Origin of the sequence: Aeromicrobium sp. YIM 150415 (assembly GCF_016918125.1) — a bacterium.
Taxonomy (GTDB): Bacteria; Actinomycetota; Actinomycetes; order Propionibacteriales; family Nocardioidaceae; genus Aeromicrobium; species Aeromicrobium piscarium.
Genome location: NZ_JAERWM010000002.1, coordinates 1 through 95,226, shown reverse-complemented (window position 1 = coordinate 95,226; position 95,226 = coordinate 1). Strand labels below are relative to the sequence as shown.

86 protein-coding genes and 2 tRNA genes are annotated in these 95,226 nt (G+C 68.7%); 65 read left to right on the top strand and 23 right to left on the bottom strand.

Features of this window, described 5'->3' with window-relative positions; all coding sequences use genetic code 11:
- Positions 1-79: 79 nt before the first annotated feature.
- Complete coding sequence (locus JL108_RS01200) at positions 80-1,375, bottom strand: citrate synthase (protein WP_205196549.1); 1,296 nt, start codon at positions 1,373-1,375, stop codon at positions 80-82.
- A 224-nt stretch (positions 1,376-1,599) separates the two neighbouring features.
- Here JL108_RS01200 and rplM point away from each other — a divergent pair, with 224 nt between their 5' ends.
- Genes rplM through glmM form a run of 3 tightly spaced genes read left to right on the top strand, consistent with a single transcriptional unit; the run spans position 1,600 to position 3,915 of the window.
- A complete protein-coding gene (rplM, locus tag JL108_RS01195; protein WP_143911429.1) occupies positions 1,600-2,043 on the top strand; it encodes a 50S ribosomal protein L13 in 444 nt (147 codons plus the stop codon).
- A 20-nt stretch (positions 2,044-2,063) separates the two neighbouring features.
- The gene (rpsI, locus tag JL108_RS01190; protein WP_143911430.1) at positions 2,064-2,561 is read left to right on the top strand and encodes a 30S ribosomal protein S9; all 498 of its coding nucleotides are present in this window, start codon (positions 2,064-2,066) and stop codon (positions 2,559-2,561) included.
- A gap of 7 nt (positions 2,562-2,568) precedes the next feature.
- Positions 2,569-3,915, top strand: coding sequence for a phosphoglucosamine mutase (gene glmM / locus JL108_RS01185; RefSeq protein WP_205196548.1), 1,347 nt, complete (start codon positions 2,569-2,571; stop codon positions 3,913-3,915).
- 89 nt (positions 3,916-4,004) lie between these two features.
- Here glmM and coaA read toward each other — a convergent pair whose 3' ends face one another.
- Positions 4,005-4,955 (bottom strand): type I pantothenate kinase, encoded by a 951-nt coding sequence (gene coaA, locus JL108_RS01180; protein ID WP_205196547.1) that lies wholly within the window; start codon positions 4,953-4,955, stop codon positions 4,005-4,007.
- Positions 4,956-5,001: 46 nt separating this feature from the next.
- Between coaA and glmS the strand changes: the two genes are divergently transcribed.
- From glmS to tsaD, 12 genes are all read left to right on the top strand, one after another.
- Complete coding sequence (gene glmS / locus JL108_RS01175) at positions 5,002-6,846, top strand: glutamine--fructose-6-phosphate transaminase (isomerizing) (RefSeq protein WP_205196546.1); 1,845 nt, start codon at positions 5,002-5,004, stop codon at positions 6,844-6,846.
- Position 6,847: 1 nt separating this feature from the next.
- A complete protein-coding gene (locus tag JL108_RS01170) occupies positions 6,848-8,248 on the top strand; it encodes an NAD(P)H-hydrate epimerase (RefSeq protein WP_205196545.1) in 1,401 nt (466 codons plus the stop codon).
- A complete protein-coding gene (alr, locus tag JL108_RS01165; RefSeq protein WP_205196544.1) occupies positions 8,245-9,378 on the top strand; it encodes an alanine racemase in 1,134 nt (377 codons plus the stop codon). Before JL108_RS01170 ends, alr begins: the two co-directional genes overlap by 4 nt.
- Positions 9,375-10,349 (top strand): alpha/beta fold hydrolase, encoded by a 975-nt coding sequence (locus JL108_RS01160; RefSeq protein WP_205196543.1) that lies wholly within the window; start codon positions 9,375-9,377, stop codon positions 10,347-10,349. Before alr ends, JL108_RS01160 begins: the two co-directional genes overlap by 4 nt.
- 236 nt (positions 10,350-10,585) lie before the next feature.
- Positions 10,586-11,554, top strand: a complete 969-nt coding sequence (gene tsaE / locus JL108_RS01155) for a tRNA (adenosine(37)-N6)-threonylcarbamoyltransferase complex ATPase subunit type 1 TsaE (protein ID WP_143911437.1) — start codon at positions 10,586-10,588, stop codon at positions 11,552-11,554.
- A 131-nt stretch (positions 11,555-11,685) separates the two neighbouring features.
- Entirely contained in the window at positions 11,686-12,303 is a 618-nt protein-coding gene (gene tsaB / locus JL108_RS01150) for a tRNA (adenosine(37)-N6)-threonylcarbamoyltransferase complex dimerization subunit type 1 TsaB (protein WP_205196542.1), read from the top strand.
- A gap of 1 nt (position 12,304) precedes the next feature.
- The gene (gene rimI, locus JL108_RS01145) at positions 12,305-12,733 is read left to right on the top strand and encodes a ribosomal protein S18-alanine N-acetyltransferase (RefSeq protein WP_205196541.1); all 429 of its coding nucleotides are present in this window, start codon (positions 12,305-12,307) and stop codon (positions 12,731-12,733) included.
- A complete protein-coding gene (locus JL108_RS01140; RefSeq protein WP_205196540.1) occupies positions 12,730-13,230 on the top strand; it encodes a VTT domain-containing protein in 501 nt (166 codons plus the stop codon). The genes rimI and JL108_RS01140 overlap by 4 nt, the downstream gene beginning before the upstream one ends.
- The gene (locus JL108_RS01135; RefSeq protein WP_143911441.1) at positions 13,227-13,643 is read left to right on the top strand and encodes a DUF5709 domain-containing protein; all 417 of its coding nucleotides are present in this window, start codon (positions 13,227-13,229) and stop codon (positions 13,641-13,643) included. The genes JL108_RS01140 and JL108_RS01135 overlap by 4 nt, the downstream gene beginning before the upstream one ends.
- Positions 13,630-14,244 (top strand): HAD family hydrolase, encoded by a 615-nt coding sequence (locus JL108_RS01130; protein WP_205196539.1) that lies wholly within the window; start codon positions 13,630-13,632, stop codon positions 14,242-14,244. Before JL108_RS01135 ends, JL108_RS01130 begins: the two co-directional genes overlap by 14 nt.
- A gap of 15 nt (positions 14,245-14,259) precedes the next feature.
- On the top strand, positions 14,260-15,021 hold the full coding sequence (locus JL108_RS01125; protein WP_205196538.1) for a 1-acyl-sn-glycerol-3-phosphate acyltransferase: 762 nt from the start codon (positions 14,260-14,262) through the stop codon (positions 15,019-15,021).
- A gap of 174 nt (positions 15,022-15,195) precedes the next feature.
- Positions 15,196-16,242 (top strand): tRNA (adenosine(37)-N6)-threonylcarbamoyltransferase complex transferase subunit TsaD, encoded by a 1,047-nt coding sequence (gene tsaD / locus JL108_RS01120; protein WP_205196537.1) that lies wholly within the window; start codon positions 15,196-15,198, stop codon positions 16,240-16,242.
- A gap of 118 nt (positions 16,243-16,360) precedes the next feature.
- On the opposite strand, the gene JL108_RS01115 is transcribed toward tsaD, so the two are convergent.
- The 5 genes from JL108_RS01115 to JL108_RS20360 all read right to left on the bottom strand — a co-directional run bounded on the left by JL108_RS01115 (position 16,361) and on the right by JL108_RS20360 (position 20,342).
- Complete coding sequence (locus JL108_RS01115; protein ID WP_205196536.1) at positions 16,361-17,092, bottom strand: hypothetical protein; 732 nt, start codon at positions 17,090-17,092, stop codon at positions 16,361-16,363.
- Between the two features lie 44 nt (positions 17,093-17,136).
- Positions 17,137-18,294 (bottom strand): class I SAM-dependent methyltransferase, encoded by a 1,158-nt coding sequence (locus tag JL108_RS20365; protein WP_205196535.1) that lies wholly within the window; start codon positions 18,292-18,294, stop codon positions 17,137-17,139.
- Positions 18,295-18,371: 77 nt separating this feature from the next.
- Positions 18,372-18,827, bottom strand: a complete 456-nt coding sequence (locus JL108_RS01105; protein WP_205196534.1) for an ATP-binding protein — start codon at positions 18,825-18,827, stop codon at positions 18,372-18,374.
- Positions 18,817-19,152: an STAS domain-containing protein gene (locus tag JL108_RS01100; protein WP_205196533.1), complete on the bottom strand. Its 336-nt coding sequence runs from the start codon at positions 19,150-19,152 to the stop codon at positions 18,817-18,819. The genes JL108_RS01105 and JL108_RS01100 overlap by 11 nt, the downstream gene beginning before the upstream one ends.
- A gap of 17 nt (positions 19,153-19,169) precedes the next feature.
- The gene (locus JL108_RS20360) at positions 19,170-20,342 is read right to left on the bottom strand and encodes a PP2C family protein-serine/threonine phosphatase (protein ID WP_205196532.1); all 1,173 of its coding nucleotides are present in this window, start codon (positions 20,340-20,342) and stop codon (positions 19,170-19,172) included.
- Positions 20,343-20,625: 283 nt separating this feature from the next.
- On the opposite strand from JL108_RS20360, the gene groES reads away from it, so the two are divergent.
- The 5 genes from groES to JL108_RS01070 all read left to right on the top strand — a co-directional run bounded on the left by groES (position 20,626) and on the right by JL108_RS01070 (position 26,459).
- The gene (groES, locus tag JL108_RS01090; protein ID WP_087623411.1) at positions 20,626-20,919 is read left to right on the top strand and encodes a co-chaperone GroES; all 294 of its coding nucleotides are present in this window, start codon (positions 20,626-20,628) and stop codon (positions 20,917-20,919) included.
- An 86-nt stretch (positions 20,920-21,005) separates the two neighbouring features.
- Entirely contained in the window at positions 21,006-22,607 is a 1,602-nt protein-coding gene (groL, locus tag JL108_RS01085; RefSeq protein WP_205196531.1) for a chaperonin GroEL, read from the top strand.
- Between the two features lie 318 nt (positions 22,608-22,925).
- On the top strand, positions 22,926-23,834 hold the full coding sequence (locus JL108_RS01080; protein WP_205196530.1) for a diiron oxygenase: 909 nt from the start codon (positions 22,926-22,928) through the stop codon (positions 23,832-23,834).
- A gap of 78 nt (positions 23,835-23,912) precedes the next feature.
- Positions 23,913-24,818 carry a diiron oxygenase gene (locus JL108_RS01075; RefSeq protein ID WP_143911452.1) on the top strand — a complete coding sequence of 302 codons (906 nt, stop codon included), beginning with the start codon at positions 23,913-23,915 and terminating at the stop codon, positions 24,816-24,818.
- A gap of 18 nt (positions 24,819-24,836) precedes the next feature.
- On the top strand, positions 24,837-26,459 hold the full coding sequence (locus JL108_RS01070; protein ID WP_205196529.1) for a 4Fe-4S binding protein: 1,623 nt from the start codon (positions 24,837-24,839) through the stop codon (positions 26,457-26,459).
- A 15-nt stretch (positions 26,460-26,474) separates the two neighbouring features.
- On the opposite strand, the gene JL108_RS01065 is transcribed toward JL108_RS01070, so the two are convergent.
- Positions 26,475-27,506 carry an aldo/keto reductase gene (locus JL108_RS01065; protein WP_205196528.1) on the bottom strand — a complete coding sequence of 344 codons (1,032 nt, stop codon included), beginning with the start codon at positions 27,504-27,506 and terminating at the stop codon, positions 26,475-26,477.
- Between the two features lie 145 nt (positions 27,507-27,651).
- Complete coding sequence (locus JL108_RS01060) at positions 27,652-28,512, bottom strand: PhzF family phenazine biosynthesis protein (RefSeq protein ID WP_205196527.1); 861 nt, start codon at positions 28,510-28,512, stop codon at positions 27,652-27,654.
- Positions 28,513-28,602: 90 nt separating this feature from the next.
- On the opposite strand from JL108_RS01060, the gene JL108_RS01055 reads away from it, so the two are divergent.
- From JL108_RS01055 to JL108_RS01000, 12 genes are all read left to right on the top strand, one after another.
- Entirely contained in the window at positions 28,603-29,793 is a 1,191-nt protein-coding gene (locus tag JL108_RS01055; protein ID WP_205196526.1) for an MFS transporter, read from the top strand.
- Between the two features lie 79 nt (positions 29,794-29,872).
- On the top strand, positions 29,873-31,384 hold the full coding sequence (gene guaB / locus JL108_RS01050) for an IMP dehydrogenase (protein ID WP_205196525.1): 1,512 nt from the start codon (positions 29,873-29,875) through the stop codon (positions 31,382-31,384).
- A 337-nt stretch (positions 31,385-31,721) separates the two neighbouring features.
- On the top strand, positions 31,722-32,717 hold the full coding sequence (locus tag JL108_RS01045) for a BMP family ABC transporter substrate-binding protein (RefSeq protein WP_205196524.1): 996 nt from the start codon (positions 31,722-31,724) through the stop codon (positions 32,715-32,717).
- Positions 32,714-34,315, top strand: a complete 1,602-nt coding sequence (locus JL108_RS01040; RefSeq protein WP_205196523.1) for an ABC transporter ATP-binding protein — start codon at positions 32,714-32,716, stop codon at positions 34,313-34,315. Before JL108_RS01045 ends, JL108_RS01040 begins: the two co-directional genes overlap by 4 nt.
- Positions 34,316-34,394: 79 nt before the next feature.
- The gene (locus JL108_RS01035; RefSeq protein WP_205196522.1) at positions 34,395-35,483 is read left to right on the top strand and encodes an ABC transporter permease; all 1,089 of its coding nucleotides are present in this window, start codon (positions 34,395-34,397) and stop codon (positions 35,481-35,483) included.
- Entirely contained in the window at positions 35,480-36,412 is a 933-nt protein-coding gene (locus JL108_RS01030) for an ABC transporter permease (RefSeq protein ID WP_205196521.1), read from the top strand. Before JL108_RS01035 ends, JL108_RS01030 begins: the two co-directional genes overlap by 4 nt.
- Positions 36,413-36,504: 92 nt before the next feature.
- Positions 36,505-37,608 (top strand): GuaB3 family IMP dehydrogenase-related protein, encoded by a 1,104-nt coding sequence (locus JL108_RS01025; protein WP_143911460.1) that lies wholly within the window; start codon positions 36,505-36,507, stop codon positions 37,606-37,608.
- A 50-nt stretch (positions 37,609-37,658) separates the two neighbouring features.
- Entirely contained in the window at positions 37,659-37,865 is a 207-nt protein-coding gene (locus tag JL108_RS01020) for a hypothetical protein (protein WP_143911461.1), read from the top strand.
- Between the two features lie 26 nt (positions 37,866-37,891).
- Positions 37,892-38,329 (top strand): GNAT family N-acetyltransferase, encoded by a 438-nt coding sequence (locus tag JL108_RS01015; protein WP_205196520.1) that lies wholly within the window; start codon positions 37,892-37,894, stop codon positions 38,327-38,329.
- 456 nt (positions 38,330-38,785) lie between these two features.
- Positions 38,786-40,348, top strand: coding sequence for a succinic semialdehyde dehydrogenase (locus JL108_RS01010; RefSeq protein WP_205196519.1), 1,563 nt, complete (start codon positions 38,786-38,788; stop codon positions 40,346-40,348).
- Complete coding sequence (locus JL108_RS01005; protein WP_205196518.1) at positions 40,345-42,036, top strand: FAD-dependent oxidoreductase; 1,692 nt, start codon at positions 40,345-40,347, stop codon at positions 42,034-42,036. Before JL108_RS01010 ends, JL108_RS01005 begins: the two co-directional genes overlap by 4 nt.
- A gap of 131 nt (positions 42,037-42,167) precedes the next feature.
- On the top strand, positions 42,168-43,400 hold the full coding sequence (locus JL108_RS01000) for an NlpC/P60 family protein (protein ID WP_205196517.1): 1,233 nt from the start codon (positions 42,168-42,170) through the stop codon (positions 43,398-43,400).
- Positions 43,401-43,559: 159 nt separating this feature from the next.
- On the opposite strand, the gene JL108_RS00995 is transcribed toward JL108_RS01000, so the two are convergent.
- The gene (locus tag JL108_RS00995) at positions 43,560-44,141 is read right to left on the bottom strand and encodes a 5-formyltetrahydrofolate cyclo-ligase (RefSeq protein ID WP_205196516.1); all 582 of its coding nucleotides are present in this window, start codon (positions 44,139-44,141) and stop codon (positions 43,560-43,562) included.
- Between the two features lie 48 nt (positions 44,142-44,189).
- Between JL108_RS00995 and JL108_RS00990 the strand changes: the two genes are divergently transcribed.
- The 6 genes from JL108_RS00990 to JL108_RS00965 all read left to right on the top strand — a co-directional run bounded on the left by JL108_RS00990 (position 44,190) and on the right by JL108_RS00965 (position 49,560).
- Positions 44,190-45,536 (top strand): UTP--glucose-1-phosphate uridylyltransferase, encoded by a 1,347-nt coding sequence (locus tag JL108_RS00990; protein WP_205196551.1) that lies wholly within the window; start codon positions 44,190-44,192, stop codon positions 45,534-45,536.
- A 10-nt stretch (positions 45,537-45,546) separates the two neighbouring features.
- The gene (gene glp / locus JL108_RS00985) at positions 45,547-46,863 is read left to right on the top strand and encodes a gephyrin-like molybdotransferase Glp (RefSeq protein WP_205196515.1); all 1,317 of its coding nucleotides are present in this window, start codon (positions 45,547-45,549) and stop codon (positions 46,861-46,863) included.
- Positions 46,863-47,459, top strand: a complete 597-nt coding sequence (locus JL108_RS00980) for a GNAT family N-acetyltransferase (RefSeq protein WP_205196514.1) — start codon at positions 46,863-46,865, stop codon at positions 47,457-47,459. Before glp ends, JL108_RS00980 begins: the two co-directional genes overlap by 1 nt.
- A 66-nt stretch (positions 47,460-47,525) precedes the next feature.
- A complete protein-coding gene (locus tag JL108_RS00975; protein ID WP_205196513.1) occupies positions 47,526-48,443 on the top strand; it encodes a hypothetical protein in 918 nt (305 codons plus the stop codon).
- A 24-nt stretch (positions 48,444-48,467) separates the two neighbouring features.
- Positions 48,468-48,543, top strand: a tRNA-Ala gene (locus JL108_RS00970).
- Between the two features lie 87 nt (positions 48,544-48,630).
- A complete protein-coding gene (locus JL108_RS00965) occupies positions 48,631-49,560 on the top strand; it encodes an NAD-dependent epimerase/dehydratase family protein (RefSeq protein WP_205196512.1) in 930 nt (309 codons plus the stop codon).
- A 23-nt stretch (positions 49,561-49,583) separates the two neighbouring features.
- Here JL108_RS00965 and JL108_RS00960 read toward each other — a convergent pair whose 3' ends face one another.
- Genes JL108_RS00960 through JL108_RS00950 form a run of 3 tightly spaced genes read right to left on the bottom strand, consistent with a single transcriptional unit; the run spans position 49,584 to position 52,675 of the window.
- A complete protein-coding gene (locus JL108_RS00960; RefSeq protein ID WP_205196511.1) occupies positions 49,584-50,537 on the bottom strand; it encodes a DUF4349 domain-containing protein in 954 nt (317 codons plus the stop codon).
- Complete coding sequence (locus JL108_RS00955) at positions 50,534-51,085, bottom strand: RNA polymerase sigma factor (protein WP_205196510.1); 552 nt, start codon at positions 51,083-51,085, stop codon at positions 50,534-50,536. The genes JL108_RS00960 and JL108_RS00955 overlap by 4 nt, the downstream gene beginning before the upstream one ends.
- Before the next feature lie 51 nt (positions 51,086-51,136).
- Positions 51,137-52,675, bottom strand: a complete 1,539-nt coding sequence (locus JL108_RS00950; RefSeq protein ID WP_205196509.1) for a dolichyl-phosphate-mannose--protein mannosyltransferase — start codon at positions 52,673-52,675, stop codon at positions 51,137-51,139.
- 181 nt (positions 52,676-52,856) lie between these two features.
- Here JL108_RS00950 and rsmI point away from each other — a divergent pair, with 181 nt between their 5' ends.
- Complete coding sequence (gene rsmI, locus JL108_RS00945) at positions 52,857-53,696, top strand: 16S rRNA (cytidine(1402)-2'-O)-methyltransferase (RefSeq protein ID WP_205196508.1); 840 nt, start codon at positions 52,857-52,859, stop codon at positions 53,694-53,696.
- Positions 53,697-53,812: 116 nt separating this feature from the next.
- Here the strand turns inward: rsmI and JL108_RS00940 are convergent, their stop codons facing one another.
- Both JL108_RS00940 and JL108_RS00935 read right to left on the bottom strand, forming a co-directional pair.
- Entirely contained in the window at positions 53,813-55,750 is a 1,938-nt protein-coding gene (locus JL108_RS00940) for a YhgE/Pip domain-containing protein (RefSeq protein WP_205196507.1), read from the bottom strand.
- A complete protein-coding gene (locus JL108_RS00935; RefSeq protein WP_143913749.1) occupies positions 55,747-56,388 on the bottom strand; it encodes an ABC transporter ATP-binding protein in 642 nt (213 codons plus the stop codon). Before JL108_RS00935 ends, JL108_RS00940 begins: the two co-directional genes overlap by 4 nt.
- Before the next feature lie 204 nt (positions 56,389-56,592).
- Here JL108_RS00935 and metG point away from each other — a divergent pair, with 204 nt between their 5' ends.
- From metG to JL108_RS20105, 7 genes are all read left to right on the top strand, one after another.
- Positions 56,593-58,176, top strand: a complete 1,584-nt coding sequence (metG, locus tag JL108_RS00930) for a methionine--tRNA ligase (protein WP_205196506.1) — start codon at positions 56,593-56,595, stop codon at positions 58,174-58,176.
- Between the two features lie 250 nt (positions 58,177-58,426).
- Positions 58,427-59,290, top strand: coding sequence for a TatD family hydrolase (locus tag JL108_RS00925; protein ID WP_205196505.1), 864 nt, complete (start codon positions 58,427-58,429; stop codon positions 59,288-59,290).
- Positions 59,291-59,353: 63 nt separating this feature from the next.
- The gene (locus JL108_RS19665; RefSeq protein WP_205196504.1) at positions 59,354-60,487 is read left to right on the top strand and encodes a resuscitation-promoting factor; all 1,134 of its coding nucleotides are present in this window, start codon (positions 59,354-59,356) and stop codon (positions 60,485-60,487) included.
- Positions 60,451-61,329 carry a 16S rRNA (adenine(1518)-N(6)/adenine(1519)-N(6))-dimethyltransferase RsmA gene (gene rsmA / locus JL108_RS00915; RefSeq protein WP_205196503.1) on the top strand — a complete coding sequence of 293 codons (879 nt, stop codon included), beginning with the start codon at positions 60,451-60,453 and terminating at the stop codon, positions 61,327-61,329. The genes JL108_RS19665 and rsmA overlap by 37 nt, the downstream gene beginning before the upstream one ends.
- A 61-nt stretch (positions 61,330-61,390) precedes the next feature.
- Positions 61,391-61,963: an HdeD family acid-resistance protein gene (locus JL108_RS00910; protein ID WP_143913753.1), complete on the top strand. Its 573-nt coding sequence runs from the start codon at positions 61,391-61,393 to the stop codon at positions 61,961-61,963.
- A gap of 49 nt (positions 61,964-62,012) precedes the next feature.
- A complete protein-coding gene (locus tag JL108_RS00905; protein ID WP_143913754.1) occupies positions 62,013-62,930 on the top strand; it encodes a 4-(cytidine 5'-diphospho)-2-C-methyl-D-erythritol kinase in 918 nt (305 codons plus the stop codon).
- The gene (locus tag JL108_RS20105) at positions 62,930-64,729 is read left to right on the top strand and encodes an ABC-F family ATP-binding cassette domain-containing protein (protein WP_205196502.1); all 1,800 of its coding nucleotides are present in this window, start codon (positions 62,930-62,932) and stop codon (positions 64,727-64,729) included. The genes JL108_RS00905 and JL108_RS20105 overlap by 1 nt, the downstream gene beginning before the upstream one ends.
- A gap of 116 nt (positions 64,730-64,845) precedes the next feature.
- Here the strand turns inward: JL108_RS20105 and JL108_RS00895 are convergent, their stop codons facing one another.
- The 6 genes from JL108_RS00895 to JL108_RS00870 are packed head-to-tail and all read right to left on the bottom strand — an operon-like array spanning position 64,846 to position 73,313.
- Positions 64,846-66,219, bottom strand: coding sequence for an MmgE/PrpD family protein (locus JL108_RS00895; RefSeq protein WP_205196501.1), 1,374 nt, complete (start codon positions 66,217-66,219; stop codon positions 64,846-64,848).
- Positions 66,216-67,532 (bottom strand): MFS transporter, encoded by a 1,317-nt coding sequence (locus JL108_RS00890; RefSeq protein ID WP_205196500.1) that lies wholly within the window; start codon positions 67,530-67,532, stop codon positions 66,216-66,218. The genes JL108_RS00895 and JL108_RS00890 overlap by 4 nt, the downstream gene beginning before the upstream one ends.
- A gap of 59 nt (positions 67,533-67,591) precedes the next feature.
- On the bottom strand, positions 67,592-68,512 hold the full coding sequence (locus JL108_RS00885) for an alpha/beta hydrolase (RefSeq protein ID WP_205196499.1): 921 nt from the start codon (positions 68,510-68,512) through the stop codon (positions 67,592-67,594).
- Between the two features lie 4 nt (positions 68,513-68,516).
- Positions 68,517-70,577: a hydantoinase/oxoprolinase family protein gene (locus JL108_RS00880; RefSeq protein WP_205196498.1), complete on the bottom strand. Its 2,061-nt coding sequence runs from the start codon at positions 70,575-70,577 to the stop codon at positions 68,517-68,519.
- On the bottom strand, positions 70,574-72,202 hold the full coding sequence (locus tag JL108_RS00875) for a hydantoinase B/oxoprolinase family protein (protein WP_205196497.1): 1,629 nt from the start codon (positions 72,200-72,202) through the stop codon (positions 70,574-70,576). The genes JL108_RS00880 and JL108_RS00875 overlap by 4 nt, the downstream gene beginning before the upstream one ends.
- 1 nt (position 72,203) lies before the next feature.
- The gene (locus tag JL108_RS00870; protein WP_205196496.1) at positions 72,204-73,313 is read right to left on the bottom strand and encodes a tartrate dehydrogenase; all 1,110 of its coding nucleotides are present in this window, start codon (positions 73,311-73,313) and stop codon (positions 72,204-72,206) included.
- A gap of 162 nt (positions 73,314-73,475) precedes the next feature.
- Between JL108_RS00870 and JL108_RS00865 the strand changes: the two genes are divergently transcribed.
- The 11 genes from JL108_RS00865 to JL108_RS00815 all read left to right on the top strand — a co-directional run bounded on the left by JL108_RS00865 (position 73,476) and on the right by JL108_RS00815 (position 86,126).
- Positions 73,476-74,384 carry a LysR family transcriptional regulator gene (locus tag JL108_RS00865; RefSeq protein WP_205196495.1) on the top strand — a complete coding sequence of 303 codons (909 nt, stop codon included), beginning with the start codon at positions 73,476-73,478 and terminating at the stop codon, positions 74,382-74,384.
- Positions 74,385-74,489: 105 nt separating this feature from the next.
- A complete protein-coding gene (locus JL108_RS00860) occupies positions 74,490-75,737 on the top strand; it encodes an SLC13 family permease (protein ID WP_205196494.1) in 1,248 nt (415 codons plus the stop codon).
- A gap of 29 nt (positions 75,738-75,766) precedes the next feature.
- Entirely contained in the window at positions 75,767-76,762 is a 996-nt protein-coding gene (locus tag JL108_RS00855; protein ID WP_205196493.1) for a phosphoglycerate dehydrogenase, read from the top strand.
- The gene (locus JL108_RS00850; RefSeq protein ID WP_205196492.1) at positions 76,759-77,793 is read left to right on the top strand and encodes a glycerate kinase; all 1,035 of its coding nucleotides are present in this window, start codon (positions 76,759-76,761) and stop codon (positions 77,791-77,793) included. Before JL108_RS00855 ends, JL108_RS00850 begins: the two co-directional genes overlap by 4 nt.
- Complete coding sequence (locus tag JL108_RS00845; protein ID WP_205196491.1) at positions 77,790-79,439, top strand: FAD-binding dehydrogenase; 1,650 nt, start codon at positions 77,790-77,792, stop codon at positions 79,437-79,439. The genes JL108_RS00850 and JL108_RS00845 overlap by 4 nt, the downstream gene beginning before the upstream one ends.
- A 108-nt stretch (positions 79,440-79,547) precedes the next feature.
- Positions 79,548-80,276 (top strand): GntR family transcriptional regulator, encoded by a 729-nt coding sequence (locus JL108_RS00840; RefSeq protein WP_205196490.1) that lies wholly within the window; start codon positions 79,548-79,550, stop codon positions 80,274-80,276.
- Positions 80,277-80,455: 179 nt separating this feature from the next.
- Positions 80,456-81,574 carry an ABC transporter substrate-binding protein gene (locus JL108_RS00835; protein ID WP_205196489.1) on the top strand — a complete coding sequence of 373 codons (1,119 nt, stop codon included), beginning with the start codon at positions 80,456-80,458 and terminating at the stop codon, positions 81,572-81,574.
- A gap of 77 nt (positions 81,575-81,651) precedes the next feature.
- Positions 81,652-83,316, top strand: a complete 1,665-nt coding sequence (locus JL108_RS00830; RefSeq protein WP_205196488.1) for an iron ABC transporter permease — start codon at positions 81,652-81,654, stop codon at positions 83,314-83,316.
- A complete protein-coding gene (locus JL108_RS00825) occupies positions 83,309-84,409 on the top strand; it encodes an ABC transporter ATP-binding protein (protein WP_205196487.1) in 1,101 nt (366 codons plus the stop codon). The genes JL108_RS00830 and JL108_RS00825 overlap by 8 nt, the downstream gene beginning before the upstream one ends.
- The gene (locus tag JL108_RS00820) at positions 84,399-85,769 is read left to right on the top strand and encodes an acyclic terpene utilization AtuA family protein (RefSeq protein ID WP_240190469.1); all 1,371 of its coding nucleotides are present in this window, start codon (positions 84,399-84,401) and stop codon (positions 85,767-85,769) included. Before JL108_RS00825 ends, JL108_RS00820 begins: the two co-directional genes overlap by 11 nt.
- 9 nt (positions 85,770-85,778) lie before the next feature.
- Complete coding sequence (locus tag JL108_RS00815) at positions 85,779-86,126, top strand: DUF4387 domain-containing protein (RefSeq protein ID WP_205196486.1); 348 nt, start codon at positions 85,779-85,781, stop codon at positions 86,124-86,126.
- A 50-nt stretch (positions 86,127-86,176) separates the two neighbouring features.
- Here JL108_RS00815 and JL108_RS00810 read toward each other — a convergent pair whose 3' ends face one another.
- The gene (locus JL108_RS00810; protein ID WP_205196485.1) at positions 86,177-86,755 is read right to left on the bottom strand and encodes a hypothetical protein; all 579 of its coding nucleotides are present in this window, start codon (positions 86,753-86,755) and stop codon (positions 86,177-86,179) included.
- A gap of 108 nt (positions 86,756-86,863) precedes the next feature.
- On the opposite strand from JL108_RS00810, the gene JL108_RS00805 reads away from it, so the two are divergent.
- On the top strand, positions 86,864-88,420 hold the full coding sequence (locus JL108_RS00805; protein WP_205196484.1) for a long-chain fatty acid--CoA ligase: 1,557 nt from the start codon (positions 86,864-86,866) through the stop codon (positions 88,418-88,420).
- A complete protein-coding gene (locus tag JL108_RS00800) occupies positions 88,404-89,216 on the top strand; it encodes an alpha/beta hydrolase (protein ID WP_205196483.1) in 813 nt (270 codons plus the stop codon). Before JL108_RS00805 ends, JL108_RS00800 begins: the two co-directional genes overlap by 17 nt.
- On the opposite strand, the gene JL108_RS00795 is transcribed toward JL108_RS00800, so the two are convergent.
- Complete coding sequence (locus JL108_RS00795) at positions 89,213-89,707, bottom strand: MarR family winged helix-turn-helix transcriptional regulator (RefSeq protein WP_205196482.1); 495 nt, start codon at positions 89,705-89,707, stop codon at positions 89,213-89,215. The genes JL108_RS00800 and JL108_RS00795 overlap by 4 nt on opposite strands.
- Before the next feature lie 98 nt (positions 89,708-89,805).
- On the opposite strand from JL108_RS00795, the gene JL108_RS00790 reads away from it, so the two are divergent.
- From JL108_RS00790 to JL108_RS20100, 6 genes are all read left to right on the top strand, one after another.
- A tRNA-Gln gene (locus JL108_RS00790) sits at positions 89,806-89,887 on the top strand.
- Positions 89,888-89,957: 70 nt separating this feature from the next.
- Complete coding sequence (gene glmU, locus JL108_RS00785) at positions 89,958-91,400, top strand: bifunctional UDP-N-acetylglucosamine diphosphorylase/glucosamine-1-phosphate N-acetyltransferase GlmU (protein WP_205196481.1); 1,443 nt, start codon at positions 89,958-89,960, stop codon at positions 91,398-91,400.
- A 41-nt stretch (positions 91,401-91,441) separates the two neighbouring features.
- Positions 91,442-92,380: a ribose-phosphate diphosphokinase gene (locus JL108_RS00780; protein WP_240190473.1), complete on the top strand. Its 939-nt coding sequence runs from the start codon at positions 91,442-91,444 to the stop codon at positions 92,378-92,380.
- Positions 92,377-92,766, top strand: a complete 390-nt coding sequence (locus JL108_RS00775; RefSeq protein ID WP_143913759.1) for a hypothetical protein — start codon at positions 92,377-92,379, stop codon at positions 92,764-92,766. The genes JL108_RS00780 and JL108_RS00775 overlap by 4 nt, the downstream gene beginning before the upstream one ends.
- A gap of 249 nt (positions 92,767-93,015) precedes the next feature.
- The gene (locus tag JL108_RS00770; protein ID WP_205196479.1) at positions 93,016-94,020 is read left to right on the top strand and encodes a glycoside hydrolase family 6 protein; all 1,005 of its coding nucleotides are present in this window, start codon (positions 93,016-93,018) and stop codon (positions 94,018-94,020) included.
- A gap of 124 nt (positions 94,021-94,144) precedes the next feature.
- Positions 94,145-95,113 carry a response regulator transcription factor gene (locus JL108_RS20100; RefSeq protein WP_143913761.1) on the top strand — a complete coding sequence of 323 codons (969 nt, stop codon included), beginning with the start codon at positions 94,145-94,147 and terminating at the stop codon, positions 95,111-95,113.
- The last annotated feature ends 113 nt before the right edge of the window (positions 95,114-95,226 follow it).

Sequence of the window (95,226 nt, the reverse complement as noted above, 5' to 3'; positions counted from 1 at the left end):
GGCGGGGCGGGGCGGGGGGGGGGGGGCGGGGCGGGGCCCGGGGGGCGGCCCCCCCGTCCCCTCGACGGTCACCTGGTGATTACTTCCAGCGCTCGGAGGCGGGCACGAAGTCGAGCTCCCGGCCGCCGGTGTAGATCTGCTTGGGACGCGCGATCTTCTGCTCCGGGTCGTCCACGAGCTCGATCCACTGCGCGAGCCAGCCGGCCGTGCGCGGGATCGCGAACAGCACGGTGAACATCTCCGGGGGGAACTGCAGCGCCTCGTAGATCAGGCCCGAGTAGAAGTCGACATTCGGGTAGAGCTTGCGCGAGACGAAGTAGTCGTCCTCCAGCGCGATCTTCTCCAGCTCCTGAGCGACCTCGAGCAGCGGGTTGACGCCGGTGACCTCGAAGACCTCGTCGCAGGCCTTCTTGATGATCTTGGCGCGCGGGTCGTAGTTCTTGTAGACCCGGTGGCCGAAGCCCATGAGGCGCTCGTCGCCGTTCTTGACGCCCTCGATGAAGGCCGGCACCTTCTCCTTGCTGCCGATGCGCTTGAGCATGCGCAGCACGGCCTCGTTGGCGCCGCCGTGCAGCGGGCCGAAGAGCGCCGCGATGCCGGCGCTGACCGCCGAGTACGGGTCGACCTGGGTAGAGCCCACCGAGCGCACGGCATTCGCCGAGGCATTCTGCTCGTGGTCGGCGTGCAGGATGAACAGCACCTCGAGGGCCTTGGTGAGCCGCGGGTCCGGTTCGTACTTCGGCTCGCTCATCCGGAACAGCATCGACAGGAAGTTCTCGGCATACGAGAGGTCGTTGTCGGGGTACACATAGGGCTTGCCCTGTGCGTGACGGAAGGACCAGGCCCCGAGCGTCGGCATCTTGGCGATCAACCGCACGATCTGCTCGTGGCGGATCTGCTCGTCGGTGATGTTGCGCGCCTCGGGATAGAAGGTCGACAGCGCGCCGACACTCGACAGCAGCATGCCCATCGGGTGGGCGTCGTAGCGGAAGCCCCGCATGACCGTCTTGATGTCCTCGTGCACGAACGTGTGGAAGGTGATCTCGTGCTCCCACCGCTCGTACTGCTCGCGGGTGGGGAGCTCGCCGTAGATGAGGAGGTAGGCGACCTCGAGGAAGTTCGAGGACTCGGCCAGCTGCTCGATCGGGTAACCCCGGTACTCGAGGATGCCCTTGTCGCCATCGATGAAGGTCACGGCGCTGCGCGTGGAGGCCGTGTTGGTGAATCCGGGATCGTAGACGGCCAGGCCGGCCTCGTCCTCGGTCTTGCCGATCTTGCCTACGTCGCTCGCGCGGATGGCGCCGTCGGTGATGTCGAGTTCGTACTCGTCGCCAGTGCGGTTGTCGCGTACGGTCAGCGTCTGCTTCTGGGTCACGTTGGGTCTCCTGTGACGTAAGACGGTTCTGCGGTCTCGTGGTGGGACAGCACCTCTAACGTAGTGGTCGTGCTCACATGGCGCGATTCTGGGTCCGCGACAGGGACCCCGTTTTGACCCTGTTGGGGTCCGACAGTTAGGCTTGGACGTCGTGGTGCCTGCGGCATCAGCCGTGCCGCGCCCACACCGAATCCAGCAACACCGACAAGCGAGAAGGTCACGCCGTGCGCACGTACAGCCCGAAGCCCGCTGACATCGACCGTCAGTGGCATGTCATCGATGCCGAGGACGTCGTTCTCGGCCGTCTCGCCGTCCAGGCGGCGACGCTGCTGCGCGGCAAGCACAAGCCGACCTACGCTCCGCACGTCGATGGTGGCGACTTCGTCATCATCGTCAATGCGGACAAGGTGGCGCTGTCGGGCAAGAAGCGTTCGGACAAGAACGTGTACCGCCACAGCGGCTACCCCGGTGGCCTGAAGCAGACCGCCTACGGAGACCTCCTCGAGAAGGATGCCCGCAAGGCGATCGAGAAGTCGGTCCGCGGCATGCTGCCGAAGAACCGTCTGGGCCGTCAGCTCATCACCAAGCTGAAGGTCTACGCCGGCCCGGAGCACCCGCACGCCGCCCAGAAGCCCCAGTCCTTCGAGATCGCGCAGATCTCCCAGTAAGCGAGAAGAGCAGGTTCACCGTGGCTGAGACCACCACCGAAGACGCCCAGTACACCGCCAACGCCGAGGGTGTCGCCTACACCTCGGAGACCTCCCCGAGCGTCGGCTCGACGGACAAGCCGTCCATCATCGCTCCCGCCAGCGCCACCGGCCGCCGCAAGGAGGCCGTCGCTCGTGTGCGGATCTTCCCGGGCACCGGCACCTGGACGGTCAACGGCAAGCCGCTCGAGGAGTACCTGCCCAACAAGCTGCACCAGCAGATCGCCAAGGAGGCCCTCGCGGCCACCGGTCTGCAGGAGTCCTTCGACGTCATCGCGCGTGTCGACGGCGGCGGCATGACCGGTCAGGCCGGTGCGCTGCGCCTCGGCGTGGCCCGTGCGCTCAACGCGGTCGATCTCGAGGCCAACCGCCCCACGCTCAAGAAGGCCGGACTCCTCACGCGCGACGCGCGTATCAAGGAGCGCAAGAAGGCCGGCCTCAAGAAGGCCCGCAAGGCGCCGCAGTACAGCAAGCGCTGATCCGCTGGTGGGCCGTATCTTCGGTACGGACGGAGTTCGGGGTCTGGCCAATCGGGATCTGACCGCCGAGCTTGCCGTGGATCTGTCCGTCGCCGCCGCCCACGTGTTGGGCGAGGCGGGGGCCTTCGCCGATCAGCGTCCCACCGCCGTCGTCGCCCGCGACCCGCGTGCCTCCGGGGAGTTCCTGGAGGCCGCGGTGGTCGCGGGTTTGGCGTCTGCGGGGGTCGACGTCCATCGGCTCGGGGTCGTCCCGACGCCCGGCACGGCCTACCTGACGTCGTTGCTCGAGGCGGACATGGGCGTCATGATCTCGGCATCGCACAACCCGATGCCCGACAACGGCATCAAGTTCCTCGCGCGCGGCGGGCACAAGCTGCCCGATGACATCGAGGCGGCCATCGAACGGCGTCTCCAGGAGCCGTGGGAGCGGCCGACCGGGGCGTCCGTGGGCCGGGTCGGCGACAGCCGGGCTGGCCTCGGCGCGTATGTCAAGCATCTTGCCGCCTCGGTCTCCGAGCGGCTCGACGGCATGAGGATCGTCCTCGACTGCGCCAACGGCGCGGCCCACGAGGTCGGTCCGGAGACCTTCGCGGCGCTCGGTGCCGAGGTCGTCACGATCCACGCCGAGCCCGATGGGCTCAACATCAACGAGAACTGCGGTTCCACGCACCCGGGCGATCTGCGGCGTGCGGTGGTGGAGCAGGGCGCCGATGCCGGCTTCGCCTTCGACGGAGACGCGGACCGCTGTCTGGCCGTCGACGCCGAGGGACGTCTGGTCGACGGCGATCAGATCCTCGCGGTGCTCGCCCTGCGTCAGCAGCGCGAAGGCCGGCTCGCCGACGACACCGTCGTCGCGACGGTCATGAGCAACCTCGGCCTCTCGCTGGCCCTCGAGGAAGCCGGTCTCACCCTCGTCCGCACCGCCGTCGGCGACCGCTATGTGCTGGAGGCGATGCGCGCGGGCGGGTTCACGCTCGGCGGTGAGCAGTCCGGACACGTCATCATGAGCGACCACGCCACGACGGGTGACGGTGTCCTCACTGCGGTCCACCTGGCGGCCGAGATGGTAGCCACGGGGCGGCAGTTGAGCGATCTCGCCACGGTCGTGACGCGTCTGCCGCAGGTGCTGCTGAACGTCTCGGGCGTCGACAAGGACCGTGCCGGGACCGATCCGGTGCTGCAGGGAGAGGTCGCCGCCGCCGACGCCAAGCTCGGTGAGACCGGTCGCGTGCTCCTGCGCCCCTCAGGGACCGAACCGGTGGTGCGCGTCATGGTCGAGGCACCCACTGAGGCCGAGGCGACCGAGGTCGCCGACCGCCTGGCCGGCATCGTCCGCGCCCAGCTCGCCCTCTGACCCTCCGGGTCCGACTTTTGCCGGGTTGTGGCCCTCGACACGCCGGTATCGAGGGCCGCAACCCGGCAAAAGTTGCTCAGGCCGGAGGGTCAGAGCTTGCGGAGGCGGACCCACTTGACGGTGTGGTCCGAGCCCTTGCGCAGCACGAGGTCCGCGCGGCCCCGGGTGCTCGCCACGTTCTCACGCAGGTTGGGCCAGTTGATGGTGTCCCACAGCTCCTCCGCACGGGCGACGGCCTGCTCGTCGGTGAACGAGCTGTAGCGATGGAAGTACGAGGCCGGATCCGCGAAGGCGGTCTCGCGCAGGCGAAGGAAGCGTTCGATGTACCACCGGCGGATGTCGCGGCTGGAGGCGTCGACGTAGATCCCGAAGTCGAAGAAGTCGCTGATCGCCAGGCCCGGACTCCCATCGCCGCGCGCCCGGGCGGGCGCGAGGACGTTGAGGCCCTCGACGATAACGATATCGGGACGATCGATCTCCACCCGCTCGTCGGTGCGGTCATAGGTCAGGTGGGAGTACACGGGAGCCTCGACGTGCTCGGCACCGCTCTTCACGCCCACGATGAAGCGCAGCAGCGCCTTGCGGTCGTAGGACTCCGGGAATCCCTTGCGGTCGAGGATCCCGCGTCGCTCCAGCTCCGCATTCGGCAGCAGGAAGCCGTCGGTGGTCACCAGGGCGACACGGGGATGCTCCTCGCGCTGCGCGAGCAGTTCACGCAGGAGACGGGCCGTGGTGGACTTGCCGACGGCGACCGAGCCGGCCAGACCGATCACGAAGGGGACCTTGCTCGCCTGCGGGTTGCCGAGGAACCGCTCGGTGGCGCGGTACAACGCACCGGCCATCCGGACCCGGAGGCTGATGAGCTGGGCGAGGGGGAGGTAGACCTGCTCGACCTCGTCGAGATCGAGCTCCTCGCCGAGACCACGCACGCTGGCGATCTGCGCCTCGGTGAGGGGGACCGGGGAGTCGTCGGCGAGTTCGGCCCAAGCGGACCGTTCCAGCTCGACGAACGGTGTCAGCTCACGTGACATGGGCACCATTGTTGCGATGCCGTGATTTCGCCCGTCACTCGGTACCCTGGAAGCTATGTGTGGAATCGTTGGATACGTGGGCTCGCGCCCGGCCGTCGACGTCGTCATGGGTGGACTTCGGCGCCTGGAATACCGAGGCTATGACTCCGGCGGGGTCGCGCTGGTGACGGCCGACGGCATCGCGTCGGCCAAGAAGGCGGGCAAGCTCGTCAACCTCGACGGCGTGCTGCAGGAGAACCCGCTCCCGGCGTCCACCACGGGCATCGGCCACACCCGGTGGGCCACCCACGGCGCGCCGAATGACGTCAACGCCCACCCCCACCTCGACGCCTCCGAACGCATCGCGGTGGTCCACAACGGCATCATCGAGAACTTCGCCACGCTCCGCGACGAGCTGGAGGACGCCGGCTACGACTTCGTCTCCGAGACCGACAGCGAGACCGTCGCCCACCTGCTGCATCACGAGCTCCAAACCACGCCGGACGTCACCGAGGCCTTCCGTGCGGTCTGCCGCCGCCTCGAGGGTGCCTTCACGCTCGTCGTCGCCGACGCCCAGACCCCCGGCCGTGTGCTCGGTGCCCGCCGCAACTCGCCGCTGGTCGTCGGACGCGGCGAGGGCGAGAACTTCCTCGGCTCCGATGTCGCCGCGTTCATCGAGTACACCCACACCGCGATCGAGCTCGGCCAGGACCAGGTCGTCGAGATCACCGCCGATGCGGTCGTCGTGACCGACTTCGACGGCCAGCCGGTCTCCACCAAGGAGTACACGGTCGACTGGGACGTATCCGCGGCGGAGAAGGGCGGCTACGACTGGTTCATGCTCAAGGAGATCCACGAGCAGCCCCAGGCCATCGCCGACACGCTCCTCGGCCGGATCGGCACGGACGGGCGCCTGCAGCTCGACGAGATGCGCCTGTCCGATGGCGAGCTGCGCGAGGTCGACAAGATCATCGTCATCGCCTGCGGCACGTCCTACTACGCCGGCATGGTCGCCAAGTACGCCATCGAACACTGGACTCGCATCCCGTGCGAGGTGGAGCTCGCCTCGGAGTTCCGCTACCGCGATCCGATCCTCGACCACACGACCCTCGTCGTCTCGATCAGCCAGTCCGGCGAGACGATGGACACCCTGATGGCGATCCGCTACGCCCGCGAACAGCGCGCCCGGGTGCTGTCGATCTGCAACACCAACGGCTCGACGATTCCTCGTGAGTCCGATGCCGTCATCTACACCCACGCCGGCCCGGAGATCGCGGTCGCCTCGACCAAAGGCTTCCTGTCGCAGGTCGTGGCGTGTTACCTGCTGGCCCTCTACTTCGCTCAGGTCAAGGGCGCCAAGTACGGCGACGAGATCCAGCTGATCCTCGACGAGCTGGGGCGCACCCCGCAGGCCGTGCAGCAGGTGCTCGACAATGCCGACCAGATCCGCAAGCTCGCCGACCGGCTGTCGTCGAATCGGTCGATCATGTTCCTCGGCCGCCACGTGGGCTACCCGGTCGCACTCGAGGGGGCGCTCAAGCTCAAGGAGCTCGCGTACGTGCATGCCGAGGGCTTCGCCGCCGGTGAGCTGAAGCACGGCCCGATCGCGGTCATCGAGGACGGAGTCCCGGTATTCGTGGTCGTACCACCGCGGGCCCGTGATCAGCTGCAGGAGAAGATCGTCTCCAATATCCAGGAGGTCCGCGCGCGGGGTGCCCGCACGATCGCACTCGTCGAAGAAGGGGATGACACCGTCGTGCCCTATTCCGACGAGGTGATCCGCCTGCCCCGCGTGCCTACGCTGCTGCAGCCGCTCGTCGCCACCGTCCCGCTCCAGCTGTTCGCGTGCGAACTGGCGACGCAGCTCGGTCACGATGTCGATCAGCCGCGCAACCTGGCCAAGTCCGTCACCGTCGAGTGACATGCTGAGCGCGTACCGGGTCGAGCAGATCCGCGCCGCTGAGGAGTCCGCCGCCCGTGTCCACGGGTGGGACGGTCTCATGCAGGCGGCTGCCGCTGCGCTCGCCGATGTCGTCGCATTGCGGGTGCCGTCGGATGCGACGACGCTCGTGCTCGTCGGGCCGGGCAACAACGGTGGCGACGCGCTCTTCGCCGCCGCCCGACTGAGCGATCGCGGGCATCGGGTCGATATCGCACTGCTCGACCAGGCCAAGGCCCATGAGGCCGGCCTCGCGGCGGCCCGCCACGCCGGGGCCCGATTCGTGGAGGCCCCCTCGGACCAGCGTTACGTCGTCGACGGGCTGTTCGGGATCGGCGCCAGGCCGGGACTCGAAGGCCGGGCGGCGCAGTGGGCCGACTGGGTGCGTGACGAGCGCCCCTATGTCATCGCCGTCGACACCCCCTCGGGGATCGGCGTCGACGACGGCACGGTGCCCGGTACCGCCGTCGCCGCCGATGTCACCGTCACCTTCGGTGGCGCCAAGCCCGGTTTGCTGATCGGTCGCGGCGCCTTGGCCTCCGGAGAGCTCGTCGTGTGCGGTGTCGGCATCGCCGAGCATCTCTCCGATCCGGCATGTGAGGCGCTCGAGCTCGGCGACGGTGCCCGTTTCGCTCATCTGGTCCCCGGGCCGGAGTCGCACAAGTACAGCCGCGGAGTAGTGGGCATCGAGGCCGGCTCTCCGGAGTACGCCGGTGCGGCGCATCTGTGCGTCGCCGGTGCTCAAGCGGGAACCGCCGGGATGGTGCGCTTCGTGGGCCAGCGCGAACTCTGCGACCGGGTGGTCGATCGTGCCCCCGAGGTCGTCGCGGGACGAGGCCACGTGCAGGCGTGGGTGGTCGGCCCCGGCGGGATCGACGACCCGGAGCCGGTACGCGCGGCACTCGATGACGACGTGCCTGTGCTCCTCGACGCCACGGCGCTGACGCACCTTCCTCCCCGCCTGCGACCCGACGTGCTGCTCACACCGCATGCCGGTGAGCTGGCACGGATGCTCGAGGTCGAGCGGGCCGAGGTCGAGGCCGATCCATGGCCCCACGCGCGAACTGCCGCTCGACGTTGGGATGCCACGGTGCTGCTGAAGGGGCCACGCACGCTGGTGGTCGCTCCGGACGGACGGACCATGGTCAATACCTCCGGGACCCCGTGGCTCGCCACGGCGGGAGCGGGGGATATGCTCGCCGGCTTCGCTGGGTCGCTGCTGTCCTCGGGACTCGGTGCTCTCTCGGCGGGCGCGTTGGCCGCCCTCCTCCACGGCGCGGCAGCCGAGCGCGCGGCGCTCGCGGGCCCCTTCCCCGCGCACCATATCGCCGAGCTGCTGCCGAGCGTGCTCGGCGACTTCCTCGTGCCGACGGCGGCACGATGAGCGGGGCGAACGGCGCTCCGGCGGCCGCGGAGCTGGTGGTCGATCTCGACGCCTACCGCGAGAACCTGAGGGTGCTGCGCGAGCTGGCGCCCGCATCGCAGCAGATGGCGGTCGTCAAGGCGAACGGTTACGGCCACGGGATGGTGCCGATCGCCCGCGCGGCACGCGATGCCGGCGCCGACTGGCTCGGTGTCGCGAGACCCGAGGAGGCCCTCGCCCTGCGCTCCGCGGGTGACGACGGCCCGGTGCTGTGTTGGCTGGAGACACCCGGTGCCCCCTTCGCCGAGCTCGTGGAGGCCGGGATCGAGGTCACCGCGTCGTCGGCCGAGCAGCTTGAGGAGATCCTCGCCGCCGCGCCGTCGCGACCCCGCGTACAGCTCAAGGTGGACACCGGCCTGTCCCGCAACGGCGCGAGGTTCGGTGCCGACTGGTCGGCCCTCGTCCGCGCGGCCTCGCGAGCCCAGGACGGCGGCCGCGTGCAGGTCACCGGAGTGTGGTCGCATTTCGCCTGCGCCGACGAACCGGACAATCCCGCGTCGGCCGAACAGGAGGCAGTCTTCATCGGCGCCGTCGACGAACTGCGTGGAGCGGGAGTCGAGCCAGGCCTACGGCACCTGTCGAACTCCGCCGGCATCCTCACCCGTCCGTCCGCCCACTTCGATCTCGTGCGGGTGGGCATCGCCTCCTATGGCATCGACCCGGACCCGGCCGTGCGGTTCCCGGGCGTCCGGCCGGTGCTCACCGCGCGGGCCCGGCTCGCGCAGGTCAAGGAGGTCGAGGCAGGTGCCCGGGTCTCCTACGGCTACCGCTGGACCGCCGACCATCCGACCCGCCTCGGTCTCGTGCCGGTCGGCTACGGCGACGGCCTCCATCGCACGGCCTCGAACCGCGCCGAGATGGGGTATGCGGGCCGGCGGGTGCCGGTGCGTGGAACGATCTGTATGGACCAGTGCGTGATCGATCTCGGCGAACTGCCCGCTCGACGGGGTGATCTCGTGACACTGTTCGGACCCGGCGACGACGGCGAGCCCACCGCGGAGGAGTGGGCGCAGGCTGCCGGCACGATCGGCTACGAGATCGTGACCCGGCTGGCGGGACGCTGGACCCGGACCTATCGAGGAGAGCGATGAGAAAGCACGTGACACGCGCAGCGGCGACGGCGGGAGCCTTCGCCGCCGCTGGCGTCGCGGCGACCGTCTTCAAGAACCTGTCGGCCCAGCGCCGGCTGGAGCGGCGAGGCGACGAGACCCCCTTCGGCTCGGTGCACGGGGAGTCGCACTACCTCGCCGCACACGACGATGTCCCGCTGCACGCCGAGGTCGACGCCGGCCCCGAGCCGACCATCGTGTTCCTGCACGGCTGGATGTGCGATCTCGACACCTGGCACTATCAGCGGCTCGCCCTACGAGGCCTTGCCCGCATGGTGTTCTGCGACCTGAGGTCGCACGGCAGGTCCGGGGTGACCTCGGCATCGAACTCCTCCCTCGACGACCTCGCCGACGACCTGCTGACCGTGCTGGAGAGCCTCGCGGCGGACTCCCGGGTGGTGCTCGTGGGCCACTCGATGGGCGGCATGGCGATCATGCGCTTCGCCGCGCGTCACCGCGATGTCTTCGAGCGGCAGGTCGCCGGTGCGGTCCTTATCGGCACCAGCGGCGGCAAGCTCATGCGCAAGAGCCCCGCTCTGCGCTATATCGCGGCCATGATGCGGGCCACCACGCCGGTCCTGGACTGGGGCCGCGAGTTCAACAGCTTCTCGGTCATCAAGCGCTGGGCGCTCGGACCGCACGCCTCCGAGGCCGCGGCGGATATCTCCAATGAGATGATCCTGCGCGCCCCGTCGCGCGTCATCGTGAACTTCTACCCCAACTTCCTGGACCTCGACCTCGGCGAGGGATTCGAGGCGCTGGCCAGGGTTCCCACCGTGGTGGTCGGCGGCACCAAGGACGTGCTCACCCCGTTCTCCCACAGCCGCTGGCTCGCCCGACACATCGATGGAGCGGAACTCGTCACGATCGAGGACGCGGGCCACATGATGATGTTCGAGGATCCGGCCACGGTCACGGAGGCGATCGAGACCGTACTCAAGGAGGCCTCATGACCGAGCGGAGCGAGGGAGCGATGGACGTGTCAGGCCGGTTTCTGCCTATCGTGTGCTCTTCTTGGCAGGAGCTGGCATGACCGAGCGGAGCGAGGGAGCGATGGACGTGTCAGGCCGGTTTCTGCCTATCGTGTGCTCTTCTCGGCAGGAGCTGGCATGACCGAGCGGAGCGAGGGAGCGATGGACGTGTTAGGCCGGTTTCTGCCTATCGTGTGCTCTTCTCGGCAGGAGCCGGCATGACCGAGCGGGCGGCTCTGGACCTGGTCGAGGCCGGACCCGAGCATGCCGAGGTCATCGTCGACGTGATCCATCGGTCCTTCGCCGCTCGGCCCGCTCTCGATCCCCCGACGACGGCCTTCGACGAGACGGTCGAGACGGTCGCGGCGACACTGCGCGACTACGGGGGGCTGCTCGCCCTGCGACGTGATCGCCCGATGGGGGCGATCCTGTTCGACGAGTCCCGCGAGGGGCTGCTGGGTCTGCGGCGGGTCAGCGTCCATCCGCAGGGTCGCGATCGCGGGGTGGCCTCCGCGATGGTGGGCGTGGCGGAGGACATCGCCGAGGAACGCGGCAAGGACGGCATCTGGCTCGATGTGCGCGAGGAACTGCCGGATACGGTGCGGTTCTGGACCCGCAAGCTCTACGTGCCGATCGGGCAGACCGGGCCGATGATCCACCTGGGCAAGACCCTGTGGCTCTCGCGAGAGGTCCCCGATGCGACCTCGATGCACGAGTTGGCGGCCGATGTCGCCCGTCTGCTGAGCCCGGGGGATCTGCTGGTGCTCAGCGGTGACCTCGGGGCCGGCAAGACGACGTTCACCCAGGGGCTCGGCGAGGCGCTGGGGGTGCGTGGACCGATCACCTCGCCCACCTTCGTCATCGCGCGTACACATCCCTCGCTGGCCGATGGTCCGCCCCTCGTGCACGTGGACGCCTACCGGCTGGGCGATGCCGCTGAGATCGACGACCTCGACCTCGATGCCTCGACCGAGGAGTCGATCACGGTCGTGGAGTGGGGTGAGGGCCGCGCGGAGCAACTGGCCGACAGCTGGCTGTCGGTGCGGATCGAGGCGCGGGCGGTCGATGACACAGATCCGGTCGGCACGGACTCCGGGGTGAAGTCGCCGGACATGCGGGTGGTCACGATCCGCCCCCGCGGGCCGCGTTGGATCGACGTTCCCCTGCGGTCCACCCTCCTGCGCTGACCGTGGGCGGTGAGTCATCCCGCACCCCCGCCCTGAGCGGTGAGCCATCCCGCACTATCCGCCCGAGGGTGCGTGACAGCTCACCGCCCGGCGAGGGGATCTCCGCTCCCGGGGCCACGTAGGCTAGCGTCGTGCTCCTCCTCGCCATCGACACGGCCACGCCCGCGATCACCGCGGCGGTGCACGACGGTTCGCGCGTGATCGGAGAGGCGACGGCCCACGGCGCGATGGCGCACGGCGAGCTGCTGGCATCGCAGATCCGCGAGGCCCTCGCTCGAGCGGGTGCCGCGGCCGCGGACCTGACCGATGTGGCGGTCGGCGTCGGCCCTGGCCCGTACACCGGTCTGCGCGTGGGCGTCGTGACGGCATTGACCCTGGCTCAGACCCTCGATCTGACCCCCCACGGAGTCTGCACACTCGACATCCTCGCGGCCGACACCGACCAGGCCGAGCTGATCGTGGCAACCGATGCGCGCCGCAAGGAGGTCTACTGGGCTCGCTATGTCGACGGTGTGCGGGTCGAGGGTCCCGCGGTCGACAAGCCCGCTACCGTCGCCGAGCTCGGACTCCCGGTCGTCGGGCGCGGTGCGGAGATCTATGCCGATGTCCTCACCCAGAGTCCCGGACCGCTCGACCCCTCTGCAGCGGCGCTGGCCCGCCTCGTGGTCGCCGGGCGAGCCGCGGAGCTTCCCCTGGAACCCCTGTACCTGCGCCGTCCGGACGCAACGGTGCCGGCCGCGCGGGCGTGAGATGACGCTGCGGTCCGCCTCCGCCGCCGATCTGCCGGCTCTCGTCGAGGTGGAGGAACTCTGCTTCGGTCCTGACGCCTGGAGCCGGAACCAGCTCACCGACGAATTCGCGGCATCGCGGACCGTCATCGTGGCCGATGACGAGGAGGGCATCGCCGGATACGCCACCGTCTCCCTCGTGGGCCCGGACGCCGAGCTCCTGCGGATCGCCGTCCTCCCGGCACGACGGCGGCGCGGCACCGCACGGCGACTGCTCACCGAGGCGTGGAGCCGAGCCGCCGAGCGAGGGGCAGAACGGATGCTGCTGGAGGTCGACGCGGACAACGAGCCGGCGATCGGGCTCTACCGCCGGTTCGGCTTCTCCGATCTGGCGACCCGTCGCGGCTACTACCGAGGACGCGACGCACTGGTGATGGAGCGACGAGGGTGAACGGGGTCATCGAGGCGATGCGCTCCTGGCCCTGGGCATGGGCCTGGTGCGGCTTCTTCCTCGTGGCATTCCTGCGTGCCGGCGCCACCTATCTCATCGGGCGAGGCGTCACGGCGGGAGTGATCCGCTGGCGTTCGCCCAATGCCCGTACCCGCGCGGTCATGGATCGGGTCGGCACGTGGGGCGCGCCGGTCGTCGCGCTGAGCTTCCTGACCGTCGGCGTGCAGACGATCGTCAATCTGTCGGCCGGTCTCATCGAGATGCGCTGGCCGCGCTACCTGTCGGGCCTCGTGCCGGGCGCCGCCGCCTGGGCGACCGTCTGGTCCACGATCGGCATGGCCGCGTTCTATGCCCTGCTCGGAGGGCTGCGTGGCGAGCCGCTCGTCGCCTTGGCCGGGATCGTCGTCGTGGCGGCTGTGGTGGTGATATATCTCGCGCTGCGCAAACGGGCCGCTCGACTTGTGGGCGGCGATGACAGTGGCAGTCTGAATCCATGAGCAACGCACCCGACGAGACGCCCGCGGACTCCCAGTTCCTCAGCCAGGATCCGCCCGAGGACACCCTCATCGACCGTGGCCTGGAGGATCCTCTCGACGAAGGCTTCAGCGCGCCGGAGCGCTGGTCCGCCGGTGAGGGATTCGGCACGACACCCGAGGAGGAGCTGCAGGGGGAGTCATTGGACCAGCGTCTCGCTCAGGAGATCCCCGAGCCCGATCCGTACGCCGAGGTGGACGAGGAGGATCTCGACGACGGCGAGGTCGGGCACGATCGTTCTGGGCGTCTCGTCGATCCCAATGCGGGCATCGGCGAGGACGTCGACGCCGAACTGCTCGGCGACGACGCCGGTATCGACGGAGCGGCCGCGAGCGCCGAGGAAGCAGCGGTGCACACGATCGATGACGAGGAGTGAGCCCACGGTCGTGGTCGGCTTCGACCTCGACATGACCCTCATCGATTCGCGTCTCGGTATCGCGGCCACGTATCACGAGCTGGTGCGTCGCACCGGTGTCCCGATCGACGTCGACCTCGTCGTCTCGCGGCTCGGACCGCCGCTCGAGGTGGAGCTGGCGAACTGGTTCGCCGACACCGAGGTCGACAAGGCGGCGCAGCTCTATCGCGAGCTCTACCCCGATCTCGCGATCGAGCCGGTCGGACCGCTCCCGGGCGCGATCGCCGCACTCGAGATGGCCGCGGCGCGCGGCGAGACGATGGTGGTCACCGCCAAGAACGAGCGCGATGCCCGCCTGCATGTGGAGCACCTGGGCCTGCCGGTCGATCACGTCGCGGGCGGCGTATGGCGCGATGGCAAGTCGGAGGTCCTCGTGCGGCATCGCGCCAGCCTCTACGTCGGCGACCATGTCCATGACATGGAGGCTGCGCGCATCGCCGAGGTGCCGGGACTGGGTGTCGCCTCGGGCCCCTGCTCGGAGCAGGAGCTCGCCGCAGCGGGTGCCACCGCGACACTGCCGGACCTGACCGGCTTCGCTACGTGGTTCAGTGAACACGTGTAAGGCTAGTCTGGGCGAATGCGCGACATCACGTACCCGCCGATCATCCTCACGGCCAAGACGCTCTTCAAGCTGCTGGGGATGCGGTTCCAGATGTCAGGGACCGAGCACATTCCCCGTGAGGGCGGTGCCATCCTGGCGGCCAATCACATCGGGTACGTCGATTTCATCTTCGACGGTCTCGCCGCGCAGCCGAGCAAGCGACTCGTGCGCTTCATGGCGAAGAAGGAGGCCTTCGAGCACGCGGTGTCCGGGCCGGTCATGCGGTCGCTGCATCACATCCCGGTCGATCGCGACAGCGGCGAGGCGTCCTTCCGCGATGCGGTGGAGTACGCGAGGTCCGGGGAGATCGTCGGGATCTTCCCCGAGGCGACGATCAGCCGGTCGATGGAGATCAAGGATCTGAAGACGGGTGCCGTGCGCATCGCCGCCGAGGCGGGTGTCCCGCTGATCCCGATGGTGACGTGGGGCACTCAGCTGCTGAAGACGAAGGACCATGACAGCGATCTGTTCGGCCGGGGCAAGACGATCGCCTTGCATGTCGGAGAGCCGCTGCAGGTGACCGGGGAGGATCCGGTGGCCGAGACCGAGCGGTTGCGGGTCGCGATGAGCGCGCTGCTGGACAAGGCGATCACCGAGTATCCGGTGAGTCCGCAGGGTCAGTGGTGGGCGCCCGCGCGTTATGGAGGTCTCGCCCCCACCCCCGAGGAGGCCGAGCGCCTGGATGCCGAGGAGAAGGCAGCCCGTGCCGCCCGACGCGCGGCTCGCGAGGACGACTGATCCCGGCGCGGTCGAGCTGCGTCCCCGTCCTCGCCGGCGGTAGCTCATCAACCCTTCCGTCTCGGTGGCGGTAGCTCATCAACCGAATGGTGTGCGGATGAGGTTGATGGCTTACCGCTGCGTGGTGGGTGAGGTGCGGGCGGGGATTGCCGGTCGGCCGCCTAGACTGGCGCGGTGACTGAACCGCTGGTCCTGGGCATCGAATCCTCCTGCGACGAGACGGGTGTCGGCATCGTCCGAGGCACGGAGATCCTCGCGCATGCGGTCGCGTCGAGTGTCGAGGAGCACGTGCGCTTCGGTGGGGTCGTGCCGGAGGTCGCCAGCCGCGCCCACCTCGAGGCGATGGTGCCGACCCTCGAACAGGCGTACCGCCAGGCCGGACTCGACGTCCGTGATGTCGACGCGATCGCGGTCACCTGCGGTCCGGGGCTCACCGGCGCCCTCCTCGTCGGAGTCGCTGCCGCCAAGGCCCTCGCCCTGGCCCACGACAAGCCCCTCTACGGCGTCAACCACCTCGCGGCGCACGTGGCCGTCGACCAGCTGGAACACGGCCGTTTCGGTGAGCGGGTGGTCGCGCTGCTCGTGAGCGGCGGGCACACCGAGTTGCTGCTCGTCGACGACATCGCCACCGACATCACGATGCTCGGGTCGACCATCGACGATGCCGCCGGGGAGGCCTTCGACAAGGTCGCGCGCCTACTCGGCCTGCCCTACCCGGGAGGCCCGGAGATCGACCGTGCGGCTCGCGACGGCGACCCGACCGCCGTGGCCTTCCCGCGTGGCCTGACCACGGGACGCGATCTCGAACGCTATCGGTGGGACTTCTCGTTCTCGGGTCTCAAGAGCGCCGTCTCCCGGCATGTGCAGCATGAGCAGCGCATGGGACGTCCGGTGCCCGTCGCGGACATCGCGGCGTCTTTCCAGGACGCGGTGTGCGATGTGCTCAGCAAGAAGGCGATCGCCGCGTGCGTCGCCCATGACGTGCCCCGGCTCGTGCTGGGCGGGGGAGTGGCCGCCAACGGCCGGCTGCGCCATTACGTGCTCGACCGTGCTGAGGCCGCCGGGATCGAGGTGCGCATCCCGCCTCCGTCGCTGTGCACCGACAACGGGGCGATGGTGGCGGCGCTGGGTGCCGAGCTGGTCGCGCGGGGCGTGTCGCCATCCGCACTCGACCTCCCGGTCGACTCGGGCATGCCGGTCGCGCAGATCGTCGCCGCCTGACGCTCGCTTCCTACCCGGTCGGAGGTAGACCATCAACCCCATCAGGCCGTCATGAGGTTGACCGGCTACCGCCGCCGCGGGGGAGAGGTTGACCAGTTACCGCCGCCCGCCATAGGGGTCAGCCTCGGTCGGCTGGTGGCTCTGTCGGGCCGCGCTCGGCCTCGGTGAGCAGCCGGTCGAGCATGAGATCGGCGGAGACGCCGTGGGCCGTGGCCAGCCGCCGCAGCCGGGTCGAGCGTCCGGCATCCAGCACGAAAGGCTCGGGCCCGCGTCGCGCCGATGACGGAACGCGCCCGCCGAAGACCCGCAGTGCGATGAGGGTGATGCTGCCCAGTGCATCGAGGATCGCGAGGACGCCGAGCAGGCGCATGACGTCGTCGCCGATGCCGCCGTCGCTGAGCAGGAGCATGATGATCACGGCGGCCACCGCGCCGGCGATCAGCGCTGTCGAGATCAGCAGCCATCGCTGCCGCCGCCGGGCGTCGCCGGTCAGACCGGCGAGCAGACTGATCTGCGCCAGCGTGAGCGCCAGCGTCATGCTGACCCCGTAGGTCCTCCACCACCCGTCGGAGTACGACCAGTCGCCCCAGACGAGCACCAGGGAGATCGTGACCGGCACCACGGCCACCACGGCCCCGGCCGCGCCCGCCGGCCACCAGGAGCTCGCGCTCGAGGCCAGATAGCACAGCGCGGCGAGTGCTGCGACTCCGACGATGGTGGTCGTCAGCAGTACATTGCCCTCGACCTCGCCGAGCTGACCGGGCTTCAACAGGGCGTAGATTCCGAGCGCCGCCGCCAGCGCGAACGTGCCGATGACGAATCGGGCGACGATCCTGCGGAGAGCTTCCATGGCCGAAGCATCGCATAGGTCACGCCCGCCTCGGCCACGACGCGTCAATCGATCGGACGCACCCAGAAGGCCCGGCCCTTGCCGTCGACGCGGGTCAGCAGCAGGGTGGCCGGGATGGAACCGGTCGCCTTGAGCTGAGCGATGAGCCGCTCCGGCACGATGTCGACTCCGCGCTTCTTGACCGTGAGCGTGCCGAGGTCGCGTTCGCGTAGAGCGGCGCGGAGGCTCTTGGTGCGGAACGGAAGTTCCTCGACGATCTCGAACCAGTGACCCAGAGCGCCCGAGGGCGGGGCGTCGCAGGTCAGGTAGGCGATCTTGGGGTCGAGGAGCCCGCCGCCGATCTGCTCGCCCAGCTCGGCGACCAGGCCTGCGCGGATCACGGCGTCATCGGGCTCGACGATGAACCGGCGAGGCGGATCGAGCCGGGCTCGCGCGCTGTGCGCGGCGATCGTCTCGCCTGTGGGCAGCACGGTGGCCCGATGACCGGGCACCTCGAAGCCGGCACCCCACAGGCACGCCTCCACCAGGTCGCCGTGGTCACTGACCCATTCGGCGCCGACGCCCGTGGGGATCGCATCGTGCGCGATGCCGGGCATGAGCTTGGCGACAGCCCGGCCGTCCAGCAGGCGAGCGGTCCACTCCCACGGCGGCGTGAGCTGGTCCAGCCGGGTGAGACGACCGCTGCCGTCGCGGCGGGCCGGATCGACGAAGGCGATCTCGTCATCGGCGATCGATGTCTCGAGGGCGTCGCCGGCTTCGACGCGTCCGTCGATACCGAGGGTCGTCAGGTTCGCGCGTGCGATGGCCGCGCGCAGCGGGTCGATCTCGATGCCGCGCACGGTGAGCCCGGCCCGGGCGAAGGCGATGAGATCGGCGCCGATGCCGCAGCCGAGGTCCGCCACGGCCTGGGCGCCCCGGTCGCGCAGCTGCTCGGCCCGATGGCGCGCCACCGACGCGCGCGTCGCCTGCTCCAGCGCGTCGGGCGTGTAGTAGAGGCGGGCCGCATCGGGTCCCAGCTTCGCGACGGCCTTCTCACGGAGCCGCTGCTGGGCGATGGCCGCGGCGACCAGCTCACCGGGGTGATCGCGACGCAGCCGAGTGCCCAGCGCGAGGTCGGACGTGCCCGGTGGCTGCTCGGCCACCGTGGCGAGCAGACGCTGACCGGCCGGGGCCAGCAGACGATCGAAGGTCGCGAGGTCCACCTCGCCATTGTGGCCGTTGCCGCGACGTCCCTCTCATGGGTGGTGCCTGAGCGTCCCTTCCAGCCGCGAACGGACGCCTACTCACCGCCTCCGGGCGCCGCCGGGACGGGGAGACGACGATGTTCCAGCAACCAGTGGTTGGCGCCGTCGTAACGGTGCTCGACCCGGTCGAGTACCGCGCGAGCCAGGGCCAGTCCGCGTCCGTCCTCGGACTCCGGGGGCGGCATGGTGGCGTGCTCGACGTCGACCTCGGCGGACTCGTCGTGGTCGGTGAATTCGGCGACGAGGCGATCGCGATGCGCTTGGAGCCGGAGGTCGAAGCGGCGCGGGCCACCCGCGGTGCGGCGACCGTGCGCGACGATATTGCCGGTCACCTCGGCGAGGGCGGTGGTGAAGGCATGCCGCACGTGCATGTCGACATCACCGCCGAGGTCGTCCCACCACTGCTGTGCGGCGTCGAGGACCAGCTCGATGCTCTCCGGGGTGGCCGGCGCGTCGAAGACCTGCCGGATCACCGGCTGTTCAGCGGGCATCGAGTGCCGCGTCCACGGTCACGAAGGGCTGGAGCAGGTCGTCGAGATTGGTCAGCTCCATGGCCAGCCGGACTTGATCGCTCGCTCCGCAGACGCGCAGCGGAACGTCCCCGGCATGCGCGATCCGCTGTGCTCCCGCCAGGGCGCCCAGCCCCGAGGAGTCGATGAAGGCGAGGCCGGCGAGGTCGATGACCACCAGCTGATCGCCGGCGTGCAGGGCCGTGGTGACCGCATCGCGGAAGGCTCCCGTCGATGCCATCGTCAGACGTCCCCGGGGGCGCAGGACGGTGGCCCCCTCGACGCGGTCGACGCCGATCTCGAACACGTGCTCTCCCAACCCGTTCAAGGATGACGCTGGACGATGATGACCGTAACGTCATCGAGCGGAGGTCGCTCAGTGGCCAGGTCCAGGATCGTGTCGATCGCCTCGGCGTCCGTGGACGGCCGGACGAGGGATTCGACGGCCTCGGGCCAGCGGACCGGGTTCTCCACGAGGTCGAGGACTCCGTCGCTGACACACACGAGCCGGTCGCCCGGCAGGAACTCCACCTGGTGTTCGCGGCGTTCCCGGCGCCGCAGACCCAGCGGAGGATCGTCGCCGGTGAGGCGCTCGCGTTCGCCGGTCGCCCGCAGGAGCAGCGCCAGCCCGAAGCCCGCATCGGCGTAGCGGAGCCGATGGGTCCGCGTGTCGGCGGACAGCTGGAAGACGGTGACGAAGGCCCCCGACCGGTCCAGCTCGTCGGCCAGCTGGGTCTCCGCTCGCTGTAGATATCGGCCGAGATCCATGCCCTCGGTCACCGATTGGATCGCGCCACGCAAGGCGCCGTGGACTGAGGAGCCGAGGAGCGCCGCCGCCGTGCCCTTGCCCATGACATCGGCGAGTCCGGCGTGGAGGACGTGGCCGTCGGCGCCGTAGTCGAAGTAGTCTCCACCGACATTGAGCGCGGCGGCGCAGCGTCCGGTGACCGACCAGTCGCCGATCCGCAGCGGACGGTCCGGCAGCAGCGCCGTCTGCGCCGCTCGGGCGCGCCCGGACTCGGCCTCGGCGAGCAGCTCGCGTTGTGCCCAGGCCGCGAGATCGCTGAACTCGGCGACCTGGGCGGCATCGAACTCCCGGGTGCGTGTGTCGAAGACGCAGAACGCGCCGATGACGGTGCCTCCCGGCTCGGTGAGCGGGTAGCCGAGGTAGAAGCGGATCGCCGGGTCGGCGCGCACGGCGGGAAGGTCACGGAACCGGGGATCGCAGGTGGCGTCGGAGGTCGTGACCGGACCGGAGGTGTCGAGGACGTGCTGGCAGAAGGTGTGCTCGCGGGGAATCGACTCCGGGAGGTCTCCGGAGCCGCCGGGAATGAAGACGCGGTCGGCGTCGAAGACGGTCACCGCGGAGCTCGGCACGTCGAACATGCGCCGGGCGATACGGGCGATACGGTCGAGGACCGGAAGCGAGCCGCGTTCGGGGAGCCCGAGGATGTCGACCACGCGCTGTCGCCGCTCATCGGCGGACACGATCGTCACCGGGGCTCCTCTCGCCTCGTCAGGACCGGACGGGAGGCACGCGGTCCGGCGAACCTGTGCATCAGTCTAACGATGTCGCCCCATCTCAGGGCCGATACCAGGAAAAGATGCGGTGCCGCCACGGTTAGCACTCTCTTGGTGTGAGTGCCAAGGTTTGCTATCGTCCTCTTTAGCACTCGGGTAGTCTGAGTGCCAGTTCCATCGGTGGCCCCGACCCCCGCGACGGCGTGGCCACCGGACACCTCAATTCGTAGCAGTAACCGTCGAAAGGGGAGGTCGACCAGTGTCGGTCACCATCAAGCCGCTCGAGGACCGCGTCGTCGTCAAGGCGCTCGAAGCCGAGCAGACCACCGCGTCCGGTCTCGTGATTCCGGACACCGCCAAGGAGAAGCCCCAGGAGGGCGAGGTCGTGGCCGTGGGCCCCGGCCGCGTCAGCGACAACGGCGAGCGCGTCCCGGTCGATGTCGCCACCGGCGACAAGGTCATCTTCAGCAAGTACGGCGGCACCGAGGTCAAGTACGACGGACAGGATTACCTCATCCTCTCCGCCCGCGACATCCTCGCTGTCGTCTCCTGATCCAGTGCTCCGGCGTCGTCCCTCGGGGCGGCGCCGGAGCCGCATTCGCCCCCTGAATCCTTCAGTAGAAGAGGTCTGATCCTTCTATGCCCAAGATCCTGGAGTTCGACGAGGATGCACGCCGCGCGCTAGAGCGCGGCGTCGACAAGCTCGCCGACACCGTCAAAGTCACCCTCGGCCCCAAGGGCCGCTATGTCGTGCTCGACAAGAAGTGGGGCGCTCCCACGATCACGAACGACGGCGTCTCCGTCGCCCGTGAGATCGAGCTCGACGACCCCTTCGAGAACCTCGGCGCACAGCTCGCCAAGGAGGTCGCCACCAAGACCAACGACATCGCCGGCGATGGCACCACCACCGCCACGGTGCTCGCTCAGGCGATGGTCCACGAGGGCCTGCGCGCCGTGGCCGCCGGAGCCAACCCGGTCGGCCTGAAGCGCGGCATCGAGGCGGCCGTCGAGGCCGTCACCGCCGAGCTGCGTAACCGTGCCCGCGATGTCGACGATGTCGCGGACATGACCGCGGTCGCCACCGTCTCCAGCCGCGACGGTCACATCGGCGAGCTGATCGCCGATGCCTTCGACAAGGTCGGCAAGGACGGTGTCATCACCGTCGAGGAGTCCAACACCATGGGCACCGACCTCGAGTTCACCGAGGGCATGCAGTTCGACAAGGGCTACCTGTCGCCCTACATGGTGACGGACACCGAGCGCATGGAGGCCGTGCTCGACGACCCGTACATCCTGGTCAACCAGGGCAAGATCTCCGCGGTGCAGGAGCTGCTGCCGCTGCTGGAGAAGGTCGTTCAGGCCGGCAAGCCGCTGTTCATCATCGCCGAGGACATCGAGGGCGAGGCGCTCTCGACCATCGTCGTGAACAAGATCCGCGGCACCTTCACCTCGGTCGCGGTCAAGGCCCCGGCCTTCGGTGACCGCCGCAAGGCGATCCTCCAGGACATCGCGACCCTCACCGGCGCCACCGTGGTGACGCCCGATGTGGGCCTCAAGTTGGACCAGGTCGGCATCGAGGTGCTCGGCACCGCGCGCCGTGTCGTGGTGACCAAGGACAACACCACCATCGTCGACGGTGGCGGCGACCAGGCCGAGGTCGACGGCCGCGTGGCCCAGATCAAGGCCGAGATCGAGAACACCGACTCCGACTGGGATCGCGAGAAGCTCTCGGAGCGTCTCGCCAAGCTCGCCGGCGGCGTCTGCGTCATCCGCGTGGGTGCGGCCACCGAGGTCGAGCTCAAGGAGAAGAAGCACCGCATCGAGGACGCCGTCTCCGCGACGCGCGCCGCGATCGAGGAGGGCATCGTCCCCGGCGGCGGTTCGGCTCTCGTCCACGCTGTGGGCGTGCTCGACGACGGCCTCGGGCTCAGTGGCGACGAGGCCGTGGGTGTGCGGATCGTCCGCAAGGGCGCCGACGCCCCGCTGGAGTGGATCGCCCGCAACGGCGGCGCCTCCGGCGAGGTCGTGGTCTCCAAGGTCCGCGAGAGCGGCGACGGCTACAACGCGGCCTCGGGCGAATACGGTGACCTGCTCGCGCAGGGCATCCTCGACCCGGTCAAGGTCACGCGTTCGGCGCTCGCCAACGCGGCCTCGATCACCGCGATGCTGCTGACGACCGAGACCCTGGTCGTCGACAAGCCCGCCGAGGAGGACGACGAGCACGCTGGACACAGCCACTGATCGTCGCCAACTGGCACGTACAGGGCCCGGAGCTTCGGCTCCGGGCCCTGTCGCGTTCCGGCCCTTCGTCTCCCTCGGGTGGGCGGTGAGCTTCGCACGTCTCGCCCGGGTGGGCGGTGGGTTACGCACCTCTCACCGCCTCGGAGAGGTGTCTATCTCACCGCCCTCGGCGTTGAGGGGTGCCTATCTCACCGCCCACCTGTCGCGTGCTCGGCCGCGTGCTTCCGCCCCGCCCGCGGAGGGGTGACGGCACTCGCGGATGACGACTGCCATTTTCGATGTTACATTGATAGTGTCACATCGAGAGGATGATGCGCGATGACCGCAACGGCAGTGGATTTCCGCCAGCAGATCGACCCGGATGGCACGCTCGAGCGCTTGCTCGAGTCCTCGGCCAAGCTGTCCTATGACCCGGACCAGGAGGTCGACTGGCAGGCCCCGCTCGACCCGACCAAGTACGGGCTGAACCCCGAGTGGTCCACGCTCTACGGCACGCGTCTGTGGAGTGAGATGAGCGAGGAGCAGCGCATCGCGCTGACCCGCCACGAGGTCGGCTCGATCATGAGCACCGGCATCTGGTTCGAGATGATCCTGCAGCAGATGATCCTGCGCGATCAGTACTGCGGTGTCTACGCGGGCTCGGAGTTCCAGTTCGCGCTCACTGAGATCGCCGATGAGTGCCGTCACTCGCTCATGTTCGCCAAGACCTGCACCAAGATGGGTGTCCCGCACTACAAGCCGAAGCGCTACGTGCAGGAGCTCGCGCGCGGACTCAAGACCGTCGCCGGCGGCGAGGTCGCCTATGGGGCGATCCTGGTGGCCGAGGAGATCCTCGATGTCATGCAGCGCGACTGGATGCGCGGCGACAATGTGCTCGACGAGGTCCGCACCACGAGCAAGATCCACGTGGTCGAGGAGGCGCGGCACATGAAGTTCGCGCGGCACGAGATCCGTGAGCACCTGGCCGGTGCGAGCCCGATGCGTCGCAAGGCCAGCGCGGCGGTCATCGCCGGCGGGGCGAAGTTCGTCGTCGAGTCGATGGTCAGCGACGAGGTGTACGCGAATGTCGGCCTGGATCGCAAGCGCGCCGTGGCCGAGGCGAAGGCCAATATGCACCACCAGAACCTCATGCGGATGAGCTGCGTGCACCTCATGGACTTCTTGTCCGAGGCGGGCTTGCTGACCCCCTATGCGATGCGGCTGTACCGCAGCGTCCACATGCTCTGACCGTGACGAGCGGCACGTGACACCCACCACACTGCATGTTACATTGTCGGTGTCATATTGCTGCGAGGGAGGCACACCATGACCATCGCTCCGGAGAATTTCCGCGCCACGCTCAACGACACCGAGCTGGAGCGCCTGCTCGAGTCGTCCGAGCAGCTGTCGTACCAGCCCGATGACGAGATCGACTGGGACGCTCCGCTCGACCCGACCAAGTACGGGCTGAACCCCGAGTGGTCCACGCTCTACGGCACGCGTCTGTGGAGTGAGATGAGCGAGGAGCAGCGCATCGCGCTGACCCGCCACGAGGTCGCGTCGATCATGAGCACCGGCATCTGGTTCGAGACGCTCCTGCAGCACCTCATCCTGCGCAGCCAGTACTCCGCCCCCTACGGTGGCTCGGAGTTCCGTTGGGCGCTCACCGAGATCGCGGACGAGTGCCGCCACTCATTGATGTTCTCCAAGACCTGCGCCAAGCTCGATGCCTCGGACTATCGTCCGCAGCGATACGTCCACGAGCTCGCTCGACTGCTCAAGAACGTCGCCAATGGCGAGATCTCGTACGGCTGCATCCTGGTGGCCGAGGAGATCCTCGATGTCATGCAGCGCGACTGGCTGCGCGGTGAGGATGTGCTCGACGAGGTCCGCACCACGAGCAAGATCCACGTGGTCGAGGAGGCGCGTCATATGAAGTTCGCGCGCATGGAGATCGTGGACTACCTCAAGGGCGTTTCGCCGACCCGCCGCCGGGTCAGCGCTTATGTCATCGCCGCCGCGGCGACCTTCATCGTGCGCGAGATGGTCAGCAAGGACGTCTACGCCAATGTCGGCCTGCCGCGCGAGCGGGCGATCGCCGAGGCCAAGGCCAACACCCATCATCACAACCTCATGCGGATGAGCTGCGTGCACCTCATGGACTTCCTGTCCGAGGCCGGTCTGCTGACCCCCGCGGCGATGCGGATGTACCGCAGCGTCCACATGCTCTGAGCCAGGAAGTCCCCTCACATGGCCTACGCGATCACCCAGAGCTGCTGTAACGACGCCTCCTGTGTGTCGGTGTGCCCGGTGGACTGCATCCATCCGACACCCGATGAGCCGGACTTCGGCACGACCGACATCCTCTATGTGGACCCCAAGGTCTGCATCGACTGCGGTGCCTGTGCCGACGCCTGCCCGGTGTCGGCGATCAAGCCGGTCGACGTCCTGCGCGGCGGCGAGGAGGTCTTCGCGCAGCTGAACGCCGAGTTCTACGCCGAACGGCCCACGCGTGTCGCGCCCGCGACGCACACGTGGGAGGAGATGGGCGCCGTCGTCGATCGCCCGCTGCGGGTCGCGGTCGTCGGCACCGGGCCCGCCGCCTCCTACGCGGCCCGGCATCTGCTCCTGTCGACGGACGCGCGCGTGACGATGCTCGACAAGTCGCCGGTCCCCGGCGGACTGGTGCGCGGGGGAGTCGCACCGGATCACGCCGAGACGAAGGCCTTCGCGAATCTCTTCGACTGGGCGTACCGGCACCCGCGCACCTCGATGTACATGAATGTGGAGGTCGGCGCGGACGTCACCCACGAGGAGTTGTTGCAGTACCACGACGCCGTCATCTACGGCGTCGGTGCGCGACTGGATCGTGCCCTCGGCGTCCCCGGCGAGGACCTCCCGGGCGTCTTCGGCGCGCCGGATGTCGTCGGTTGGTACAACGCGGCCATCGACGTCCCCGCCGAGTCGATCCGCCTGGGCGGGGAGCGCATGGTCGTCGTCGGCAACGGCAATGTGGCCCTCGACGTCGCGCGGATCGTGCTCTCCGAGCCGGCATCGTTGCGGCGCACCGACATGGCCGATCACGCGATCGACGAGGTCGAGCGCTCGGCGATCCGCGAGGTCGTCCTGCTCGGGCGTCGGGGACCGGAGGTCGCGGCCTTCACCCGCCCGGAGCTGCTGATGATGCCCGAGGGCATCGATGTCGTGGTCGCCCGTGACGAGGCCACGGAGGCCGCACTCGACGTTGCGGAGCCGGGGTCCAAGGCAGCGCTCCTCGCTGCTCTTCCGCGGGCGGAGGTGGATCTGACGGTGGCGCCACCGGAGGGCAAGCGACTGGTCTTCGCCTTCGGGGCGCAGATCGTGTCGGTGGAGGGCGGCGACGCGGTCGAGGCCGTGCAGATCGCCCCGACCGGCCGGCCGGACGAGGCCGTCAAGGTCCCCGCGGGCACCGTGGTGCGGTCTACCGGGCACCGCGGACGGCCGGTGGCGGGGCTCCCCTTCGACGACGTCACCGCGACGGTTCCCAATGTCGACGGCCGGGTCATCGATCCGGCCACCGGAGATCCGATCCCCGGCGCCTATGTCACGGGGTGGATCAAGCGTGGCGCCACCGGCGGTATCGGCACCAATCGCACCTGCGCCCACGAGACGGTGTCGACTGTGCTTCAGGACGCGGCCGACGGCGCTCTGCGGATGCCGGGCGGTTCGCGACGCGGATTCGGCAAGCTCCTGCGGAGGCGGGTGCCGTCGCTCGTGAACCGTCGCCGGATGTTCGCCATCGAGAGTGCCGAACGCGCCCGTGGGGCCTCGGCGGGGCGCCCGCGCGTCAAGTTCGCGTCCTCGGCCCAGATGCTCGACGCCGCACGTCGCTGACCGCGGCGGGCGCTCTCACTCGCGTCCGCTGGAGATCCACTCCGGCCCGTTGAAGGTGAGATTGCGGCCGCCGAGCACGGTGTCGGAGACGGCGTCGAGAGCACTCAGCTGATCCTGGGTGAGCGAGATGTCCAGGCAGCCGGCGTTCTCCTCCATGCGCTCGGCACGTCGAGTGCCGGGGATCGGCACGACCGGCAGGTCGAACCGTTCCCCCTGTGCCAGCAGCCAGGCCAGCGCCACCTGGGCCGGCGTCGCACCGAGCTGGTCGGCCACCTCTCGCACCACGTCGACGACGGCCTGGTTGGCCTCGAAGTGCTCATCGAAGCGCGGCTGTCCGGAGCGGGAGCTGCCGGCGATCGCGTCCGGCGTGAGGGTGCCCGTCAGGAACCCGCGCCCCAGCGGGGAGTACGGGACGAAGCCCGTGCCGAGCTCCCGGGCCGCCGGGACGACGTGGGCCTCGACATCGCGCGACCAGATGCTCCATTCGCTCTGGACCGCGGCGATGGGATGTACCGCATGCGCGGCCCTGAGCTCCTCGGCCGTCACCTCCGACAACCCGAGGTGACGGACCTTGCCGGCCTCGACCAGCTCGGCCATCGCACCGACGGTCTCCTCGATGGGCCGGTCCAGCTCGCGACGGTGCATGTAGTACAGGTCGATGACATCGACGCCGAGACGCCTCAAGGACGCATCACAGGCCTGGTGCACGTACTCGCGATCACCCCGGGTCGTCTTGTTCGCCCCCGTGCCGATGGCGCCGACGATCCCGAACTTGGTCGCGAGCTGCACCTCGTCGCGCCGTGTGCGCAGCACCCGCCCGAACAACTCCTCGTTGGTGCCGGCCGGCCCCTGCTGGCCGGGGCGCGGCTCGCCGTAGACATCGGCGGTGTCGAGGAAGGTGACCCCCAGGTCGATGACCTCGTGCAGGACGCGTTCGGCCTCCTCGGAGCCGATGCCACCATAGACGTGGCTGAGGGCCATGCCTCCGAAACCGAGCCTGCTCACCGTGAGGCCGTCGCTGAGTCGAGTCGTGCCGATCGTGGTCATCTGGGTCTCCTTCGCCAGGGGCGCGAGCTCTCGTGAGCGACGCGCGTCACCACGAGCCTAGGTCGTGCACGATCCGGCCTCGGCTCGGCGAGGACGCGTCGATCCCACCGATGCCTTCCATCCGGCTCTGACGGCCGGGCACGACCTAGAGAGGCAGCCTCGCGATTCCCTCGAAGAAGCGGACACACCGTCCGGACAGCAGCACCCGCTCACCGTCGAGTCGTATCCGCAGGGTACCCCCGCGCTTCGAGACCTGGCGGGCCACGAGATCGGTCCTGTCCAGCCTCGCTGCCCAGAGGGGAGCGAGCTGGCAATGCGCCGATCCCGTCACAGGGTCCTCGGGGACCCCCGCCCGCGCACCGAACCACCGCGACACGAAGTCGTACCCGGTGCCGGTCCCCGGTGCGGTCACGACGATGCCACGCACCGGCAGGGCCGACAGGACGGCGAGATCCGGCGTGAGGTCGACGACCGTCTGCGGATCGTCCACGACGTAGATGAGGTCCGTGGCGCGGAACGCCTCGGCGACCGGGACTCCGAGCGCCCGCGCCACGGTGGGGTCGACCTCCGTCGACCGAGGATGCTCGGAGGGGAAGTCCATCGTCTGCACGCCATCGGGCGAGCGGGTCACCGTGAGCCATCCGCTGCGCGTGAAGAACTGCACCGTCTCGGCCTCCGGATGCACATCGTCGAAGAGATACGATGCCGCCGCCATCGTCGCGTGTCCGCACAGCTCGACTTCGATCGCCGGGGTGAACCATCGCAGGTGATATGCGGGCCGCGCCGGATTCCGAACCGGCGGTGCCGATGGCACATCCTCGACGAGGAATGCCGTCTCCGACAGGTTGTTCTCGGCCGCGACCCGCTGGAGGAGCTCATCCGCGGGCCAGGCCGGCACAGGCACCACCGCTGCCGGATTGCCTTCGAACAAGGCGTCCGCGAACGCGTCGATCTGCACCAGCGGAACCTGCACGAACGCTTCTTCACGGTGTCCGGTATCGATCATCCCGCCACGGTAGTGGGTGCCGGAACCGTCGGCGGCCCATCGATGCGGGTGCGTGGGCGGCCGTACAGCGAGCCGAGGTAGCGTCGCCGGGTGAGCGCACAGGAAGGTCACCGGCCCGGAACGGCGGGGTACCGGCGGCTCAACTGGGCCATGCTCATGGCAGGTATCGCCGGCTTCGGGATGCTCTACAGCACCCAGCCGCTGCTGCCCCAGATCGGCGGGACCTTCGATGTCTCGGCGACCGCTGCCGCGCTCACGGTCTCGGCGGGCACCGGCGGGCTCGCCGTCACCGTCGTCGTCGCGACCTGGCTGGGCCAGCGCATCGGGCGGGTCGCCGTGATGCGTATCGGTCTGGTCGTGGCGGTGGCCGCCCAGCTGGCCAGCACCGCGATGCCGACCTTCGAGCTCCTGCTCGGGGCCCGGGTGGTCCTGGGACTGGCACTGGCCGGGGTCGTGGGGGTGGCGATGGGCCATGTCGGTGCCGAGGTGCACCCGGCGGGCCTCGGGCAGGCGATGGGACTCTACGTCGCGGGCAACTCGCTCGGCGGCGTGCTCGGACGTCTCGTCACCTCCGGGGTGTCGGAGTTCGCGAGCTGGCGGGTGGCCGACGCGGTCCTCGGCGCGGCCGCGGGCGCGGCGGCGATCGCCTTCATGATCCTGCTCCCCTCGAGCGATCAGGTGCCGCGCCGGGAACAGGCCGACCGTGTGCGACCCGATCCGCGGGCCTGGCTACGTGTCGAGGTGTGGGCGCTCGCGGCGATCCCCTTCCTGCTCATGGGCGGATTCGTGGGTCTCTACAACTTCCTGACGTACCGGCTCGTGGAGCCGCCCTTCTCGTTGTCGCCGGGGCTCGTCGGACTGGTCTTCCTGGCCTATCTCGCCGGAACCGCGGCATCCGTGGTGGCGGGCCGTGCTGCCGACCGTTTCGGCCGACCGGTCAGCATCCTCGTCTCTCTCGTGCTGATGGGCGCCGGCATCGTGGTGACTCTCGCCGACCGGCTGTGGCTGATCGTGGTCGGACTCGTCGTGTTGACGGCGGGATTCTTCGCGGCGCACGCGGTCGCGAGCGGTTGGATGCCGGTGGTCGCGCACGGCCTGGGTCCGGCGGCCAGCGGCCTGTACGTCTCGGGTTACTACGCCGGATCGAGCATTCTCGGTGCCGCGCTCGGCCTCGCCTGGAGCGCGGGCGGATGGCCCGCCACGGCGTGGGCTGTGCTCGCCCTCACAGCCCTGGCAGCCGGGTGTGTCGCGGTGGTCGCCCGCCGTAGACTTGGTCCATGAGCGAGCGCAGCGAGCGAATCATTGACGGGGTGTCATGCCGGTGCCTCGTTACCGTTGTTCTTTTCTGCGAGGTGGCGGCATGAGCGAGGTCGGTATCCCGGAGAAGTTCGCGAGCCTGGGGCTCACCTACGACGATGTGCTGCTGTTGCCGGGGGAGACCGATGTCATCCCCAGCGATGTCGACACCACGGCGCGGCTGACCCGCGACATCACCCTGCGCATCCCGCTGCTGTCGAGCGCGATGGACACCGTCACCGAGTCCCGGATGGCGATCGCCATGGCCCGCGAGGGCGGCATCGGCATCCTGCACCGCAATCTCTCGATCGAGGATCAGGCCTACCAGGTCGACCTCGTCAAGCGCACCCAGACCGGCATGATCCCCAATCCGGTCACCACCAACCCGAAGGCCACACTCGAGGAACTCGACGAGATCTGCGGACAGTACCGCGTCTCGGGCCTCCCGGTCGTCGATGCCGACAACACCCTGCTCGGCATCATCACCAACCGCGATCTGCGCTTCGTGCCCGTCGCGGAATGGTCGCAGCGGACGGTCGGCGAGATCATGACCCCGATGCCGCTCATCACCGGTCCGGTCGGCATCAGCCGTGAGGACGCCGCTGAGCTGCTGCGCGCGCACAAGCGCGAGCGTCTTCCGATCGTCGACGCCGACGGCCGCCTCGCCGGACTCATCACCGTCAAGGACTTCGTCAAGTCCGAGCAGTTCCCGCTCGCCACCAAGGACAGCGAGGGGCGTCTGCTGGTCGGTGCCGCGGTCGGCTTCTTCGGCGACTCCTACGACCGTGCCGGGCGTCTCATGGAGGCCGGTGTGGACCTGCTCGTCGTCGATACCGCTCACGGCCATGCGAGCGCCCTGCTGGACATGGTGCGCCGGCTCAAGGCCGATCCCGCCTTCGACGGTGTCCAGATCGTCGGCGGCAATATCGCGACGCGTGCCGGTGCTCAGGCGCTCGTGGACGCGGGCGTCGACGCCGTCAAGGTCGGAGTCGGCCCCGGTTCGATCTGCACGACTCGCGTCGTCGCCGGCGTCGGCGTCCCGCAGGTCTCGGCCGTCTACGAGGCGTCGCTGGCCACCAAGCCGGCAGGCGTCCCGCTCATCGCCGACGGTGGACTCCAGTACTCCGGCGATATCGCCAAGGCACTCGTCGCCGGTGCCGACTCGGTCATGGTGGGCTCGTTGCTCGCCGGCTGCGAGGAGAGCCCCGGTGAGCTGATCTTCGTCAACGGCAAGCAGTACAAGGCCTACCGTGGAATGGGCTCGGTCGGTGCGATGGCCTCGCGTGGCAAGAAGTCCTACTCCAAGGACCGTTACTTCCAGGCCGATGTCACGAGCGACGACAAGATCGTGCCCGAGGGCATCGAGGGTCGGGTCGCCTATCGGGGCCCGCTCTCGACGGTCGCCCACCAGCTCGTCGGCGGACTGCATCAGTCGATGTTCTATGTCGGCTCGCGTACGGTCCCCGAGCTTCAGGAGAAGGGGCGCTTCGTGCGGATCACCGCGGCTGGTCTGAAGGAATCGCACCCGCACGACATCCAGATGACCGTCGAGGCTCCGAACTACACCGTTCTCTGAGCTCTCGCCACTCAGGCGCTCGCCGCCGGAGGCGGTGGAGGCCTTCGCCTGGACCCCGTTACCTGGGCGACATCACCGAAACGGCAGTGAAATCGACGTGCTCGGTATCACGTCATGAAGCGGCGTGGATCCTCCGCTTGGAAGGCGGTCGCGGCGCCTTCATGGCCCGCGATGCCAGGGAAAAAGTCGAACTTCCCCGCCGGATACGAAACCTGCCTGAAAGTTTCCTGAGTTTTTGGCAGTAACGCACCATGACCGCCTCGGTCGCCAGGCGCTCCAATGATCACACCTTGTGGCGTAGGTCATATCGACCTGGCCCTGATCGAGAGGAGCGTCCATGTTCCGGTGGACCCGAGTGGTGAGTGTGACGGCAGCGGCGGCAGCGATGACTCTCGTCGCAGCGTGCGGGGGAGAGTCCGGCGGCGGAGACGAGGTGAGTGTCGCCGGGATCTTCTCTGGCCCCACGACCGATGCCGACTACAACGCCCTCGGGCTGAAGGCTCTGGAGGCGGCTGAGGCCGACGGTGCCCGCACCGGGCACTCCGAGAGTGTTCCCGTCCCCGATATCGAGCGTGTCCTGAACGAGTACGTCGCCGACGGCTTCTCCGTCGTGTGGACCCACGGATCGCAGTTCTACGACGCGACCGCCAAGATCGCCGAGCAGAACCCCGATGTCACGTTCATCGCGGAGTTCGACGGCGAGCCCGAGAACCAGCCCGAGAATGTCTGGGTCATCGACCGCAACTTCCACACCGTCTTCTACCCGATCGGGACCCTCGCCGCGAACCTCTCCTCGAGCGGCCAGGTCGGCTACCTCGGCGGCCTCTCGCTGCCCTTCTCCTACTCGGAGGTGCACGCCGTCGAGCAGGCCATCGCCGACAGCGGCAAGGACGTCACCCTGAACCCGGTGTGGTCAGGCGACTTCAACGAGACGGTCAAGGCGCAGCAGCTCACCACACAGCTGCTGTCCGGCGGTAACGATGTCATCGTCACCTCGCTCAACCTGGGCGTCGTCGGCGCCTTCAAGGCCGTGACGCAGAAGCCGGCCGGGGAAGCCTGGCTGACGGTCAAGTACACCGACAAGTCCAAGAACGGACCGGACCACTACGCGGCCACCGTCCTCTACGACTTCGAGCAGCCGCTGAGCGAGATCCTCGAGTCGATCGAGTCCGGCGAGCGGTCCGGCTACTACCAGATGGGCTTCGGCAAGGGTGCGAGCGTCGAGGTCAGCGACGCGGTTCCCGCCGAGGTGCGCACGGCCGTCGAGGAGGCCGTCGAGGGCATCAAGGACGGATCGATCACCGTCGAGCTCGACCAGACGGAGCCCAAATGAGCCAGTCCGCTCCACGACTCGCCATGCGCGGGATCGTCAAGGAGTTCGGGCCGGTACGCGCTCTCGATCACGCCGAGTTGGAGGTCGCTCCCCGAGAGATCCACGGCCTCCTCGGCGGTAACGGCGCGGGCAAGACGACCTTGATGAACGTGCTGTACGGCCTCTATCGCGCGGATGCCGGCACCATCGCGATCGACGGGACGGAGGTGTCCATCGCCTCGCCGAAGGACGCCATCGACGCCGGTGTCGGCATGGTGCACCAGAGCTTCCTGCAGATCGACAGCTACACCGTCACCGAGAACATCGTCCTGGGCACCAAGCTGCCCGGGCCGGCGTGGCGGCTGGACCTGTCCGATCCGCGGGAGCAGGTGGCCGAGTTGAGCAGCCGCTTCGGCCTGCACGTCGATCCCGACGCGATCGTGGAGGACCTGCCGGTCGGCGTGCGCCAGCGTGTCGAGATCCTCAAGGCGCTCTACCGCGGCGTCGGCACCCTCATCCTCGACGAGCCGACCACCAACCTCACACCCGGTGAGGTCGACGAGCTGTTCGGCTCGATGCGGACCATGGTCGACGAGGGACTCAGCGTCATCCTCATCACCCACAAGATCCGCGAGACGATGGCGGCGTGCGACCGGATGACGGTCATGCGCGATGGTCAGCGGATCGCCACCGTGCGACGGGAGGAGACCGATGCCGAGGCGCTCGCGGGCATCATGGTCGGCCGCGATCTCGACGACGGTGTCCCGGAGGCGGCGGTCATCGCGACCGGCGTGGTCGAGGATGTCGAGGACGTCGCCGAGGTGGTCGAGTCGGCGGAGCCGCTCCGTCCTGATCCGGTCGACAGCGGGGCGGTCCGGGTCGAGGGACTGCGGGTCCGCAACGATCACGGCGTGGAGGCGGTGCGCGGTCTGTCGCTGTCGATGGGCCGCGGCGAGATCCTCGGTGTCGCCGGCGTCGCCGGTAACGGTCAGGTGGAGTTCGCCGAGGCCATCGCCGGGGTCCGCCAGCCGGAGACGGGACACGTGTGGATCCGGGGCACCGATCTCGTCGGTCGCCCGACACGCGAGTGGCTGGCCGCCAAGGTGGCCTATGTTCCCGAGGACCGCGACGGTGACGGCGTGCTGCCGACGATGACGGTCGCCGAGAACCTGGTGCTGGGCTCACAGCGGTCCTCCGATATCCGGCGGGCCGGCCTGATCGACTGGAAGGAAGCCCGGCAGAAGGCCGCCGAGGCCATCGCGACCTACTCGATCCGGGCCAACGGTCCGAATGCGCTGGCCGGTGACCTGTCCGGTGGCAATATCCAGCGCGTCATCTTGGCGCGGGCGTTCGCCCACGAGCCGAGCCTGCTGATCCTGCACAACCCCACCCGGGGGCTGGATCTGCGGTCGACGCAGTTCGTCTACGAGCAGGTCCACGCGGCGACCGCCGCCGGCTGTTCGGTGTTGTTGCTGTCGGAGGATCTCGACGAGCTGGTCGCGCTGTCGGACCGTCTCGTGACGATCTACAACGGTGAATTCGTCGGCGAGTGGGCGCGGGGCGCCGTCGACCAGGTGGCTGTGGGTCAGAGCATGGCCGGAGTGGGAGTGGAACGATGAGTGAGCGAAGCGAGCGAACCATGAACACCTCCTCATGCCGGCATCGGCCTATCGGGTTCGTTTTCCAGGCGGTGGCGGCATGAGTGTCCAGACGACCGAACCGGCTCCCTCGCCGGCTCCCGTGCCGGCGGAGAAGAAGGCGAACGGTCTGCTGTGGATGGCCGGCAGCTACGTCTTCTCGGTCCTGGCCGCGTTCGTGGTGGGGGCGATCATCATCGTCGCCCTCGGCTACGACCCGGTGCGAGCGATCGAGTCCATCCTCACCACGTCCTTCTCGACCTCCTTCGGCATGGTGGAGACGCTGCACAAGTGGGTGCCGATCGTCCTGTGCGCCTATGCCTTCGCGATCCCGCTGGCGACGGGCAAGTTCAACATCGGTGCCGAGGGCCAGTTGCTCGTCGGTGCGACCGGCGGCGTCGCGATGGGCATCCTGTTGTCGGATCTGCCGCTGCTCCTGCTCTTGCCGATGGTCCTGATCGCCGGTGTCCTGGCCGGAGCGGTCTGGGCCGGCATCGCGGCGGTTCTGATGGTGAAGTTCGGGGTCAACGAGATCCTCAGCACCGTGCTGTTGAACTTCGTCTCGTTCCAGCTGATCGACTATGTCGCCTCCCACGTGTGGCCGGACGCCGGCGCGGGTCACCCCGCGACCGTGCCGGTCGGTGACGGCGCTCGCCTGCCGGGTATCGGGGGACCGCCCCCGATCCACCTGGGTGTGGTCCTGACGCTCGTGGTGTGCGTGGCGGTCTGGCTGTGGGTGCGTCGCACGCCGTCCGGCTTCGAGATGCGGGCGGTGGGAGCCAATCCCCGCGCCTCGCTCGTGCACGGGCTGCGGACGTCGCGGCTCGCCGGCCTCGGCATCGTCGTCGGCGGCGGCATCGGCGGTCTCGCCGGTGCCATCGAGGTGGCCGGTGTCCACGGCAAGATGCTCGAGGGAATGCAGTCGAACTTCCTCATCCTGGGCATCATCGTCGGGCTGATGGCCCGCGGTTCGATGGCGGCGATCCCGGTCGTCGCCTTCGGTATCGCGGTGCTGGAGGTCGGTGCGAGCTCCATGCAGCGCACCGCCCAGGTGCCGGTCGAGCTGGTGCTGATCGTGCAGGCCCTGATCCTGCTGTTCCTGTTGCTGTCCGACGTGGTGCGTCGGCGTTTCGAGAGGCGAGTGCGATGAACGAGATCGCGGAGTTCGTGGCGCTGGTGCTTCCGGCGATGGTGCCGTTCGTGCTGGCGGCGCAGGGGACCGTGTTGAGCGGCCGGGCCGGTGTCTTCAACGTCAGCCAGGAGGGCCTCATGGTCCTCGGCGCGGCCGTGGGCTTCCTGGTGAGCTACTCGGTAGGCAGCAACGCGGTGGGAGTGTTCGTCGCGGCGGCCGTGGCGGGCCTGTTCGGCCTGATCCTCGGCGTCATGACGACGAACTGGCGACTCGACCAGTTCATCGTCGGCCTCGCGCTGTACTTCGCGGCGCTGGGGTTGGCGAGCCTGCTGTACCGGGTGGCCGTCGGCACCACGCTGGAGCCGCCGCTGATCCCGACGCTGGAGTCCTATCCCATCCCGCTGCTGTCGAAGATCCCGTACCTGGGGGAGATGTTCTTCGACCACGACCTGCTGGTGTACACGGCCTTCGTGCTGTCCGGGCTGCTGTTCTGGTTCATGTACCGGACGAATGCGGGCTTGCGGTTCCGCGCCTGCGGCGAGAATCCGCGGTCGGCCGACAGCCTGGGCGTGAACGTCGCCCGCACGCGGATCGTCGCCTCGGTGCTGGGCGCGGCGCTCGTCGGCGTGGCGGGGGCCTACCTGCCGATGGTCTACACCGGCACGTTCACCGAGGGCATGGTGGCCGGTCGCGGCTGGCTCGTCATCGCGCTCGCCTTCCTCGGCGGTTGGCGTCCTCAGTACATCCTCGCCGGTGCGGCCTTCTTCGCCGGCATGGAAGTGCTGGCATTGCGGGCCCAAGTGGCCGGGGTCGGCATTCCCCACCAGTTCGTGCTGATGCTGCCGTATGTCGCGACCCTCGTGGTCATGATGTTCGCCTTCCGGTGGGCGCGCCAGCCGCGTTTCCTCGGTCAGAACTACGACCGGGAGAGCCGCCTGGCCGGATGATCCGCTGACGGTGCCCGTGCGCCCGGTGGCCCGATGGCCGCCGGGCGCACGAGGTTGTCAGATGAACTACGTGGACCACTAGGCTGAACCACATGAGCATCGATATCGGGATGGCCAAGCGCGGGCGGCAGGGATATCACTTCGACGACATCGCGATAGTCCCGTCGCGGCGCACGCGTGATCCCGAGGAGGTATCGACGCATTGGCAGATCGATGCCTATCGCTTCGACCTGCCGGTGATGGCCGCTCCGATGGACTCGGTCATGAGCCCGGACACGGCGATCGCCCTCGGCCGCATGGGCGGTCTCGGCGTCCTCGACCTGGAGGGTCTGTGGACGCGCTATGAGAATCCCGAGCGGCTGCTGGAGGAGATCGCGACGATCGACCCGGCCAGCGCCACCCAGCGGCTGCAGGAGATCTACCGTGAGCCGATCAAGGCTGAGCTGATCGCTGCGCGGCTGCAGCAGGTCCGCGATGCGGGCGTGACGGTCGCGGGGGCGTTGTCGCCTCAGCGCACCAAGCAGTTCGCCGAGACCGTCGTCAGCGCGGGTGTGGACCTCTTCGTCATCCGCGGCACGACCGTGTCGGCGGAGCACGTCTCGGGCCAGACCGAGCCGTTGAATCTGAAGAACTTCATCTACGAGCTGGACGTTCCGGTGATCGTCGGCGGGTGCGCTACCTACCAGGCGGGCCTGCACCTCATGCGCACCGGCGCGGCAGGTGTGCTGGTCGGTTTCGGTGGGGGAGCGGCGCACACCACTCGCTCGGTGCTGGGTGTGGCGGTGCCGATGGCGTCGGCGGTCGCCGATGTCGCCGCTGCGCGTCGCGACTACCTGGACGAGTCCGGGGGCCGTTATGTGCACATCATCGCGGACGGCTCGATCGGGCGCAGCGGTGATATCGCGAAGGCGGTCGCGTGTGGTGCGGATGCGGTCATGATCGGCTCGCCCTTCGCGCGGGCCGATGAGGCGCCGGGACGTGGTTTCCACTGGGGTGCTGAGGCGTGGCACCCGGATCTGCCGCGTGGTGAGCGTGTCGATATCGGCACGGTCGGGTCATTGGAGCAGGTGCTGTTCGGTCCGTCGTCGGTGTCGGACGGCACGATGAACCTCATCGGCGCCTTGCGCAGGGCGATGGCGACGACCGGCTACACGGAGCTGAAGGAGTTCCAGCGGGTCGAGGTCGTCCTAGGATGACGGTCAGCGGCGCGCCATCGCGTCGCGGATGCGTTCGAGAGGGGCCGGCCGTGGAAGATTTTCTCCGTCATCGGTGGCAGGCGATCGTCCTGGCGATCGTCGCGGTGGTGTTCATCGTGCAGAACCGTCACGACACCAAGATCACGTTCTTGTGGATGGATCTGAGGTCGCCGATGTGGCTGACGTTGACCGCTGTGACGCTGTTGGGCGTGGCGATCGGGGTGATCGTCAACCGTCGCACCGGCCGCAAGCCGTGACCGCGGGTCCGGTGCGGTGGCACGAGGTGCCCTATGACGATCCCGACGTGGTGGCTCTCCTGTCGCTCATGTCGGTCGAGATGAATCTGCTGTATGGCCGTCCGGCGGAGGAGGCGCCTCCGGGGGCACCCGTCGGGCCGGGTGAGATGGCGCTGACGGTGCTCGGTGACCGTGAGGGGGCGCCGGTGGCGACGGCGAGTCTGCGCCGAGTGGGTGAGGATCTCGAGCTCAAGCGCATGTATGTCGCCGCCGATGCGCGTGGTGAGGGCATGGGTGCCTCGCTGCTCGAGCGGATGGAGACCGAGGCCCGGCGGCGGGGAGTTCGGCGTCTGGTTCTGCACACGGGCGAGCAACAGACAGCTGCCGTGGCGCTGTACCGGTCTCGCGGCTACCAGCCGACCGGCTCGCTCCCGGGCTATGAGGACGTCCCGGGCTCTTTGTTCCTGGCCCGGTCTCTCATCTGAGCCTTCGTGCCGGGTGTGCTCCCGTGCGCGGTGCTCCCCGTACACGCAGGGATCCTCGTGCTGCCTGCCTCGTGGGCACGGGAGATGTGATTCTGTGGCTGCTGGGGCGACCATAGAGTCGCATCCTCCGTCGAGCGCGAACAAAGGATGCGATTCCGTGGCAGTCAGGGCAGCCGCGGAATCACCTCCTTCGTCCAGTGCGGGACGACTCCCTACGCATCGCCTCGTGAGCCTTCTCCCCGGCCCACGAGTGTTCGCCGCCGGCGGGCGGTGAGCTGTTACGCACTCCGGCGGCGAAAGTGCGTGATGGCTCACCGCCTAGGGGAGGGGTGCGGGATAGCTCACCGCCCGCGAGCCCGCGTCACATCGCACGTCTCGCCGCCGGTGAAACGAATTCGTCCAGGAATGTGACATCGCCCATGTCACATTTCAGATACTCGCGGTATCCTGATCGACATGCTCGATGTCAGCCAGGTCACATCCCCGGTGTCGGACGACCGAGTCCGGCAGCTCACCGCACTCATCCGCACCTCCATCGACGAGACGCGACGCACCGTCTCGCCACTGACCGGTGACGAGATCGCGACGGTCCCCGTCTCCAGCGTCGATGACGTCGCCGCCGCTTTCGAGGCCGCGCGGCGCGCGCAGCGGACGTGGGCCCGTACGTCGCCGCAGGCCCGCCAGCAGATGCTGCTGCGCTTGCACGATCTCGTCCTGGACCGTCAGGAGGAGCTGCTCGACCTGATCCAGCTCGAGTCCGGCAAGTCGCGCGCCCACGCCTTCGACGAGATCGCGCACCTCGCGCTCACCGCGCGCTACTACGGCCGCCGGCTGGCCAAGATCGTCGGCCCGCACCGGCGCTCGGGCGTCTACCCGGGTCTCACCTCCGTGCGCCAGGTGCAGCAGCCGAAGGGCGTCGTCGGCGTCATCAGCCCGTGGAACTATCCGCTGACCATGGCGATCTCCGATGGCCTCGCGGCCGTCGCGGCCGGTAACGCCGTCGTGCACAAGCCCGACAGCCAGAGCCCGCTCACGGCTCTCGCGGGGGTCGAGCTGCTGCGCGAGGCGGGATTCCCGCCCGAGCTCTGGCAGGTGGTGAGCGGTCAGGGCTCGGTCGTGGGACACGCGATCATCGAGCGAGCCGACTACATCTGCTTCACCGGCTCCACGGCCACGGGCAAGCGTGTGGCCGGCCAGTGCGCCGAGCGACTCATCGGCTGCTCGCTCGAACTCGGCGGCAAGAACCCGATGATCGTGCTGCCGGGGGCGAACGTCGAGAAGGCGGCCGCCGGTGCCGTCACCGCCGCCTTCTCCTCGGCTGGGCAGCTGTGCGTCTCCATCGAGAGGATCTACATCCACCGCCGCCAGTACGCCGCCTTCCGTGACGCACTGGTGCGCCGGGTCCAGTCGATGAGCTTCGGCACCGCGCTGGACTGGGAGGCCGACATGGGCACCCTGGTCTCCCCGGCGCAGCTCGCGACGATCGAGAAACACGTCGACGACGCCATCGCGCAGGGCGCCACCGTGCTCGTCGGCGGGCGCGCCCGCCCCGAGCTGGGGCCGTGGTTCTACGAGCCGACCGTGCTCGAAGGCGTCACTCCGGCGGCCGAATGCTTCGCCGAGGAGACCTTCGGCCCGCTCGTCTCGCTCTACTCCTATGACACCGTCGACGAGGCCGTCGCCTTCGCGAACTCTGGCGTCTACGGACTCAACGCGAGCGTCTGGGGGCCGGCGCGGACCGCCAGGCGCGTCGCCGCGCGGCTCAAGGCCGGCACCGTCAACGTCAACGAGGGCTTCGCCGCGACCTTCGGCAGCATCGACGCCCCGATGGGCGGCATGCGCGAGTCGGGCACCGGCCGCCGTCAGGGTGCCGAGGGTCTCCTGCGCTTTACCGAGAGCCAGGCGATCGGTGCTCAGCGGCTGATGCCCGTCGGAGGCCCGCCGTTCATCGGGTCCGGCGCCTTCAGCAAGCTCATGACTCTGGGTCTGCGGCTCCTCAAGAAGGCGGGGAAGGCATGAGCGAGCATTACGACGTCATCGTCATCGGATCGGGCTTCGGCGGGAGCGTCTCGGCGCTGCGGCTGACCGAGAAGGGCTACCGCGTCGCCGTGCTCGAGGCCGGACGACGCTTCCGCGACGACGAGTTCGCCACCACCTCCTGGCACCTGCGCGACTACCTGTGGGCACCGGCGATCGGCTGCTATGGCATCCAGCGCGTCGACCTGCTGAAGGACTCGCTCATCCTGTCCGGCGCTGGCGTCGGGGGAGGGTCGCTCGTGTACGCCAACACGCTGTACGAGCCACTCGAACCGTTCTTCCGCGATCCGGCCTGGGGTTACATCACGGACTGGAAGGACGAGCTCGCGCCGTACTACGACCAGGCCAAGCGGATGCTCGGCGTCGTCGAGTACGCGATGGAAACGCCGGCCGACCGGGTCATGCAGGAGACCGCCCGTCGCATGGGTGTCGAGGGGACCTTCCACTACGCGCCGGTGGGTGTCACCTTCGGCCCCGAGCCGGGCGCCCCGCTCGACGACCCCTACTTCGGCGGGGCGGGGCCTCGACGCAACGCCTGCCTCAACTGCGGCGAGTGCATGACCGGCTGCCGGCACAATGCCAAGAACACCCTCGTCAAGAACTATCTCTATCTCGCCGAGCAGGCGGGAGCGAGCATCTTCGCCCTGACCACGGTCACGAGGGTGCGTCCCCGGCGCCGGGGCGGTTACGAGATCAGCACCAAGCCGACCGACAAGCGCTTCGGCAAGGGCACCACCTTCACGGCCGATCAGGTGGTCTTCGCCGCCAGCGCTCTGGGCACTCAGCGGCTGCTGCACAAGCTGCGCGATAACGGCGATCTCCCGCGGCTCTCACGTCGCCTCGGGGTGCTGACCCGCACCAACTCCGAGGCATTGCTCGGCGCCATCGCCACGGACGACTCGGTCGATTACTCCGAGGGTGTGGCCATCACGTCTTCAATCCATCCCGATCCCTACACGCACATCGAGCCGGTCCGCTACGGCAAGGGCTCCAACGCGATGATGCTCGTGCAGTCGGCCCTGGCACCCGCCGACACCGGCCGACACCGGCTGCGCGAATGGGCGGTCAACATGCTCAAGATGGCGCCATACCTGCACAAGATCTTCGACTGGCGCCATTGGTCGGAGCGGACCGTGATCGCGCTGGTCATGCAGGCCTACGACAACTCGATCACCACTTACACCAAGAAGGGACCGTTCGGTCGTCGCCGGCTCACCTCGCGCCAGGGGCACGGGCTGCCGAACCCGACCTATATCCCCGAAGGACATCAGGCGGTGACGACGATGGCCGACATCATGGGCGGTATCGCCGGCGGCACGGTCGGAGAGCCGGTCGGAGTGCCGATGACCGCGCACTTCATGGGCGGCTGCGCGATCGGGGACTCGGCGGCCAATGGCGTCATCGACCCGTATCAGCGCGTGTTCGGCCACCCCGGGCTTCACGTCGCGGACGGCTCGGCGGTGAGTGCCAATCTCGGCGTCAATCCGTCCCTGACGATCACCGCTCAGGCCGAGCGGGCGATGGCCCTCTGGCCGAACAAGGGTGAGACGGATCCCCGCCCGGCGCTCGGCGCCCGCTACCGCCGGGTGGAGCCGGTCGTGCCGAAGAACCCGGTCGTGCCGGACTCCGCGCCGGCGGCATTGCGGCTGCCCGTGGTGGGTGTCGGCTGAGACGTCTCCCATGGTGGGACGCGAATGATCGCCCTTTTTCAACCGAAGTCCAGCACCGACACGCATGTGACGGAAGAAAATTATGTGACTGGTGTTCCCCCTGAGGCTCTGGGGGATTAGCGTGGTGACCCATGAGTCGCCGCTTCCCCCTGCTCGTGGTGTCGGTCGTCGGCCTTGTCGGGGCCTCGATGTCGGCTGTCCAGGCTGCCCCGGACGAGGACCGGGTCGCCGCCATCCAGGTCGAGCTGGTCGAGTCCCGTCAGGCGCTCAATGGCCTCTATGCCAATGCCGCGGCGGCCTCTGAGCAGTACAACGCCGCCGTGGTGGCCGCGGAGCGCGCCGACTCCGAGATCGCCGAGCTGGATGGGCAGATCGCCGAGGCCGAGGCCGAGCTGGAGACCGAGCGGACATCCGTCGCCGACCTCACGCTGCGCCAGCTGGAGGGCAACGACAGCATCCAGGCCATCTCCTCCATGGTCGGTTCGAGCGAGCCTCGTGAGCTGCTCGAGCGTGCGGGAGCCTTCGCCAGCACACAGGACGCCGTGGCCGCCCAGATCTCGCAGTTGGAAGCCAAGCAGGCCGTCGTGCGCACCGTGCTCGACGAGGCCGAGCGGGCACAGCAGCGCCGCGACGACGCCCTCGCCGCGCAACGGTCGACCGTGCAGTTCATCGAGGACACGATCGCCGAGGCGGAACAGCGTCAGGGTGAGTTGACCGGCGAGCGCGAGACGCTGCTGGCGGAGCTGGCTCGGTTGCAGGAGCTCAGCGTCGACGAGGTGACCTCGCGACAGGACCGGATCGACGAGCGCATCGACTCCTCGGGTCCTTCCTCGGTCCCTGAGGGCGCGCCCGGAGGATCGGGCGGTGAGAACACCTCGCCGTCGCCGAACCGGCCCGCGCCGACGACCGAGGCCCCGCGGCCCACCCAGCCGCCTCCCCCTCCGCCGGCGCCGAAGCCGAATCCGCCGGCGCCCAAGCCGCCACCTCCGCCGCCGGCGCCGAACCCGACTGGGGTCGAGGCGATGATCGGCTATGCGCAGGCCCAGTTGGGCAAGCCGTACCAGTGGGGCGGCGCGGGCCCGAACTCCTTCGACTGCTCGGGCCTGGTCATGCGGGCTCTCGAAGCCGCTGGAAAGGGCTCGCCTCGGGTGGCAGGGGACCAGTACAACGCCTTCCGGAAGATCGACCCCTCCCAGCGCCAGCGCGGTGACCTGCTGTTCTGGTCCAACGGTTCGGGCATCTACCACGTGGCGATCTCGCTCGGCGGGGGACGGATGATCCACGCGCCCAACTCCAGCCGTCCGGTCGAGATCGTCTCGGACACGTGGATGGGCGCGCCGCACCTCGCCGCCCGACCCTTCTGACCCCGCTCGTCCCGGGTCTCGCCTCGGGTAGTGGTAGACGGTCAACGTATCGCCCGCTCCGGCGGTAGTCCGTCAACGTATTCGGGCTCCGATGAGGTTGACCGTCTACCGCTGCCGCGCGGGTAGGGTTGATCAGCTACCGCCACCCGGTGCCGCGGGTCAGGCCTCCGGGCGGAAGATGCCCGCGGGAGTGAGCGCCACGTTCACCGTGACGTCGTGCGGTTCGTGGGGGAGGGCTGGCACGAGCTCATCGGCGAAGACGATCGCGCAGGTCAGCCCGGGGTAGTGCTCCAACGCCCGATCGTAGTAGCCGGCACCGCGGCCGAGGCGATGACCGGCGTGATCGACCGCGAGTGCCGGAACGAAGGCAGTGGTACACGTCGCCAGGGCCCCCGGGCCCAGTCGGGCACCGGCCGGCTCCGCGATTCCGTGAGCGCCGAATGTGGTCGGCTCATCGTCGACCAGGACCCAGTCGAGCATCCGCGTGGCCGGTTCGCTGACCGGCACGATCACCTCGACTCCGCGGCCGCGCAGTGCCTCGATGAGCGGCAGCGTGTCCGGTTCCTCGGCCATCGCCAGATAGCAGGCGATCCGTGGCCCGCGGCTCAATGCCAGCTGAGACAGCGCGTGGAGCGCGAGGGTCTCACCCGATGCGCGGCGCTCCGCGGCGGGTCGTGCGCGACGGCGTGCGAGGAGCTCGCGACGCAGGATCGGCTTGTTCGCGGGTGCGGAACCGGACATGGCGCTAGCCTATGGCGAGTGAGTGGACTCAACGAAGCGCAGGAGCGGATGCACACCGCGGGTGTCCCCCAGCAGGCGATCGACGTGTTCTCGGACTTCTACGCTCAGCTCGAGAGCGGAGCCAGCGGCGCGATCCGCGAGTCCGATGTCGATCCCTTGCGCGATATCGATGCCGTCGCCGACCTCGCCTTCAGCCCCGAGGAGGCCCGTGCCGCCGCGCAGGTGACGGCGATCGTCAAGCTCAACGGCGGACTCGGCACGTCGATGGGCATGGACCGGGCCAAGTCGCTGCTGCGAGTCCGTGAGGACGCGACCTTCCTCGATATCATCGCGCGACAGGTCACCTACGTCCGCGAGAATCTCGGCGCCCGTCTTCCGCTGCTGTTCATGGACAGCTTCCGCACCCGCGACGACACGCTGGCAGCCCTCGTACGCCATCCCGACCTGGCGTACGGCGATCTGCCGCTGGACTTCCTGCAGAACCGCGAGCCCAAGCTCCGTGCCGACACCCTGGCCCCGGTCGACTGGCCCGACGACCCCTCCCTCGAGTGGTGTCCGCCCGGCCACGGCGACCTCTACACGGCGCTGCAGACCTCGGGCGTCCTCGACCGGTTGATCGGCGAGGGATTCCGCTACGTCTCGGTCTCGAACTCGGACAATCTCGGTGCCGCCCCCGATCCGCAGATGATGGCCTGGTTCGCCCAGTCAGGAGCCCCCTACGCGGCAGAGGTGTGCGAACGTACTCCCGCCGATGTGAAGGGCGGTCATCTGGTGGTCCGCAAGCGCGACGGCCGGCTCGTCCTGCGCGAGACGGCACAGACCGCAGCCGAGGACGAGCAGTACGCCACCGACCCGCAGCGACACCGGTACTTCCACACCAACAACCTGTGGTTCGACCTGGTGCGGCTGCGCGAGGTCCTGAACGAGCGGCGCGGAGTGATCGGGCTGCCCCTCATCCGCAATGAGAAGACGGTCGATCCCACGGACCCCTCCTCGCCCAAGGTCGTGCAGATCGAGTCGGCGATGGGAGCCGCGGTCGAGGTCTTCGACGGTGCGACGGCCATCGAGGTGCCGCGCTCACGGTTCCTGCCGGTCAAGACCACCAATGACCTCGCCCTCCTGCGGTCCGATGTCTACGAGCTGGGCGCGGACGGGCGGCTGCGTGCCGGCTCGGCGGCACCGCTCGTGTCCCTCGATCGCGACTACTTCACGAGAATCGCGGACTTCGAGCGGCGCGTGCCCGAGCCGCTCTCCCTCGTGCGGGCGACGCGTCTGCGCGTGGAGGGTGATGTCAGCTTCGAGGGCGCGGCGACGGTCATCGGCGACGTCACGGTCACGGCGCCGCAGGGCGAGTCCCGGAACGTCGCCGCCGGAACCGTCCTGCGCGCGGGTTAGGCTGACACACATGACAGCGGGAGAGTCGACCAGCGGAGCACCCACCGCGGCGTCTGGTGGTTCTGGGCTGCCGCCCAGACCGCGACCGCACAGCATCGCCCCAGGACGCCTCACGGTGGAGGACCACCTCGAGACGATCCTGCGCGGGATCGGTCCGCTCGGCGCCTACGATCAGCCCGTAGTCGAGTCGCTGGGGCTGTCGCTGCACGAGGAGATCGTGAGCGACCTGGACCTACCGCGGCACGACTCCGCCGATATCGACGGCTACGCCGTCGCCGCGCAGGATCTCACGGGGGCCAGCACGACCGGTCCGGTCGAGCTTCCGGTCGTCGGCGAGATCGTCTCGGGATCGGGCAAGCCCTTCGCCATCAGCTCGGGCACCTGCGTCACGATCATGACGGGGGCACCGCTGCCGCATGGGGCGGATGCCGTCGTCCCGGTCGAGCATGTGCGGGGGGACCATGCGCGGGTCGGCTTCACCCGCCCGGCCACCCCCGGCCAGAACGTCCGGCGCCAGGGCGAGGACGTCCAGGCCGGCACGCTGGTCCTCCCCGAGGGGTCGGTGCTCGGTCCACGCGAGATCGGCCTCCTGGCCTCCGTGGGACGCTCACGGATCAAGGCGCGCCCGCGCCCGCGTGTGGTCATCATCTCCACCGGTCGCGAGCTGCGCGAGCCGGGCGAGCACCTCGGCCACGACTCCGTCTATGACGGCAACTCCTCGATGATCGCCGCCGCGGTGCGCGCGGCCGGGGCGATCGCCTTCCGGGTCGGCGCTGTGGGCGACGATCCGCGCCAGTTCCAGCGGGTGCTGTCCGATCAGCTGGTGCGTGCCGACCTGGTCATCACCACCGGCGGCCTGGGGCATTCGCGACGCGATGTCGTGCGTCAGGTGCTCGGCAATGTCGGAACCGTCCAGTTCCACGATGTCGCCCTCGAGCCGGGCCACGACCAGGGATTCGGCCGGGTGCTCGACGAGGAGACCCCGTTGATCGCGCTGCCCGGTGACCCGGTCTCGGCCTTCGTGTCCTTCGAGGTGTTCGCGCTCCCGGCGCTGCGCCGGCTCATGGGTCGCACGCCTTACCGTCGTCCCCAGGTCCATGCCGTCCTCGCCGAGGACATCGCCTCGGAGCCGGGGCAGCGCGAGTATGTGCGGGGTGTCTTCGAGGTCACCCACCGTGGTGCCAAGGTCACCCCGGTCAAGGGCCGTGGCGCTCACCTGATCGGCCATCTGGCCCAGGCGAACGCGCTCATCGTCGTGGGCGAGGACGAGACGGCGCTCAATCTCGGTGACACCGTGCGCACCATCGTCCTCGACCGCTCCTTCTGATGGCCCGCGGCTGGCCGGTCACGCTGCGCGACGGCCAGATCGGGGTCCGGCCGCTGGCCCGGCGCGATGCCACCACCTGGTCGCGGTTGCGGGCCGACAATCTCGAATGGCTGGCGCCCTGGGAAGCGACTCTCCCGCCCGGCGCGGGCCCGCCGCCGATCTCCTATACGACCATGATCAGCGGATTGCGGCGCCGTGCCCGCGAGGGTTCGGTCATGCCGTTCGCGGTCACCTGGGACGGGCAGATGGTGGGCCAGCTGACGGTCAACGCGATCACCGGCGGCTCGGCGCAGTCGTCGAGTATCGGCTACTGGGTGGCGCGCTCGTACGCCGGTCGCGGCATCACGCCGACCGCCGTGGCGCTGGTGACGGACCATCTGCTCGGGCCGGCGGGTCTGCATCGTGTCGAGATCGCGATACGACCCGAGAACGCCGCCAGCCTGCGTGTCGTCGAGAAGCTCGGCTTCCAGCGCATCGGCATCGCCCCGCGGTACCTGCACATCGCGGGGGACTGGCAGGACCACGTGCTCTTCCAGCTCACCTCCGAGGATGTCCCGGAGGGGGTCCTGCGCCGCTGGCATCATCGCCGCGTGTGACAACTCATCAGCGACACACGCAGGCTGATCCCACGATCCGGGGCGCTGAAGCCCTACGGTTTCAACGTGGCTTCCTCCGGACTCATCGTCGCGTTCGTCGTCGCCCTCTGGGCGACGTACTTCGTGCCGCTGGTCCTGCGTCGCTACGACGAGGCCAATAAGAACTCCGCACTCGATACGGAGGGTCCCATGCGCCGTGTGGTGACGTCGAACCAGACCGACACTTCTTCCCCCGCCGCCGAGCCCGCTGCCGATCACCGGTCGCCGGGCGCGCCGCACCGTCCCGCTCCCACTGTCACGCGCGAGGCGGCTCGCATCGCCGCGCGCCGTCGCCGCAACACGCTGCTGACGCTCGTGGCGCTGCTCGCCGTCGTCGGCGGTGTCGCCGGCTTCGGCTATCTGCCGCTGTGGGCGATCGCCGTGCCCGCGGCGTTGATCGTGGGGTGGCTGATCCTGTGCCGGGTCATGGTGCGCGCCGAGCGCGGCATCTCCCAGCCCCGGGCTCCCCGCGTCCGCGAGGAGCGGCCGGTCGCCGACGAGACGCCCGAGGAGCGTGAACCGCGAGCGAGTCGCTTCGCGGCGCTCAAGGGCAAGGTCGGATCGCTCACCTCCCGGGTGACGTCGTCATCCGCACCCGAGTACAGCGCCGACGACGAGGCGACCATCATCGTCAACGTCGACGACATCGACCCTGACCGCAAGCACGTCATGGAGGACGTCCCGCTCACCGAGGATGCCCTCGACGAGCAGCTGGAGATCGCGGTGCCGAGTGTCGGCGTCGACGGCCAGATGCTCTGGGATCCGCTGCCGGTGACGGTGCCCACCTATGTGACCAAGCCGCGCGCCGGCCGCACGGTCCGCACCATCGATTTCACCCAGGCGGGCGCCTGGACCTCCGGCCACGTGGAGGGTGAGAACGTCGAGTTCCCGACCCGCCGCGACGAGCAGGATCACCCGGAGACCCGCCGGGCCGTCGGTCACTGAGCCAGTGGTAGGCTCAGTGCCACTGGGGCATTGGCGCAGTTGGTAGCGCGCTTCGTTCGCATCGAAGAGGTCAGGAGTTCGAATCTCCTATGCTCCACCACGTCTGACCAAGGGTCTGGCCGGTCGGCCAGGCCCTTTGTCATGCTGGCATCGTTGACGGAACCGCCGTCGAGAACGTGAGGCCCGCATGCAGACGATCCTGGGAGCCAATGGTCAGATCGCGGTCGAGCTCGCCCGTGAGCTGAACCGCGAGTACGCACCCGACCTCCGGCTCGTGAGCCGCCATCCCCGCAAGGTCAACGAGACCGATGCTCTGGCATCGGCCGATCTGCTCGACGCCGGGCAGACGGCGGCTGCGGTCGACGGCAGTGAGATCGTCTACTTCACCGCGGGCCTGCCGGCCGATACCGAGCTCTGGGAGAAGCAGTTCCCGACGATGCTCGGCAATGCACTCGACGCGGCCCGGGCGGCCGGCGCGAGGTTCGCCTACTTCGACAACACCTACATGTATCCGCAGGATGACCGAGTCCAGACCGAGGACACTCCCTTCGCGCCCCTCGGGCGCAAGGGCAAGGTCCGCGCTGAGATGGCCTCGATGGTGCTCGCGGAGATCGAACGGGGAGAGATCCCGGTGCTCATCGGCCGGGCGCCGGAGTTCTACGGCCCGGGCAAGACCCAGAGCATCACCAACACCCTCGTGATCGACAACCTGAAGTCCGGCAGGAAGGCCCGCGTGCCGGTCCGCGACGACCGACTGCGCACGCTCATCTGGACTCCCGATGCGAGCCGCGCGCTGGCCCTCCTCGGCAATACACCCGAGGCCTTCGGGCAGACTTGGCATCTGCCGTGCTGCGACGAGCGGCCGACCTATCGCGAGTTCGTCGAGCTGGCGGCCGACGTGTTCGGTCAGGAGCATGGGTACACCGTCGTCCCGCGGTGGGCGCTCAGCGCAGCCGGTCTCTTCTCCTCCCAAGTACGAGAGCTCAAGGAACTGCTCCCGCGCTACGCCCACGACAACCGCTTCGATTCCTCGAAGTTCACCGCGGCCTTCCCGGAGTTCGAGGTCACCTCCTACCGCCGCGGGCTGGAGTTCATCCGCGACGAAGGCGCCGCATAGAGACGCATAGTTTCGATGAAGTCTCAGGCAATGCGCCGCCGGCGCCACCACCAGAGACCCACCGCGGCCAGGAGGAAGGGCGACCACGGCACCAGCGCACCTGCCACGGTCAATCCGGCCTCGGCCGTACGGTTCAGGGCGTTCCAGCTGCCCTGCAGGCCACCGATGAAGCCGCCGGGGTCCACCGCCTGCGGCCCGGGACGGGCGCTGAGGACGACCTCGATGCTGGCGAGCTCCGAGCGTCCCTCCAGGGCCGCCTGCTGAGCTTGTAAGCTCTCGAGCTCGCTCTGCCGCTCCGCGAGGGTCTGCTCGGTCGCCAGCAGATCCTGGCTCGAGTCGGCCTCGGCCATGATCGCCTCCAACCGTGCGGTGGAGACCTCCAGCGAACGGATTCGCGCGGCCAGGTCGACGGCCGTAGCGGTCTCGTCCGAGCGCGAGATGCTCACGTCCTCGACGGCGCCGAGCTCATCGAGTCGTGAGGTGAGCCGAGGGACGGCGTCCGGGGCCACGCGCACCGTCAGCCTGGCGCGGCCGTCCGACTGCTGTTCTTGCGCATCGATGCGGCCCCCCTCGGCGGTGGCGAAGGCCACGATCGCGTCCACCGCGCTCGGGACGTCGTCGACCTCCACCCGGGCAGAGCCGGTGGTCACCACCACACGATCCGCCTGGTCGAGGGACTGCGGGGCGTCCTCCTGCTCGGCGCCGGGTGCGCTCTCGGCCTGTCCCGGCGAGTCGGCGGGCAACGAGCTCACCGACGAGTCCGACGAGTCCGACGACGACGGTGTGAACACGGAGAGTGCCTGCACGCCCACCCCGGCCACCACTGCCAACGCGGCCGCCGTGGCGAGCGCTCCCACCACCATCCGTCCTCGCGATGGCCGAGCGCGCTTCGCGATATCGCCCCGCACCTCGGTGAGCACCTGCGACCGCATCTCCTCGCGGCGTTCAGGCGTCAGGATGTCATCGAGTGAGGTCATGAGTCCTCCCGGACGGAATGAAGGTCGACGCGCAGGCGGCTGCGCAGTCGAGACAGGCGGTTGCGGACCACGCCGTGGGAGACGCCCAGCGCGGCAGCGGCATCGGCATAGCTGTAGTCGTCCTCTACGCAGAGGGCGAAGAGCTGTTGATCCACCGGAGTGAGGCGACCGACGGCGTCCGCGATCGCCGAACGGATGTCGGCGTCGGCGACCAGCTCGTCGGCGGAGCGAGCGTCGTCGGCGAGCTCGGGGAGCTCGCCCGGATGCACGCGGGCGATCTTGCGCCGGGCGTTCTGCGCGGTGAACCGAGCGGTGACGAGCAGCCACGGAAGCACCGATTCATCGACGATCGTGATGTCGTGGCGGCGTCGCCAGGCCGTCACGAAGGTCTCCTGGGCGACGTCCTGGGCCTCGTCGCGATGGCGCAGGACTCCGAACGCCTGCCAGTAGACCGCGTCGACGTGACGGTCGAAGAGCACCCCGAAGGCCCTCTCGTCGTCCCGGCAGGCGCGGTGCAGCAACACCTCGTCCGTGCTCTCGTTCGTCATCACCAACTCCTCGGTGCTCTACCGGGTGATGTCGGTCGTGACGAGATCGTCTCAGATCCAGCGGGAGAGCCACATCCGCTGATGCCACGTGTCGTAGGGGAGCAGCACATCGGTCCAGATCGGATAGAAGAACACGAAGGCCGCGGCGACGGCGGCGACGAAGACGCCGAGCGCCACCCAGAACAGTCGCAGCATGCCGCGAGCCGCCGCCCGGCGATGCACGCCGTGGACGGCCAGGCAGATGGCGATGATGAGGAAGGGCACGATCGCGACCGAGTAGAACGAGAAGATCGGCCGGTCCGCGCTGGCGAACCAGGGAAGCCACGTCGCCGCGACTCCGACGAGGGGCAGGCTCAGCCGCCAGTGCCGTCCGCGCAGCCACATGACCAGCACGGCGATGAGCGCCACGATCCCGATCCACCAGATGATCGGATTGCCGAGGATGAGGACCTCGCTGATGCAGCTCGAGTCGGCGGGCGCCCCGCACTGCGCGGCGGGCACATCGGTGGTCGTGTCGACGGCGACGGGCCGCCACTGCACCAGCCAGCCGATCGGATGGGAGGCGTAGGGGTGGGTCTTGCCGGTGAGATAGTCGCCGGTGTGGAACTCCCACGTCATGACGTGGAAGCTCCACCACGAGCGCAGTGGGTCGAGCACAGCGCCGAGAGGGCCGCCCATCGGATGCTCGACGCTCGGCCACGGGGCGTAATCCCCATAGCCGTGACCGAAGCGGTCCTCATAGGCTCCTCGGTGCCAGAACCAGCCGGCCCAGCTCAGCAGATAGACCGCTGCCGCCACCAGGACCAGACGGCAGAAGGCCGGGAGGCCGACGGCGAACAGCGACGGCACCATCGCCTTCGGTGCGCGACCATGTTCGCGTGCGCTCCGACGTCGCGCGGCGACCTCCCAGACGACCACGGTGAGACCGAAGGCCGCGAGCACGTACAGACCGCTCCACTTGGTGGCGATCGCCAGACCGAAGCACGCGCCCGCGGCGAGCTGCCACCGGCGCCATGGGCGAGGACGCTCACCTCGGTCGAGCGTGCGGTCGAGTCGTCGTCGATCGGTGACCAGACAGGCCACGGCGCATACCAGCCAGAAGGTCAGGAAGATGTCGAGGAGAGCGAGCCTGGACATCACGAAGTGGACGCCGTCGAGGGTCAACAGCAGACCACCGAGCGCCCCTACCCACAGCGAGTCGGTGAGGGAGATCAGCAGACGCGCGAGCACCATCACGGTCAGCGCACCGGCGATCACGGCACTGATCCGCCAGCCGAACGGGGTCATGCCGAAGATCGACTCCCCGAGAGCGATGAACCACTTGCCGCCGTCCGGGTGCACGATCCACGCCGGGTCCGGACTGAAGAGGGCGTTCAGATTCCCCGCCTCGATGCGGTCATTCGCATCGTCGACGTAGTCGCGGACGTAGCCGAACTGGAGCAGCGACCACGCGTCCTTGGCGTAGTAGGTCTCGTCGAAGGCGAGGACATCGGGACGGTCGAGTCGCACCACGCGGAGTGCGAAGGCGAGGACGGCGAGGGCGCTCGGCACGATCCACGACCACGCGCGCCACGTCACTCGCTCCAGCACGCGCTCCACCCTAGTGGCCGGGCCGAGAGACGCCACGTCGCGCGCCTCGAGGTCCGCCGAGTGGTGCCATCTCGCCCGCGAAACGGCTTTTCGAGGGCGAGTTTGCCCCACTCGCGGTCACGATTGCACCACTCGTGGACGACGACGGGCCCCGGGGCGAGGACTTCGCAGGCCTGCGAGGATGAGGAACGTGTTGATCCTGGCCGGCACCCCCATCGGACGAGCCGACGATGCCTCGCGTCGCCTCGGACCCGCTCTCGCACAGGCCGATGTCGTCGCGGCGGAGGACACCCGGCGGCTGCGTCGTCTCGCGGCCGATCTCGGTATCGACGTTCCCGGACGGGTGGTGTCGTACTTCGAGGGCAATGAGGAGCGGCGCACTGCCGAGCTCATCGAGGAGCTGAGAGCGGGCCGCACCATCGTGCTGGTCACCGATGCCGGGATGCCGAGCGTCTCCGATCCGGGGTACCGGCTCGTCGCGGCAGCGGTGGCCGAGGACCTGCCGGTCACCGCGATCCCCGGTCCCTCCGCGGTCCTCACGGCGCTCGCGCTGTCGGGACTGCCGGTCGATCGCTTCAGCTTCGAGGGGTTCCTGCCGCGCAAGCAGGGGGAGCGGGCGCGCTTCCTGGCCGAGCTCGCCGCCGACCGCCGCACGATGGTGTTCTTCGAGTCGCCGCACCGGACGGTCGCGAGCCTGGAGGCGATGGCCGAGGCCTTCGGCGCCGACCGCCCTGCGGCGCTGTGCCGCGAACTGACCAAGACCTATGAGGAGGTCGTGCGCCGCCCACTCGGCGAGCTCGCCGAGTGGGCGGCCGGGCAGGAGCACGGCATCCGCGGTGAGGTCACGCTCGTGGTCGCCGGGGCGCCAGCGGCGCCGGCAGCCGATCTCGATGACGAGGCGCTTGCCGGTCTGGTCGCCGAGGCGGAGTCGACCGGATTGAGCCGCAAGGACGCTATCGCGCAGGTCGCGGACCAGACCGGCGTCCGCAAGAAGACCGTCTACGCCGCCGCCCACCGCTGACCCCACCATCACGCTCCGGAGCGGTGACTTACGCACCTCTCGAACGATCCGAGAGGTGCGTAGGCCACCGCCCCGTCGGGCGAGAAGTGCGTAAGTCACCGCCCCGGGAAGGTCCGCTAGAGGGCGATCTCGGGTTTGATCTGGGAGACGGTCCAGATGCGGCGTCGATAGGCGGCGGCGCAGGTCAGAGCGAGGGCGCCGACGATATAGGCCACCAGGACCGCCACCGTGCGCGGCAGACTCTCCAGCGATGCGCCGTACATGAGGTGCCGCAACCCGTCCACGGCATAGGTCATCGGCAGCACGTGGTGGACGACCTGCAAGGGCCCGGGCAGCGTCTGCCAGGGGAAGGTCCCGCCCGCGCTGGCCAGCTGCAAGACCAGCAGCACCAGGCCGAGCAGCTGGCCCACGGTGCCGAGCCAGGCGTTGAGGGTGTGCACGATCGCCACGAAGGTCACCGAGACCAGCGCGAGCAGCAACGACACATAGCCGGCGCGTACCCAGTCGATCTCGACGGCGAAGCGCACCACGAAGAGCATCACGACGGACTGGACGACCGCGATCACCGCCGGTGTCAGCCAGCCACCCAGGGCTGTGCGCAAGGGCGACTGCCGGGCCGCGATCGCCCGGTTCGAGAGCGGACGCACCAGCAGGAACATCACATAGGCGCCCACCCAGGCACCGATCGACAGGAAGAACGGCGCGAGCCCGGCGCCGTACGAATCGGCCGAGGCCTGGGACACGTCCTCGGTGGCAATGGGGGAGGCGATCGTCTGCGCGGTCTCATCGCGTCGTTGCTCGTCCAGCGCGGGGATCGAGGAGACGCCGTCCGCGAGGCCATCGGCCAGCTCCTGGGCACCCGTCTGTGCCGTGCCGATCCCGTCGGCCAGCTCGCCCGCGCCGCTCTGCAACTGCTGCGCACCGGACAACGCCTCCTGCTGACCGCTGACCAGCTGCTGCGATCCGGACCGCGCGGTTCCTAGCCCGTCGGTGAGGGTGGCTGACCCGTCCGCTAGCCGCTGAGCCCCGTCGGCCACCTGTTGTGAACCGGAAGCGAGCTGGTCGAGCTGTCCTGAGGTCGATTGGACGCGATCGTTGAGATCGTCGAGGGGCTGACGGAAGCCGTCGAGGGTGTCGAGGATCTGCTGACGCTGCGGATCGGAGATACCCGCCGCGTCGAGCTGCTGGACGATGTCGGCGCGGATCGTGTCGAGGTCGCCGTTCGCCGTCTGGGAGGCGTTCGCGATCTCGTCGCCGATCTGCGCGATCTGAGCATTGCCGTCGGCGACCTGCCGCGCCCCCGGCGCCAGCGTGGCCGCACCGGCGGCCAACTGGTCGGCTCCGCCGGCCGCCTGGTCGATCCCCGAGGCGAGCTGCTGCTGACCGCCGAGCAGCTGCTGCTGGCCCGAGACCAGCTCACCGGCGCCGTCGCGCAGCTGTCCCGCGCCGCTCTCGGCGTCGACGAGACCATCGGCCAACTGCTGGGCTCCGTCACCGGCCTGAAGCAGCTGATCGTGCAGGGTGGAGAAGCCGAGCAGGAAGGCGCTGGCGGCCTGCTCGCTCACGTTCTGCGCGATCGAGCCGCTGACCTTCGAGAGCACCTGATCGGCGATCGTCGTCGAGAGATAGTTGTTGGCCTCATTCGTGGTGAGTGTCAGCTCGGCCTTCTTCGGTTCGAAGTCCGCCGTCGACGCCAGCGCCGAGGAGAACTCGCGCGGGATGGTGAGCGCGAACAGATAGGTGCCGTCCTGGACGCCCTGGCGGGCCTCCGCGTCGCTCACCTCCTGCCAGTCGAAGGATCCGTCCTCGCGCAGGTCGTGCGCCACATCGCGACCGGCGTGGATCTCCCCGCTCTGATCGGACTGCGCGGGGACGTCGTCGACCACGAGGGCGGCCTGCACGCTGCTCAGCTTCGCGTAGGGATCGTGATTGGCCCACAGGTACAGCGAGGCGTACAGCGTGGGGATGAGGGTGATGGCGAGGATGGCGAGTGCCGGCATCCTCCCGGCGGTCAGCCGGCGGAACTCGCTGATGGCCATGCGGAGCGAGGTCATGCGATCTCCTCAGAGGTGCCGTCGGCGGCATTGCCGAGTCGGGTCGCCGGGAGCCCGAGCGTGCGGGCGCTGGCCGTCATGAGCTGGAGGACGACCACGAGGTCGCGGCGGGCGATCCGGTCCGCCACGTCATAGGCTTCGTCGCCGAGGGCGCCGTAACGGTCCGGTGCGCAGATCACCAGTGCCTCCACGCCGGGCCGGAGCGCGGCGAGTTCGCTCAGCAGGTGCACGCGCACGGGACCCGGCACGTCCTCGACGCGCGTGCCATGCCAGTCGAGGGCGTCGTGATGCTCGAGCCAGGCGCGTACTGCCGCGGGGCTGGCCGTGCGGCGAGCCATCGCGAGCTCCTCGCCGACGACGGTCGACAGCTTGACCACGTCATCGGGCTCCGACACATCGGGCACATCGACGAGCGCGACGCGCTCGCGCAGGCCCTGACCGTCGGGGCTGCCGTCCAGCAGGACGGTCCCGCCATCGGGACGCAGCCGGCCGCCCAGCACCAGGGACAGCGCGGTGTGACCCGTGCCGGGAGGACCCTCGACGAGGGTGACCTCTCGGCTCCTCGCGGTCAGGGTCGTGGGACGCAACAAGACCGTGTGTGGCCCGTCCACCGTGACATCGTGGGTCTCGATCTGCATGCTCAGCCTTCATCGTCGTGCTCCGCCCTCGAAAGGGCCAACTGATCCATGGTCCATGACGAATGTCAGGGAATCGAGCCGATCGGGTATGGCGAGCCCCACGTCGGACCGAGATGTGCTGGGTATTCGTCGATCGAAAGGACGCCGCGTTGACGAAGTGGGAGCACATCTCGGTCCAGGGCGGGCCTCACTAGACTGGGACGTATGGCCACCGACCGGACCTTCTATGTCACCACGCCCATCTACTACGTCAACGACGCACCGCATATCGGGCACGGGTACACGACGGTCATGGGCGACATCCTGTCGCGCTGGCACCGCCAGCGCGGCGAGAAGGTCTGGTACCTCACCGGCGTCGACGAGCACGGCCAGAAGGTGCTGCGCAAGGCCGATGCCAACGGCGTCTCGCCGCAGGAATGGGTCGACCGCCTCGTCGAGGACGAGTGGAAGCCGATGCTGCGCACCATCGACATCGCCAATGACGACTTCATCCGCACCACCGAGGAGCGTCACGAGAAGGGCGCGCAGGCCTTCTGGCAGGACCTCTACGACCGCGGCGCGGTCTACAAGGGTGGCTTCTCGGGCTGGTACAGCGTCAGCAGCGAGGAGTTCGTCGGCGATGACGATGTCCGCGACGGTGAGGGCGAGGACGAAGGCTTCAAGATCTCCGTACTCGACGGCAGCCGCGTCGAGTACATGACCGAGGAGAACTACTTCTTCCGGCTCAGCGACTACGCCGACCGCCTGCTGGAGCTCTACGAGCAGCACCCGGAGTTCATCCAGCCCGAGTCGGCGCGCAACGAGATCGTCTCATTCGTCAAGCGCGGCCTGAAGGATCTGTCGATCTCGCGGTCCACCTTCGACTGGGGCATCCCCGTCCCGTGGGACTCCTCGCACGTCCTGTACGTGTGGATCGAGGCGCTGCTCAACTACGTCACGGCCGCGGGCTACGGCGTCGATCCGGAGCGCTTCGAGGAGCTGTGGCCGGCCGACATCCACATCGTCGGCAAGGACATCGCGCGTTTCCACGCCGTGATCTGGCCGGCGATGCTGATGGCCGCCGGTCAGCCGGTGCCGCACCGTGTCTTCGCGCACGGCTGGCTGCTCGTGGGCGGTCAGAAGATGTCCAAGAGCAAGGCCAACGGCATCCACCCCAATGAGATCGTCGAGACCTTCGGTTCCGACGCCTACCGCTACTACTTCAGCCGCGCCCTGACCTTCGGCAGCGACGGGTCGATCTCCTGGGAGGACATCGGCGCCCGCTACCACGCCGAGCTCGCCAACGGCTTCGGCAATCTCGCGTCCCGCGTCGCCGCGATGATCGGCAAGTACCACGGCGGGCAGTTGCCCGAGGCCGGCCCGTTCAGCCAGCCGGAGAAGGCGCTGATCGACGATATCGGCGCCGCCGTCGGTGCGGCGGATGCAGCCATCGACCGTGTCGCTCCTCAGGACGCGATGAACGAGGTGTGGCGGATCGTCGAGTCCCTGAACGGCTATCTCACCGAGCAGGCTCCGTGGAAGGTCGCCAAGGACGACGAGCAGAGCGAGCGCCTGGCGACCATCCTCAACACCGCAGCGGAGGGCCTGCGCGTGCTCGCGGTCGTGCTCAACCCCGTGCTGCCCAAGGCGTGCGCGGCGCTCTGGGAGTCGCTCGGCGCGGAGGAGTCGCTCGGCGCGCTCGCCGACCAGCCCCTCGCGGATGCCGGCCGGTGGGGACAGCTCCCGGCAGGCACCACCATCACCAAGGTGCCCTCGCTCTTCCCCCGCCTCGAACTGGACCACGCATGAGCCTCGGTTCACCCCTCGGTGGTCGAGTAGCCACGCCCTTCGATACGCGGCTCGTTCCTCACCGCTACTCAGGAACCGGGATCTCGGTTCCTGAGTGCCGCCGAGGAACGAGGCGGTGTATCGAAGGGCGGTCGCACTCGACCACCGAGGGGTCGACGGGGGTTCTCGGTGGTCGAGTAGGTGAGTGCGCTCCGCGCGCGAGCCGTATCGAGACCACGTGTGCGGCAGATCATCTCGCGGGTGCTGTCCGATGACGGTCACCGAAGGGTGGCCGGAGGCGCCGGCACCGTTGCCGGCGCCGGTCGTCGACAACCACTGCCACCTCGATCACCGGATCAAGGGCGGTCTGCTGATCCCGGTCGAGGAGGCCCTCGATCGCGCCGCCGCCGTCGGGGTCACCCGCATCGTCCAGGTGGGATGCGATCTGGAGAGCAGCGAGTGGGCCGTGGAGGCCGCCCGCGAGCACGACGCGGTGGTCGCCGCGGTCGCGATGCACCCCAATGACGCCGCCCGGATGGACGACTCGGTGTTAGATGGCGCACTCTCGCGCATCGACGAGCTGGCCGCCGACCCGGCGGTGCGCGCTGTGGGGGAGACGGGGCTCGACTACTTCCGGACCGGGCCGGAGGGACGCCCGCGTCAGCAGCGGTCCTTCCGCGAGCACATCGCCATCGCCACGCGTCACGACCGCACCCTCGTGATCCACGATCGAGACGCCCATGACGATGTGCTGGCGGTCCTCGACGACACCGGGATCCCGGATCGCGTGGTCATGCACTGCTTCTCCGGGGGGCCGGAGTTCGCCCTGGAATGCCTGGAACGCGGGGCCTTCCTGTCCTTCGCCGGTACCGTCACCTTCAAGAACGCCGAGTACCTGCGCGAGGCGCTCCGGGTGACTCCGCTCGATCGCGTCCTGGTCGAGACCGATGCGCCGTTCCTGACCCCGGAGCCCTATCGCGGACGTCCCAATGCCTCCTTCCTCGTGCCCCATACCGTGCGGCGCATCGCCGACGTCCTGGACCTCGATCTGGTGTCGCTGTGCCGGCAGATCGACGAGAACACGAGCCGTGCCTTCGGCGGCCCGTGGGCTTCGCATGGTGGTCAACGGACTTGACGGGCCGTGGCAGCCTCGTTCAAGGTGGACAGGTTGTCAACGGAATGTGTTGAGGTTTGATTCGTGCAGTTTTCGGTCCCAGAGATTCATCCGAAGAACGTGCTGAAGATGGTCGCGGCCGTCCTGGTCGTCCTGATGGCGACGGCAGGACTCGTCGCCGCGGCTGACTTCGACAAGCGCGTCACGCTCGATGTCGACGGCGTCGTCACCGAGACCCGTACGTCCGCGGAGACGGTCGACGAGCTTCTGGCGAGCAAGGGCGTCGAGCCCCGCCAGGAGGACAAGCTCTCCCATGAGCTGGACGAGACGGTGGAGAACAACGCGACGGTCACCGTGCGTTACGCCAAGCCGGTCACCGTCGTGGTCGACGGCGAGTCGACCGATGAGGTCAGCTACGCCACGACCGTCGGCGACCTCCTCGACGACCTGGAGGTGACGCCCGAGAAGGGTGCCTACCTGTCCTCGGATGTCGATGAGAATGTCAATCGCTTCGGCGAGGAGATCGTCGTCAGCAATCCCAAGACCCTCACGGTGACCGCCGATGGCGAGGACACCGAGGTCGAGACCAACAAGCCGACCGTGGGCGATGTACTCGACGAGGCCGGCGTGAAGCTGGACGAGGACGACGAGGTCGATCCCGGTGTCGACAGCTTCGTCGCCGCGGACACCGCGCTGAAGGTCGTGCGCATCGAGAAGGTCACGCGCACCGAGTCCGTCCCGATCGACTTCGAGACCGAGGTCACCGAGGACGGCGAGCTCGAGAAGGGCGAGAAGGAGGTCGTGACCGAGGGCGAGGCCGGCGAGGCCTCCGAGGAGGTCAACCTCGTCCTCGCCGATGGCGAGGTCCGCGAGCGTGAGGTCGTCTCGCGCAGCACGACCCGTGAACCCGTGTCGCGGGTCGAGAAGCACGGCACCAAGGAGCCCGAGCCCGCCGGCTCGGACGCCCCCGCCGTGCCCGGCGACAGCGTGTTCGACCAGCTCGCACAGTGCGAGTCCGGTGGCAACTGGGCCGCCAACACCGGCAATGGCTACTACGGCGGCGTGCAGTTCAGCGCGCAGACGTGGCGGGCGGTCGGTGGATCGGGTCTGCCGCACGAGAACAGCCGCGAGGAGCAGATCCACCGCGCGACGATCCTGCAGCAGCAGTCGGGCTGGGGCCAGTGGCCCGCCTGCTCGGCCAAGCTGGGTCTGCGCTGACCAGCCCGGTGCGCCTGCTGGGCGCCTCGGACATCCGGCGGATCGCCGCCGAGGTCGGATTGCGACCCACCAAGCAGCGGGGACAGAATTTCGTCACCGATGCCAACACGGTCCGCCGGATCGTGCGTGAGGCCGGGATCGATCGAGACGACTCCGTCGTCGAGATCGGTCCCGGCCTCGGCTCGCTCACCCTGGGTCTGCTGGAGGTGGCCGATCACGTCACGGCCGTCGAGGTCGATGACGTCCTGGCCGGCCGGTTGGCGCAGACGGCGCGCGAGTTCGCTCCCGAGCGGTCGGATCGGCTGGAGATCGTCCACGCCGATGCCCTGCGCATCGACACCGTGCCGGGACCCGCGCCCACGGCACTCGTCGCCAATCTCCCGTACAACGTGTCGGTGCCGGTCCTCCTGCACTTCCTGGAGACCTTCTCCTCGCTGCGCGAGGTGCTCGTCATGGTCCAGGCCGAGGTCGCCCATCGTCTGGCCGCGGGGCCCGGCTCGCGCACCTACGGCGTGCCGAGCGTCAAGGCGCGGTGGTACGGCGATGTGCAACTCGCCGGAACGGTGGGGCGGACGATCTTCTGGCCCGTGCCGAATGTCGACTCGGCCCTCGTCCGAGTGACGCGCCGGACACCGCCCGAGGCCGATCGTCGGCGGACCTTCGCTCTGGTCGACGCCGCCTTCGCGCAGCGACGCAAGACCCTGCGGGCGGCGCTCTCGTCCCACTTCGGCGGGGGCGAGCAGGCTGAGCAGGCGCTGCGGGCGGCGGGGATCGACCCGCGGACCCGCGGCGAGCAGCTGACGGTCGAGGATTTCGCGCGGCTTGCCGCATTCACGGCCTGAGACGGCGTACGCTCCGTGTAGTAGCGACACGTAGTTTCCGTCCGATCGCCGGGAGGCCGTCATGTCCCACGTCGCCGATTCCTCGCCCGTCCGCTCGCTCGCGACGACGATCTGGTGGCTCATGCTGGCCCGCGGCATCCTCGCGCTGATCTTCGGCGTCGTGGCCGTCGTGGCGCCGGTCAGCACGCTCGCGGCACTGCTCATCATCTTCGGCGTGTTCAGCGTCGTCGACGGCATCGTCGCCGTGGTCGGCGGTATCGCGACCCGGGGGACGTCCTGGGGGTGGGTGGTCTTCAACGGCCTCCTCGGCATCGTCATCGGCGTCATCGCCCTGCGCTACCCCGAGACGACGTTGCTGGCGATGGTGCTCGTGATCGCGGCGTGGGCGCTCGTCACCGGCTTCTTCGCGATCTTCGGTGCGATCGAGGGACGTCGTGAGGGTGGTCGGGCGTGGGGGTGGACCCTCGTCTCGGGCGTGCTCAGCGTGCTGCTCGGCCTGCTGTTCACGCTCGACCCGGTCGCCGGGGCGGGCACGCTGGTCCTCATGACCGGGATCTACGCGGTGCTGCTGGGAGCGACCTGGATCGGCGTGGCGCTCACGGTGCGCAGTGAGGCGCGTAGCGCGGGGCGTTGAGCCGCTCACCACGTCTCGCGGAAATCGTGGGGTGCCGTAGGTTGGTGCAGTGCTCCCCGTCACCGTTCGCGCTCCGGCCAAGATCAACCTCGTGCTCGAGGTCGGTGCGGGCCGTCCCGACGGCTTCCATGCCCTCTCGACCGTCTACCACGCCGTGTCGCTGTACGACGAGGTCACGGCGACACCCCATGACGATGCGGTGCTCGCGGTGCGTGTGCTCGATGCCGATTCACTGCGCGAGCGCACCGATGTCCCGCGCGATGAGAGCAATCTGGCCATCCGGGCGGCGGACCGCCTGCGTTCGCATCTCGGCCGACCCGAGCTCGGTGCCGATCTCCTGATCCATAAGGGGATTCCGGTCGCCGGCGGCATGGCCGGCGGTTCCGCCGATGCCGCGGCGACGCTGGTCGCGTGCAACGAGGCCTGGCAGGGGGGCCTGAGTCGCGCCGAGCTGGAGCCGATCGCCGCGGAGCTCGGCAGCGATGTGCCGTTCCTGCTGCATGGGTCGACCGCAGTCGGGACGGGTCGTGGCGAACAGATCGCCCCGGTGCTCGCACGTGGACACTTCCACTGGGTTCTCGCCACATTCGCCGAGGGCATGTCCACGCCCGAGGTCTATGAGGAGCACGATCGCCTCGGCGGACGATCAGGGACCTTCGGGGAGGCCACACAGCATGTGTTGGAGGCGCTCCGCGACGGCGATCCGGAGGTGCTGGGCGGGGCGCTGGTCAATGATCTCGCCGATGCGGCACTCGCACTGCGCCCCGAGCTGGCGGGTGTGCTCGCCCTCGGCCTCGAAGCGGGAGCCGTCGGCGGACTGGTGTCCGGGTCGGGGCCCACGCTGGCGTTCCTCGTGCGCGACGAGATCGCCGCCGACGATCTCGCGGAGATTCTGCGCGGGGCCGAGGTAGCCGATGTCGTGCTGACGGCCGCGGGGCCCCGACCGGGAGCGAAGGTGGTGCGCTGATGCCACCGCTGATCGTCGCCGAGAAGGTCCACGTGGCCTTCCCGACGGCAGGACCGGTGCTGCGCGACGTCACCCTCGGCCTGGCGGAGGGCGACCGCGTCGGAGTCGTCGGCCGCAACGGCGACGGCAAGTCGACATTGCTGCGGGTCCTTGCCCGCGAGCTGGAACCGGACTCCGGACGCGTGACCTGGCGGCGGGACCTCGCGGTCGGATATGTCGACCAGAGCGATGTCCTCGACCCCGCGGCGACGGTGCGCGATGCGGTCGTCGGCGATGCCCTCGATCACGAGTGGGCCGGCGACGCCCGGACGCGTGACATCGTGTCGGGACTCGTGCCTCCCGATGTCGCATGGGAGGCGCGGATCGGCGAGCTCTCCGGCGGTCAACGTCGCCGGGTCGCCTTGGCGAGTGTGCTGGCGCGGTCCTGGGACGTGCTGGTGCTGGACGAGCCGACCAACCATCTCGACCTCGACGCCGTGGTGTGGCTCGCTGGTCATCTACGGCAACGGTGGCCCGCGGGGAGCGGCGCATTGGCGGTCATCACGCACGACCGCTGGTTCCTCGACGAGGTGTGCACGACGACCTGGGAGGTCCACGACGGCACCGTCGACGCCTTCGAGGGCGGGTACGCGGCGTACGTGCTGCAACGCGTCGAGCGGGACCGGCAGGCCGCCGCGAGCGAGGCCCGCCGGCAGAACCTGATGCGCAAGGAGCTGGCCTGGCTGCGTCGTGGCGCGCCGGCGCGCACGTCCAAGCCGAAGTTCCGGATCGACGCGGCCAATGAGCTGATCGGTCGGGAGCCCCCGGTCCGCGACGGGGTGGAGCTGACCCAGCTCGCCACGGCGCGGCTGGGCAAGGACGTCGTAGACCTTCTCGATGTCGACGTCGACCTTCCCGACGGGCGTCCGGTGTTGCGCGATATCGAGTGGCGGATCGGGCCGGGGGAGCGTACGGGCATCCTCGGCGTCAACGGAGCGGGCAAGTCGACCCTGCTCGGCCTCGTCACCGGCGGTGTGGCCGCCAGCCGTGGCCGGGTCAAGCGTGGCAAGACCGTCGAGGTGGCCGTGCTGAGCCAGTCCCTGCACGAGCTGGACGATGTGGCCGAGGAGCGGGTGAGCGACCTTGTTGGCCGTCAGCGGGCCACCTATGTCGCCGGCGGCAAGGAGCTGACACCCGGGCAGCTGCTGGAACGGCTGGGGTTCCGCACGCAGCAGCTCTCGACCCCGATCAAGGATCTCTCCGGCGGGCAGCGTAGGCGTCTGCAGCTGCTGCTCATCCTGCTCGCCGAGCCCAATGTCCTGATCCTCGACGAGCCGACCAATGACATGGACACCGACATGCTCACGGCGATCGAGGATCTGCTCGACACCTGGCCGGGCACGCTTCTGGTGGTCTCGCACGATCGGTACCTGCTGGAGCGGGTCACCGACCAGCAGTACGCGATCCTCGACGGCCGGCTCCGCCATCTCCCTGGCGGAGTAGACGAGTATCTGGTCCTGCGCGAGAAACAGGAACAGGAGCGGGACTCCGCGTCGGGGGCACCGCGCGGCGTATCCCAGTCCGAACAGTCGGGGCTGTCCGGTGCCGAACGACGGTCGGTGCAGAAGGACATCGCCTCCGTGGAGCGCCGGATGGAGAAGCTCTCGGCGAGTGTCGACGCGCTCCACGCCCGGCTGGCCGCGCACGACCAGAGCGACTACGAGGGTCTGCAGCGTCATACCGAGGAGCTGCGCACGGTCGAGGACGAGATCGCCCGGCTCGAGGAACGCTGGCTCGAGCTCTCCGAATCCCTCGACTGAACATGGTGGCCGAATGCTCAATAGAATGGCGGCCGAATGCTCAATAGTCGTCTTCGGGCTGGTAGATCTTTGCCGAGTGCTCTCGCGCGAGTCTCTCGCCCGACCCCGTCGTCACCTCAGCATTGGCCGGGGACCATCGCGCTGAAGAGCGGGGCGAAGTCCGAGCGTTCTTCCAGCCCGGCCACGAAGGACAGCACCTGGGACTGGGCCTCCGGGGTCAGCCGGCCGTCCGCCATCTGAGTGAATTTGGCCTCGACCGAGGTCACGAGGGCACGCAGAGGTGCGTTCGACTCCGGTGAGATGACCTCCTGGGTCAGTGTCGTTCCGTCGTCGAGGGTCAGCGTGACCCGGTTCGCCAGATGTTCGGGGAAGAGCGCGGTCAGTGCCGGGTCCTCGCGCACCGTCGTACAGCTCATGAGCGCTCTGGCCCGCGGGTCGCCGATGTGTTCGTCATCGAAGGACGCGAGCGTGAGCTCACCGTCGAGCAGGCCGCGGGCGACGTTGTACGGCAGGCTGTGATCGGCCGTCTCCCGGGTGGTCGGATTCCATTTCTCCTCGTCGCTCGCGGTGATCCGGTGTGCGATGTCGGTCGTGTCCACTTCGATCGCGACGATCTGTTCGAGCGAGCGCACCCGGGGCCTGAGCTGGATGGCGGCGGCCACCGCCGTCTGGAGTTCACCATTGGTGGGGAAGGGCTTGATCTTCGATGCGAGGATGCGGAAGTCGTCACCGGGCTGTCGGGCGAAGCCATCGACCTCGACGCGGACCTCGCCGCCCGTCACCTGCCGGAAGAAGCCCATGTCGCCTTCGAAGATCGGCGAGGGACCGGTCATCCCGGCGCGAGCGAGTCGTGCGGCGAAGACGGCATTGCGTGCCGCGTTCGCTGCCGAGCACCCCTTCCAGTCCGAGAGTTCTCCCGAGCGGACCTGACGCATCGCGATATGGCCGTTCAATGCCAGATTGATGGCCTGCGCCGTCTGTGCCTCGCTGAGGTTCATCAGCCGCGACGCGGCGGCGGCGACGCTGATGAGCACGAAGTTGACGTGATCCCAGCCGCGGCGGTTGAGCCCGACGGCCTCCTGCCAGCGCATCTGGATCTCATAGGCCACCACGATCGCCGCGATGAGATCCCGCCCGGAGGCGCCTTCCGCTTCGGCCACCGCGAGACAGGCAGTGATGTTGTCGCTGGGATGGCCCGGCTCCTTGGCCATGTACCCGTCGTTGTAGTCGAGGAAGCGGATGAGGCTGCCGTTGACGAAGGCCGCCAGGTCGGAGGTGGTGCGCGATGTGGTTCCGAGGATGCTCGCTTCCGATGCCGGCACCTCCTGGGCGACACGCAGCGCCGCCTCCACCGGTGATGCACCGTAGGCACCGAGAGCACAGGCGAGGCTGTCGACGACGCGATCCTTCACGCACTGCACGACCTCCGGCGGCAAGGCATCGGCATCCAGGGTGCAGGTGTAGCGGGCCAGCTGTTCGGCGAGGTTCATCGAGGGTCCTTCCGGGTGGGTGGGTGGGGTGGTGGATCGCGATGGAGATCGAGTGAGCGCTCCGGGGGCTGAGCACGTGAGCGGGCGTATCCGGCGGTGGCCAGCGCCATGATCGCGAGGGTGAGAGAGCCTCCCGCGAGCATGGCGATGCGCGGGTCGGTCTCTTCGGCCAGCCAGCCGAGCACCGGTGCGCCGATCGGCGCACCGCCCATCAGCACCATGAGGAAGGCGGCGACGGCACGTCCGCGCATCCGCGGCTCGGAGGTGGTCTGGATCGTCGCATTCGCCGCCGTGATCATGGCCAAGGAGGAGAGCCCCAGAAAGGGCAGCACGAGGACGAAGGCCAGGTATCCGGGCATGAGGGCGGCGATGATCTGCAGGACCCCGAAGGCGAAACCGGCCGCCGCCACGCCTCCGAGCCGTAGGCCGCCGAAACGGGCCACCGCCAGCGCTCCGGCCAGCGAGCCGATGGCGGCGGCGGTCGCCGCCATGCCGTACTCCTTCGGACCGAGCTGATAGACCTCCGTCACCATGAGCGGTGACAGGGTCTGGAAGGCCTGGCCGGCGACACCCACGACAAGTGCGCAGCCGAGGAGGAACAGCAGATCGGGGCGGGACCGAACATAGTCGAGACCTTCGCGGACACCGGCTCGTTGTCCTTGGGACAGGGGGCCGGACCGGTGCAACCGCGCCGGGTCGATGGCCCAGAGCGCCGCGAGCATCGCGCCGTAGCTCGCCGCGTTGATCACGATCACCCATCCGGTCGCTCGGATACCGCCTCCGAGGGCGGCGATGAGCAGCCCGGCGATCGCCGGACCGATCAGCCGTGCGGAGTGCATCGAGGCGGAGTTCAGCGCGACAGCGTTCGCGATGTGGTGAGGGGCGACGAGCTCCGTCGCGAAGGACTGCCGTGCGGGGGCATCGACCGCTGCCGCCGTGCCGAAGACCACCACCAGCACCAGTACGTGCCACGTTTCCGCCCGTCCCGTGACGGCCATGGTTCCGAGCACCAGTGAGGGCAGCGCCATGGCGATCTGGGTGTAGCGCAGGATCCGTCGCCGCGGCCACCGGTCGGCGATCGCCCCGGCCCACGGTGTCAGCAGCAGCGAGGGCAGTAGCTGCAGGCCGGTGCAGATGCCCAGCATCGTGCCGCTTCCGGTGAGCGCGAGGATCAGCCAGTCTTGGGCGATGCGCTGCAACCAGGTGCCGATATTCGAGACGAGGGCGCCTCCCGCGTAGATGCGATAGTTCGGCGTCCGGAGGCTCGCGAAAGTGGAGGGGCCCCGTCGTGAGCGAGCGCGGCGCGAGAGCATTGCCATATGCTATAGCAAATTGGGCAGGCAGCGCCAGGGGCGAGGCGGGATAGCCGGGGTCAGCCCTCGGGATCATCGAGAACGGCACGGAACGCCAGACACATCGCCCTGGCGGCTCGTCCTGCGGCCGGAGCCGAGGGCGCGAACTTCCAGAAGCCGTGCGGGAGCGTCGGTTCCTCGAACTGCACGACCCGGCCGCCGGACGCGCGAAGCGCATCGGCGAAGACCCGGGCATCGTCTCGCAGCGGATCGAGGCCGGCACCGAGCAGGACCACGGGTGCCAGGGACGACAGCCGATCGGACAGCAGGGGTGTGAAGCGCACGTCCCTCCGGTCCGCTGGGTCGGTCAGGTACTGCTCGAGGAGCCAGTCGAGTGCCCCGGTCGTCAGCCCCGGCCCGTGGGCGAACTCGCGACGTGAGGGCAGCTCGGCCGGGCCGCCCAGCACGGGGTAGGCGAGCAGGAGGCCCACAGGAGCGGAGGGGGTGCCGCTGAGGGCGAGGGCAGCGTTGACGGCCAGGTTCGCGCCGGCACTCGGACCGGCGACGGCGACGCGCGGCGTCGCGGCCCGGCCGAGCAGCCCCGCGCCCTGGGCCTGCACCCACCGGATCGCGCCGACCGCGTCGTCGTAGGCCGCCGGGAACGGGTGCTCGGGGGCCAGCCGGTAGTCGACCGACACGACGGTGCGGGACGTGACATCGGCGACCATCCGCGCCTGGCCGTCCTGGCTGTCGAGATCGCCCTTCACGAACCCGCCGCCGTGGAACCAGACGATGATGCAGTCATCACGTCGACGGCGATAGACGCGGACCGGTCGATCTCCCCCCTCCAGCCGCGCGATCGTGTCGTACGCGTCATCCCGAGGGGAGGGCGGGGTACCGCGGGATCGCAGCGACGCGAGCGATGGCGCCTCGGCCTGAGGATCCGGGGTCCCCAGGAGCCGGCCGACCACGGGGTCGAGTCGCGGATGCTGCGTGGCCACGAGGTCAGCCGATCGAGACGAGCAGGTTGAGCCCCTCGTCGACGACGGCGGTGGCATCGGGACCGATCACGCACGAGGACTCGCGTTCCTCGAACACCGCCGGGCCCACGACCACGTCGCCGGGCCGCATCGCGTAACGGTCGTAGACCGAGGCCTCGACCGTTCCCGTCTCCGGAAGGTGGACCGTCCGGGTGCCGCGTGACGGCTTCCCTCCGGTCGACTCCATGCCGAGGCCGAAGTCGGCACTCGGGCTCGTCGCCGTGAGGCGCCAGGCGACCACCTCGATGCGTCCTTCGTCGACGACCCGTCCGAAGACCGCTCGGTACGCCTCCGCGAAGGCAGCGAGGAGCGGTAGCGTGCCACCGCCGTCGAGACATCCCGCGGGGAGGGGCACCTCGATCTCGAAGCCTTGTCCGACGTAGCGCATGTCGGCGGTGAACTCCAGGTCGATCTCGTCGTCGCCAAGGACATGCCGGGCCCGTCGCTCCATGTCATCGAACAGTGCGCGGACGTGCTCCCAATCGAGCTCGGTGACCTCCGACTGGTGGCTCCGCACCTCGTTGACCAAGGGCGGCGCGACGAGGAATCCGTAGGCCGACATGACGCCCGCACGCAGCGGCACGATCAGTCGTGACAGCTTCAAGGCCTTGGCGAGGGCATAGGCATGGACCGGTCCGGCGCCGCCGAAGGCGAGCAGGGTGTGGTCGGACGGGTCGAGGCCCTTCTCGGCCAGGTGCATTCGGGTGGCGGCGGCCATGCTCTCGGTGACGACCCTCTCGATGCCCACTGCTGTCTCCAGCGGGCTCAGCTCCAGCTCCTGTGCCAACCCGGCTTCCAGGCGCGCTTCCACCGCCGGCAGATCCAGGTGCATCTCGCCGCCGAGGAAGTTGTCGGCATCGAGGAAGCCGAGCCAGGCATCGGCATCGGTGACGGTCGGGGACGTGCCGCCGCGGCCGTAGGCGATCGGGCCGGGAACCGAGCCCGCGCTGCGTGGGCCGACCTTCAGCAGGCCGAGTCGATCCCGACTGGCGATCGAACCGCCGCCGGATCCGATCTCGATCATGTCGACCACCGTGAGCTTGACCGGAAGACCCGATCCCGGCTTGAACTTGTCGACACGCCCCGCCTCGAAGTCGTGGGTGACCCGCGGCCGGCCGTGATGCACGATCGCCATCTTGGCGGTGGTCCCGCCCATATCGAACGAGATGACGCGATCGGCAGCGACGGAGCGGGCCACGGCGGAGGCCGCGATCGCCCCGGCGGCGGGACCGGACTCGAGCAGCCGCACGGGGTGTGCCTTGGCCTCGTCGAGTGTCGTGATGCCGCCACCGGAGAGCATGATGCGCAGCGGTGCCGCGATGCTCATGGCGTCGAGCTCGACGCGGAGCCGGTCCAGATAGCCTGCCATCAGCGGCTGCACATAGGCGTTCATGCAGGCCGTGTTGCCGCGTTCGTATTCGCGCATGACCGGTGCGACCTCGGCCGACAGTGTCACCGGCAGGTCGGGAAACTTCTTCGCGACCAGGTCGCGCACCCGCAGCTCGTGGAGTGGATCGACATGCGCGTGGAGCAGGCAGACGGCGAGGGCCTCGGCTCCCCGTTCCCGGAGGACGGCGACCCGCGTCAGCACCTCCTCGTCGTCCAGCGGTTCGAGTTCCTGTCCCTGGGCCGAGAGGCGTCCGCCGATCTCGAGCCGCATGTCGCGCTGTACCAGCGGTGGTGCCGGGCGCGCGAAGAGATCGGTCGTGTCGAAACGGATCTCCTGGCCCATCTCGGGGATGTCGCGGAAACCCCGGGTCGTCAGGAAGCCGACCTGTGCACCGGTCCGTTCCAGCACCGTGTTCGTCACCAGCGTGGTGCCGTGGACGACACCGGCGACATCACCGGGCCGGGTCTCGGTCTCACGGAGGATACGCGCGATGCCGTCGGTGATCGCGACGTGCGGCGCCTCCGGCGTCGTGGGCAGTTTGCCGGTCCAGGTCAGCGCACGAGAGGGATCGTGGAGGAGTAGATCGGTGAAGGTGCCGCCGACGTCGACGCCGATGCGGACGTTTCCGGTGCTCATGCCGGGGCCTCCGTCCGGTCGATGGCCGCGCTGACATAGCCCATGGCCTCGTCGAGGGTCACGAGATCGGGGTCGCGCAGGTCAGGATCGCCGTAGCCGCCGCCTCCGGGGAACGAGATGACGACCGTCTCTCCGGGGGCCAACGAGGTCACCGACTTGAGCGGGACCGTCTCCCCGGAACCGAGCACGGCGGCCGCGGGTGCGCCATCGCCCCCGCCGAGGACCCCGCGAGCCGGATGGGCCTGGCGGTCGCCCAGCAGCGCCATCTGGACGGGTCGGGAGGTGGTGTTCTCCACCTCGATGACCTGGCCGAGTCCTCCGCGGAAGGTCCCGGCTCCCCCTGAGTCCCGGCGCAGTTCCTTGCGGAGGACGCGCAACGGAGACGATGCCTCCAGCGCCTCGATGCTCCCGCTGCCGGAGTTGGTGGGGAAGGCGGTGGTCGCGAGCCCGTCCCGGTGAGACGATGCGCCCATCCCGGCATTGGCGAAGAGCATGAGGGCGAACGGCTCGCCGGCATCGTCCCGTCCGCTGAAGCGGACGCGGAGGGCGGGTGCGCCCCCACTGTCGGCGATGATCTGCTCGGGCAGGACGGGCGCGAGAGCACGGTAGATGGCGGACGAGAGAAGGTGCCCGGTCAGGTGCCGGGCGACGACCGGGGCCGGGAAGGCGGGGTTGACGATGGTGCCCTCCGGGGCGGTCACCGTCATGGCGCGGTAGGAGCCGTGGTTCGTGCGGGTGGCAGGATCGAGGACCAGCTTGAGCGGGTACATCGAGTAGGCGCGGGTGTAGTTCATGGTGCAGTTGGTGGGGAAGTCGACCTGTGCCGACGTCCCCGTGTAGTCGATGGTGATCTCGTCGCCCGCGATCGTGACGGTGCAGGCGATATGGGTCGGGTGCCCGGGCACGCCATCGGCATCGAGCTCAGAACGGTAGATGCCGTCGGGGATGTCCCCGATGGCCGATCGCATGGCCTGGTCGGTGAGCAGATGCACCGCATCGGCGAAGTCGTCGAAGCTCGTCTCCTCGAACTCCTCCAGGAACTCCGAGGCGCGTCGGCGGCAGACCTCGTGTGCGGCTGCCTGCGCCTGCAGGTCGCCCCAGACTTGGTCGCGGAGCCGGACATTCGCCAGCAGGAGGGTCTTCACCTCGGCATTGAGTTCCCCCGCGCGGTAGAGGTGGATCGGAGGGATGAGCACGCCCTCGGCCGTGAGTTCCGTGCTGAGGCCGGTGCCTCCGCCGATATCGGGGAGGTGGGCGGCGGTCCCGGTGAAACCGACGAGCGCGCCCTCGTGGAACAGCGGCGCGATCATGGCGACATCGGGGAGATGGCCGGTCGCGATCCACGGATCATTGGTGATGACGCGATCGCCTTCGGACCACGACTCGGGAGGCATGGTCTCCAACAGCAGTTCCGTCAGCGTCCCGATGAGACCGGCGAAGGCCGGGATGCCGGCACGCGTCTCCGCCATGGTCCGACCTCGTCGGTCCATGATGACGACCGTGTAGTCGTTCGACTCGCGGATGATCGTGGAGAACGCCGAGCGGAGCATGATCGAGGCGGCCTCGTCGGTCGCCGCGGACAGGCGGTCCCATTGCACTTCGAGACGGATCGGATCGAGGTCCACGTCAGACACCTCCGTCGAGATCGGGCGATGCGGCGGGCGCGCGGAGGCGATCGGCGATGGCCGCGCCGAGCTCGACCGTCGTGGCGTCCCCTCCCAGATCGGGAGTCTTGGGAACGGTGTCATCGGCCAATACGGACTCGATCGCCGTCACGATCGCCTCACCGGCATCGTGTTCGCCGAGGTGATCGAGCATCATGGCCGCGCTCCAGATCTGTCCGATCGGGTTCGCGATGCCCTGGCCGGCGATATCGGGTGCGGAGCCGTGGACGGGCTCGAAGAGGCTCGGGAAGGTGCCCTCGGGATTGATATTGGCACTCGGCGCGATGCCGATCGTTCCCGCGCAGGCCGGGCCGAGGTCGGAGAGGATGTCGCCGAACAGGTTGCTCGCGACCACGACATCGAACAGTTCGGGGTGGAGCACGAAGTTCGCGGTGAGGATGTCGATGTGGTACTTGTCGGAGCGGATATCGCGATAGCGGGCGGCCATGGCCTCGGCGCGTTCGTCCCAGTAGGGCATCGAGATGGAGATGCCATTGCTCTTGGTGGCCCAGGTGAGGTGCTTCGCGGGCCGGCGCCGGGCGAGCTCGAAGGCGTAGGCCAGCACCCGGTCCACTCCGACGCGTGTCATGACCGTCTCCTGGAGCACCGTCTCGCGCTCGGTCCCCTCGAAGATCCGCCCGCCGATGCTCGAGTACTCACCTTCGGTGTTCTCGCGAACGACGTAAAAATCGATATCCGCCGGCGAGCGGTCGCGCAGGGGGCTGGTCACTCCCTGGAGGAGCCGCACCGGCCGCAGGTTGACGTACTGGTCGAACTCACGGCGGAACTTCAGCAGGCTCCCCCAGAGGGAGACGTGGTCGGGTACGACCTCGGGCCAGCCGACGGCACCGAAGAAGATCGTCTCGAACTGCATGAGCGTCTCCCGCCAGTCCGGCGGCAGCATCGTCTGGTGTCTGCGGTAGTAGGCGGCGCTGGCGAAGTCGAACTCCTCCGCGTCGATCTCGAAGCCGAAGAGCTCCGCCGCCCGTCGCAGCACCCGAAGTCCTTGCGGCACGACCTCGACTCCGATGCCGTCGCCCGGAATGACGGCGATGCGGTAACTATGTGACACCTAGCGGCCCACCTTCACATGGTCGTTGTCCGCCGGAGGTCCCGGCGGGCTTCTCAACGTAGTGAACGGGCTCACCCCGGTCCTAGAGCTCTTGAGGCAAGGTAGAGTTTCGCGTCGAGAAAGCTTCGGCGCAGGAGTCGAGACCAGGGAGAGGTGATCGTCGTGCCCGGTTCGGTCGACGAGCTGGAGTTCTTCGCGGTCATCGCGACGAGCGAGACGCTGACGGCGGCGTCACGGGACCTGGGGTGCTCCTTGCCGGTCGTCAGCAAGCGGCTCGCGGCGATGGAGCGACGGTTGGGGGTCCGCCTGGTCGATCGCGGTACGCGCAAGCTCGTCCTCACCTCCGAGGGAGCCGCGCTCGCGAAAGGGATCGATCCGATCCTCGCGGACATCCAGCGGCTCGAAGACGAGGTGGCCGGTCAATCGACCGAGCTGCGGGGCAGACTCCTGGTGGAGTCGACGCTCGGCCTCGGACGCACGCACGTCGCTCCGCTGCTCGGCGAGTTCGCCTCGCTGCATCCCGATCTCGACGTGCAGCTCACGACCACCCCGCTGCCGGTCAGCCCGCATCGACGCGAGTTCGACGTCGCCGTCCACGTGGGTTCGACGCACGACTCCACGCTGCGGATCCGCCGACTCGCGCGCAACCGCCGGGTGGTCTGCGCATCGCCGGAGTACGTCAGCCGGTTCGGCGCTCCCACCACGGTTCAGGAGCTGTCCGAGCACAACTGCATCCTGCTGCGCGAGAACTACAGCGACTACGCGCTCTGGCGATTCGGCGACGGCTCCGACGAGTTCCGCGTCCGCGTCGACGGAACGCTCTCGAGCAATGACGGCGATGCGGTGACCGCGTGGGCACTCGACGGGCACGGACTCATCATGCGGTCGTGGTGGCACGTGGGTCCGTTGATCGCGGAGGGTCGGCTCGTACAGGTCCTGACCGAGGTGGCCACGCCCAGCGCGGACGTGTACGCCCTGCACGCCGATACCCATCACGTTCCCGCGCGGGTGACGGCGGCCATCGATTTCCTCGCCGAGCACCTGCCCGGACGGTTGCGGATGGCCGACTGAAAGATCACCTTTCGCCAGAAGGGGGTTACAGGTGCTCGGTCGCGCCGATACCTTCTGTGACTGCCGCCACAACGGTGGCGGCACCGGACGGAAGGACCCGACGCAGTGCTGGAGCTCATCTCGATCGTGGTCCTCATCCTGGTCTTCGCGGCGGCGACCGTGCTGCCGATCAACATGGGCGTGCTCGCGCTCACGGCAGCGTTGCTTCTCGGCCTCGCCTCCGGTCTCACCGGGGAGGAGATCGTCGGAGCCTTCCCGAGCGACATCCTCATCCTGATCGTCGGCATCACGCTGCTGTTCGGGATCGCCCACGTCAACGGGACGATGGACTTGTTCATCCAGGCCTCCTTGAGACTCGTCGGCGAGCGGCGGTGGGCCGTGCCGTGGCTGATCTTCGTGGTCGCGGGCATCCTGATGTCCTTCGGCTTCGTGCTCGCAGTGAGCGTGATCGCGCCCGCGGCGATGTCCATGGCACGGCGCTTCCAGATCAGCCCGCTGCTGATGGCGATGATGCTCAGCCACGGGGCGCTCGCGGCCTCGCTGTCACCGGTGACGGTCTATGCGAACTTCACCCGGGAGATCGCCGGGGGAGCCGATATCGCCGTCGGCTCGGTCCAGCTCTTCGCCGCCGGGCTCGTGCTCAATCTGCTGTTCGCGCTGGTGCTGTACGCGGTGCTCGGCCGGGGCCTCAGGCAGCCGATCCCGGAGGAAGCGGCGACCGATGGCGACCTCTCGATCCTCACCGGCGAGCGGCTCCGGCTCACCTGGATCCGCGCCGCTACCTTGGCGGGGATCGTCGCGCTCGTCGTCGGCGCGTTCCTCGAGATCAACGTGGGAGCGACCGCTCTGCTCGTCGCGACGGTCCTTCTTCTGCTGGCGCCCCGAGCCCACACCGCGGCACATGACGAGATCGGCTGGGGAGTGGTGCTGCTGGTGGGCGGGATGCTCACGCTGATGGCCGTCCTCACGGCGAACGGCACGATCCAGGCCGTCGCCGATGCTGCCGCCGCCCTGGGCTCACCGCTCCTCGCCGCGCTGATGATCCTGTTCGTCGTGGGCATCCTCTCGGCCTTCGGGTCCTCCATCGGGACCGTGGGGGTCGCGCTGCCGCTGGCCTTTCCGTTGGTGGCCGACGGAGGCGTGGCCGGAGCGGGGCTGGTGGTCTCGATCGCCGTGATCTCCCTGATCGTCGATGTGAGCCCGTTCTCCACCAACGGCGCCGTGGTCCTCTCCCAGGCCAAGGTGCCCGATCGGCAGGTCTTCCAGCGCCGGATGCTGGCGTACACCGGACTGGTCACGGTGGTCGCACCGGTCCTGGCCTGGCTGGCCATCGTCATCCCTCCCTCTCTCTGAACCCTCTCGACGAAAGCGAGTAGCACCCGATGTCCCGCATCCTCATCACCACCGACTACCTCCGTCCGGGCGATGCCGTCGATCGGTATCTCAGGGAGCACGGCCATGAGACGATCCACGAGCCGTTGCGGGGCCCGCGAGACGCCGACGAGCTGGTCCGCATCCTCGACGGTGTCGATGGCGCGCTGGTCGCCAATGAGCGGCTGACCGCCGATGTCCTCGCGTCCTCGTCGTCGCTCAAGGCGATCGTCCGCACCGGGGTGGGGTACGACTCGGTGGATGTCGAGGCGGCCTCCGCGCTGGGCATCCTGGTGAGCAATCTGCCCGGGATCAATGCCAACGCGGTCGCCGAGTTCACGATCGGGCTGATGCTGTCGGCATCGCGGCACCTCACCCAGCTGGCCGCGGGAGTCGACCGGGGCGAGTGGCCTCGGACGGACGGCCACGAGTTGCGTGGCGCCACCCTGGGGCTGATCGGATTCGGCGCCGCGGCCCGCGCCGTGGTGCCGCTGGCACGGGCCTTCGGCATGACGGTGGTGTGCCACAGCGGCGTGGGTCCACAGATCCGGGCCGAGGCGCCGGAGGTCGAGTTCACAGACCTGGACCCACTGCTCGCGTGCGCCGACATCGTCTCCGTCCACACGGCCCTGACACCGGCCACCCGGCATCTGATCGATGCGCGGGCGTTGGCGCTGATGAAGCCGACGGCGATCGTCGTCAACACCGCGCGCGGGGCGATCATCGACGAGGACGCCCTCGCGGCGGCGGTCGGCTCCGGAGATATCGCCGGTGCGGCACTCGACGTCTGTGAGATCGAGCCGTTGCCCGCGGACAGCGTGTTGCGCGGCATCGAAGGCATCACCGTCTACTCGCACATGGCCGGTCAGACGGTCGAGGCGCGTGACGCCGCCGGGCGCGAGGGCGCGGTCGAACTCGTCCATGCACTCGCGGGGCAGCCAGCCTTCCGGGTCAACCACCCCACCGTGCGGGAGTTCCGGGTGCCGCTGCGAGTCGAGACACGATGACCTGGGTGGTGGCGATCGACAAGTTCCGCGGCACCGCTACCCAGGAGGAGCTGTCGACTGCAATCGCGGAGGTCGCCGATCGTCACGGCATCGAGACCCGGCTCTTCCCCACCAGTGACGGCGGGGAGGGGTTGCTCGACGTCGTCGGCGGCCCCAATCGTCGGACGAGCGTGACGGGTCCGCTCGGCGAGCCGGTCGAAGCAGGTTGGTTCGCGGACCAGGGTGGGCTCGCGGTGATCGAGAGCGCGCGGGCCTCGGGACTGCTGCTCGCCGGGGGCGACGCCGGCAACGATCCGTGGAACGCCAACTCCCGGGGGACCGGAGAGCTGGTGCGCGCGGCGCGCGAGGCCGGCGCCGACCACATCGTGATCGGTCTCGGCGGCTCCGCGTGCACCGACGGCGGACGTGGCGCCCTGGATGTGCTGCTGCCGGCGGTGCGGCAGGATCCCGGTCTCGGTCGCGCACTCACCGTCTGCGTCGATGTCGACGCTCGCTTCCTGGATGCTGCCGTGGTCTTCGGCCCGCAGAAGGGGGCGGATGCGGCGATGATCGGTCGGCTGACCGAGCGGTTGCGTCGCGAGCGCCGTCGGATGATCCACGACCACGGGGTCGACCCCCAGGAAGTGACGGGATCCGGCGCGGCGGGCGGGATGGCCGGGGCCTTCGCCTGTCTCGGCGCAACGCTGGTGCCAGGATTCGACCACGTCGCGCAGCTATCCGGTCTGGACACTGCCATGCGCACCGCCGAGCTCGTGATCACGGGGGAAGGGCGGCTCGACGCCACCTCCTTCGCCGGGAAGGTGGTGGGCGGCGTGGCCGCCCTCGCGCAGGCGAGCCAGGTGCCGGTCGTGGCCATCGTCGGCGCTATGACACCCGGCGTCTCCGCGTCCTTCCCCGTCATCTCGCTGACACATCGTTTCGGTCGCGATCGCGCGTTCGGCAGCACGTTGGCATGCGTTCGCGAGGCGACCGAGAGCTTGGCATCGGACACGCCGGTGCCGGACCATCATCCGATCGAAGGGGAGACATGAACGCAGACGTTCTCATCGTAGGGGCGGGACTGGCCGGCATGGTCGCGGCCGCGGAGGCGGCGGATGCCGGCCGCAGCGTCCTGCTCATCGAGCAGGAGCCGGAGCAGTCCCTCGGCGGGCAGGCCTTCTGGAGTCTCGGCGGCCTCTTCATGGTCGACACACCCGAGCAGCGCCGCATGGGAATCCGCGATTCCCCTGCGCTCGCGTGGCAGGACTGGCTCGGCAGCGCCCAGTTCGACCGTGACGAGGACCGCTGGCCACGCGCTTGGGCCGAGGCCTATGTCGACTTCGCCGCGGGGGAGAAGCGTTCCTGGCTGCGCGAGTTGGGCCACCGCATCTTTCCGCTGGTGGGGTGGGCCGAGCGCGGCGACGGCCGGGCCGATGGCCATGGCAACTCGGTTCCACGCTTCCACGTCACCTGGGGGACAGGGCCCGGGGTCGTGGAGGTCTTCGAGCGCCGAGTCCGCGCCCACCTGGAGACGGGACGGATCTCGGTGGCCTTCCGGCACCGGGTCGATGGGCTGATCGTCGAGGACGGGGCAGTGGTCGGCGTCCACGGGGCGGTCCTCGTCCCCAGCGCGGTCGATCGGGGCCGGGCCAGCAGCCGCGAGGTCGTCGGCGACTTCGAGGCGCGCGGACAGGCCACGATCGTGACCAGCGGTGGTATCGGCGGCAATCACGATCTCGTGCGCGAGGCCTGGCCCGAACGCCTGGGTGCGCCGCCGAAGACGATGGTCTCCGGAGTGCCGGCCCATGTGGACGGGCGGATGCTCGGCATCACGCGGGATGCCGGAGCGATGGTGATCAATCCCGATCGGATGTGGCACTACGTGGAGGGTCTGCGGAACTGGGATCCGATCTGGGACAACCACGGCATCCGGATCCTGCCGGGCCCGTCGTCCCTCTGGCTGGATGCCACCGGCCGTCGGCTGCCGGCGCCCTACTTTCCCGGCTTCGACACGCTGGGGACGCTGCGGTACCTGCGCTCGACCGGTTACGACTATTCCTGGTTCATCCTCACGCAGAAGGTGCTCGAGAAGGAGTTCTCGCTGTCCGGCTCGGAGCAGAACCCCGACCTGACCGGCCGTGACGTCAAGCTGGTCCTCAGCCGCGTCCGTCCTGGCGCGCCGGGGCCGGTCGAGGCGTTCAAGCAGCGGGGCGAGGACTTCGTCGTGGCCGACAATCTCACGGATCTGGTCGCCGGGATGAACAGGATCGCGGACGGTCCCGTCCTCGAGGAGGCCCCTTTGCGACAGCTGATCGAGGCTCGCGACCGCGAGGTCGACCACGAGTACTCCAAGGACGCGCAGATCACCGCCATCCGCGGGGCGCTGCGGTACCGCGGCGACAAACTGAGCCGCACCGCCGGTGTCCACAAGTTCCTCGACCCGAAGGCGGGGCCGTTGATCGCCGTACGACTCAACATCCTGTCGCGCAAGACACTCGGGGGCCTCGAGACCGACCTCAGAGGTCGTTGTCTACGTGCCGACGGGACCCCGTTCCCGGGTCTGTACTCGGCGGGGGAGGTGAACGGATTCGGCGGTGGCGGGATGATGGGTTACAACGCTCTGGAAGGGACCTTCCTGGGCGGATGCCTCTTCTCCGGCAGGGTCGCCGGTCGCGCCGCCGCGGAGGCGGTCGCCTGAGCATCCGCTCCGTCGCTGTGCTCCGGTATCGCCGTATGCTATAGCATGGGCGCCGCCGGGTCGTGCGGGTCTCGCGCCGGTCGATGTCGCACTTGCAGGAGGATGGTCATGGCCGAGTTGCCGCATATCCAGACGTCGGCGTCGCTGGGCGATCAGGCGTACTCCACGGTGCGCGAGGCGATCATGTCGGGAGTTCTGCAGCAGGGCGAGAAGGTGACCGAGCGGGGTCTCGCGGAGTCGCTGAACATCAGCCCGACGCCGGTGCGCGAGGCATTGCGTCGACTCGAGCAGGATCGACTCGTGACTCGCGAGGGGCCGCGATCGGTGCGCGTGACGCAGTTCGGTGCCGATGAGCTGCTGGCGATCACGATGATCGAGGACACCTTGCGTGCGCTGGCGGCGAGGCTCGCTGCCGAGAACGCGTCTGCGCAGCAGATCGAGCAGATGCGTCGTGCGCTGGAGCGAGCTGAGGAGCTCAGCGATCACTACAACTGGTCCGAGCCCAGTGACGACAAGGTGCTCGCGGTGGGCAAGGCTCTCCGGGAGTTCCACGCCACGATCGATCGGTCCAGCGGCAGCTCGACCCTCATTCACATGCTCAACATGGTCGAGGCGTTCAACTACGACGAGCGCCGTCGCCTCGTGCTCGCTCAGATCGCCGACGATCCCGAGGCGGTGGCTCGGCGTTTTCGCCAGCATCGGGAGATCTTCGAGGCGATCCGATCGCGGGATCCGGAGGCGGCCGAGCGCATCATGCGCGAGCACAGCCGGGCCTCGAATGACTCGAGGATCGAGGCCAAGGGTCGGCCCGACGGCCGGTTCGACGCCGTTCGCTGAGCAGTTCGCCGACCCACCGACCGGCCTCGCCGGCGAGGCAGAGACTGGCTCTTGACAGCTATGCCATAGCAAATAACATGTAACCCACATCACGAAGATCTCCCCTGGGAGCGCTTCGGCCGGAACTGGGGCCGGGTCAGGCTCATCACAGTTGCTATAGCAAATAACAAGGAGTGCTCATGCGGTTTCACCAGCGTGCTGCCGCCGCCGTCGCGGTCGTCAGTCTGATCAGTCTCGCGGCGTGCGGCGGAGGCACGGAGGACCCGGGCGCCGCCGGTCCGACCTCCGATGTCGACTCGGGTGAGGCCGCTCCGCCGACCCCCGTGAGCGACGAGATCGTGGCCGCGGCGGAGGAGGAAGGCTCGGTGCTGCTCTACTCGAATGCCAATGAGGAGGTCATGGCTCCGCTGGCCGCCGGGTTCAAGAAGAAGTATCCGAATATCGAGGTGCGCAATCTCGACCTGGAGGACACCCAGATCGCGGAGCGCTATCGCACCGAGTCGGCCACCGGAGCGCGCACGGCGGACATCGTCATGACCTCCGACCAGCTGACCATGCAGGACTTCGTCGAGGCCGGACATGTCCTCGACTACGAGGACCCCAATGTGCCGAACCTGCCCGACTATGCCAACCTGGCGCCCGGCGTCGTGGCGATGTCGGAGGACCCGGTCATCGCCCTGTTCAACAAGTCGGTGCTGCCGGAGGACCAGCAGCCCACCAGCATGGCCGAGTTCGCCGAGATGGCGCCGGAGCTGGAGGGGAAGATCGGCACCCTCGATGTCGCCAATGCGATCGGCTTCCTCGCCACCGCGAGCTATGTGAACAGTGCGGGTGAGGAGGGGTGGGAGCATCTCGAGGCGCTCGGCGCCAGCGCCGGCGTGGAGTCCGGAACGGGCAATCTCTCTCAGAAGCTGCTGCAAGGCGCCTACGCCGGGTCCTTCTTCGTGTCGGGATCGGTTCGTCCGCTCATCACCGGCGATGCCGCGAAGGTCCTCAACTACACCTATCTGGTCGACGGGACGCCGTTGGTGCCCCGGGCGATGGCCATCACCGCGCAGGCACCGAATCCGAATGCCGCGAAGGTCTTCATGAACTACGCGCTCTCGGTCGAGGGCCAGGAGGAAGCCTGCAAGGGCGGCTTCACGCCCTACCGTGCAGGCGTCGAATGCCCCTACGGTCTGGCCGCGATCGAGGACGCGGTCGGAGAGGACAATGTCATCATCGGGGGCTGGGATCCGGAGCTGAGGTCCCAGCGTGAGGACATCGAGGCGCGTTGGAACGAGGCCTTCGGCCGATGACCGCGACCCTCACGAAGCCTGCGGACGGGGGGCCGCGGGCGAGGCGCCGCCGGAGCCGGCGGTTCGGCTCCACCACGGTGTCGCACTATGCGATCTGGGCGTTGGCGCTCCTGGTCATCGTGGGCCCGATCGTCCCGGTCGTCATCGCCTCGCTGTGGTCGACGCCGCTGTACGAGTCCGGCGGGCACTTCACGCTGCTCAACTACCGCGACCTGCTGACCGACGGGGCTTGGTGGACGGCGTTCTTCAACAGCCTCGTCTTCGCCGCCTTGATGACGGTCGGCTCGTTGATCCTCGGCGTCGGCGCCGCGGTGTTGTTCACCCGCACCAATCTGCCGGGACGCCACGTGCTGGCGGTGATCTTCCTCTTGCCCGTGATGCTCCCGGGCATCGTGCTGGTGCTCGGCTGGTCGCTGATGTGGGCGCCGTCGGGGTTCGCGTCCTCCTGGCTGGAGACCAACACCTTCCTGCGGATGCCGATCGATCTCTACAGCATCCCCGGCATGGCGCTCGTCGGCATCAGCGTCGCCGCCCCGGTGATCTTCCTGTTCTGCCGGAACACCCTGGCGGCCATCGATCCGGCCCTCGAGGACGCGGCGCGGACCTCTGGTGCCAAGCCCGGCCGGGCCTTGACCTCCGTCAGCGTCCGGCTGCTGCGTCCCGCGATCCTCAACTCGGCGCTGCTGGTGTTCGCCCTGGCGATGGAGGTGCTCGGCCTACCGCTCGTGCTCGGATACTCCAGCAATATCGACATGATCTCCACCTATCTCTACAACAACTGGACGAATGCCTCGCCCCCGCGACAGGGACTCGTCTCGGCCGGTGCCGTGCTGTTGCTCGCCATGGTCTCGGCGCTGCTGGTCGTCAGGAACAAGCTGGTCGGGGACCTCGGACGCTTCGCCGCCGTCACCGGCAAGCCGACGGCGGCCCGCGCCCTGGACCTCGGACCGATGCGCTGGCTCGCTGCCGGCGTGGCGCTGCTGGTAGCGCTGGCCATGGTCATCGTCCCGCTGATCGGCGTCGTGATGACCGCCTTCACGACCGTCTTCACCCCCTTCATCTCGCCCTGGGAGGTGTTGACGACCGCGAACTTCACCGCGGTCTTCCAGAACGCCGTCTACACCCGAGCGCTGGTCAACAGCCTCTTGATCGCGACCGTCGGCGGATTCCTGACGACACTCGTGATCGCGATCCTGTCCGTCATCGCCCACCGGTCGGAGTTCAGGCTGCGTGGCTCGCTCCAGCAGGCGATGCTGTGGCCCCGGATGATTCCCGGCCTCGTCACCGGCATGGCCTTCTTCTGGTCCTTCGTGGTGCTCGATCCGAGTGGCACGCTCCGGGCGACCATCTGGGGCATGGGGCTGGCCTTCGCGGTGCGGAGCCTCGCCTTGGGATACAGCGCCTTCTATCCGGCGCTCGCCAGCATCGGCCGCGATCTCGATCTCGCCGCCCGGACATCGGGGGCGACGTGGTGGCAGGCGATGCGGACCATCGTGCTGCGCCTCGTCATGCCCGCGATGGCAGCCTCCTTCGTCCTGCTCTTCGTCGCCATGCTCAACGATGCCGAGCCGGCGGTCTTCCTCGTGACCGACAGCACGCCTGTGCTCGGTCTGACCATGCTGCAACTCGCAGCGACCAACACGGGCGGCAGCGTCGCCGCGTTAGGAGTCATCCAGATGGTGATCACACTCGCCGTCCTCGGCATCGGCCGAGGGCTGTTCGGGGTGCGTCCGCGTGCCTGAACTGAGGATCCAGAATCTGCGCAAGTCGTTCGGCGAGCACACCGTGCTGCACGATCTGTCGCTCACGGTCGAGAACGGCCGCATCACCACCCTTCTCGGGCCGAGCGGGTGCGGGAAGTCCACCACGCTGTGGTCGATCGCCGGTCTTCACCGTCCCGACGCGGGACGGATCTGCTTCGGCGACAACACCATGTTCGACGGGGAACGCGTCGATCTGCCGCCGGAGCGCCGCAACTGCGGTGTGGTGTTCCAGTCCTACGCGGTCTGGCCCCACATGACGGTCTTCGACAACGTCGCCTATCCGCTGAAGCTGCGCAAGGTGAAGGCGAGCGAACGGCGCGCCCGGGTCAACGAGGTGCTCGAACTGGTCGAGCTCTCGGCCCAGGTGAACCGCTACCCGCATCAGCTGTCGGGCGGTCAGCAACAACGTGTCGCATTGGCGCGTGCGCTGGCGCATCCTCCGGACATGCTGCTGCTGGACGAGCCGTTCTCGAATCTCGATGCCAAGCTGAGGGACCGGTCCCGCGACTGGTTGCGCACCCTGCAGCAGCGCGTCGGCGTCACGACCGTCTTCGTGACCCACGACCAGGACGAGGCGCTGTCGATGAGCGATCACGTCGTCGTGATGGACCGTGGCGTGATTCGACAGATCGGCACGCCGGTCGAGGTCTACGAGGAGCCGGCGGACCTGTTCGTCGCCGATTTCGTGGGTACCGCGAACATCCTGGAGGCGTCCGTGCTCGACGCCGACGGCACGACGGCGACCGTGCGACTCGAGGGTCTTGCCGAGCCGTTACGGGTCCGCCACACGGGGCGGCATCGCGGCCCGGCTCATGTGAGCATCCGTCCCGAAGCGGTCCACATCCGGCGTGAGGACGAGCCGGCCGGCCTCAACGAGATGACGGCCAAGGTCGTGACGAGCTCCTACCTGGGGGACCACTACCGCTATGTGCTGCAGGTCGGCGGCTCCCTGCTGACCGTGACGACGAGGCGGCCGGTGGCGACCTCGGAGCTCACCGTGCAACTGAATCCAGAAGATCTCCGGCTCTTCGAGCCCGAGAACCACCAGAACGAGGAGACCGATGATGAATGATCAGGGCCAGCGCGAGAGCGTCGGAGTGCTCGTGCCGAGCGGAATGCTCGGTGCCGGCATCAACGAGGCGGCGGTCGCACGCGGGATCGCCCTGGGCGCCGATGTGATCACCGTGGACGGAGGATCGACCGATTCCGGTCCCTACTACCTCGGCTCGTCGACGGCGAAGACCACCGCGGCGGCCGTCCGACACGATCTCCGCATCGTGCTCCGCGCCTCCGCATCGGCGGGCATACCGCTGCTGATCGGATCGTGTGGGACATCGGGCACCGATGCCGGAGTGGACTGGGTCGCCGAGATCGTCGACGAGCTCCTGCGGGAGGAGAACCTGACGCTGAAGGTGGCCAGGATCTACAGTGAGCAAACCTCGGGAGCGTTGAAGGAACAGCTCAATGCCGGGCGGATTCATCCGCTGCCGCCCCTGGGTGAGCTCTCGGCCGAGACCCTCGAGGCCTGCTCGCACATCGTGGGCGTCATGGGGCATGAGCCCTTCGTCGAGGCGCTGGAATCCGGTGCCGATGTCGTTCTCGGCGGCCGGGCGACCGACACGGCGGTGGCGGCAGCGGTACCGATGATGCGCGGCTTCCCGGCGGGACCCGCCTGGCACGCGGCGAAGATCGTCGAGTGCGGCGGACAGTGCACGACCAATCCACGCTCCGGAGGTGTGGTCGCCTGGGTCGACCGGGACGGCTTCGAGATCGAGCCGCTCGACCTCGATACGGCCTGCACACCGACATCGGTCGCCGCGCACATGCTCTACGAGACGGCCAATCCGTTCCTCCTGCGCGAGCCACGCGGCACGCTCGACGTGACCGAGTCTCGATATACGGCCGTCGACGAGCGGCGGGTGCGGGTGGAGGGTTCGCAGTTCCACATCGCCGATCAGGTCACGATCAAGCTGGAGGGAGCACGGCTGACGGGTTACGAGACGATCTCCTTCGCCGCGATCCGCGACCCGCACATCATCGCTCACATCGAGGAGTGGGCCGACTTCATGCGGACGGTCCTCACCGAGCGCGTCGAGCAGACCCTCGGCCTAGCGCCCCACGAGTACGCCTTCGACCTGCGGCTCTACGGTCACGATGCGGTCCTCGGAGGGTTGGAGACCGAAGGAGCGGCGACCCACGAGGTCGGTGTGATGCTGCGAGCCAGCGCCGCTGACCAGGCCACCGCGACGGCCGTCGCGAAGGTCGCCAACCCGCTGATGCTCCATCTGCCGTTGCCCGACCTGCCTTATCTGCCCAGTTTCGCCTTCGCGACGTCTCCGGCCGAATTGGAGCGCGGGCCGGCCTATGAGTTCGTGCTCAACCACGTCGTCGAGGTCGACGACTCCACCGCGATGTTCCGCACCCGTCTGTGAAGGATGACGATGACCACTGCTGATGCCCCTCTGATCGCCGATTTCGCCTACGAGGTCCGCTCGAAGAATGCCGGACCCTTCTGGACGACATTGGAGACCTTCATGCGCGACGCGAGCGGTTACGCGATCGTGTCCGATCCCGACTTCATCAATGAGTCGGTCATCGCGGAGTTGTACGGAGTCGACCGCGATGCCGTGCAGATCTTCCGGATCCCCGAACTGAATGTCGTCAAGATCTCGTTCCCGCGACGGGTACCGCAAGGCGGTCTGGGTGACCGCGACCTGCACTGCGGTCAGCAGCATGTGCCGCTGGCGACGCTGCCGGTGCCCGAGCGGCTGCTGCCCAGCGGGGTCTGAGAGGGCGGGTGTCGTCGATCGGCCGAGGGCCGGTCGACGACACCCGCCGCTCACTTGCGGATGTTCAGAGGCACGCCGTGCTGGAGATTGAGCGCATCGGAATCCAGATAGTCCACGTAGTGCACGACGACGGCCTCCCACGTCTGGGGCACGTAGCGCGAGGTGAGCGTGTGAGCGAGGACGCTGTGCACCATCTCCATCGGCAGGTTCTTCTGCCACATCTTGTGGGCTCCATAGGCGCCGTGCTGGATGAGATGTCCGAAACGCGAGCCCTGCCCTCCCTCCGGGGTCGGCTCGAACTCGAGCAGCTTGCTGACATCGTGCAGGTTCGCATTGGCGATCAGCTGATCGCGGTCATATCCGATGCCGCGGACGCGCTCAGCGGCCTCGGCGACGGCGACGGCCATCTGGGTGACCGTCCGGGTGTGGTCAACGAGGTTGCTCGAGGCGGGCAGCTTGTGCGGGTGCTTCGGGACGTCTTCGAGGCGTTCCCAGTCGCTCTCGTCCAGTACTTCCTGCCAGATCTCGATGACGATGTCGCGCAGGCTGGCGTCCTCGATATCGCGGAGTTCGGGAAAGGTCGCGAGCACGCCCTCAGCAGAGACCTTGCTTGCTCCATGACCGGCCATGATGTTCCTTCCGTAGGGTTGTCCGCCATACGCTATAGCAAATAGAGATATAAGACACCAGCCGAAGGCCCGCGCCTTCGGCACCGAACACGAGGAGAAGCCACCGCCATGACCAATCTCTGCTCCGTGCTGGAGACACCAGCCGCCGCCCATCCGGACCGCATCGCGGTGGTCCTGGGCGATATCCGGCTCACCTATGCCGAGATCGACGCGCTCGCCGGCTCGGTCGCCGACCTGCTCGCCTCGCGGGGAATCGGCCGGGGAGACCGAGTCGCCCTGAGCTGCCCCAACCTGCCCTACTTCCCGATCGTGTACTTCGGCATCCTCAAAGCCGGCGCGACCGTCGTCCCGCTGAACGTGCTGCTCAAACCCGCGGAGATCTCCTACCACCTGAGCGACTGCGAGGCCGTCGCCTATTTCGCCTTCGAGGGAACATCCGAACTGCCGATGGGCGCCATGGCGCAGGCGGCCTTCGACGAGGTGGAGTCCTGCGAGAGCCTCTTCACGATCGGTGCCGATCCGGCGACTGCCATGCCGTGGCTCTCCGGCCACCAGGTGCCGTTCACCGGCGTGGCGGTCGACGAGGACGACACCGCCGTGATCCTCTATACGTCCGGGACGACCGGTCAGCCCAAAGGTGCCGAGCTGCGCCATCGCAATATGCTCGACAATGTCCTCGTCGGCCAGGACCTCTTCGAACCCGATCCGGAACGGCCGGACACCTACCTGTGCGCCCTGCCGCTGTTCCATTCCTATGGCCAGACGGTCACGCAGAACTCGGCCTTCCACTTCGGCGGCACCATGGTGCTGATGCCCCGCTTCGATCCGGTGGACGCGATCGCCACGATGGTCCGCGAGCAGGTGACGAATTTCGCCGGAGTTCCCACGATGTACTGGGCCCTGCTCAATGCCGTGCCCGATGAGCACACAGCGGGGCTCCTCGCGGCGAACCTACGCGTCGCGTCCTCGGGCGGAGCGGCGCTCTCGGCCGAGATCCATCGCAGATTCCGTGAGAGCTTCGGGGTGACGATCCTCGAGGGCTATGGGCTGTCCGAGACCTCCCCGACGGCGAGCTTCGCCCGCTTCGGTCAGGAACCGCGAGTGGGGTCGATCGGTCTGCCGATCCCCGGGGTGGAGATGAAGCTGCTCGGCGACGACGGGAGCGAGATCTCGGACGATCCGGAGGCGGTCGGGGAGATCGCGATCAAGGGCCACAATGTGATGAAGGGCTACGCCGGTCGCCCCGAGGCCACGGCCGAAGTGCTGCGGGACGGGTGGTTCCGCACCGGCGACCTGGCTCGTCGCGACGAGGACGGCTACTACTACATCGTCGACCGCTCGAAGGACATGATCATCCGCGGCGGATTCAATGTCTATCCCCGCGAGATCGAGGAGCTCTACATGTCTCACCCGGATGTCTCGCTGGTGGCCGTCGTCGGCGTACCCGATGACTCCCATGGGGAGGAGATCAAAGCCTTCGTCGTGCCGCAGGAGGGCAGCGCGGTGGAGCCCGAGGAGCTGGTGGCGTGGGGCAAGGAGCGGCTCGCGTCGTACAAGTACCCCCGGATCGTCGAGATCGTCGGCTCGATGCCCATGACCGCGACCGGCAAGATCCTCAAGCGGGAACTGTCCACGACCGGAGGCCGCGATGTTGCGGCTCGCTGACCTTCCCGCCGGACATGCCGGGCGCGCACTGCTCACCGGGGTGACGCCGATCGTCGCCAGCCAGACCGATCCGCGCTTCTCCTATCGGTTGTTCGTCCCACCGGACTATCGCGATGACGAGGGTCCGCTCGATGTCTGGGTCTGTGTGCACGGCACCGGCCGGAGGACGGAGACCTATCTCGACGGTCTCGCCGAGATCGCCGTCGACCAGCGGGCCGTGGTGCTGACGCCGATCTTCCCTGCGGCGATCGACGACCCCGATGACATGCACAACTACAAGATGATCGAACAGGGCGGCGTACGTTACGACCATCTGCTGCTGAGCATGGTGGACGAGGTCGCCCGTCGGTGGAATGTCTCCACCGACCGGTTCTTCCTCCACGGCTTCTCCGGTGGCGGCCAGTTCGCGCAGCGGTTCCTCTATCTGCATCCGGGACGACTGTCGGCGGTCTCCATCGGTGCCCCGGGCCGCATCACGCTTCCCGATCCGCAGCGTCCCTGGTGGGAGGGCGTGGAGGATCTCGTGACGAGATTCGGCACGGCACTCGACCCGGCGGACGTGGCACGTGTCCCCACCCAGATCGTGATCGGCGGGAAGGACAATGACCCCGCCGAGGTGTTCCCCAGTCCGGGTGGGCCTGATCGGATGTCGCGCGCCAAGGCACTGCGAGATGCCTTGAACGCGCTCGGCTCCGATGTGAGATTCGATGTCGTCCCGGGAGTCGGTCACGATGGCAAGGGGGTGCTTCCCGCCGTCATCGACTTCCTGCTGGAGGCCGGTCGCCCTCGACGCTAGTGCGAGGGGCCGGCGAAGGGCTCGATGAGGTCGCGCAGGAGGTCGGCGATCGTGGCGCGCTCGTCGCTGTCGAGATCGGCGAGAAGTTCGTGCTCGTGGGTGAGTAGCGCATCGAGGGCCGCATCGACGCGCTCTCGCCCTCGCGTGGACAGCCGTACCAGCACACCGCGCCGGTCGGAGGGGGCCGGGCGCCTTTCGACCAGCCCCTTGCGCTGCAGCCGATCGACGCGGTTGGTCATGGTGCCGCTGGTCACGTGCGTGGCAGCGACGAGCTGGCCGGGGGACAGCTCGTAGGGCTCGCCGATGCGCCGCAGCGCCGCGAGCACGTCGAACTCCCACGGCTCGAGGCCCACGGAGGTGAAGGCCTGCTTGCGGAGCCCGTCCAGATACTGCGCGAGGCGGCTGACCCGGCTCAGCACCTCCATCGGGGAGACATCGGCATCGGGGCGTTCGTGCCGCCAGGCGGCGACGATCCGATCGACCTCGTCCATGGGATGAGTTTATCGCGTCGAGATTCTTGAGGTCGAGAATCTTGCAGGAGCGCCGCCCCGGCGCGTGGCCTGGGGTGTTCGGTACGCTGGACGCGCTTTCCCCGGTTGGTCTGCCGGCAGGGCCCGCCTGACTTTGAATCAGGATTAGCGACGTAGGTTCGACTCCTACCCGGGGAGCCACGCGAGAACCCGCTGAGTGTGGAGGTACCCCCACACTTGACGGGTAGCCCCGAACACGAAGGAGTCCGCATTGGATGCGAAGGTCACGGCGATCGTCCTCGCCGCCGGAGCCGGAACTCGCATGAAATCCGAGCGCGCCAAGGTGCTGCACGAGCTCGGTGGCAGGTCCATGCTCGGCCACGCTCTCGCCGCCGTCCGCGAGCTCGGCGTCGAACAGCGTGTCGTGGTCGTGGGCCATCAGCGTGAGCAGGTCGAGGCGGCCACCACGGCCCTCGATAGTGAGGCGCTGATCGCCGTCCAGCACGAGCGCAAAGGCACCGGTGACGCCGTCCGCGCCGGGCTCGACGCGCTGGAGGCGGGCGCGGCTCACGGCACCGTCCTGATCACCTACGGCGATGTCCCGCTGCTCACGGCCGAGACGCTCCGCGCGGTGGTCGACGAGCACCGCGCGGACGCCCGCGCCGTCACCATCCTCAGCGCCGAGGTCGACGACCCCACCGGCTACGGCAGGATCCTGCGCGGCGATGACGGAACCGTCACCGCCATCCGCGAGCACAAGGATGCGAGCGAGAACGAGCGATCGGTCCGCGAGATCAACAGCGGCATCCTCGCGGTCGACGGCACCTTCCTCGACGCGGCCCTCGGCCGGCTCACGCCGAAGAACGCGCAAGGCGAGCTGTATCTGACCGATATCGTCGGCTTCGCGGTCGCCGACGGGCTCCCCGTCGGAGCCCATGTCCTCGAGGACGTCTGGCAGACCGAGGGCGTCAACGACCGCGCCCAGCTCGCCCGGCTGGCCCGCGAGCTCAACGACCGGATCACCCGGCGCTGGATGCTGGACGGCGTCACGATCATCGACCCCGCCACCACCTGGATCGACTCCGACGTCACCCTCGCGCCGGATGTCACGGTGCGCCCCGGCACCCAGCTTCTCGGAGCCACGACCGTGGCCGGCGGCGCCACGATCGGACCGGACACCACGTTGCGAAATGTCGAGATCGGCGAGGATGCCACCATCGAACGCACCCACGGATCGGATGCCGTGATCGGCGCCGGCGCGACCGTCGGCCCCTTCGCCTACCTGCGTCCTGGCACCGAGCTCGGCGCGAAGGGCAAGATCGGCACCTTCGTGGAGACCAAGAACGCCCAGATCGCCGACGGCGCCAAGGTGCCCCATCTCTCCTATATCGGCGACGCGGAGATCGGCGAGGGCACCAATATCGGCGCGGGCACCATCACCGCCAACTACGACGGCGAGCGCAAGCACCGCACCGTCGTCGGGCGTCATGCCAAGACCGGGAGCGACAATGTCTTCGTGGCACCGGTCGAGATCGGCGACGGAGCCTTCACCGGCGCTGGAACGATCGTCCGCGAGGACGTTCCACCGGGGGCACTCGCGGTGAGCGCCGGGGGACAGAGGATCATGGACGGGTGGGTCGCGAGGCGACGGCCCGGCTCAGCGGCCCACGAGGCCGCGGAGAACGCAGCACGGCAGGAAGAGAACCCCCAGTGACCAACGGCAGCCTCAGCGAGCGCACACCGACCCGCAACCTCATGCTCTTCTCGGGTCGGGCGCATCCGACCCTCGCGCAGGAGGTCGCCCAACTGCTCGAGGCCGAGCTCGTGCCGACCACCGCCTACGACTTCGCCAATGGCGAGATCTACGTGCGCTTCGACAAGTCGGTGCGCGGATGCGATGCCTTCGTGATCCAGAGCCACTCCGCACCGATCAACGAGGCGATCATGGAGCAGCTCATCATGATCGACGCGCTCAAGCGTGCTTCCGCCAAGCGCATCACGGTGGTGCTGCCCTTCTACGGCTACGCCCGCCAGGACAAGAAACACCTCGGGCGCGAGCCGATCTCGGCGCGTCTGATGGCCGATCTGTTCCTCTCGGCCGGTGCCGACCGGCTCATGACGGTCGATCTCCACACCGCGCAGATCCAGGGCTTCTTCGACGGGCCGGTGGATCACCTGCTGGCGATGCCGATCCTGACGCGCCACGTCAAGAAGAAGTACGGCGACAAGCAGCTCGCGGTCGTCTCGCCCGATGCCGGCCGGATCAAGGTGGCCGAGTCCTGGGCGAACTCGCTCGGCGGCGCGCCGCTGGCCTTCATCCACAAGACCCGCGACATCTCCCGCCCCAACGAGTCCAAGGCCAACCGTGTCGTGGGCGAAGTGGCCGGCCGCACGTGCATCCTGGTCGACGACCTCATCGACACCGGTGGCACGATCGTGCAGGCCGCCGAGGCGCTCAAGGCCGATGGCGCCGAGGACGTCATCATCGCCGCGACCCACGCCGTGTTCTCGGGCCCCGCGGTCGACCGCCTGAAGAACTGCTGCGCGCGCGAGGTCATCGTCACCAATACGCTGCCCCTCACCGATGAGATGCAGTTCGACAAGCTCACGGTGCTGTCGATCGCGCCACTGCTCGCCCAGGCGATCTCGGCCGTGTTCGAGGACGGCTCGGTCACCAGCCTGTTCAAGGAGTGACCCTGCGTCCCGGTGCCGCGCGGCTCGCCGTGTCGCTCGGGGGCTGCTTCGCCCTGGTCGCCCTCCTCGCCGTGGTGGTCGTCGGCCACGATGCTCCGCGCGAGGCGCTGGTGACCGCGGCCGGGGTGTTGATGGTCTTCGGCTTCGTCGGCGGTGTCCTCACGACGGTGATCGCCCTGCTCGTGCTCGGCTACACACACGATCGCGAACCCGATGACGAGATCGCGGTGACGATGGCTTCTCTCGCCGGTTCGCTGTTCGTGGCGGTCTTCGGTGTGCTGGCGCTGCGCACGACCGGCTGGCTGGTCGCGGTCGTGACCACGGCGGTTCTGGTGGTCGTCACGCATCTGGTGTTGCGCCGCGGGCTGCGGGCCACCCTGCGCTGAACCGCTCTCGAGGCGCGCCGCTCCCGCCCATGGGCGGTGAGCTGTCACGTACTCGCGCCACGCTCCTGCGTGATGACTCACCGGAATCGTGGTCGACAGGATATCGGTGAGCCATCACCCACGACTGCCCGCTGGGTGCGGGATAACTCACCGACCAGGGACGGGAGCGATGGTGCCGTCGTCGGGTGGTCTCGCGGCATAATGGTGCGGACGACGTGCGGACGCCGTCGAGGTGACGAAGGGTGGCTCGTGCGCGTTCGAGGTCTCAGCATCCCGCCGCGGGCGATCGCGGTCACGAGCATCGTCGTCATCGTGACCTTCGTGGCGGCCCTGGTCATGTTCGGGGTCGATCCGCGCGGCTGGTTCGGCCGATCAGGTGCCCAGCGCCACGACCCCTTCGCGGGCGCCGAACTGTACGGCGCACCGGACTCTCTCGCCCACAAGGCAGCGGATGCGGCCACCGGCCCCGATGCCGAGATCGTGCGACGGGTTGCCGAGGTCCCGACGGCGATCTGGCTGACCCCCGAGGAGAGCGGACTCGACGCCGTCGAGCATCGTGCGGCCACCATCGCCGAGGGTGCCGCGGAGGAGAATGCCGTCGCTGTGGTCGTGCTTTACGGCATCACCGATCGAGACTGCGCCGGTGGGCACTCCGGCGGGGGTCTCGAACCGGGGGACTATCGCACCTGGGTCGAGCGGGCGGCTCGCGGTCTCGGACATGAGCCGCGCCACGTGGCCGCCGTCGTCGAGCCCGACGCCCTCGCGATGGTGGACGAGTGCCCCGACCCCGAGACGCGATTCGACCTGCTCGACGATGCCCGATCGGCCCTCGACAGCGCGGGAGTCACGACCTACCTCGATGCCGGGCATTCGGACTGGGTGGCGGTGGAGACGATGGCCGACCGGCTCCGGCGGATCGGGATCGACGAGGCGCGAGGCTTCTCCGTCAACGTCGCCGCCTACAACGGTGAGGCCGATGAGATCGACTACGCCGAGAGACTGGCCGATCTGCTCGACGACGGCGTGCACTATGTGATGGACACCGGCCGCAACGGTGCGGGCGCCTCCGGCGAATGGTGTAACCCGCCGGGCCGGGCACTCGGTCAGCGCCCCGGAGCGGGGGAGGGCCGTCTCGACGCGCGACTCTGGATCAAGCCGCCGGGCGAGAGCGACGGCACCTGCCGGGGCGGACCGCCCGCGGGCACCTGGTGGAACGAACGAGCGGCGGAGCTCGCGCGACAGGCCGGCTGGTGAGCCTCGGAACGGTGCTTTTCACCTCCGCGCCGACCGGTCCCGTGGAGCCGGTGAACAGGGGGTGTCTCACCGCCGAGTCGGGAAACACCGTCGGCTGACTGCGGGGCGTTGGTACTGTGAGCCCATGTCGAGCCAGGAGCAGCGCCGTGTCGTCGTGATCGAAGACGATCCCGACATCCGCCATCTGCTGAAGACCGTGTTGGAGAGCAGCGGCTTCGAGCCGTTCAGCGCCTCCAACGGAGCAGACGGCATCGAGCTCGTGAGGCAGTACGACCCCCTCATCACGACCCTCGATGTGACGATGCCGGGCATGGACGGCTTCGCGACGGCCAAGCGCCTGCGCGAGTTCAGCTCGACGTACATCATCATGCTGACCGGGCTCGGTGACGAGATCGACGTCGTCCAGGGTCTCGAGGCCGGGGCGGACGACTATCTCGTCAAGCCGTTCCGTCCTCGCGAGCTGCGCGCGCGGATCGAGGCGGTCCTGCGTCGTCCCCGCGACCGTGCGGGGGCGGCTGGCCCGGCCGCCGAGCCGTCCGCGCCTCAGGCGGCAGCGGTGGCACCGGCCCCGCCGGCGCCGGAGTACACGCCGCCGACGTACACGCCCCCTGCCGAGCCGCCTCATCACCGGGCCGAGCCCACACGCCAGGCGCCTACGCCCGCGCATCATCGGGGTGCGCCGGCGGGCCCGGCGGTTCCGGCTCAGGTCGCGGCCAATATCGCCGCCACGAGCCCACAGGCCGGCGCTCGGGCGGATGCGGGCTCGCACGGAGCCCTCCAGGTCCGTGGCCTCGTGCTGGATCCCGAGACCAGGATCGTGACCGTGGAGGGACGCGGCATCGACCTCACCCGCACCGAGTTCGACCTGCTGCACATCCTGCTGTCCTCGGGCCGCAGGGTCCGTAGCAAAGCAGACCTGGTGCTTGCGCTGCGTGGCCAGGACTATGTGACCTCGTATTTCGTCAACGAGGCCGACAAACGCGCCATCGAGGTGCACATGGCCAATCTGCGCCGCAAGATCGGCGACTCCAGTGCCACACCACGCTGGATCGAGACCGTGCGCGGCGTCGGTTACCGCATCGCCGCCGACTGACGACCCTCGGGCGGTGACCTACGCACCTCTCAAGGGCGTTAAGAGGTGTGTCATCCACCGCCCCCGGATTGAGGGGGGCGGAGGTCACCCCCCCGGGGCCGGGCCCCGCCCGC

Bases quoted from the DNA above. Each gene is read 5' to 3' on its own strand.
- JL108_RS00895 (WP_205196501.1), bottom strand. From the start codon at position 66,219: ATGAACCTCGCCGAACAGCTGGCCCGCTACACCTGCACCCTGGATGCC.
- glp (WP_205196515.1), top strand. From the start codon at position 45,547: ATGACAGCGGGAGAGTCGACCAGCGGAGCACCCACCGCGGCGTCTGGT.
- JL108_RS01170 (WP_205196545.1), top strand. From the start codon at position 6,848: ATGCTGAGCGCGTACCGGGTCGAGCAGATCCGCGCCGCTGAGGAGTCC.
- JL108_RS00940 (WP_205196507.1), bottom strand. From the start codon at position 55,750: ATGACCTCGCTCCGCATGGCCATCAGCGAGTTCCGCCGGCTGACCGCC.
- guaB (WP_205196525.1), top strand. From the start codon at position 29,873: ATGAGCGAGGTCGGTATCCCGGAGAAGTTCGCGAGCCTGGGGCTCACC.
- JL108_RS01040 (WP_205196523.1), top strand. From the start codon at position 32,714: ATGAGCCAGTCCGCTCCACGACTCGCCATGCGCGGGATCGTCAAGGAG.
- JL108_RS00820 (WP_240190469.1), top strand. From the start codon at position 84,399: ATGATGAATGATCAGGGCCAGCGCGAGAGCGTCGGAGTGCTCGTGCCG.
- JL108_RS00815 (WP_205196486.1), top strand. From the start codon at position 85,779: ATGACCACTGCTGATGCCCCTCTGATCGCCGATTTCGCCTACGAGGTC.
- JL108_RS01025 (WP_143911460.1), top strand. From the start codon at position 36,505: ATGAGCATCGATATCGGGATGGCCAAGCGCGGGCGGCAGGGATATCAC.
- JL108_RS00795 (WP_205196482.1), bottom strand. From the start codon at position 89,707: ATGGACGAGGTCGATCGGATCGTCGCCGCCTGGCGGCACGAACGCCCC.
- JL108_RS00995 (WP_205196516.1), bottom strand. From the start codon at position 44,141: ATGTCCGGTTCCGCACCCGCGAACAAGCCGATCCTGCGTCGCGAGCTC.
- JL108_RS01010 (WP_205196519.1), top strand. From the start codon at position 38,786: ATGCTCGATGTCAGCCAGGTCACATCCCCGGTGTCGGACGACCGAGTC.
- glmS (WP_205196546.1), top strand. From the start codon at position 5,002: ATGTGTGGAATCGTTGGATACGTGGGCTCGCGCCCGGCCGTCGACGTC.
- JL108_RS00890 (WP_205196500.1), bottom strand. From the start codon at position 67,532: ATGCTCTCGCGCCGCGCTCGCTCACGACGGGGCCCCTCCACTTTCGCG.
- JL108_RS00850 (WP_205196492.1), top strand. From the start codon at position 76,759: ATGACCTGGGTGGTGGCGATCGACAAGTTCCGCGGCACCGCTACCCAG.
- rimI (WP_205196541.1), top strand. From the start codon at position 12,305: ATGACGCTGCGGTCCGCCTCCGCCGCCGATCTGCCGGCTCTCGTCGAG.
- JL108_RS01045 (WP_205196524.1), top strand. From the start codon at position 31,722: ATGTTCCGGTGGACCCGAGTGGTGAGTGTGACGGCAGCGGCGGCAGCG.
- JL108_RS00805 (WP_205196484.1), top strand. From the start codon at position 86,864: ATGACCAATCTCTGCTCCGTGCTGGAGACACCAGCCGCCGCCCATCCG.
- JL108_RS20105 (WP_205196502.1), top strand. From the start codon at position 62,930: ATGCCACCGCTGATCGTCGCCGAGAAGGTCCACGTGGCCTTCCCGACG.
- JL108_RS00925 (WP_205196505.1), top strand. From the start codon at position 58,427: ATGACGGTCACCGAAGGGTGGCCGGAGGCGCCGGCACCGTTGCCGGCG.
- JL108_RS01075 (WP_143911452.1), top strand. From the start codon at position 23,913: ATGACCATCGCTCCGGAGAATTTCCGCGCCACGCTCAACGACACCGAG.
- JL108_RS01130 (WP_205196539.1), top strand. From the start codon at position 13,630: ATGACGAGGAGTGAGCCCACGGTCGTGGTCGGCTTCGACCTCGACATG.
- JL108_RS00955 (WP_205196510.1), bottom strand. From the start codon at position 51,085: ATGACGAACGAGAGCACGGACGAGGTGTTGCTGCACCGCGCCTGCCGG.
- JL108_RS00980 (WP_205196514.1), top strand. From the start codon at position 46,863: ATGGCCCGCGGCTGGCCGGTCACGCTGCGCGACGGCCAGATCGGGGTC.
- metG (WP_205196506.1), top strand. From the start codon at position 56,593: ATGGCCACCGACCGGACCTTCTATGTCACCACGCCCATCTACTACGTC.
- JL108_RS01065 (WP_205196528.1), bottom strand. From the start codon at position 27,506: ATGACCACGATCGGCACGACTCGACTCAGCGACGGCCTCACGGTGAGC.
- JL108_RS01000 (WP_205196517.1), top strand. From the start codon at position 42,168: ATGAGTCGCCGCTTCCCCCTGCTCGTGGTGTCGGTCGTCGGCCTTGTC.
- JL108_RS00845 (WP_205196491.1), top strand. From the start codon at position 77,790: ATGAACGCAGACGTTCTCATCGTAGGGGCGGGACTGGCCGGCATGGTC.
- JL108_RS01060 (WP_205196527.1), bottom strand. From the start codon at position 28,512: ATGATCGATACCGGACACCGTGAAGAAGCGTTCGTGCAGGTTCCGCTG.
- JL108_RS00835 (WP_205196489.1), top strand. From the start codon at position 80,456: ATGCGGTTTCACCAGCGTGCTGCCGCCGCCGTCGCGGTCGTCAGTCTG.
- JL108_RS01135 (WP_143911441.1), top strand. From the start codon at position 13,227: ATGAGCAACGCACCCGACGAGACGCCCGCGGACTCCCAGTTCCTCAGC.
- JL108_RS01070 (WP_205196529.1), top strand. From the start codon at position 24,837: ATGGCCTACGCGATCACCCAGAGCTGCTGTAACGACGCCTCCTGTGTG.
- JL108_RS00800 (WP_205196483.1), top strand. From the start codon at position 88,404: ATGTTGCGGCTCGCTGACCTTCCCGCCGGACATGCCGGGCGCGCACTG.
- JL108_RS01160 (WP_205196543.1), top strand. From the start codon at position 9,375: ATGAGAAAGCACGTGACACGCGCAGCGGCGACGGCGGGAGCCTTCGCC.
- rsmI (WP_205196508.1), top strand. From the start codon at position 52,857: ATGAGGAACGTGTTGATCCTGGCCGGCACCCCCATCGGACGAGCCGAC.
- JL108_RS00965 (WP_205196512.1), top strand. From the start codon at position 48,631: ATGCAGACGATCCTGGGAGCCAATGGTCAGATCGCGGTCGAGCTCGCC.
- JL108_RS00780 (WP_240190473.1), top strand. From the start codon at position 91,442: ATGCTCTTCTCGGGTCGGGCGCATCCGACCCTCGCGCAGGAGGTCGCC.
- groL (WP_205196531.1), top strand. From the start codon at position 21,006: ATGCCCAAGATCCTGGAGTTCGACGAGGATGCACGCCGCGCGCTAGAG.
- JL108_RS00880 (WP_205196498.1), bottom strand. From the start codon at position 70,577: ATGAGCACCGGAAACGTCCGCATCGGCGTCGACGTCGGCGGCACCTTC.
- JL108_RS00855 (WP_205196493.1), top strand. From the start codon at position 75,767: ATGTCCCGCATCCTCATCACCACCGACTACCTCCGTCCGGGCGATGCC.
- JL108_RS00910 (WP_143913753.1), top strand. From the start codon at position 61,391: ATGTCCCACGTCGCCGATTCCTCGCCCGTCCGCTCGCTCGCGACGACG.
- JL108_RS01035 (WP_205196522.1), top strand. From the start codon at position 34,395: ATGAGTGTCCAGACGACCGAACCGGCTCCCTCGCCGGCTCCCGTGCCG.
- JL108_RS00990 (WP_205196551.1), top strand. From the start codon at position 44,190: ATGCACACCGCGGGTGTCCCCCAGCAGGCGATCGACGTGTTCTCGGAC.
- JL108_RS01125 (WP_205196538.1), top strand. From the start codon at position 14,260: ATGCGCGACATCACGTACCCGCCGATCATCCTCACGGCCAAGACGCTC.
- JL108_RS01030 (WP_205196521.1), top strand. From the start codon at position 35,480: ATGAACGAGATCGCGGAGTTCGTGGCGCTGGTGCTTCCGGCGATGGTG.
- JL108_RS00810 (WP_205196485.1), bottom strand. From the start codon at position 86,755: ATGGCCGGTCATGGAGCAAGCAAGGTCTCTGCTGAGGGCGTGCTCGCG.
- JL108_RS01005 (WP_205196518.1), top strand. From the start codon at position 40,345: ATGAGCGAGCATTACGACGTCATCGTCATCGGATCGGGCTTCGGCGGG.
- JL108_RS00840 (WP_205196490.1), top strand. From the start codon at position 79,548: ATGGCCGAGTTGCCGCATATCCAGACGTCGGCGTCGCTGGGCGATCAG.
- alr (WP_205196544.1), top strand. From the start codon at position 8,245: ATGAGCGGGGCGAACGGCGCTCCGGCGGCCGCGGAGCTGGTGGTCGAT.
- JL108_RS01115 (WP_205196536.1), bottom strand. From the start codon at position 17,092: ATGGAAGCTCTCCGCAGGATCGTCGCCCGATTCGTCATCGGCACGTTC.
- JL108_RS00960 (WP_205196511.1), bottom strand. From the start codon at position 50,537: ATGACCTCACTCGATGACATCCTGACGCCTGAACGCCGCGAGGAGATG.
- JL108_RS01080 (WP_205196530.1), top strand. From the start codon at position 22,926: ATGACCGCAACGGCAGTGGATTTCCGCCAGCAGATCGACCCGGATGGC.
- JL108_RS01105 (WP_205196534.1), bottom strand. From the start codon at position 18,827: ATGCCCGCTGAACAGCCGGTGATCCGGCAGGTCTTCGACGCGCCGGCC.
- tsaE (WP_143911437.1), top strand. From the start codon at position 10,586: ATGACCGAGCGGGCGGCTCTGGACCTGGTCGAGGCCGGACCCGAGCAT.
- coaA (WP_205196547.1), bottom strand. From the start codon at position 4,955: ATGGTGCCCATGTCACGTGAGCTGACACCGTTCGTCGAGCTGGAACGG.
- JL108_RS00935 (WP_143913749.1), bottom strand. From the start codon at position 56,388: ATGCAGATCGAGACCCACGATGTCACGGTGGACGGGCCACACACGGTC.
- JL108_RS20100 (WP_143913761.1), top strand. From the start codon at position 94,145: ATGTCGAGCCAGGAGCAGCGCCGTGTCGTCGTGATCGAAGACGATCCC.